Origin of the sequence: Ensifer sp. YR511 (assembly GCF_900103045.1) — a bacterium.
Classification (GTDB): Bacteria; Pseudomonadota; Alphaproteobacteria; order Rhizobiales; family Rhizobiaceae; genus Ensifer; species Ensifer adhaerens.
Window position 1 is genome coordinate 1 of the sequence record NZ_FNGR01000013.1, and the last position, 114,652, is coordinate 114,652.

A 114,652-nucleotide genomic window follows, 5' to 3' on the forward strand; every position below is an offset into this window, starting at 1 on the left:
CGGCTTTTGCGCGAAAAGCTCGGCTGGTCGAAGGAGAAGCTGCAGGTCACCTTCCAGTCGCGCTTCGGGCCTGAGGAATGGCTGCAGCCCTATACCGACAAGACGGTCGAAAAACTTGCGCAGGACGGTGTCAAGCGCATTGCCGTCCTCAACCCGGGCTTCGTCTCCGACTGTCTGGAAACGTTGGAAGAGATCGCCGAGCAGGCGGCCGAAAGCTTCCATCACAATGGCGGCGAGAAGTTCACCCACATCCCCTGTCTGAACGACAGCGCCGAAGGCATGGCCGTGCTCGAACACGTCGTGCGCCGGGAGCTTGCCGGCTGGCTTTAAGCGTCCCATCACCCCACTTGAACGGCGCGCTGGCCGCCAGCTCAGGATGAAGGAGCCGCGCTCTTCCCCACCGGCGAGTGCGGCAATCTAACATTTTGAATTTACGCGCAATCCGCGGAAAACCGATTCCGAAGGGAAACGGAATACGCTAGACTGCAGCCACAGGTCGAGATTGCAATTTAAGGGGGTAAGTCTTGGGCGGAATGGATATCGTCGTCATTGGCTTCGTGGTGCTCATCATCCTGGTCCTCTTCATGGGGATCAAGACGGTGCCGCAGGGCTACCGCTATACGATCGAGCGCTTCGGTCGCTACACCAAAACGCTGGAGCCGGGCCTCAATCTGATCGTGCCGTTCATCGACCGCATCGGCGCCAAGATGAACGTGATGGAACAGGTGCTCGACGTTCCGACCCAGGAAGTCATCACCAAGGACAATGCCAGCGTTTCGGCCGATGCCGTCGCCTTCTATCAGATCCTGAATGCGGCGCAGGCCGCCTACCAGGTCGCGCATCTGGAAAACGCCATCCTCAACCTGACGATGACCAACATCCGCTCGGTCATGGGTTCGATGGACCTCGACGAACTGCTCTCCAACCGTGATACGATCAACGACAGGCTGCTGCACGTCGTCGACGAAGCTGCCAGCCCCTGGGGCATCAAGATCACCCGCATCGAGATCAAGGATATCGCCCCGCCGAAGGATCTCGTCGATGCCATGGCGCGCCAGATGAAGGCCGAGCGCGAGAAACGCGCGCAGGTGCTCGAAGCCGAAGGCGCCAGAAACGCCCAGATCCTGCGCGCCGAAGGCGCCAAGCAGTCGGCGATCCTGCAGGCCGAGGGCCAGCGCGAAGCGGCGTTTCGTGACGCCGAAGCGCGCGAGCGCCTGGCCGAGGCAGAGGCGAAGGCAACCAAGATGGTCTCCGAGGCCATTGCGGCCGGCGACGTGCAGGCGATCAACTACTTCGTTGCCCAGAAGTACACCGAAGCACTCGCCTCGATCGGCACCGCCAACAACCAGAAGATCGTGTTGATGCCGATGGAAGCTTCCGCGCTGATCGGTTCGCTCGGTGGCATCGGCGCCATCGCCAAGGAAGTCTTTGGCGACAGCCAGACGGCGCCAGCGACCCGCCCGCGCCAGTCGACGCCGCGCACCACACCAGCTTTCCCGACCGATCCCGCGCAAGGGAAGTAGACGATGATCGAACGCGCCATTCAAGAACTCGGGCCCTGGAGCTGGTGGGTTCTGGGCTTCGTGCTTCTCGCCGCCGAGCTCGTCGCCCCCGGCGTGTTCCTGATCTGGATCGGTGTCGCCGCCTTGGCAGTCGGCATCCTCTCCCTCATGCTTTGGGAGGTCGGCTTCTGGACGTGGCAGGTCCAGCTCGTGCTGTTCGCGCTGCTCTCGGTGGCGGCCGTTCTCCTTGGCCGCCGCTTCGTTCTCTCCACATCCGAGACCACCGACGAGCCGCTTTTGAACCAGCGCGCCGAAAGCCTCGTCGGTCGCACCGCGGTCCTGGAAAAACCGATCGCCGAAGGCCGAGGGCGCATCCGGCTCGACGACACGTTCTGGGTCGTTGAGGGACCGGACCTGCCGGCCGGTACAAGGGTGCGCGTCGTTTCCACCCACGGCCGCAACCTGACCGTCGAAAGCGTAACCGCAAGCGGCTGATGCCACGACGTTTTTTCCGTTTGGAAACGATTGATTAACCACGTCGCTTTACGGTTGCGAAAGGATTGCAATCAGGCTCGTGGACAAACGGCATATGGTGCCAGGCTCATCTCGCTCGATCAAAGGAGGCGCGCGGCGTTCGACGTCGCTGGCGTTGCTGCTGGCCGGCACGGCGATGCTTGCCCCCGCATCCTTGAACGCCCAGACCGCCACGACCGCTCCCGCCACCGCTCCGACGACGACCACCTATGGCGCGGGCACAGCGCCTTCAGCCGTTCCGGCCGCGACGCCCGCAATCACCGATCCGCAGACCACCGGCGCCGTCAGCGCTGACGACCTGACCCCGGCCTCTAACGAGGATTACCTTCGCCTGAACCAGCGCGAGCCAACGATCGACGGTCTGCGGTTGCGGACCGATAACCCCGAATACGATCGCGCCCCGGGCATCCGAATCGGCACCTTCACGCTGCGCCCCAGCGTCAGCGAGACCATCAACCACGAATGGCGCAAGGACGGCGACACCAAGACCAGCCGCGGCTATCTCGAAACCGGAATCCGCGGCACCTTGACCTCGGACTGGTCGCGGCATCAGCTGACCGTCACCGGCGAAGGCGTGTTGCAGAACAACATCTCCGGCGAGGGCGAGGAAGAGCCCCGCGCCAATGTCGATGCGGAACTGCGGCTCGATCTCTGGGACGAAACGATCGCCCGTCTGCGCGCCGGCTACAGTTTCGAGCGCGAGGACGCCGACGACCCGAACGCGATCTCCAACGCCAAAAACCAGTCCGCGGTCAACACCTACCGCCTCGGCGCGGCCGTTGAGCGTGATTTCGGTCTGATCCGCGGCTCGGTCGGCATCGATTTCGACCGGCGCACCTATGGTGATGTCGAACTCGAAAACGGCACGAACCTTTCGGTCAAGTATCGAAACCGCAACACCGGTGTGCTCACGGCCCGCGTCGGCTACGAACTGTCGCCGGCATTGATCCCGTTCCTCGAAGCCTCCGTCGGCAAGTCGCTCTACGATCTGCGCGAAGATCCGCTCGGCTTCGAACGCTCCTATCAGACCTATGCCGCACGCGGCGGTATCGAGCTCGACCTCGGCGAGAAGCTCTATGGCGAGCTCGGCCTCGGCTACGAAACCTACAATTTCGAGGATGACCGGCTTGGCGAACTCCGCGGCCTGTCGGTCGATGGCCGCCTCAACTGGTCGCCGCAACGCGGCACCGACGTGCTCTTCGCCGTGTCGACCGACCTCAACCCGTCGACGACGCCCGGCGACGCTGGTTCGATCGATTACAACCTCACCAACATCATCACCCACCAGATGCGCTCGGATCTGGTCGCGCGGCTGACGAACAGCCTGACGCTGCGCAACTACCCCTCGAACGCCCGCTCGTCGGACGAGACCACCTGGCGCACCGGCGCCGGCCTCACCTACGACATCAACCGCTACCTGGCGCTGACGGGCGACGTCAGCTACGAGCGCACCACCCGCGATCAGGGCGACACCACCGACATCACCCGCGTCGGCGTCGGGTTGACGCTGCGCCGCTGAGGCAATCCCATCATCCAGATTAAAAAAGGCCGCGCCCGATGGACGCGGCCTTTCTTGCCTTCGAGAAGAGAAGGCCGATTACTTCAGGCTGCCGAGCAGGCTCTTCAGCGGGCCTTCGACGGTCGGACGGATATCGCCACGCTCGAGCGCGAAGGCGACGTTGGCCAGAATGAAGCCGTCCTTGGCGCCACAGTCATAGGTATCGCCACGGAAGTGGTAAGCGGCGAACTGCTGGTTGTCGGAAAGCTTGAGCATGCCGTCGGTCAGCTGGATCTCGTTGCCGGCGCCGCGCTCCTGCTTTTCGAGAATCGGGAAGATCTCCGGCTGCAGGATGTAGCGGCCGTTGATGAAGAAGTTGGAGGGGGCAGTGCCCGGTGCTGGCTTCTCGACCATCTTGGTGATCTTGAAACCTTCGCCGACCTTGTCGCCGACGCCGACGATGCCGTATTTGTGCGCCTGGTCCGGCGCGCATTCCTCAACCGCGATGACGTTGCCGCCGCTCTGCTCATAGAGCTCCACCATGCCCTTCAGGCAGCCCTTCTCACCCTTCATGATCATGTCGGGCAGGAGCAGCGCGAAGGGCTCGTTGCCGACGAGTTCACGGGCGCACCAGACCGCGTGGCCAAGGCCGAGCGGCGCCTGCTGGCGGGTGAAGCTGGTGGTGCCGGCCTTCGGCAGGATGCCGTCGAGCAGCGCGATCTCGGCCTTCTTGTTGCGCTCGCGCAGCGTCTGGTCGAGCTCGACCTGAATGTCGAAATAGTCCTCGATGACAGCCTTGCTGCGGCCGGTCACGAAGATCAGATGCTCGATACCGGCTTCCAGCGCTTCGTCGACCACATATTGAATGACCGGCTTGTCCACCACCGTCAGCATTTCCTTCGGCACGGCCTTGGTCGCCGGCAGGAAACGGGTGCCCAGTCCTGCGACCGGGAACACGGCTTTGCGGACTTTACGCTTGTCGGTCATCGATACCTCCTTGAAAGGATTTCACTCATAACTCTTGCCGAATGGTCCTGGACGTCAATCCGTCCCTAACCATACAGCGCTCCGTAATGGAGCCGCAATCTCTATGCCGTCAGCTGAACACAGCATGAACCGACGAAACAAATGCATATGCGAACTCCACGACCAAGGCTTGACATTTTCTGTGGCCGAAGACGCCACCACATTTTCATGGTAAAGGGTTTGTTGACCACGTTTCTGTAGATTCGTTGCAATCCGGCAATGCAACAAGCGCGGCCGGATCCGAAACAGGAGCCGCCGACGACTGCCCCCACCGTCCAGGCTGGCCCCAGACTGCCACCTTGCGGAGTGATTCGGGCCATGACGGCCGAAGCTCCGCAGAGAAACGGAACCGACAGCTGATGATCAGAAACCGCAGGACGTTTTTCCGTCATATCGCAGCCGCCCTCGTCCTATCCGCCGCCACGCTCGGCACCTCCCCCGCGCGCGCCGATACCGGGTTCCAGAACTGGATCAACGAGTTTTACGCGACCGCCGCCCAGGCCGGCATCACCAAGGCAACCTATCGCCAGGCCTTTGCCGGCGTGAAGTCGCCCGACCAGACGGTGATCGACAAGGCCAACTACCAGCCGGAGTTCAAGCACAAGATCTGGGAATATATCGATTCCCGCGTGAACCCCTACACCAAGCGCGTCGGCCAGGAGATGGCGACCAAGCACGCCCGCACGCTGAACGCGCTGGAGAAACACTTCGGCGTCGACAAGACCATCCTGCTGGCCATCTGGTCGATGGAGTCCAACTACGGCGCCGTGCTGGAGAAGGATGACCGCCTGCACTACGTCCCGCGCGCGCTCGCAACCCTTGCCTACGCGGATCCGAAGCGGTCGAACTATGCCAAGAAGCAGCTAATCGCCGCGCTGAAAATCCTGCAGAAGGGCGATATCACCCCACGTGAGCTGACGGGCTCCTGGGCGGGCGCCATGGGCCACACCCAGTTCATCCCCACGAGCTACCTGCTCTATGCGGTCGACGCAGACGGAAACGGTCACCGCGACATCTGGAACTCGGTGCCAGACGCGCTGGCGACCGCCGCCAACCTTCTGAAGAAAAATGGCTGGCAGCCGGGCGAGACCTGGGGCTACGAAGTCGCCCCGCCGGCCAACGCCGCGAAGTATTCGGGCCAGACGAAGACGCTCAAGGAATGGGCGTCGCTCGGTTTTGCCCGGCCGAACGGCAAGGGCTTCCGCAACGGCAGCACGCGCGCCGAGCTCAAGCTGCCGAGCGGTGGCAACGGCCCCGGCTTCCTGATGACCAAGAACTTCTTCGTCATCAAGCGCTACAACGCGTCGGACAGCTACGCGCTCGGCGTCGGCCTGCTCGCAGACCAGATCGCCGGCTACCAGGGCATGCAGCAGCGCTGGCCGCGTCCGGACGGTTCGCTTGACATCAGCGAGAAGTTCGAGCTGCAGAACCGGCTGAAGGAGCTTGGCTACTACAGTGGCGAAGTCGACGGCAACTTCGGCTCCGGCTCCAAGGCCGCGATCCAGGCATTCCAGTCGAAGAACGGACTGGCGCCGGATGGTGAGCCGACGCAGATGCTGCTGCGGGCGCTCCGCAACTAGCAGGTTCGAAACGGTTTCACGATCTGAGTATCCGTGAGATACAATAGGGCAAGCGCGCTGCACCCCCGTGCGGCGCGCTGAAACTTTGGTGCGGCAAGGCCGCCCGAATACGCGATGAACGGGGCAGAAAGCAGATGATCAGCAGGCGCCGCAGGCACGATAGCCGTACGCCGTTCGGGATTGCGACGATCTGCATTGCCGTTGTGGCGATGCTCACCGTCAGCCTTTTTGCGAGCTTTGCCGAGGCGCAGGAGCGCGTTCAACGCCGCACCTTGTTTCAGATGCTCTTCGGCGGCTTGACCCGCGAACGGCCGACCTACCAGGATCGCGACTATTATCCCGAACAGCCGCGCCCGAAGCGCCAGCGCCAGCCGCAACAGCGGCAGAAGGGCCAGGGGCAGCAGAAGCAGAAGCCAAAGGTTGCCGACACCCCTGCCCCGGCGCCGATAGTGGTGGAGAAGGCGCCGGATGCCAAGAAGGTGCTCGTCGTCGGCGACTTCATGGCCGGAAGCCTTGGCGACGGCCTGAAGACGGCCTTCGAGATGACGCCCGGCATCACCATCGAGACGCGGGCGAACGGTTCGTCCGGTCTCGTGCGCGAAGACTATTTCAATTGGCCGGGCACGCTGCCGGGCTATGTCGGCGACGTGAAGCCGTCGGTCATCATCATCAGCCTCGGCGCCAACGATCGCCAGCAGATGCAGATCGGCAGCACCAAGGAGAAGTTCCGCTCCGACCTTTGGACGGAAGAATATCGCAAGCGTGTCAACGCGCTGGCAGCCCTTGCGCGCAAGGAAAAGCTGCCGGTTCTCTGGGTCGGCATGCCGCCGTTCCAGTCGGCCGCGATGACCGCCGACATGGTCACCTTCAACGGCATCTATCGCGAGGAGATCGAGAAGGTCGGCGGACAGTTCGTCGACATCTGGGACGGCTTCGTCGATGAGGGCGGCAAGTTCGTTCTGACCGGCTCCGATATCAACGGCCAGCAGGTGCGCCTGCGCGGCGCCGACGGCGTCAACCTCACCAAGGCCGGCAAGCGCAAGCTTGCCTTCTACGTCGAGAAGGACATCCGTCGGCTGCTCGGCGATGCCGCCGCCACCGACAAGAACGTGCCGGGCGCCGACGAGCTCAAGGACCTGGTGGTGACCGCACCGCTCGGCAACGAGGATATCGTCAAGACCCAGCCGATCGGGCTGACCGATCCGGCGCTGGATGGCGCCGCGTCCCTGCTCGGCAGCGCCGCACCGGACAAGGGCAACGGCAAGAGCCCACGCGACCTGCTGGTTGGCAAGGGTGACGTCGCCGCCGCTCCGGCCGGCCGCGTCGATGACTTCCGCCTCTCGAAGCCAAACACGGTCATCAGCAACCCGGTGATCCGCAACTAGGCCGACGATCCCCATTCAGCCTTCTGGCACACCATGAAAAAAGCCCCGCATCGCTGCGGGGCTTTTTTCATGCTTGGGAGTAATGCCTTAGCGCGGCAGCGTGGTCGAACCCATCAGCGCCTCGTCGATCGCACGCGCCGCCTGGCGGCCTTCGCGGATCGCCCAGACGACGAGCGACTGGCCGCGGCGCACGTCGCCGGCCGTCCAGAGCTTGTCGACCGAGGTCTTGTAGTCGCGCTCGTTGGCGACGACGTTGGTCGAGCCGCGGCGGTCGGTGTTGAGCGTCAGCTTGTCGCCGAGGTCCTTGATCACGCTGTTGGTGAAGGGACCACTGAAACCGATGGCGATGAAGGCAAGATCCGCCTTGATGATGAACTCCGTGCCGGCGACCGGCTTGCGGCGATCATCCACCTGGCAGCACTTCACGCCGGTCAGGTTGCCGTCCTCGTCGCCGATGAACTCAAGGGTCGCCACCTGGAACTCGCGGATGGCGCCTTCGGCCTGGCTCGAAGAGGTGCGCATCTTCGTCGCCCAAAACGGCCAGACGGCAAGCTTGTCTTCCTTTTCCGGCGGCTGCGGACGGATGTCGAGCTGGGTCACCTTGACGGCGCCCTGGCGGAAAGCGGTGCCGACACAGTCGGACGCGGTATCACCACCGCCGACGACGACGATATGCTTGCCGCCGGCAAGGATCGGCTGCGACGGCCAGCCGACGCTGTCGATGTTCTCGCGGCCGACGCGGCGGTTCTGCTGGACGAGATAGGGCATCGCGTCATGCACGCCGGCGAACTGGACGCCGGGGATTCCCGCGTCGCGCGGGGTCTCGGAGCCGCCGCAGTAGAGCACGGCGTCATGCTCGTCGAGCAGGCGCTGCATCGGAACGTCGACGCCGACATTGATGCCGCAGTGGAAAGTGACGCCTTCGCCGCGCATCTGGTCGACGCGGCGATCGATGAAGTTCTTCTCCATCTTGAAGTCCGGGATGCCGTAGCGCAGCAGGCCGCCGGGCTTGGTTTCGCGCTCGTAGACGTGCACCTCGTGGCCGGCGCGGGCAAGCTGCTGGGCCGCGGCCATACCGGCAGGTCCCGAGCCGATGATCGCGACCTTCTTGCCGGTCTTGGTGACGGCCGGCTGCGGCACGATATAGCCCATTTCATAGGCCTTGTCGGCGATCGCCTGTTCGACGGTCTTGATCGCGACCGGGGTGTCTTCGAGGTTCAACGTGCAGGCTTCCTCGCACGGCGCCGGGCAGACGCGGCCGGTGAATTCCGGGAAGTTGTTGGTCGAATGCAGGTTGCGGATCGCCTCGTCCCAGTTGCCGTTGTAGACGAGATCGTTCCAGTCCGGGATCTGGTTGTGCACCGGGCAGCCGGTCGGGCCGTGGCAATAGGGGATGCCACAGTCCATGCAGCGAGCAGCCTGCTTCTGCACTTCCGGTTCTGACATCGGAATGGTGAATTCGCGAAAATGGCGGATGCGGTCGGACGCCGGCTGGTACTTTGCCACTTGCCGGTCGATCTCGAGAAATCCAGTTACCTTACCCATCGTTTCATCCTGAAAGCTGTGCGTCTGAACAGGCGCTTTTTGCGAGCGCGCGTGAGGGGCCCCCGAACCGATCTGTGATGAACCGGGAGCCTTGGTCACCGGGGCCTCCTATTCGGCCGCCTCTGCCATTTTCATGCGTTCCATATCCTCGAGCGCACGGCGGTACTCGACCGGCATGACCTTGCGGAACTTCGGCCGATAATCCGTCCAGTGATCGAGGATCTCCTTCGCCCGGGGCGAACCCGTGTGGTGAAGGTGGTTGGAGATGAGCTGATAAAGCCGCTCCTCGTCGTGGCGCGTCATGTCGCCCGACACGTCGACCATGCCCTTGTGCATGATGTCGCCGCCGTGGTGGTGCAGCTTCTCCAGCATGTCGTCCTCTTCCGGAACCGGTTGCAGCTCGACCATCGCCATGTTGCAGCGACGGGCGAAATCGCCTTCCTCGTCGAGCACATAGGCGACACCGCCCGACATGCCGGCCGCAAAGTTGCGCCCCGTTCCGCCGAGCACGACGACGACGCCGCCGGTCATGTATTCGCAGCCGTGGTCACCCACGCCCTCGACGACCGCGACCGCGCCGGAGTTGCGCACGGCGAAACGTTCGCCGGCAACGCCGTTGAAGTAGCACTCGCCCGAGATCGCGCCGTAAAGCACGGTGTTGCCGACGATGATCGATTCTTGCGGAACGATCGTCGCATTTTCCGGCGGCCGGACAATGATGCGACCGCCCGAAAGACCCTTGCCGACATAGTCGTTACCGTCGCCCACGAGATCGAAGGTGATGCCGCGTGCGAGGAACGCGCCGAAGGACTGGCCAGCCGTGCCCTTGAGGGTCACGTGGATGGTGTCGTCCTTCAGGCCCTTGTGGCCCCAGCGCTTGGCAAGAGCACCGGCAAGCATCGCGCCGGCCGAACGGTCGACGTTCTTGATCTCGGCTTCGATCTTGACCGGAGCCTTGGTTTCGAGCGCGACCGCCGCTTCCTTGATCAGCTTGCGATCGAGAACATCGTCGATCGGGTGCTGCTGGCGCGTGGTCCAGTAGGTCTCTTCCTTCTTGGCTTCCACCTTGTGGAAGATCTTCGAGAAGTCGAGGCCGTTGGCCTTCCAGTGCGCAAGCGCACTGTCCTTTTCGAGCAGTTCCGAAGCGCCGACGATGTCGTTGAGCTTCCTGACGCCGAGCGACGCCAGGATCTCGCGCACTTCTTCGGCCACGAAGAAGAAGTAGTTGATGACGTGCTCGGCCGTGCCCTTGAAGCGCTTGCGCAGCACCGGATCCTGGGTCGCAACGCCGACGGGACAGGTGTTGAGGTGGCACTTGCGCATCATGATGCAGCCGGCGGCGATCAGCGGTGCGGTGGCGAAGCCGAATTCGTCGGCACCGAGCAGCGCGCCGATGATGACGTCGCGACCGGTCTTCAGACCACCATCGACCTGAAGGGCGACGCGCGAACGCAGGCCGTTCAGCACCAGCGTCTGCTGGGTCTCGGCCAGACCGATTTCCCAAGGGCTGCCGGCGTGCTTCAGCGAGGTGAGTGGCGAAGCGCCGGTACCGCCGTCGAAGCCGGCGACAGTGATATGGTCGGCACGCGCCTTGGCAACGCCGGCGGCAACCGTGCCGACGCCAACTTCCGAGACGAGTTTGACCGAAACGTCGGCTTCCGGATTGACGTTCTTCAGATCGTAGATCAGCTGCGCCAAGTCTTCGATCGAGTAGATGTCATGGTGCGGCGGCGGCGAAATCAGGCCGACGCCCGGGGTCGAATGCCTGGTCTTGGCAACCGTTGCATCGACCTTGTGGCCGGGCAGCTGCCCGCCTTCGCCGGGCTTGGCCCCTTGCGCCACCTTGATCTGCAGCATGTCGGCATTGACCAGGTACTCGGTGGTCACGCCGAAGCGGCCGGACGCGATCTGCTTGATCGCCGAACGTTCCGGGTTCATCGAACCATCGGGCAGCGGCAGGTAGCGATCGCTTTCCTCGCCCCCTTCGCCGGTGTTCGACTTACCGCCGATCCGGTTCATGGCAATCGCCAGCGTCGTATGCGCCTCGCGGCTGATCGAGCCGAAGGACATGGCCCCGGTCGAGAAGCGCTTGACGATATCGACGGCCGGTTCGACCTCGTCGACCGAGATCGGCTTGCGGCCAAGGGCGTCGGCGCTCTTGATCGTGAACAGGCCACGGATGGTGTTCATGCGCAGCGCCGAGTTGTTCACCATCTCAGCGAACTCGCGGTAGCGGTCCTCTGCGTTGCCACGAACTGCGTGCTGCAGCGAGGCGATTGCGTCCGGCGTCCAGGCATGGCTTTCGCCGCGCATGCGGAAGGCATATTCGCCACCGATATCGAGCGAGTTGGCGAGAACCGGGTCGGCGCCGAAGGCCGCCTTGTGGCGGGCGACGGTTTCGGCGGCGATCTCTTCGAGGCCGATGCCTTCGATCGTCGTCGCCGTGCCGAAGAAGAACTGGTCGACAAGCTTCGACGACAGGCCGACGGCGTCGAAGATCTGCGCGCCACAATAGGACTGGTAGGTCGAGATGCCCATCTTGGACATGACCTTGAGGATGCCCTTACCGACGGCCTTGATGTAGCGGTAGACCACTTCGCTGCCGTCGACTTCCTTGGGGAACTCGCCACGCTTGTGCATGTCGGTGAGCGTATCGAAGGCGAGATAGGGGTTGATCGCCTCGGCGCCGTAGCCGGCGAGCAGGCAGAACTGATGCACTTCGCGCGGTTCGCCGGATTCAAGCACGATGCCGACCGACGTGCGCAGACCCTTGCGGATCAGGTGGTGGTGCACGGCGGCGGTCGCGAGCAGCGCCGGGATCGCCACGCGGTCCGGACCAACCTGACGGTCGGAGAGCACGATGATGTTGTAGCCACCCTTTACCGCCGCTTCGGCACGCTCGCAGAGCCGATCGAGCATTTCGGGCATGCCTTCGGCGCCGCGCGAAATGTCATAGGTAAAGTCGAGCGTCTTGGTGTCGAAACGATCCTCGGTGTGACCGATCGAGCGGATCTTTTCGAGATCGCCGTTGGTCAGGATCGGCTGGCGCACCTCGAGCCGCTTGGCATGCGCCATGCCCTCGTGGTCGAGGATGTTCGGACGCGGACCGATGAAGGAGACGAGGCTCATCACCAGCTCTTCGCGGATCGGGTCGATCGGCGGGTTGGTGACTTGCGCAAAGTTCTGCTTGAAATAGGTGTAAAGCAGCTTGCGCTTGTCCGACATCGCCGAGATCGGCGTGTCGGTGCCCATCGAGCCGATCGCTTCCTGGCCGGTCGTCGCCATCGGCGACATCAGGATCTTGGTGTCTTCGAGCGTGTAGCCAAAGGCCTGCTGACGATCGATCAGGGAAACGTCGCGACGGAGCGCACGCGGCTCCACCGGCTTCAACTCTTCAAGGATGAGCTGCGTGTCTTCGAGCCACTTGCTGTAGGGGTGCTTTTGCGCGAGCGAGGACTTCACCTCCTCGTCGGAGATGATGCGGCCTTGTTCCATATCGATCAGGAGCATCTTGCCCGGCTGCAGGCGCCACTTCTTGACGATCTTGTCTTCGTCGACCGGCAGCACGCCGGCTTCCGACGCGAGAATGACGCGATCGTCCGAGGTGACGATGTAGCGGGCCGGACGCAAACCGTTGCGGTCGAGCGTCGCGCCGACCTGGCGACCGTCGGTAAAGGCGACAGCTGCCGGACCGTCCCACGGCTCCATCAGCGCTGCGTGGTATTCGTAAAACGCCTTTCGCTCAGGCGACATCAACTGGTTGCCGGCCCACGCCTCGGGGATCAGCATCATGACGGCGTGCGACAGCGAATAGCCGCCCTGCACCAGGAACTCGAGTGCGTTGTCGAAGCAGGCGGTGTCCGACTGGCCTTCGTAGGAGATCGGCCAGAGCTTGGAGATGTCGTCGCCGAAGAGCGGCGAGGAAACCGACGCCTGGCGCGCCGCCATCCAGTTGACGTTGCCGCGCAGCGTGTTGATTTCGCCGTTATGGGCGACCATGCGGTAGGGATGGGCGAGCTTCCACGACGGAAACGTGTTGGTCGAGAAGCGCTGGTGAACGAGCGCCACCGCACTTTCGAAGCGCGGGTCGGACAGATCCTTGTAATAGGCGCCGACCTGGTAAGCGAGGAACATGCCCTTGTAGACGATCGTCGAGGACGACAGCGACACGGGGTAGAAGTTGCTCTCCTCGCCCTTGTATTCGTCATAGATACGGTTGGAGATCACCTTGCGCAGCGTGAAGAGACGGCGCTCGAACTCCGGGTTCGTGGCGGCGTCACGGCCGGCACCGATGAAGATCTGGACATGGCGCGGCTCGGTCGCGGCGATTTCCGGCGCCTTCGACAGCGACGCGTTGTCGACGGGCACGTCGCGGTAGCCGATGAGCACCTGGCCCTCTTCGGTGACGACGTCCTTGATCACCTGCTTGAAGTGTTCGACGAGCGCATCGTCCTGCGGCATGAAGATGTGGCCGACGGCATATTCGCCCGCCTTCGGCAGGGTGATGCCCTGCTTGGCCATCTCCTCGCGGAAGAAACGGTCGGGAATCTGCACGAGGATGCCCGCGCCATCTCCCATCAGCGGGTCGGCGCCGACGGCACCACGGTGCGTCAGGTTTTCGAGCATGAAGAGACCATCGCGCACGATCTGGTGCGACTTCTGACCCTTCATATGGGCGACGAAGCCGACACCGCAGGCGTCATGTTCGTTGCGCGGATCGTAGAGCCCCTGTTTTCGCGGCAGGCCAGTCGGGAATGCGGGCGTTTTTTCAGCCGTCGCAACGCTGTGTGCGAGGTTGAGCCCAGATTGCTGTGATGGCGAATGATCCGTCATCGTTTTCCCTCCTGTTGAACCCGGCACCGCCGGGCATGGCACCGCCCGCGCATGACTCTTCGTTGCGTGCAAAGACACGCCGAAAAGCCGGGGCACTCATCGTCTCATGATCCTGATCAGGTCGCAAATAAGCACGGCATCATCAGGCACTGATGTCTGCGACCATCCTGACGGCAGGCGATAACAACCGGATGAAATCCGGCCAATCCTCCCGCTTCGCACGCCGGATGCCACTTTTTTAGGCACTCACGGCGATTGTTCCGGTCCCTAGACCGAAATAGGACAGCAAACCTGTCCTATTTCATGTGCTCTATGCCAGAAACCACCCCCCTCTGCAAGAGGCATATCAGCAAATAATGGAGAAGATTTTGCCGAACATTGCCGGAAATTTCCGGCTTTTATAATTTAATTACGACATATCGTCGTTTTCTTCATTTTGGTTTCAAACTGGTCTCCTGTTGGCCTTTCGCCCGCTGACCGTGATTGATCCGGCTATAAACTCGGCTAAGGTCGGAAAAAGCCGTCGAATTGACGGTGAAACAGGGTGAGAAGTGATGATTTTTTCGTCTGATAACTGGGCTGGCGCCCATCCCGCGATTGCCGAAAGCCTGATGGCCCATGCCGGCGGCTACGCGTCGGCCTATGGCACCAGCGAGCTTGACCGGAAGGTGGAAAAGAAGTTCGCGGACATCTTCGAAAGGGACGTCGCCGTCTTCTTCGTCGGCACCGGAACAGCCGCCAATTCGCTGGCACTGGCAACAGCCAACCGCGCCGGCGGCGTCGCCTTCTGCCATCGCGAGGCCCATGTCATCGCCGACGAATGCGGCGCGCCCGAATTCTTTTCGCATGGCGCCCGACTGAAACCCGTCGACGGACCGCGGGGCAAGATGGAGGCCTCCCGCCTTGAAGCCGAGATCCGGCGCTTCCCGCTCGATAACGTCCATGGCGGCCAGCCCAGTGCGGTATCGCTGACGCAGGCGACGGAAAGCGGCACGGTCTATTCGCTCGCCGAAATCGAAGCGATCGCGGCCGTCGCCAAGGGACACAAGCTGCCGCTGCACATGGATGGTGCGCGCTTCGCCAACGCGCTGGTCAGCCTCGACGTAACGCCCGCCGAAATGACCTGGAAGCGCGGCGTCGACCTCGTCTCCTTCGGCGGCACCAAGAACGGCTGCTGGTGCGCCGAGGCGCTGGTGCTGTTCGACCTCTCCAAGGCCCACGAGATGCACTTCCTGCGCAAGCGCTCCGCCCAGCTTTTCTCCAAGTCGCGTTTCGTCTCGGCGCAGTTCGACGCCTATTTCGCCGGCGATCTCTGGCTGAACCTCGCCCGTCACGCCAACGCCATGGCCACACGCCTGGCCGAGGGCATTGCCGCCGCAAAGACGAGCCGGCTTGCCTGGCAGGCCGATGCCAACGAGGTCTTCGCCATCATCAGCAAGGATGTGGCGACGAAGCTCAGGCAGGATGGCGCCGTCTTCTACGACTGGCCAGTGCCGCACGACCTCGAGGGCAAGCTTGCTGAGAACGAGGGCCTCTATCGCCTCGTCACCAGCTTTGCGACCAAGGCCGAGGACGTCGACCGCTTCGTCGCCGGCTGCTGAGCGGTATCGGTATCAGCCCTGCCTTCAAGACTGCCCTTGCAGGGTCCTCAGATTGGCGAGGATTTCGACCGAGAGCGCCGCACTCAGCTTTCGGTCGACGCCCTTGCTCGGCACCAGCACGAATTCCACGTCTTCGAGCGGCGGCAGGAGCCCGGCCGGGATTTCCTTCAGCCCCGAGGGCACCATGCTGCGCGGCTGCACGAGCACGCCCATGCCGGCACGGGCCGCCGCCGTCAGGCCGCTGAGGCTGCCACAGGTGCATACGATCCGCCACGGCAGGCGGTGGCGGTCGAGCACTTCGAGCGCGACGCTGCGGGTGATGCTCGGCGGCGGAAAGGCGATCAGCGGCAGCACCTTGTCGCGCTTGATCCTCTCGGGATCGCGCGCCAGCCAAACCAGCGGTTCGCGATAGACGAGCTCGCCTCTGAGGTCGCCGAGCCTGCGCTTGGCAAGCACCAGATCGATCTCGCCATTGTCCTGCATCTGGTAGAGCACGCCGCTCAAGGCCACCGTGAGTTCCAGATCGACCGACGGATGGGCGCGGACGAAGTCTTCCAGCACCGCCGGCAGCCGGCTCATGACGAAGTCCTCGGAGACCCCGAGGCGGAGACGACCGCGCAAACTGCTTTCGGCAAACAGCGCCCGGACCTCGCCGTCGATCGCCAGCATCGAGCGCGCGTGGGCAAGCAGCGCCTGCCCGTCTGCCGTCAGCGAAACGCGGTGCGTATCGCGGTCGACGAGCGTGCGTCCGAGCGAGGCTTCGAGCCGCTGGATATGCTGGCTGACCGTCGATTGCCCGAGCGATAGTTTTTCCGCTGCAAGCGTGAAGCTGCCCATCTGTTCGAGGGCGACGAAACTGCGCAACTGCACGAGATCCAACATAGCTCATCTCATTTCGTGATAACTGTTATTCCTTGCATCCTGCTTCACAATGAGCGATCCCCGCAAGACGTTCGATAACGAGCAAGTGAGCTGATATGCGCCGCTACCTTCCCGATACCTTCACGATCCTGCTTCTGGCGACGGTGCTGCTTGCATCCGTCCTGCCGATCCATGGCGAGGCAACCGAATGGTTCGGATTGGCGACGAAGGTGGCTGTCGGAATGGTCTTCTTCCTGCACGGGGCGCGCCTGTCGCGCGACGTGGTGATCGCCGGCATCCTGCATTGGCGCCTGCACCTGACCATCCTTGCCTCGACCTTCGTGCTCTTCCCGCTCATCGGCCTTGCGGTCGGCTTCGTGCCGGATTCGATCCTGCCGCAATCGCTCTATACCGGCATCCTCTTCCTCTGCGTGCTGCCCTCGACGGTGCAGTCGTCGATCGCATTCACCTCCATGGCCGGTGGCAATGTGCCGGCCGCGATCTGCTCCGCGTCGGCCTCCAACATTTTCGGCATGTTCCTGACGCCGCTGCTCGTCGGGTTGCTGTTTTCCGCCGGCGGCCATGGCACCGTCACGCTCGATGCGGTCAAGCAGATCCTGCTGCAGTTGCTTGCCCCCTTCGTCGTCGGCCAGATGCTGCAGCCCGTGATCGGCAACTGGATCCGCGCCCGCAAGGGACTGTTGGCGCCGGTCGATCGCGGCTCGATCCTGATGGTCGTCTACCTCGCCTTCAGCCAGGCGGTCACCTCCGGCCTGTGGCAGACGTTTTCTCTGACCGATCTCGGCGTGCTCGTCGTCATCGAAATCGTCATGCTGGCACTCGTGCTTGCTGTCACCATGTACGGCAGCCGCCTGCTCGGTTTCGACAAGGCCGACGAGATCGCCATCACCTTCTGCGGCTCGAAGAAGAGCCTTGCGAGCGGCGTCCCGATGGCAAGCGCCATCTTCGCCGGCCAGAACATCGGCGCGATCGTGCTGCCCGTCATGCTGTTCCACCAGATCCAGCTGATGGCCTGCGCGGTGATTGCCCAGCGTTATGCAGCAAGGAAAGCGGCGGCTTCCGCCATGCCGGTACCGGCCCAGCCCTGATTGATCCGGCAACAAAAAACGGCGCCCGTAGAGGACGCCGTTCTTTGTGGGAGGTCTGTTTCATGCCCTGTTCGGGCGTGATGTTCAGAGGGTCTGAGCCTCGATCTGCTTCGGCTGCGATGCGACCGACGCGATCTCGATCCGGCGGGGCTTGGCGGCTTCCGGGATCTCGCGGGTAAGATCGATGTGCAGCAAGCCATTCTTCAGCGAAGCGGACTTGATCTCCACGTGATCGGCGAGCTGGAAGCGGCGCTCGAAGGCGCGCTTGGCAATGCCGCGATGGAGAAACTGGCTTTCTTCGCCCTTGTCCTCGGCCTTTTCGCCCTTGACCGTCAGCGTGTGTTCACGCGCCTCGATCGAAAGCTCGCTCTCGTCGAAACCGGCAACGGCCATGGTAATGCGGTAGGCGTTTTCGCCGGTGCGCTCGATGTTGTAGGGCGGATAGGTCTGGGCTTCACCCGGCTGGCCGAGGCTGTCGAGCATGGTGAACAGGCGGTCGAATCCGACGGTGGAGCGGTAAAGGGGAGAGAAATCGAAGTGACGCATGGTGTCCTCCTTGGAGCAACTTTTTGCGATGTCTGGTCGGCCACCCCATTCTGGCAGTGGCAGGACCGGTGAACGGACCCGTCTTCGGCGCCCGTGACCCTGATTTGGGGAGGCGATTTGACGACTTCAAGACGCCCCCGCCGACGATTTTTCCGTGAACCCGACATGAACGCCGGCTTCGGCTTCCGTTCAGCCCGACGGGACTAAAACAAAATCCTGGGCCGCAACGCCCAGGCTGAAGTGACATGTCCCTTCCCCTTCAGCGGCCGGAAACGGTGATCGTCCGGATTTCACCCACCGTTTCCGGCTTTTTTCTTTGACGGCGAAGACCCTGCCGCCTATCCCTTGATGCTACCGATCAACACGCTTTCACCTCCGGCCACGACCCCATGACCTCGATCCTCCACGCGACACCGGACAATCCGATCCCGGACAATCATGTCGCTGGCTTTTTCGATGGCATCGGCGGCCGCAAGATCCGCTATGCGATCTTCAAGACGAAGCAGCCGGTGGCGCGCGGCACGGTCGTTCTGCTGCAGGGCCGCAACGAATCGATCGAGAAGTACTTCGAGACGATTGCCGATCTGACTGCGGCCGGCCTCTGGGTCGCCACCTTCGACTGGCGCGGCCAGGCCGGCTCCGAGCGGCTGCTGGCGCACCCCGGACGCGGTTATGTCGACCACTTTTCCGACTATGAGCGCGACCTCAGCACCTTCCTCGAACAGATCGTGCTGCCCGATACCCGCCTGCCCTTCTCGATCGTCGCCCATTCCATGGGCGCTCTCGTTGCCCTCTCCCTCGCCCCGATGCTGGCAAGCCGCATCGATCGGCTTGTAGTGCTCGCACCCTTCGTCGGCCTTGGCGGCCAGGCGCTCGGCGAAAAGAGCATCGCGACGGTTGCGACCTTCATGCGGCTGGTCGGCCTCGGCGCCCTGCCGGCACACCCCGACAAGGGCAACCGCCCCTTCGAAAACAACGTGCTGACGGCCGATCGCCGCCGCTACGCCCGCAACATCACGCTAACCGATGCGCATCCGGAACTTAGGCTCGGGCCCCCGACGGCGCGCTGGCTGAGCGAGGCTTTCCACGCCATGCGCCGGGTCATCCGCCGCGAGCATCTGACCCGCATCACCCTGCCGACGATCATCCTGGCACCGACGGCCGATCGGCTGGTACCCCATATCGCCGTCGAATGGCTGGCGCGCAATTTCCGCGCCGCCCAGATGATCCCGATCGACGGCGCCCGACACGAGCTGCTGCACGAGGCGGACCGCTACCGCGCCCAGGCGATGGCAGCGATCCTCGCCTTCGTCATCCCCGAAGAAGGCGACGCGCGCGAAACCAGCGCCGCCTGAAGCAAGCGATCGCTCGCGACAGCGCCGCACGTCCTATCAGACGCGCAAAGGTCACTGTAACACGTTGATTTTACGGATATCTGCACCTGCCGCGCGAGGCGCAGGGCGGATCAGCCCTTCAGGATTTCCAGCGCCTGCGCGTGCAGTTCGGCATTGCCGGCAGCAATAACTTCGCCGCCCATTTCCGCCGGACCGCCCTGCCAGTTGGTGACGATGCCGCCGGCCTGCTCGATCAGAGGGATGAGCCCGCCGACATCATAGGGCTTCAGCCCGCATTCGATTACCAGATCGACATGGCCGGCGGCCAGAAGCGCGAATGCGTAGCAATCGCAGCCGTAGCGGAACAGCCGCACCTTGCTTTGCACCGTCTCATAGCGGGTCTTGAGATCGCCGGAATAGAGATGCGGCGAGGTGGTGAAAAGCACCGCGTCGTCAAGCGATCTGCAGGCGCGCGTCGAAAGCACCTGCTCGCCACCCGGCCCGCGGTAGACCGATTTCGTGCCGTCGGCGAAATAGCGCTCGCCGGTGAAAGGCTGGTCCATCAGGCCCATGACCGCCTCGCCATTGCGATAGAGGCCGACCAGCGTGCCCCAGACCGGCAAGCCGGAAATGAAGGCGCGCGTGCCGTCGATCGGGTCGATGACCCAGACATACTCGCGGTCGAGGCCGATATTGCCGTGCTCTTCGCCAAGAATGCCATGGTCCGGGAAATGCGCCTCGATCAGCGCGCGGATCGCCGCTTCCGCCGATTGGTCCGCTTCCGTTACCGGATCGAAGCCGCTCTCCAGCTTGTTGACCACGCTGGTCCCGATCCGAAAGCGCGGCAGGGTTTCCGCCTTGGCGGCATCTGCAAGACGATCGAAGAAGGCGCGGTCAGGCAACATGGCGATCTCTCAGGAAAACATGGAGGAAGGTACGTCCTGCATAGACGAAATTTGTCGAAAGGCAAACGACCGAGCACGCCCACCTGCGGGCGTCGTCGGCGTCAGGGCCGAAGCATTTCGCACTGCACCACGACCGCTTCGCACTTCAAACGCGACTTTGGAGAATTCAATCGGTTGATTCGCCATTTCCGGCTGAAAAACTTTTGACGCGACGCAAAAGTTTTCACCGGCAAACTTGACATTTGTGCAGTGCAATATTATGGTTTTCCTACAGTCACCTGTGACTGTAAATACCCTCCTTGGGTGTTTCCTCCCTAGACTTGACCGCGCCGTTGGCGCGGTTTTTTTTGAACCTCCCCGACAGCAAAATACCAAGCGTCGCCAGTACCTTGCTGGACGCCATCCCGCTTTGCCGGTTCTTCCTGATTTTTGGGAAAGGCTACTCGGCCGCCAGCGGCAGGTAAGCGCCGTAGTCCTCGACGTGGCGGGCAAGCGAGCCGATGAAGGTCGTGAGATCGGCAACCAGCGCACCGAAGCCAGGTTTGCGCACCAGCGTCGCCTCGTCGACATAGAGCGCCCGGTTGATCTCGATCTGCAGCGCATGCAGCCCGCGCGTCGGCCGGCCGTAGTGCTCGGTGATGAAGCCGCCGGCATAGGGCTTGTTGCGCACGACGCTGTAGCCGAGCTGCTGCAGCAGATCGACCGCAGCGCGCGAAAGCTCACCGGCAGCACTGGTACCGTAACGATCGCCGATGATGAAGTCGGGCCGCTGGGCGCTGCCCGGCAAATGCACGTTGCCCGGCATCGAATGGCAGTCGATCAGCACCGAGAGGCCGAACTGCACGTGTGTGCGCGCGATCAGCTTGCGCAAGGTGGCGTGATAGGGCTTGTAGATCGTCTCGATCCGCGTCAGCGCGTCCTCGACCGGGAACCGTCCACGATAGATTTCCATGTTCTCGGCCACCAGCCGCGGGATCGTTCCGAGCCCGCCTGCGACGCGCATCGAGCTGATGTTGGCATGCGGCGGTAGCGGCCCGTCGAACATGCGCGGATCGAGTTCGTATGGCTCGCGGTTGACGTCGAGGAAGGCGCGCGGGAAATGCGCAAGCAGCATCGGCGCGCCGAGGAACGTCGCGTTCTGGAACAGCTCATCGACATAGTGGTCTTCCGACCGGCGAATCGAAAGCGCGTCGAGCCTGGACTGGTCGAGAAAACTCTGGGGATAGGAGCGGCCGCTGTGCGGCGAATTGAACACAAAGGGAATGCGCTGGATTGGAGGTTCAAGGACCTCGAACAGTTCCCTCTCCGCAATTTCCCCCATCTGAACCCTTTTTTACCATATGCGGTACTTGCAATTGTCATCATGTTGCCAGTTGGCCCGCTCTGTGTCCATAGTGGCCAATCACAGCATCCCGGGGAATTGACGTCCCGCGTTCACGAGATATTTACCGCGTTGCGGTTTGGATAAAACGCCGCAATCTACGCGCAATGAACTGAATAAAGAGAAGCACGGCCCAATTCATGACTGCGAAAATCCTTCTTGCCGAAGACGACAACGACATGCGCCGGTTCCTGGTGAAGGCGCTGGAAAAGGCCGGCTACAAGGTCATGTCCTATGACAACGGCGCCAGCGCTTACGACCGGCTTCGCGAAGAACCGTTCTCGCTCCTTTTGACCGACATCGTCATGCCTGAGATGGACGGCATCGAACTGGCGCGGCGCGCGACGGAACTCGACCCGGACCTCAAGGTCATGTTCATCACCGGCTTTGCCGCCGTTGCGCTCAACCCCGACAGCAAGGCGCCGAAGGATGCCAAGGTGCTGTCCAAGCCCTTCCACCTGCGTGACCTCGTCGACGAGGTCAACAAGATGCTGGCTGCTGCCTGATCAAGGCAGTTTTCCACAGGCGCGACGTCCCGCGACTGTAAAGAATGCGACTTAGAACCGACCGCCGCGATCCACAGGGATCTCCGGCGGTCTTTTCGTTTCAATACCTTAGCAGAATCCCAGCAAATCCGGCGTCTTGCCGGTGTCTCATCGACGCCGCCCCCATGGGGAAAATCACCGCCTCTAAATTTCTGTCAAAAAACCTTCGAAAACCCTATTGACGCGACAACGGCTTTTGTGGTCTATGCGCCACATCGGATGGGCGTGTAGCTCAGCGGGAGAGCACTACGTTGACATCGTAGGGGTCACAAGTTCGATCCTTGTCACGCCCACCATTCGAATTCAAAGGCCTTTCGAGAAATTGAAAGGCCTTTTTCGTTTCCCTCGATTTCTTCCTGGCAGCAACAGACGAACGGCCCGCTCGCCGCGGCCTTGATCAAAACGCTGTGCGCCAAGTTGCCCACAGCCAACGCTCAGACTTTGGTCCGACGGGGGCCGGCAAAGGTCCGGGGCGCATTGTCGAATCGGCTTCGCGGTGGCTTGATGCCGATGCGCCCGGAAGCACAGCCCGCCTCCTGGGCGCAACCGGTCCCAGAGCGATGCCCCGTAGCCCCAATACGCCGCTCTGGGACCCCGTCTCCTCCTCATCCTGTCGCCATCGGCCTGCTATCGCGGCCACCGCCTGCGGGGACGCGCCGGGTTGGTCTTCCGTCACGAAAATTTGTGGTTTGCGTCATGGAACGCACGCCTTCCCGCCCTAATTTACGTCTGCAATCTCAACGCCTTGCCACGCGCCAGGCGCAAAGCAAGGGAACCCACCAAAACCGACGACGGGCAGTATGCCTCGCCTCACCACGAGCGGGTGTGATGCCGAACCGAGCACCTCTCCATTCGAGCGAAAGGAACTGATCATGCCGGCAGTCAAGAACATCGTGCTTGTGCACGGCGCCTGGGGCGATGCCTCCCATTGGCGCCATGTCATTCCGCCGCTCCACGCCAAGGGCTACAGAATTGCCGCGGTTCAGAACCCGCTGACCTCGCTTGCCGACGACGTCGAGCGCACCCGCAAGCTGGCCGAATCGCTCGAGGGCCCGACCCTGCTCGTCGGCCACTCCTATGGTGGTGCTGTTATCAGCGGCGCCGGTCATGCGGCCAACGTCGTCGGGCTCGTCTATGTCGCGGCCTTCGCGCCGGATGAAGGCGACAGCCTCGGCAGCATCTTTGCAAGGCGCGAGCCGCCATCCGGCGCCGCCAGCATCCGTCCCGACAAGGACGGCTTCCTCTGGCTGGCGCAGGATACGTTCCGTGAGAGTTTCGGCCAGGACCTGAGCGAGACCGAAGCATTGGTCATGGCGGTCGCACAGAAACCGATCGCCGGGCGTTGCTTCGAGGACAGGGCCGGGGCTCCCGCCTGGAAGACGAAGCCCAGTTGGTACCAGGTCTCGCGCCACGACCACATGATCCCGCCGGAAACCGAACAATGGATGGCCGAGCGCATCAAGGCGAAGAAGATCATCACGCTCGATGCCAGCCACGCCTCCCTTGCCTCGCACGCCAAGGAGATCGTGGCGCTGATCGACGAGGCGATCGCTTCGCTCGGCTGAGCGTCCGCCAGCGCAGCACCCCGACAAGAGAAAACCCCGCCAGCGCCGAGCTGGTGGGGTTTCTTCCTTACGCCTGCATCAGGATGCGGCGTCAGGCATAGGCGCCGCGCCGGCGCTGTCGCATGGCCCTCGGCCGGCGCGAAAACGTATCAAGATCGATGGCCGCCCCTTCCGGCGCGCGACACACCTCCTCCGGATGCCGGTCGCTCGCTTCGACGGCGAAATGGATTGCGGCGCTCTCATTGGTAAAGAGGCCGCCGACGAGACCCTTGCGGTCGGATACGACCCACCAGCCGTGCCGGTCGCGGCCGACGACGAAACGCGCGCGCGCCAGGAAACCACGACGGATCTGCTGCATACTGCCCATGATCGAACAATCCTTGTTGACGAAAGCGAAGCCTTAGCCGGCAATCCACGGAAGTGCGGCCTGGATGCCGTAGGCAAGGCCGAGGACGACGGCGAGCCTGATGCCGATGCCGAGAAAGGCATCGCGAACGGCGCTGTCCCTGGGCGGAATGCGCTCGGCGCGCTCGCTGCTTTCGATGCGCCGGCGCTCAGCGGCGCGCGCGGCAAGATGGGGGAAACGGGACATGGTCTTTCCTTTCGGGTGAGATGGATGCGGACGGCGGGAACCGCCGCGGCAATCGGGCACGACAGATCCGTGCGATGACGAACCGTCAGCCAGCAAGCGCGATGCGCACCCCGCGGCCGATCTGAGTGGAGGCTGGAAGCTCGGTCAGCGGTTCGAGCGCCGCGCGGATCTCGGCCGCCGTCTCCGGCGCCACCTGCGTCAGCGGCAGACGCACCTCCGGGCTGAGCGCCCGCACCAGGTGCAACGCGTATTTCACCGGCCCCGGATTGGTCTCGCGCTCGAGCGCCGTGAGCAGCGGGCGGAGCCGCTCATGAAGGGCGAGCGCCGCTGCGACATTTCCGGTCGTGACAGCCTGGTGCATGGCGACCACCAGCCGCGGCACGACATTGGACGCCACCGAGATGGTGCCGTGACCGCCGCAGAGATTGAACGGCAGCGCCGTCTGGTCGTGACCCGAGAGCTGCATGAGCCTGGCCTTGAGGGCTGGCGACGAAGACAGGAAGCGACCGACGTCGCCGGTGGCGTCCTTGATGCCGACGACATTTTGAAGCTCCGCCAGCCGCTCGATCGTCCGCGCGGCGAGATCGACCCCAGTGCGCGAGGGCACATTGTAGATGATGACGGGAAGATCCACCGCCCGGGCGACCGCCTCGAAGTGGCGATAAAGCCCCTCCTGCGACGGCTTGCTGTAATAGGGCGCAACGACGAGCGCCGCGTCGGCGCCGAGCGTTCTGGCTTCCGCCGTCAGTTCGATCGTCGTCGCAGTAATGTTGGTGCCGGTTCCGGCGATAACCGGGATCTTGCGTTCCGCCACCTCGACGCAGCGTTCGATCACCATGGCCCGTTCCGCCCGCGACAGCGTCGGCGCCTCGCCGGTGGTGCCGCAGGCGACGACGCCGGAAATGCCGTGTCGGATCTGCCATTCCACGAGCGACATCAGGCCGACGACATCAACCTTGCCGTCCCGGAACGGCGTGACGAGCGCCGTGATCGCGCCTTCGAGGCGCAGCGAATGCATGTTCATGGAAATATCCTTCAGGTGGGAAGTTGGCCACGGCCGGCAGCAGCCGCAAGCTGATGGCCGCGGCAGGAGCGCAGGAAGGCGCCAAGGATCGCCGCGGCAAGGTCGGCATGCCGTGCCTTGAAGGTGATGCGGCCGGCTCCGGTTGGTTGATAGCGCAGCGCGCAGGTCCACAGCCCGAACTCGTGACTGAGCGTTCGAAGGCACAGTTTCGCTTCGGTCGCCGACGTCAGGTGAATGACGGCATCGACCAGCGCATCGGCGGCCATCAGTTCACGGAACCGACGCGACGGCCATTCTCCAGCCGTCAGGTCCGGCAGGTCCGCGATCACCCGCACCGCCTCCCAGACATGGTGCTCGCGCAGGCGGCGAACGCCGGTGAGCCGCAGCATGAGCGCATCGAGCGCCTCCGGAGCCCTTTCGCCACCGGTGAGCTCAGGGCCCGCATCGACCTCGCGTAGAGCCCCGGGCAAATGACGGTTGATGTTTAAATCCTGGAGAGACATGGCACGCATCCCTATTCGATGCGACAAGGCTAGACCCGTCAGGCGTCCAGTTTCGATTGCGACTTCAGGCGCTCGACATAAGATTTCCGTAAAGCGCTTCGGCGGGTGTTGTCCAAGGCGCCGGCCGCGGTCTAGATTTGATTTCCGAAGCGGCGAAAGCCTGGCGCGACAGCGCGCGCAGCGTCGAAATAATCTGACGCAAAAGATGACGCGCGCGCAATTTTGCGCTAGGTAGCCCCTTCGGTGGCGATCAGGGATCGCCATTCCCGAGCAATACCCCTTGTCCGTGAAGGAACATGCCATGCCTGCCTATCGCTCACGTACCACCACCCACGGCCGCAACATGGCCGGTGCCCGCGGCCTCTGGCGCGCGACGGGCATGAAGGACAGCGATTTTGGCAAGCCGATTATTGCGGTGGTGAACTCGTTCACCCAGTTCGTGCCCGGCCACGTGCACCTTAAGGATCTTGGCCAGCTCGTCGCCCGCGAGATCGAGGCTGCTGGCGGCGTCGCCAAGGAATTCAATACCATCGCCGTCGACGACGGCATCGCCATGGGTCACGACGGCATGCTCTATTCGTTGCCGTCGCGCGAAATCATCGCCGATAGCGTCGAGTACATGGTCAACGCCCACTGCGCCGACGCCATGGTATGCATCTCCAACTGCGACAAGATCACGCCCGGCATGCTGATGGCGGCGCTGCGTCTCAACATCCCCGCCGTCTTCGTTTCCGGCGGCCCGATGGAGGCCGGCAAGGTCGTGCTGCACGGCAAGACGCATGCACTCGACCTGGTCGACGCCATGGTCGCCGCAGCCGACGACAACGTCTCGGACGAGGACGTCAAGGTCATCGAACGCTCGGCCTGCCCGACCTGCGGCTCTTGCTCCGGCATGTTCACCGCCAACTCGATGAACTGTCTGACCGAAGCGCTCGGCCTGTCGCTGCCCGGCAACGGCTCGACGCTCGCCACCCACGCCGACCGCAAGCGCCTCTTCGTCGAGGCCGGCCACCTGGTCGTCGATCTCGCCCGCCGCTATTACGAGCAGGAAGACGAGAACGTGCTGCCGCGCAAGGTCGCCTCGAAGAAGGCGTTTGAAAACGCCATGGCGCTCGATATCGCCATGGGCGGCTCGACCAACACCGTGCTGCACATTCTCGCCGCGGCCCACGAGGGCGAGGTCGATTTCACCATGGCGGACATCGACCGCCTGTCGCGCAAGGTTCCCTGCCTGTCGAAAGTCGCTCCGGCGAAAAGCGACGTGCACATGGAAGACGTGCACCGTGCCGGCGGCATCATGTCGATCCTCGGCGAACTCGAGAAGGGCGGCCTCATCAACCGCGATTGCCCGACGGTCCACAGCGCCACGCTCGGCGACGCCATCGACCGCTGGGACATCACCCGCACGACCAGCGAAACCGTTCGCAACTTCTTCCGCGCGGCACCGGGCGGCATCCCGACCCAGGTGGCCTTCAGCCAGGAAGCGCGCTGGGACGAGCTCGACACCGACCGCGAAAAGGGCGTCATCCGCTCGGTCGAACATCCCTTCTCCAAGGATGGCGGCCTCGCCGTCTTGAAGGGCAACATCGCGATCGACGGCTGCATCGTGAAGACCGCGGGCGTCGACGAGAGCATCCTGAAGTTCTCCGGCCCGGCCCGCGTCTTCGAAAGCCAGGATGCGTCGGTCAAGGCGATCCTCGGCAACGAGATCAAGGCTGGCGACGTCGTCGTCATCCGCTATGAAGGCCCCAAGGGCGGCCCGGGCATGCAGGAAATGCTCTATCCGACGAGCTACCTGAAATCGAAGGGCCTCGGCAAAGCCTGCGCGCTGATCACCGACGGCCGCTTCTCCGGCGGCACTTCGGGCCTGTCGATCGGCCACGTTTCGCCGGAAGCGGCCAATGGCGGCACAATCGGCCTGGTGCGCGAAGGCGACATGATCGACATCGACATCCCGAACCGCACGATCAGCCTGCGCGTCGACGAGGCGGAACTTAGCCGTCGCCGCACTGAGCAGGACGCCCAGGGCTGGAAGCCGACCGAACAGCGCAAGCGCAAGGTGACGACGGCGCTCAAGGCCTATGCCGCCTTTGCCACCTCCGCCGACCGCGGTGCTGTGCGCGACCTCGGCGAACACTGACCAGCTACGTTCGGGCAGGGCCCGAGCGGCGCAAGAAACAGCGAAGGGCTCCCGCGCGTCGGGGGCCCTTTTCTTTGATCTCATCCTAGGGATCCGCCCGGCTTTGCCGGACAGGAAGCATCTGCTATTTTAGTTTACCCTAAAATCAAACAGGTGGGTCATGGCGGACGAGTCTGGATTGCTCGGCACCTGGAAGATGCTTTCCTGGACGCGCGAGGTCGTCGCCACTGGCGAGGTCACCGATGCCATGGGCCCTGATCCTATCGGCTATCTCTCGTACTTTCCCGATGGCCGGATGACCGCCGTTGTGGTGAAACGCGATCGACCGCAGCTCAAAGGACTCGTGCCGTCTCACGACGAAAAGGCGGCACTGTTTGATTCCATGCTCGCCTATTCCGGCTCCTATTCGCTCAAGGACGGCCGGATCATCCATCATGTCGAGGCAAGCTGGAACCCGGCCTGGGGCGTCTCCGACCTGATCCGCCCCTTTGTCCTGCAAGGGGATAAGCTGGTGATCTACGGCGCGCCGGGCGTGGACCCGGCAACCGGCGAGGAGGTCATCTACCACCTCGAATTTCGCAAGATGTAACCAGCTTAGCTGTGGGCTCTAGAGGTGACGGGTCTCGGCTGGCGCGTGGAACCAGTTGTTGTTGCGCCCGTCCATGTACTGCACCGGTGCTTCGGCCAGCACCGCCGGATCGAGGTCGTCGAGGCAGGCGAGGTTGACGGAGTAATAGGCGCCGCCAATCTCCTCGATATAGCCGTGGCCGAAGGCGGCAACGCCGCAGGTCCTGCAGAAGCGGTGATGCACGCTGTCGCTGCCGAACTGGTAGTCGGCGATATTGGCTTCGTCGCACTGCAGCCGGAAGGCGTCGGGCTTCACGACCGCCCCCCAGTAGCGCCGCTTCCAGCAAATCGAACAGTTGCATTTGCCGGTGCCGGCATCGAGGTCGATGTCGGCCTCATAGCGGATGTTTCCGCAATGGCAGCTTCCATTATAGGTCAGTTTCATACCCGTCGCTCCTGCGTGGCGGGCCAGGCAGGCCCCCTATTGCCGCCCACCCGGCAGGCGATATGCTGCCAGGTGAAACTCATGCAGTCCATATGCCATATTGACAACATATTGTCAAATAGGAGCGAGATCTCGCACGCGTCAGAGATGACGGAATTCGGCAGGCGTTTCATCCCAGCGGTCGTTCCGGCCATCCAGATATTGCACCGACACCTTAGCCAGGACCGTCGGATCGACATCGTCCAGCGTTGCGACATTGATGCTGCAATAGGCGCCGCCGAGTTCCTCGACATAACCATGGCTATAGGAGGCGATGCCGCAGGCAGGGCAGAAGCGGTGGTTGCCAACCTTGGCGCCAAACTGATAGAGCCCAACCTGATCTTCCGGTGACAGGAGGCGAAAATCCTCCGGCTGGACCTGTGCACCCCAGTAGCGGGCCTTGCCACAGAACGAGCAATTGCATCGCGTCGTCCCCGCATCGAGATCGAAAGTCGCTTCGTATCTGACCTTGCCGCAATGGCAACCGCCGCTGTAAGTCCTTCTCGCCATGCTCTCATCTCCCTTGCTAAATTGACTTGCTGAAACGACCGAATCATGACAACATGATGTCATACAAACATTCACACGACGGTGGTGCTGTCAACATGAAAGATCCCGATCGGACACCCGTCGGAGACGCCTTTGCGGAGTTCGCCATATCGGTACTGCGGCTAGCGGGCCCGCTGACGCAGGCCGGCGACGCACTCGCCAAACCTTCCGGACAGACGAGCGCCCGCTGGCAGGTGCTGGCCGCGGCAAACCATGCGCCGATGTCAGTTGCCGATGCGGCACGCGCGCTCGGCCTTGCGCGCCAGGGGGTGCAGCGCATCGCCGATCTCTTGGAGGCCGAAGGGCTGATCGCCTACAGGGACAACCCGACCCACCAGAGGGCAAAGCTCATGGTTCTGACTGCGGCGGGAGAAACGGCACTGCACGACATCAAGGAGCGGCAGGCGGCCTGGGCGGACGGCCTGGGCGGCGCACTCGGCGAACGACGGCTGCGGCAGGCCTCTGCCTTGATCGCCGAGGTGATCGAGGTGCTCAAGGAGCGCCCCGCGCCAGAGCCGTCCGAGGACTGACCGGCCGCCCGTCAAGCCAGCCTTAAGAGATCGGCACGCAGGCGGTCCGAACCGCCGTCATCGAGCACCGGATCGAGCGCCTCATGCAGGTTCCGCCAGATCGGCACGGCGCGCGCCAGCAGCGCCTGCCCTTCGGTCGTCAGCCGCAATCGCCGCGACCGCCGGTCGTCGGCATCCGGGAAGCTTTCGACCAGGCCGCGCCGTTCCAGCGGCTTCAACGCCGCGGTCAAGGTCGTCCGGTCCATGGCGAGAAGCGACGCCACCGAGCCCATATTGGGCGGCGCCGGGCGGTTGAGCGACATCAGGAGAGAGAACTGTCCGTTGGTGATATCGAGCGGGCGCAGCGCCTCGTCGAACCGGCGGGCAATGGCGCGCGCGGCGCGTTGCACATGCAGGCAGAGGCAGGTGTCCTTCACATGCAGGGTAGTGTCGAACGAAACAAGCGGCATTTTTGACATGCCCGATTAATGTTGATATCAACGTAAATAGTCAAGTGCAACGTTGGAAGGAGGAACGGGCATGAGACAGGATCACGCAGTGGTATCGCCTGGAGAGTGGCTGAAAGCGCGCAAAGATCTGCTTGCGCTGGAAAAGGAACACACCCACGCACGCGACAAGGTCAATGCCGCTCGGCTGGCCTTGCCCTGGGTGAAGATGGAAAAGACCTACGTCTTCGATACGCCGGCGGGCCGCAAATCCCTGTCCGAGCTTTTCGACGGCCGCAGCCAGCTCATGGTCTACCATTTCATGTTCGGCCCCACCTGGGAGGCCGGTTGCCCCGGCTGCTCCTTCCTGGTCGATCATTTCGCCGGCATGCTGCCGCACCTCAACCATCACGACGTGACGCTGGTCGCCGCATCGAACGCGCCGCTCGCAAAGATCGAAACCTACAAGAAACGCATGGAGTGGGATTTCCCCTGGGTCTCGGCGGAAAGCAACGGCTTCAACCATGACTTCCACGTGGCCTTTTCGCCAGACGAGCTCGCAAGCGGCAAGGTCGGGTACAACTTCACCGACATAGAAAGCGCCAATGCGCATGAGGAACTGCCCGGTCTCAGCGCCTTCCAGAAGGGCGAGGACGGCACGATCTACCACACCTATTCGTCCTATGCTCGCGGGCTCGAGGAACTCGTGGGCACACTGATGCTGCTCGACCGCACACCCAAGGGGCGCAACGAGGACGGGACCATGAGCTTCGTTCGCCGCCACGACGAATATGATCGGGAGCCCGGACGCAAGGCGGGCTGAATTCCGCATCCCGGCGGACGGAACTTTTCGCCCGCAAAATCGTTTTGAGAACGCTCGCGTGCCGGGCCGAACGTCTGCGCCCGGTCAAGAAGGAAATCCCGTGAGAGCAGAACCGGAAGAAGCGCACCGCTGGCTCGAGCAATTGCTGGGCGACTGGCACGTTCGCACGGCCGGCTCCGATGGCAAGCCCGATGGCAGCGGGCCCTGGACCGAGCATGTCCGGTCACTCGAAGGCCTCTGGATCGTCTGCGAGGGTCAGGGAACGATGCCGGGCGGCAGCTTCGGCCAGACGCTGATGACGCTCGGCTTCAATCCGCAGACGAAACGTTACGTCGGCACCTGGGTCGGTTCGATGATGACCCACATATGGATCTATGACGGAGAACTGGACGCGGACGGCACGTCCCTCTCCCTCTACTGCGAAGGGCCAGATTTCGAAAAACCCGGCAGGACCATGCGCTACCGCGACGTCATCACGCTTGCCGGGCCATCCCGTCGGCTGCTGACGGCGCAGGCGCAAACAGCGGACGGAAACTGGAAAGACTTGATGACGGCGGAATACCTACGTCGGGATTGAAAGCCGCGCTGACGACGGCCTTGGCTGTTCGGCCATGCATCATGTCAGGCTGACCCGACGACAGTTCATTCGAACAGGCAAACAAGTGGCGCCAGATACGCCGCGCCAGAGCAAAACCGGAGGAAGGCAATGGCAGATCACGGCAAATTCGTTTGGTACGAACTGATGACCACCGACATGGCGGCCGCCGAGACGTTCTACAAGGACGTGGTCGGCTGGGCCGCCAGCGATGCCGGCATGGCCGGTATCAGCTACACGCTGTTCAACGTCGGCGAGATTCCGGTGGCGGGATTGATGACCATGCCGGAAGGCGCGCTCGAAATGAACGTGCCGCCCGCCTGGCTCGGCTATGTCGGCGTCGACGATGTCGATGTGAGCGCCGCCAGCATCGCCGCCAAGGGCGGCAAGGTGCACCGGGCGCCGGACGATATCCCGGGTATAGGGCGCTTCGCCGTCGTCACCGATCCGCACGGCGCGGTCTTCTCGATCTTCAAGGGTACGGGCGATCCGCCGCCGGTCACCGACCCGATGGCCCCCGGACTGATCGGCTGGCACGAGCTTGCCTCGGGCGACCTCGACACCGCCTTTCCCTTCTATTCCGAACTCTTCGGCTGGACGAAGGACCAGGGCATGGACATGGGCGAAATGGGCATCTACCAGATCTTCGCCCATGGCGGCGCCCCGATCGGCGGGATGATGACCAAGCCGAAGGAAGTGCCCGCGCCTTACTGGCTCTACTACATCAACGTACCGGCCATCGATGCCGCCATCGAACGCATCAAGGCTGGCGGCGGCAAGATCGTGCTGGAGCCGATGGAGGTCCCCGGAGGCGCCTGGATCGTTCAGGCGCTCGACCCGCAGGGCGCCCTCTTCGCACTGGTCGGGCCGAAGCGCTGAGACGACTGCATGTCTCCTTAAATCGTCCTCGACGTAAGGGAACAGACTTGCAGAAAATCAAAGTGTTACAGCGACCTTAGCCCGTCTGATAAGACGCGCGACGCTTTAGGCCGCAGCACAGATCACGTTGCCGTGAAGAGTTGCTGAAGTAAAATGACGACCAACCAAGTCCAGGCCCGCTTTCGGCAAGAAGGCGGGCCGGATTTATTGCGATCATGGACCGGAAAGCGAATACGGGGGCCGCAAAGCTGGGGTCTGCCGTGCGCCGGGCGCATCCCTCGGTTGCGGATTAGCCCCTAGTATTTCAGGGTATTTCAAGCTTATTTAACATCTTATACGATAGCAGGGGCGGCAAGCACACTGATTTCGGATGGGTTTCTTGTCGGGTGGCAAGAATTTGTCGCGATTGTCGAGCAGACGGGCGGCGACATGAGTGGAGCAACTTCGCGCATATGAGCAATAAGGGCAGCACCTATGCGTCCCCTCAGATGGGCGTGGGGGAAGCGCGTACGGCCAGGGCCCTGCGACGCAAGCTCCAATGGCTGGTGGCGATCGTCGTTGCCTGCACGGGCATTCTTGCGACCGAAATCATCGCCGCATCCTATAGCGACTTTGTCGTCGCGCGCCGCAACCTGACGGAAGTCATGGCCTTTTGCCGCGTCCTCGACGCCGCAAACTACCTCTCGGCCGAACGTGGCCCGTCCAACGGTGTGCTCGGCCTTGGCGTAGCGCCCGGCTCGACTGTCCAGGCGCGGCTGGCGGAGTTTCGTGCCCGCAGCGACGCGGCATTGGCTCAGATCACCGCCGACATCGACAATGCCAGCCGCTCCGAACCGGCCGGCGCGCTTTCGCCCATCCTAGTCGAGGTCCATCGTCGGCTGATGCTTGCGCGTGCGGAAGTCGATCGCATTGCGGCCCTTCCGCCGGAACGGCGGAACCTTGCCGAAATCGAAGCGACGATCGAGGCCATGTTCGGCGTGATCGATGCGCTTCGCCCCGCGATCGACTGGAACATTCAGCGCCTGACCAACACCGACCCGAACCTTGCGGGCATTGCCCTTGCAGCCCAGATGCTCGCCAATCTGCGCGAGGACGGCGGTCGCCTCGGCTCGCACGTCATGGCGCCCGTTGCCGTCGGCAAGCCGCTCGCGATCAAGAATCTGGCCGACAGCGAGCGCACGCGCGGCAGGCTGCAGGAGGTCTGGGCGATCGTCGGCAAGCCGGGCGCGCTTCCAGGCCTGGATCCGTCGAAGATCGGCGATCTCGCCAAGATCGACCGCGAGTTCTTTGCCGAAGGTTTTGCGATCATCGACAACATCGTCGCCGTCGGTAAACGCTCGGGCGACTACCCGATGACCGCCGAACAGCTCACCGACCTTTTCGTCCCGAAGATGAAACCGCTCGAAGATCTGCGTCGCGCCTTCATGGATTCGACCGTCGAGCGCCTGTCCGCCAACAAGACCCGCGCGTCGATCAAGCTCGCCGTGGCGAGCCTTGCGACCTTCTCGCTCTTCCTGATGTTGCTGATCTTGATGCGGCGCGCCCGATCGCTGGTGTTCGAACCGCTGCTTCTTGCGCGCCACAGCATCATCGAGCTTGCCAATGATCGCCCGATCGCGCGCCTTCAGGGCAAGGGCGGAGAAGGCGAAATGGGGCGCCTGTTCGATGCGATCGACATCCTGCGCCAGCGCCTCGACGAGCGCACGCTGCTGATGCAGCATCTCGAACGCCAGGCGGAAACCGACGAACTGACCGGCCTGCTCAACCGCCGCGCGCTGGAGCTGATCGGCGGCGCGGAAGACACGGACGGCAAGGATCAGGACGCCTGTCTGATCCTGATGGACATCGACCATTTCAAGCAGATCAACGATACCCACGGCCATCTGATCGGCGACATCGTGCTTCAGGAAACCGCCCGCATCATCCGCAATTCCGTGCGCAATTCCGATCTCGTCGCCCGCTTCGGCGGTGAGGAGTTTGCCGTGATCACGCCCGGCGACAGCATCGAGTCCGCCCTTGCCCTTGCCGAAAGGATCAGGGTCAACCTCGCGCACGAACCGATCGTCCTTGCCGACGGACGGAAGCTGAACGTCACCGCCAGCTTCGGCGTGGCCGAAGGCCGCAGCGCGAACGGTGGCTGGAAGCACCTGATCGAACTTGCCGATAACGAGCTCTATCGCGCCAAGTCCGAGGGCCGCAATCGCGTCTGCGGCCAGCCGGCCGAAGCGACGGACCAGCCGTTCAAGGCGATGAAATCCGCGCGCGCTTAGCCAGGAAATCAAGTACCACCCGCACGCGCGCCGGCAGGGCTCCACCCTGCCCGTGGAACACCGCATGGAATGCCTCGATGTCGCCCGGGTTCAAGTGCTCGGCGACCGCCGTCAGCCGGCCGCAACGGATATCCTCCTTGACCGTAAACGTGGGCAGTCGCGCCAGCCCGACACCGGCGAGCGTAAGCTGGCGCAAACCCTCGCCGTCGCTCACGCGGACCTGCTCCGTCGGCGCCAGCGTGAAAGGCTCCCCGTTCGACAGGAGCGGCCAGCCATCGATCGAACGCGCATAGCTATGGCTCAGCCTGTTCATCGCTTCGAGGTCGCCGACACTCTCGGGCATGCCGAACCGTTGAAGATAGGACGGCGCGCCCACGATCGTCATCGACGTGCTGCCGAGCTTGCGGGCGATCAGGCTCGAAGACTTCAGAGGACCGGCGCGCACGGCGATGTCGGCCCGCTCCGCCATCAGATCGACCACGGCGTCGGTCTGCAGGATATCGAGCGAGACCGACGGAAAGGCCGAGAGAAACTCCGGCAGCACCGGCATCAGCACATGCACCGCATAGGAAGCGCTGACGTTTAGCCGCACGCGGCCCTCGGGCGTTTCGCCTGAACCCGCCTCGCGCTCCGCCTCGTCGATATCGGCAAGGATGCGCACCGCCCGCTCATAGAAGGCACAGCCTTCCGCCGTCAGCTGCAGCCGCCGCGTCGAGCGGTTGATGAGCCGGACGCCGAGCCTTTCCTCCAGCCTCTGCACGAGCTTGCTGACGGCCGAGGGTGTCATGCAGCAGACCTTTGCCGCGGCCGAGAAGCCGCCGAGCTCCACCGCCTTGGCGAAAACCGCCATCTCCCCCGAACGGTTGATAGACAAGCGCGACATGTGACTTCAACTCACAAATGATGTTCTTTCATCCGGTCTACATCGCAAATGGCCGCGATACCACCTTCTCCTGGTGGGCGAGCGGACTTCCGCTCTCGCAAAGACAAAACCAACGAGGAGTTTGACGACATGGAATACAGACGGCTTGGATCATCGGGACTGAAAGTGCCTGCCTTGAGCTTCGGCGCCGGCACCTTCGGCGGCAAGGGGCCGCTCTTCAGCGCCTGGGGCAACAGCGACGCCGCGGAAGCCCGGCGGCTGATCGACATCTCGCTCGAAGCCGGCGTCAATCTCTTCGATACCGCAGACGTTTACTCCGACGGTGCGTCCGAGAGCGTGCTCGGCGCGGCCATCAAGGGCCGGCGTGATGCCGTGCTTCTCTCCACCAAGATGGCATTGCCGATGGGCGACGGACCGAACGACGCCGGCACGTCGCGCACGCGTCTCGTCAAGGGCGTCGACGATGCCTTGAAGCGGCTCGGCACCGACTACATCGACCTTTTGCAACTGCACGCCTTCGACGCGGGAACGCCGGTCGAGGAGGTGCTTTCGACACTCGACAGTCTGGTTGCCGCCGGCAAGCTGCGCTACGTCGGTGCCTCGAACTTTGCCGGCTGGCAATTGATGAAATCGCTGGCTGTCTCGGAGAAGCACGGCCTCGTGCGCCACGTCGCCCACCAGGTCTACTATTCGCTGGTTGGACGCGACTACGAATGGGAACTGATGCCGCTTGGCGCCGACCAAGGCGTCGGCGCTCTGGTCTGGAGCCCGCTCGGCTGGGGGCGTCTCACCGGCAAGATCCGCCGCGGCAAGCCGTGGCCCGAAGGCAGCCGCCTGCACGACACTGCGGCCTTCGGCCCACCGGTCGATGATGAGAAGCTCTACGATGTCGTCGACGTGCTCGACCAGCTCGCGGAGGAAACCGGCAAGACGATCCCGCAGATCGCCATCAACTGGCTGCTGCAGCGCCCGACGGTCTCGAGCGTCATCATCGGCGCCCGCAACGAGGAGCAGCTTCGCCAGAACCTCGGCGCCGTCGGCTGGTCGTTGTCAGCGGACCAGATCGCCCGACTCGACGCGGCGAGCCGAACGACGCCGGCCTACCCCTACTTCCCCTACTACCGCCAGGAGGGTTTTGCCCGCATCAATCCGCCGATCGTCTGACCGAGGATGGCCAATGTTTCGCACGCCCGTCCGGGCGTGCGAAGGCGTTGCGCCGCCCTGATTTTCTGCGGGCGCTTTCGCGCTTGCATTCTCGATTTGCATTGCACAAACTTCGTGGCGATGGGGGGCGTCAGACCCGCCACGAAGGGGATCAAATCCGGCATGTCGATCAAGGCCAGTATCTATCACCTGACCCACTATATCTATGACCGTCCCGTAAGCCTCTCGCCGCAGATCATCCGGCTGAAGCCCGCTGCCCATTCCAAGACCAAGGTCATCAGCCACTCGCTGAAGGTTTCGCCCGGCAACCATTTCGTCAACCTGCAGCAGGACCCCTACGGCAACTACCTCGCCCGTTTCGTCTTTCCCGATCCGGTGAGCGAGCTGAAAATCGAAGTCGATCTCGTCGCCGACATGACCGTCTACAACCCCTTTGACTTTTTCGTCGAGGAAGAGGCCGAGCATTGGCCCTTCCCCTACCCCGAGGATCTCAGCGACGATCTCCGGATCTATATGACGCCGGAGCCGCTCGGCCCGGCGCTCTCCGCCTTCATGGCAACGGTCGACCGTTCCCGCCAGCGCACCATCGACATGGTCGTCGGGCTCAACGCACGCCTGCAGAAGGAAATCGGCTATGTGATCCGCATGGAGCCGGGCGTGCAGGACCCGGAGCAGACGCTGACATCGGCAAGAGGATCCTGCCGCGATTCCAGCTGGCTGCTCGTACAGATCCTGCGCAATCTCGGCTTCGCCGCCCGCTTCGTCTCCGGCTATCTCATTCAGCTGACGCCGGATCTGAAAGCCCTCGACGGCCCCTCCGGCACCGACCACGACTTCACCGACCTGCATGCCTGGGCCGAAGTCTACCTGCCCGGCGCCGGCTGGGTCGGGCTCGACCCGACCTCGGGCCTGCTGACCGGCGAGAGCCACATTCCGCTTGCCGCAACGCCCCATTACCGCAACGCCGCGCCGATCTCCGGAGAATTTTTCGGCGATCCCGAGACCCGCACCGACTTCGCTTTCGACATGAAGGTGAGGCGCGTCGCCGAGCACCCGCGCATCACCAAACCCTTCTCCGACGAAAGCTGGGATGCGCTGAATGCACTCGGCGGGAAGGTTGACCGGGAGCTTGAGGAAAACGACATCCGCCTGACGATGGGCGGCGAGCCCACCTTCGTTTCGATCGACGACTTCGAGTCCGAGGAATGGAACACGGAGGCCGTCGGACCAACCAAGCGCGAGAAGGCCGACACACTGATCCGCCGGCTGCGCGAACGCTTCGCCCCCGGTGGCTTCCTGCATTATGGCCAGGGCAAATGGTATCCGGGCGAAACCCTGCCGCGCTGGACCTTCTCCCTCTACTGGCGCAAGGACGGCGTGCCGATCTGGCGCCGGCCGGACCTGATCGCCGAGGAGACCGGCCGCCACGACGTGACGGTAGCGGATGCCGAACGCCTGCTGCATCTGGTCGCAGGCGAATTGAGCGTGCCGACCGAAATGGTCGTGCCGGCCTTCGAAGACCCGGCCGACTGGCTGCTGAAGGAGGCAAACCTCCCCGACAACGTCGATCCTGCCAACTCCAAGCTGAAGGATCCCGAGGAGCGCAGCCGCATGGCCCGCGTGTTCGAGCGCGGCCTGACGGCGCCGACCGGCTATGTTCTGCCGGTGCAAGCCTGGAACACGCGCGCCACCGGCGTGAAGTGGATGAGCGAGAAATGGCAGACGCGCCGTGGCCGCATCTTCCTCGTTCCCGGCGACAGCGCCGTCGGCTATCGCCTTCCGCTCGGCGCCCTACCCTATGTCGCGCCCTCCGCTTACCCCTATATCCATCCGGTCGATCCGACGGTCCCGCGCGACGATTTGCCGGACTTCAGCGAAAGCAGCGCCCGCACGCAGCATGCACGCTTCCAGGCCTCGGAAGTTCCGGAAACACCGCTCCCGGCGCCGCGCGACGAGATCGCCGGACTGGTGCGCACCGCCATCAGCGTCGAGCCGCGCGACGGCCGGCTCTGCGTCTTCATGCCGCCGACGACAAGCGTCGAGGAGTATCTCGATCTGATCGCGTCTGCGGAGCGCGCTGCCGCTGCGATCGGCCTGCCCGTGCACATCGAAGGCTATGCACCGCCGCAGGACGAGCGCATCAACGTCATCCGCGTTGCGCCGGACCCGGGCGTCATCGAGGTCAACATTCATCCGGCCGCCCATTGGCAGGACTGCGTCGATATCACCACGGCGATCTACGAGGAGGCGCGCCAGAGCCGGCTCGGTGCCGACAAGTTCATGATCGACGGCCGTCACACCGGCACCGGCGGCGGCAATCACGTGGTCGTCGGCGGCGCCAATCCGAATGACAGCCCGTTCCTGCGCCGCCCGGATCTGCTAAAAAGCATGGTGCTGCACTGGCAGCGGCATCCCTCGCTCTCCTACCTGTTCTCCGGCCTCTTCATCGGCCCGACCTCGCAGGCGCCGCGTATCGACGAAGCCCGGCACGACCAGCTCTATGAACTCGAAATCGCCCTGGCGCAGGTGCCGATGCCGGGCTCTGCAACGCCGCCGCCCCTGCCCTGGCTCGTCGACCGGCTGTTCCGCAACCTGCTCGTCGATGTCACCGGCAACACCCATCGGGCGGAGATCTGCATCGACAAGCTGTTTTCGCCTGACGGGCCCACCGGCCGTCTCGGCCTCGTCGAGTTCCGCGGTTTCGAGATGCCGCCGAACGCCCGCATGTCGCTTGCCCAGCAATTGCTGGTGCGCGCCCTCATCGCCCGTTTCTGGAAGCACCCGGTCGACGGTCGCTTCGTGCGCTGGGGCACCGCGCTGCACGATCGTTTCATGCTGCCGCATCACGTCTGGCAGGACTTTCTCGACGTGCTCGCCGATCTCCGGGCGCATGGCTTCGATCTGAAGCCGGAATGGTTCGAGGCTCAGCTCGAGTTCCGCTTCCCCTTCTGCGGCGAGGTCGAATACGAGGGGGCAAAGCTCGAAATCCGTCAGGCGCTCGAACCCTGGCACGTGATGGGCGAACAGGGCGCGATCGGCGGCACCGTGCGCTATGTCGACAGCTCGATCGAACGGCTGCAGGTCAAGCTCGATACCGCCAATCCCGAGCGATATACGGTCGCCTGCAACGGTCGGCCCTTGCCGCTCACACGCACTGGTTCGAATGGCACGGCGGTGGCCGGCGTCCGCTACAAGGCGTGGCAGCCGGCCTCAGGGCTACACCCGGTGCTACCGGTCAACACTCCCCTTACATTCGATATCTATGATACATGGTCGAATCGGGCGATCGGCGGTTGCATCTACCATGTCGCCCACCCGGGTGGGCGCCACTACGACACGTTTCCGGTCAACGGCAACGAGGCGGAGGCGCGACGCCTGGCGCGGTTCGAGCCTTGGGGCCATACGCCGGGAGGCTATCCGCTGCGCCCCGAAAGCCCGTCGACGGAATTCCCGATGACGCTTGATCTCAGGCGTCCACCAGGAGCGTAAATGCCGAAGAAGCAGACAGCGGCCGCAAACCATCCGGGCACCGACGACGATCCGGTCTTCGGCTACCGTGCCCTACCGGGCATTGCCGACGAAATGCTCGACCAGGACGGCAATGTCCGCCCGGTCTGGCAGCGGCTGCTCGCGACGCTTGGGCGGCTCGACGAGACCGAACTTGCCAACCGCTTCGCGCGCGCCGACCGCTATCTGCGCGACGCCGGCGTGTTCTATCGCGTCTATGGCGCCAAGGAGAGTTCCGAGCGAAGCTGGCCGCTGTCGCACATTCCGGTTCTGATCGACGAAAAGGAATGGGCGCACGTCTCGCAAGGCCTCGTGCAGCGCGCCGAACTTCTGGAAAAGGTGGTCGCCGACATCTATGGCGAGAACCGGCTGGTGCGCGAAGGGCTGCTGCCGCCGGCGCTGGTCGCCTCCAATCCGGAGTTCCTGCGCCCTCTCGTCGGCGTGAAACCGGCCGACGGCCACTTCCTGCATTTCGTCTCCTTCGAGATCGGCCGTGGACCCGACGGTAACTGGTGGGTCCTGTCCGATCGCACCGAGGCACCTTCGGGCGCCGGCTTCGCCCTGGAGAACCGGGTCGCGACCACGCGTGCCTTCTCCAATCTTTATGCCGAAAGCCACGTCCACCGGCTGGCCGGCTTCTTTGGCGAGTTCCGCGACACGCTGCAGAGCCGCCGGCTGCACCCGGACGACCGCATCGCCGTTCTTTCGCCGGGGATCGCCAACGAGACCTATTTCGAACATGCCTATATCGCCCGCTATCTGGGCTTCATGCTGCTCGAAGGCGAGGATCTGACCGTGATCGGCGGCCGGGTGATGGTGCGCACCGTCGCCGGCCTCAAGCCCATCGGCGTGCTCTGGCGTCGTCTCGACGCGGCCTTTGCCGATCCGCTCGAGCTCAATCAGTCCTCGCATATCGGCACACCGGGCATTGTCGAGGCGCTCAGAGCCGGCTCGGTCTCAATCGTGAACGCGCTCGGCACCGGCATCGTCGAAACCCGCGCCTTCCTCGCCTTCATGCCGGCGATCTGCCGCCATCTGCTGGGCGAGGAACAGAAGCTGCCCTCGATCGCCACCTGGTGGTGCGGCCAGGGCGCCGAACGCGAACAGGTCGCCGCCAACCTCGACCGCATGGTCATCGGCCCCGCCTACCAGACCCGCCCTTTCTTCGACGACAATGGCCAGTCGGTACTCGGCCGTACGCTTGATGAGAAGGCTCGAGCCTCGATCGCAGATTGGCTTAGCGCCGAGGGCGGCAAGCTCGTGGGCCAGGAGGTGGTCACGCTTTCGACCACGCCGGCCTGGGTGCGTGGCCGACTGACCCCGCGGCCGATGAGCCTGCGGGTGTTTGCGGCACGCACCCGCGACGGCTGGCAGATCATGCCAGGGGGCTTTGCCCGCATCGGCTCCGGCGACGATGTCGCCGCGATCGCGATGCAGGCGGGCGGCACCGCCGCCGATGTCTGGATCGTCAGCGACCGACCGGTCGAGCGCACGACGCTGCTTCCGGCCGAGGAAAGTTTCACCCGCAACATGCCGGGAAGCCTGCCGAGCCGGGCGGCCGACAATCTCTTCTGGCTCGGCCGCTATATCGAGCGTGCGGAAGGGGCGCTTCGCATCCTGCGCGCCTGGCATGGCCGCTTCGCCGAAACCGCCGATCCGGACCTGCCGCTCCTTAAGGATGTCGGCGACTATCTCGCAGCCCTCGACATCGATGCGCGCCAGCCTGTGCCCGACAGCCTGCTCGCCAATATCGCAAGCGCCCTCTTCAGCGCCGGCAACATCCGCGACCGGTTCTCGCCGGACGGCTGGCTGGCACTGAACGACCTGTCGCAGACGGCGCGCAAGTTCCACGCGACGGTGCAGGCCGGCGACGACGCGACCCGCGCAATCACCGTGCTCCTGCGCAAGCTCGCCGGCTTTGCCGGTCTCGTGCATGAAAACATGTACCGCTTCACCGGCTGGCGCTTTCTTTCGATCGGCCGCTATATCGAGCGCGGCCTGCACATGACCCGGCTGCTCGGCCACATGTCGGGGCCGGATGCGCCCGATGGCGCCTATGACATGCTGCTCGAAATCGGCGATAGCGTCATGACCCATCGCCGGCGCTACAATGTCAGCACCGCCGCCTTGACCGTCACCGACCTCCTGGCGCTCGATCCGCTCAATCCGCGCTCGGTGCTTTACCAGTTGAATGAGATCAAGACCGAGGTCGAGCTCTTGCCGAACGCCTTCGTCAACGGCCAGATGTCCCCCTTCTACCGCGAGGCGATGCGGCTGCATTCGGGCCTGGCGGTGATGACACCGGAAGCCATGAACCTCGGCGTCTACAATCGGTTGGAGCGGGATCTCGAAAGCCTGTCCGATCTGCTCGCGCGCACCTATCTCGGCTAGCCATGCTTTACGACATCAGCCTGAAGATCATCTATGACTACGAAGTGCCGGTGTCCGGCGGCCGCCACCTCGTGCGCGTGCTGCCGGCGACGCTGCCCGGTCGCCAACGTCTCGTCGTCGGCTCGCTCAGCTGCCATCCCATGCCGGCCGAACGTACCGAGAGCATCGACTTCTTCGCCAACCCGTTTACGTCGATTCTCTTTCGCAACTCGCATGCAGACCTGACGATCCGCATGCAGGCGCGCGTGCAGGTGGAAGCACAGGCCCTGACCGCGGACTTCTCCCCTGACCTCACCGGCCTGCCGGCCGAGCTTGCGGCCTGCTGGTCCGTCGATGCCGACGCGCCGCATCACTTCGCCGGCCCGAGCCCACTCTTGCCCGAGGTCGCCGACATTGCCGCCTACGCGCGTGACACCATTACCGACACGATGACCGTGCGCCAGATCGCCGTTGCACTGTGTGACCGCATCCATCGCGACTTCGCCTATGACGGCGAGGCGACAACCGTGAACACGACGCCGGCAGAAGCGTTCAAGCTCAAGCGCGGCGTCTGCCAGGATTTCGCCCATGTCATGATCGTGGCGCTCAGAAGCCTCGGCATCCCTGCCGGCTATGTTAGCGGTTTCCTAAGGACGATCCCTCCGCCCGGCAAGGAGCGCCTGGAGGGGGCCGATGCCATGCACGCTTGGGTGCGCGTCTGGTGCGGCACAACCGGTGGGTGGCTCGAACTCGATCCGACCAACAATATTCCGGCTGGAACCGACCATATCGTCGTCGGCCATGGCCGCGACTACGGCGATGTCGCGCCCGTCATCGGGGTCCTGAAAAGCTACGGCAGCCAAACGACGAAACAGGCGGTCGACGTCATTCCGGTACCGTGACCCGATTTGGCACAGGCCGATTCCCGCTTCGGAACAGACAGGGTGCCGCAGAACCCCTTACAACAACCGGTTTTCCGGCAATCCATTAAAATTGCAAGGATTGCCGGAACGATATCGTAAGCCATCGCCGCTATTGATGCCCCCAAGCTTGCAACGTGTTCCTTTGGGGTGTGCAAAGATGGGAAGACGATACACGGTAGGCCGGTCCTTCGTAGCCATGCTCAAGGACCGGGGTGGCAATTTTGGCATCATGGCAGCACTCGCGGCGCCATTGGTGTTGGCAGCCGGCGGCGTCGCCGTCGATCTGGCCACCATGATCACGACGAAAAACCAGATGCAGGATGCAGCCGACGCGGCAGCACTTGCGGCTGCGTCCGCACTGGTTGCAAACAAGGATACGCTGGCGACCGAGAAGGCCAAGGAAATCGCCTTGAACTTCCTGAAGGCGCAGTCGGGCGCAAGCTCGACCGATCTGCCCGGTGGAGCCGGCGGCAGCGACCCGGGCACCAGCAGCGCTTCCGCGGGCGGCGTGACCGACCCGACGGAGACCCAGGTTCAGCCGACGGTCGACATCGTCATGACGACTGTCGGCAAGAGCGACAAGGCCTTCAAGGTCACGATCGTCAACAAGCAGACAATTCAGCTCAACCCCATGACGCGGTTGCTCGGACAGAAGTCCGTCAATCTGGAAACGGTAGCCGTTGCCGAGAGCGCGACGGAAACCAAGAACGCCATGTCGATGTATCTCGTGCTCGACCGCTCGGGCTCGATGGCCTTCGTGACGAATGTGAAGGACGAGAAGCGCACCAAGTGCAAGAACTGGACGGCGGAGAACTGGGGCAAGAGCATCTCTGAGACCAGCCCTTGCATGATCGACAAGATCACGACCTTGAAATCCGCGGTTGAGACGCTGCTGAAGCCACTCACCGAGATGGACCCCGACAACAAGTATGTCCGTGTCGGCGCTGTTTCCTATAGCAGCTCCATCTTCCCGGAAGAGAAACTGGCCTGGGGCACGACGAAGGCCAGTACCTACGTCAAGAACCTGGAGGCGAACGGCGGCACGGATTCGAGCGGCGCCTTCGCCAAGGCCGTCACGGATCTGAAGCTCAAGGGCGAAAACGACGCGCACACGGCATCCAACGGCCTGACGCCGAAAAAGTACATAGTCTTCATGACCGATGGGGCGAACACACATTTCGAAGGAAAGGCGTTGACCATCCCGGCGGCGCCAAAGCCGGAACCGGAACTCGACAAATACAAAGCCCAGGATTCCAAATCCGACACGGCAACGCTCAAGGCGTGCCAGGATGCCAAGGACGCCGGCATTCGCGTCTTCACCATCGCCTTCATGGCGCCGATCCAGGGAAAATCGGTGCTCAGCCGATGCGCCAGCAGCACAGCCGACTACAAGTCGCCGGAAGATGCCGCAGCTCTGGTCAAGGTTTTCGGTGAAATCGGCGCCACCACCTCGGGCAAGATGGCACGCCTGACAAGGTAAGACAGACCACATCGCTGACGATGCCGCCCGGCCCCGCTGGGCGGCATTTTGCGTTTCGGCGGGATACGTTCTCCACCGTCTGAGACAAGTCTAATCCATTTAAAAACATCTGTTGCAAGCGCTTCGGATCGATGCATAAATTGGCTTTATCCCCGGTCGGGTCCGGCCTGCGATCTCCCAACGCAAAAGGGTAAAGACAGTTTCATGATGAACAGGCTCTCCACCAACGACGTGCCGCAGCCCGCCCCAAGGTCGTCTGAACCTAGCCAGCTCGCCGTCGAAATCCTCGAACGTCTGAAGTACCGCATCGGCAAGGACCCGAAGGTCGCCAAGCCCCATGACTGGCTGACGGCGGCGATCCTGGTTGCGCGTGACCGCATCACCGACAAGTGGATGGACTCCACCCGCAAGACCTACGCAACCGGCGCCAAGCGCGTTTATTATCTCTCGCTCGAATTCCTCATCGGCCGGCTGATGCGCGATGCGATGACCAATATCGGCCTGATGGACGAGATGCGCGACGCACTCGCCTCCCTCGGCGTCGATATCGATGTCGTCGCCCAGCTCGAGCCGGATGCGGCCCTCGGCAATGGCGGTCTCGGACGGCTGGCTGCCTGTTTCATGGAATCGATGGCGACCGTCGACGTACCCGCCTATGGCTACGGCATCCGCTACATGCATGGCCTCTTCCGCCAGCAGATGGCCGATGGCTGGCAGGTGGAACTACCCGAAACCTGGCTTGCCCACGGCAACCCCTGGGAATTCGAACGCCGCGAAAGCTCCTACGAAATCGGCTTCGGCGGCGTGGTCGAAACCGCCAATGTCGACGAGGAAATCCAGCGTTTCGTGTGGAAACCGGCCGAGCGCGTCATCGCCACCGCCTTCGACACGCCCGCCGTCGGCTGGCGGGCAAAACGCGTCAACACGCTGCGCTTGTGGACCGCGCAGCCGATTGACCCGATCCTGCTGGCCGCCTTCAACGCCGGCGACCACATCGGCGCCCTTCGCGAAAGCAACAAGGCGGAAAGCCTGACGCGTGTTCTCTATCCGGCCGACGCGACGCCAGCGGGCCAGGAGCTGCGCCTACGCCAGGAATACTTCTTCTCCTCGGCCTCGCTGCAGGACATCCTGCGCCGTCACCTGCAGCAATACCCGGATTTCAACTCGCTGCCGGACGCCGTCGCCATCCAGCTCAATGACACCCATCCAGCCATTTCCATTGCCGAACTGGTGCGGCTCTTGACCGACCTGCACGGCCTCGATTTCGAGCAGGCCTGGGACATCACCCGCCGCACGATCTCCTACACCAACCACACGCTTCTGCCCGAAGCGCTCGAAAGCTGGCCGGTACCGCTGATCGAGCGCCTGCTGCCGCGCCACATGCAGATCGTCTATGCGATCAACGCCAAGATCCTGATCGAGGCCCGCCGCCAGAAGGGCGCCACGGACGACGAAATCCGCAACATCTCGCTGATCGACGAAAGCGGCGAACGACGCGTGCGCATGGGCAATCTCGCCTTTGTCGGCTCGCACTCGATCAACGGCGTTTCGGCACTGCACACCGAGCTGATGAAGGAAACGGTGTTTGCCGACCTGCACAAGCTCTACCCGGACCGCATCAACAACAAGACCAACGGCATTACGCCGCGCCGCTGGCTGATGCAGTGCAATCCCGGTCTCTTCGGACTGATCCGCGACGCGATCGGCGACGAGTTCATGGACAATACCGAGGCGCTGCAGGCGCTCGACGTCTTCGCCGACAAGGCGGACTTCCAGGAACATTTCGCCGCGGTCAAACGCGCCAACAAGGTGCGCCTCGCGCAGCTCGTGCAGAGCCGCCTCGGCATCCGGCTCGATCCGTCGGCGATGTTCGACATCCAGATCAAGCGCATCCACGAGTACAAGCGCCAGCTCCTCAACATCATCGAGGCCGTGGCGCTCTACGACCAGATCCGCTCCCATCCGGAGCTCGACTGGGTGCCGCGCGTCAAGCTCTTTGCCGGCAAGGCGGCGCCGAGCTATCACAATGCCAAGCTGATCATCAAACTGGCCAACGACGTCGCCCGTGTCGTCAACAACGATCCGGCGGTGCGCGGCCTCCTGAAGATCGTCTTCGTGCCGAACTACAACGTCTCGCTCGCCGAGATCATGGTTCCGGCTGCCGACCTTTCCGAGCAGATCTCGACGGCCGGCATGGAAGCATCGGGCACCGGCAACATGAAGTTCGCGCTGAACGGCGCCTTGACGATCGGTACGCTCGACGGCGCCAATGTCGAGATGCGCGACTGGATCGGCGAGGAAAACATCAAGATCTTCGGCATGACCGCCGAAGAGGTGACCAGGGCACGAGCCGAAGGTCACAATCCGCGCGCCATCATCGAAGGCTCGCGCGAGCTGTCGCAGGCGCTGCAGGCGATTGCGTCCGGCGTGTTCTCGCCCGATGACCGCAATCGCTTCGCAAGCCTCGTCGAAGGGCTCTACAATCACGACTGGTTCATGGTCGCTGCCGATTTTGAAGCCTACGCCAAGGCGCAGCGCGAGCTCGACCAGCTCTGGACGACGCCGTCCGACTGGCACGCGCAGGCAATCCGCAACACCGCACGGATGGGCTGGTTCTCGTCCGATCGCACCATCCGGCAATATGCCGGGGAAATCTGGAGAGCTGGATGACGCCCTCGGCCGGCAAGGACCCGGAACCCGCAGCTTCAGGTCTGCTGTCAGCCCCGGATATCGCGGCCATCCTCAAGGGCACGCATGACGACCCCTTTGCGGTTCTTGGCGTGCACCCCGTCGGCAAGACCGTCCTTGCCCGCTGCTTCGTCCCCGATGCCGAGACGGTGACGGTCGAAACGCTCTCGGGCAAGGACCTGGGGGCGATCGAACGGCGCGACGATGCCGGCTTCTTCGAAGGCCCGGTGGCGCTGAAGAAGCCACAGCCCGTCCGCTACCGCGCCCGCAATCAGGGCGGCGAATGGGTGGTCGTCGATCCCTACAGCTTCGGTCCGGTTCTCGGACCGATGGACGATTATTACATTCGCGAAGGCTCGCATCTCAGGCTCTTCGACAAGATGGGGGCGCACCCGATCGAGCATGACGGTGCCAGCGGCTACCATTTCGCCGTCTGGGCACCGAATGCGAAGCGTGTTTCGGTCGTCGGCCAGTTCAACGACTGGGACGGCCGTCGCCACGTCATGCGGCTGCGCACCGACACCGGCATCTGGGAAATCTTCATTCCCGGCGTCGATGCGGGCCTTGTCTACAAGTACGAGATCCTCGACCGCAACGGCACGCGTCTGCCGCTCAAGGCCGATCCCTTTGCCCGGCGCTCCGAACTACGCCCGAACACGGCCTCGATGACCACGCCGGAAATCGCGCAGACCTGGGACGACGAGGCACACCGCAAGCATTGGGCCTCGGCCGACGCAAGACGGCAACCGATCTCGATCTACGAAGTGCACGCCGGTTCCTGGCAGCGCCGCGACAATGGCGAGATGCTCTCCTGGGACGAGCTTGCCGACCGGCTGATCCCCTACTGCGTCGACATGGGCTTTACTCATATCGAGTTTCTGCCGATCTCGGAGTTTCCTTTCGACCCCTCCTGGGGCTACCAGACAACCGGTCTTTATGCGCCGACCGCCCGTTTCGGCGAGCCCGAAGGTTTTGCCCGCTTCGTCAACGGCTGCCACAAGGTCGGCATCGGCGTCATCCTCGACTGGGTGCCGGCACATTTTCCGACCGACGAGCACGGCCTGCGCTGGTTCGACGGCACCGCACTCTACGAACACGAGGATCCGCGCCAAGGCTTCCACCCCGACTGGAACACGGCGATCTACAATTTCGGCCGCCAGGAAGTGCTGTCGTTCCTCGTCAACAATGCGCTCTACTGGGCGGAAAAATTCCATGTCGACGGCCTGCGCGTCGATGCGGTCGCCTCGATGCTCTACCTCGACTACTCGCGCAAGCACGGCGAGTGGGTGCCGAACGAATATGGCGGCAACGAGAACCTCGAGGCCGTCCGTTTCCTGCAGACGCTGAACACGGAAATATACGGCTCTCACAAGGGTATCCTGACGATTGCCGAGGAATCGACCTCCTGGCCGAAGGTCTCCCATCCGGTCCATGCGGGGGGTCTCGGGTTCGGCTTTAAGTGGAACATGGGCTTCATGCACGACACGCTGCAATATCTGTCGCGCGAGCCGGTGCACCGCAAGTTCCACCACAACGACCTGACATTCGGCCTGCTTTATGCCTTCAACGAGAACTTCGTGCTGCCGCTGTCCCATGACGAGGTCGTGCACGGCAAGGGCTCGCTGATCGCCAAGATGGCCGGCGACGACTGGCAGAAGTTCGCCAATCTCCGGGCCTACTATGCCTTCATGTGGGGCTATCCCGGCAAGAAGCTCTTGTTCATGGGTCAGGAGTTCGCGCAATGGCGCGAATGGTCCGAGGATCGAGCGCTCGACTGGAACCTGCTCGAATACCATCTGCACGAGGGCATGCGACGGCTGGTGCGTGACTTGAACGGCACCTACCGCGCCAAGCCGGCGCTGCATGCGCGCGATTGCGAAGGCGAAGGTTTCGAATGGCTGCTGGCCGACGACCGCGACAACTCGGTCTTTGCCTGGCTGCGCAAGGCGCCCGGCGAAAAACTGGTCGCCGTCATCACCAATTTCACCCCCGTCTACCGGGAAAGCTACGCCATCCCGCTGCCGGTCAAGGGTCGCTGGAAGGAGATCCTCAACAGCGACGCGGAAATCTATGGAGGAAGCGGCAAGGGCAATGGCGGCGCGGTTTTTGCCGAGAAGAACAGCACGGGAGCGATCATGGCCAACATCACCCTGCCGCCGCTCGCGACACTGATTCTGGAACAGGAGTAATTTATCCGACCCGCCAGCCGAAGGCGGCGGAAGACTGCAAATATCGAGGGCCGCAAGGCGTCGCAGAAGGCCGCCGTGACGACCCCTTAAGGTCAATGAATGGGGAGGACAAATGGTGGAAAAGCGTACGCAACCTCTGGCACGTGATGCCATGGCCTATGTTCTCGCCGGCGGTCGCGGCAGTCGCCTGAAGGAACTGACCGACCGACGGGCGAAGCCGGCGGTCTATTTCGGCGGCAAGGCCCGTATCATCGACTTCGCGCTGTCGAACGCGCTCAACTCCGGTATCCGCCGCATCGGCGTCGCCACCCAGTACAAGGCGCATTCGCTGATCCGCCACCTGCAGCGTGGCTGGAACTTCTTCCGCCCGGAGCGAAACGAAAGCTTCGATATTCTCCCGGCCAGCCAGCGCGTTTCCGAAACGCAATGGTACGAAGGCACGGCCGACGCCGTTTACCAGAACATCGACATCATCGAGGACCATGGCGTCGAATACATGGTGATCCTTGCTGGCGACCATATTTACAAGATGGACTACGAATTGATGCTGCAGCAGCACGTCGATTCCGGCGCCGACGTCACCATCGGCTGCCTCGAGGTGCCGCGCATGGAAGCAACCGGCTTCGGCGTGATGCATGTCGACGAAAAGGACCGCATCATCGCCTTCGTCGAGAAGCCGGCCGATCCGCCGGGCATTCCCGGCAATCCGGAGATGGCGCTTGCCTCCATGGGCATCTATGTCTTCCACACGAAGTTCCTGATGGATCTTCTGCGCCGCGACGCCGCCGATCCGAAATCGAGCCGCGACTTCGGCAAGGACATCATCCCCTACATCGTCGATAACGGCAAAGCCGTCGCCCACCGTTTCGCAGAGTCCTGCGTGCGGTCGGACTTCGAGCGCGAGGCCTACTGGCGCGACGTCGGCACGATCGATGCCTATTGGCAGGCCAATATCGACCTGACCCACGTGACGCCGGAGCTCGACATCTACGACAGCACCTGGCCGATCTGGACCTTTGCCGAGATCAAGCCGCCGGCGAAATTCGTGCATGACGATGAAAACCGCCGCGGCTCGGCAACCTCGTCGCTGATCTCCGGCGACTGCATTATCTCAGGCGCCGCGCTCAACCGCAGCCTGTTGTTCACAGGTGTCCGCGTAAATTCATATTCCCGTCTGGAGAATGCCGTAGTTCTTCCCGATGTGAAGATCGGTCGCCACGCGACGCTGCGCAACGTGGTCATCGACAGCCGTGTCGTGATCCCCGAGGGCCTCGTCGTCGGTGACGATCCGGTGCTCGATGCCAAGCGTTTCCGGCGTTCGGAAAACGGCGTCTGCCTGATCACGCAAACGATGATCGACAAACTGGGAATGTAGGCACTTCATGAACGTCCTGTCCGTTGCGTCCGAAGTCTATCCGCTGATCAAGACCGGGGGGCTCGCCGATGTCGTCGGCGCGCTTCCGGCAGCGCTTTTGCCGCACGGCGTCAAGACCCGCACGCTGGTGCCCGGCTATCCGGCCGTGCTGCAGAAGCTGAAGAAGAAAAAGAAGGTCGGCAGTTTCGAAAACCTGTTCGGCAATCCGGCGACAGTTCTCGCCGCCGAAATCGACGGGCTCGATCTGCTGGTCCTCGACCAGCCTGAACTCTACGCCCGAGACGGCGGCCCCTATGTCGATGCCACCGGCCGCGACTACGTCGACAATTTCCGCCGCTTTGCCGCACTCTCGCTTGCGGCGGCAGAAATTGCCGGCGGCGATGTCGTCTCGGGCTGGAAACCCGATATCGTTCACGCCCATGACTGGCAGACCGCGCTGACGCCGGTCTACATGCATTTCGGCCCGGCGGCCGCAACGCCGACGGTGATGACGATCCACAACATCGCCTTCCAGGGCCAGTTCGGCGCCTTAGTCTTCCCCGAGCTTGCCCTTCCCGCCGAAGCCTTCTCGATGCAGTTCGTCGAATATTACGGCGACGTCGGCTTCCTGAAGGGCGGCCTGCAGACCGCCGACGCCATTACCACCGTCAGCCCCTCCTATGCGCAGGAAATCCTGACGCCCGAATTCGGCATGGGCCTCGAAGGCCTGTTGAAGAGCCGCGTCGCCGACCTCTCTGGCATCGTCAACGGCATCGACGCCGACATCTGGGATCCGCAGACCGACCCGCACATCGCCCAGCATTTCAGCGCAACGAGCCTGAAGCAGCGCGCGGCCAACCGGCGTGCGCTCGAGGAACGCTTCGGCCTTGAAAAAGGCAACGGCCCGATCTTCTGCGTTGTCAGCCGGCTCACCTGGCAGAAGGGCATGGATCTGGTCGCCGAGATCGCCGACGAGCTCGTCGCCATGGGCGGCAAGCTCGTGGTGCTCGGCTCCGGCGACGCGGCGCTCGAAGGCGCGCTGCTCGCCGCTGCCTCCCGCCATCGCGGCCATATCGGCATGGTCACCGGCTACAACGAGCCGCTGTCGCATCTGATGCAGGCGGGCTCCGACGCCATCCTCATTCCGTCGCGCTTCGAGCCCTGCGGGCTTACCCAGCTCTATGGCCTGCGCTACGGCTGCGTGCCGGTCGTCGCCCGCACCGGCGGCCTTGCCGATACCATCATCGACGCCAACGAGGCCGGGCTTGCGGCCAAGGTCGCGACCGGCTTCCAGTTCACGCCTGTCAATGCCGATGGGTTGCGGCTTGCGATCCGGCGGGTGCTGCGTGCATACAGCGAGCCCAAAGTCTGGTCGAAAATTCAGACCCAGGGCATGAAATCGGACGTTTCCTGGGCCACAAGTGCCGAGCGTTACGTCTCTCTTTATTCCGGACTTCTCGGGAAAGGTTAAGTCAGCATGATAAGAACGGTTACCACAACCCCCTACGGCGACCAGAAGCCTGGCACGTCAGGGCTGCGCAAGAAGGTCCCGGTCTTCCAGCAGAAGAACTATGCCGAGAACTTCATCCAGTCGATCTTCGATTCGCTCGAAGGCTTTCAGGGCGAAACGCTTGTCATCGGCGGCGACGGTCGCTTCTACAACCGCGAAGTCATCCAGATCGCCATCAAGATGGCGGCGGCCAACGGCTTCGGCCGCGTGCTCGTCGGCCGCGGCGGCATCCTGTCGACGCCGGCTGCCTCCAACGTCATCCGCAAGTACAAAGCCTTTGGCGGCATCGTGTTGTCGGCCAGCCACAATCCTGGCGGCCCGACCGAAGACTTCGGCATCAAGTACAACATCGGCAATGGCGGCCCGGCACCGGAGAAGATCACTGACGCGATCTTCGCGCGCAGCAAGGTGATCGACAGCTACAAGATCTCCGATGTCGCCGACATCAACCTTGATGCCGAAGGCACGCAGGACATCGACGGCATGACGATCACCGTCATCGATCCCGTCGCCGATTATGCCGAGTTGATGGAAAGCCTGTTCGACTTCGGCGCGATCCGCAAAATGATTGAAGGCGGCTTCCGCGTCGTCTTCGATGCGATGAGCGCCGTTACCGGTCCCTATGCCAAGGAGATCATCGAAAAGCGACTCGGCGCGCCTAAGGGCTCGGTGATGAACTTCATCCCGCTGCCCGATTTCGGCGGCCACCACCCGGACCCGAACCTGGTTCATGCCCGCGCGCTCTATGAGACGATGATGGCGCCCGACGCACCGGATTTCGGCGCCGCTTCCGACGGCGACGGCGACCGCAACCTCGTCATCGGCCGCGGCATCTTCATCACACCGTCCGACAGTCTAGCCATGCTCGCCGCCAACGCGCATCTGGCACCCGGCTATGCCAAGGGTCTTGCCGGCATCGCCCGTTCGATGCCGACCAGTGGTGCTGCCGACCGTGTCGCCGAAAAGCTCGGCATCGGCATCTACGAGACGCCGACCGGCTGGAAGTTCTTCGGCAACCTGCTCGACGAGGGCATGGCGACGATCTGCGGCGAGGAAAGTGCGGGCACCGGCTCCAACCACGTGCGCGAGAAGGACGGGCTCTGGGCAGTCCTGCTCTGGCTCAACATTCTGGCGGTGCGCAAGGAAAGCGCGCTCGACATCGTCAAGAACCATTGGGCGACCTACGGCCGCAACTACTATTCGCGCCACGACTACGAAGAGGTCGATTCTGATGCGGCCAATGGCCTGATCGCCAACCTGCGCGACCAGCTTGCCACGCTGCCCGGCAAGTCCTTCGGCGCGCTCAAGGTCGCGACCGCGGACGACTTCGCCTACAACGATCCGGTCGACCATTCCGTCAGCAAGAACCAGGGCATCCGCATCCTGTTCGAAGGCGGCTCCCGCGTCGTCTTCCGCCTGTCGGGCACCGGCACATCGGGAGCAACGTTGCGCGTCTATATCGAGCGCTTCGAGCCGGACGCCTCGCGTCACGATATCGAGACGCAGACGGCGCTCGCCGATCTCATCGCCGTTGCCGAAGAGATCGCCAGCATCAAGACCCGCACCGGCCGCACCGAGCCGAGCGTCATTACCTGAGATACCGCACTATCGGGGCCGCTTGATGCGGCCCTTTTTCGTTTGCCGCTTACCCCCCTCTGCCCTGCCGGGCATCTCCCCCACAAGGGGGAGATCGATCTGCGGCACGGCCTTGCCCTAAGATGGCGTTGACGTCGCAGGGATCCCCTCGCCCGTAAACCAACGCATCGGTTTATCGGTGGAATGGGAGGATGCCACAAGTCAACCTCCCCCTTGTGGGGCAGATGCCCGGCCGGGCAGAGGGGGGTGGGTCACACACACACACCGACGACACCACGAAGAGGGCCGCCTTCATGCCGACCAAAGGAAACCCACCCCTCGGTGCCATCATCACCTCCGAAGGCACCGTGTTTTCGGTCTGGTCGCACAATGCCGCCCGTATCGATCTCTGCCTTTTCGACAAATCAGGCGCCAAACAGCTGCGCCAGCTGCCGATGACGCGGAACGGCGACATTCACAGCTTGAAGGTTGCCGACGCGCCGAAAGGAACGCGCTACGGCTTCCGGGCCGATGGCGTCTATTCGCCCGATCACGGTCTCTGGTTCGATCCGTCCAAGCTTCTCGTCGATCCCTATGCCATCGAACTCGACCGTCCGTTTGGCCATGATCCGCGCCTGACGATCTTTGGCGAAGACACCGCCGACCTCGTACCGAAAGCGATCGTCACCGAGGTGAAGGCTGCCAAGGTGAAGGCGCCGCTCTTTCGCGCCGGCGGCCTTGTCTACGAAATCGCCGTCAAGCCTTTCACCATCCTTCATCCCGACGTGCCCGAAGCCAAGCGCGGCACGGTGGCCGCCCTCGCCGAGCCCGCCATCATCGAACATCTGAAGCGCCTCGGCGTCTCGGCCATCGAGCTGATGCCGATCGTCGCCTGGATCGACGAACGCCATCTGCCACCGCTCGGTCTGAAGAACGGCTGGGGTTACAATCCGATCGCCCCTATGGCACTCGATCCGCGCCTGGTGCCGGGCGGCATCAAGGAGCTGCGAAAGACCGTCGAGGCGCTGCGCAAGGCCGGCATCGGCGTCATCCTCGATCTCGTTTTCAACCACTCCGGTGAAAGCGATCGCTTCGGCACAACGCTGTCGATGCGCGGCCTCGACAACCTGACTTACTATCGTCACGCCACCGACCGCCCGGGCGAGCTGATCAACGATACCGGCTGCGGCAACACGATCGCCTGCGACAATCCGGTGGTCGAGGCACTGATCCTCGACAGCCTGCGCCACTTCGTCAGCGCTGCCGGCGTCGACGGCTTCCGCTTCGATCTCGCCTCGATCCTCGGCCGCGACATGGGCGGCTTCCACCGCGATGCCCCACTCTTTCAGGCGATTGCGGCCGATCCGCTGCTTGCCGACCGGGTGCTGATCGCCGAGCCCTGGGATATCGGTCCCGGTGGCTACCAGCTCGGCAATTTCCCCGCGCCCTTCCTCGAGTGGAACGACCGCGCCCGCGACGACCTCCGCATCTACTGGCGCGGCGACCGCCATTCGATTGGCGCGCTGGCGACAGCGCTTGCCGGCTCCTCAGGCAGTTTCGCCCGCTGGGGTGAGAGCGGCACGCGCACGGTCAACTTCATCGCCGCCCATGACGGCTTCACGCTGGCCGATCTCGTCTCCTATGCCGGCAAGCACAACGAGGCGAACGGCGAGGAAAATCGCGACGGCCACAACGAGAACCATTCCTGGAACAATGGCGCCGAAGGGCCGACGGCGGATCCGGAAATCAAGGCGGCTCGCCGCCATGACGTGATGGCGCTCATCGGCACGCTCTTTGCCACCCGCGGCACGATCATGCTGACCGCCGGCGACGAAGCCGGGCGCAGCCAGCGGGGCAACAACAACGCCTACTGCCAGGACAACGCCATCACCTGGCTCGACTGGACGGCGATGGACGACGAGATCGTCGCCCATACTGAGGCCCTGTCAGCCATGCGCTCCCGCTTCGGCGTTTTCGACGAGACCACGTTCCTGACAGGAAACGGCGACGTCGAGTGGTGCCGTCTCGACGGTCACCCGATGACCGTGACCGACTGGGAGCATCCGGCAACGGACAATCTGACAATGGTGCTGACCACCCCCGACCGCACCCAGAAGCGGGCAACGCGGCTTGCCGTCGTCATCAATCGCAGCCATGCGCCGCATCCCCTCCGCCTGCCCGACAGCGTCAATGGAAAATGGCAGGATGCGCTCGCAGCGTCATCCCCCGCCGATCACGTGGCGCCGCGCTCCGTTGCCTTCTTCGTCGAGGTTTTCTAAAGCTTTTCCACCACTTGCAGGTTGCAACGGGCGAGCCTATAGATCGCTTGGGGGGCTTGTTTCGAGGCGTTTACATGCTGCACGACATTTCACTTTCTGAGATCAAGGTGCTGGTCGGCAAGGAGGTCGGCGTTTCCGACTGGATCACGGTCACGCAGGAAACAATCGACAAATTCGCCGAGGCAACCAGCGACTATCAGTATATTCACGTCGACCCGGTGCGGGCCGCTGCCGAAACGCCCTTCGGCGGCACGATCGCGCATGGCTTCCTGTCGCTCTCGTTGCTCTCCGCGATGAACTACAATTGCCTGCCGAAAATCCGCGAACAGACCATGGGCATCAATTACGGCTTCGAGAAAGTGCGCTTCATCGCGCCGGTGAAGAGCGGCGCCAAGGTGCGCGGCCACTTCACCATGGCCGATGCCCGCTTCCGCGGCGCCAGCATGCTGATGATCACCTACGACGTCAGCGTCGAGATCGAAGGCGAGCGCAAGCCGGCGCTGACGGCAACCTGGCAGACGATCATCCAGTTCGATCCCAAGGATCGCCCCGCCGATGCCTGAGGCGGTTTGAGCAGGCAGATCCCATGACAGTAGCAGTCATCGTCGAGCCGGCCGACGGGCGTTTCGTCAGCGACTTTGCCGGCTGCGACTTTTCCTTCGAGGTTACGTCCGAGGCACGGCCGCCCTTCATCGGCCCCGATCTCGGCGACGTCGCTCTGGTCGAGAGCTACATCAAGACCTATGGATCCGACCCGGACGAGCTTGTGGAGACCGCGGCTGGGCCGGATGCCGCCCTCTTCACAGCGCGTCTCGACGGCCGGCTCGCCGGTTACATTGCACTCTCGAAGGCGTGGAACGGCTATGCCGAGGTGGACGATATCGCCGTCGACAAGGACGCGCGCCGCGCCGGCGTCGCGCGAGCTCTCATGGACAGGGCAGTGTCCTGGGCGCGGGAACGGGGCCTGCCGGGGATCAGGCTTGAGACCCAATCGAACAATGTCGCCGCCTGCCGCTTTTACGAGCGCTACGGCTTCGAGCTCGCCGGCCACGACCGACACCTCTATTCGGCATTGACGCCGGGAACGCACGAGATTGCGCTCTTCTGGTACTTGCGCTTCGCGTAAAAAAGCAAGGCGGCTGTCGTGGTCGCAAGATCAGTAAATGGAGAAGTCATTGCGCCAGCGTATCATCGTCTGCCCGCTCATTCAGAACAGGGGCGCCTACTTGCTCTGCAAGATGCCGCCCGATCGCGGCGTGTTTCCCGGGCAATGGGCGCTTTCGGGTGGCGGCCTCGAGCCGGGCGAACGTCTCGATGAGGGCTTGCGCCGTGAAATCCGGGAAGAGCTCGGAGACCGTCTGGAGATCGGAACGATCAAGCCCTGGACCTTCCGGGACGACATCCGGACAAAGTCCTATGCCGACGGCTCAACCGAGCAGCTTCATATGATCTATCTGATCTTTGACTGTGAGGCCGAAAATCGCGAGGTCAGCCTCAACGACGAGTTCGTCGAACATGCCTGGGTCGAACCCGAGCACCTTCAGGATTACGACCTGAACGACGCGACGAAGCGCACGCTCCTCGAAAAAGGCATCTTGCTCGCTCGGCAATGAGAGCGAGCTGTTTCAAACAGTCTTCGAATGCCGGGAGGTGCTTGCTCGCACCTCCCGGCTTTTTCATTTAGTGGCCGGCGTCAGCAGCGCCCTCGGAAAGCAGTCCGAAGACGAAGGGCGAGAACGACCGCCAGCACTCGACCCGGAACTGATCCTCAGCTGTGCGGAAGAGGATGATCTCCGCCTTGCCGAGGATCGTGCGCGAGCAGCCACCTACCGGGAAGATCGCCAGCGACAGATCCTGCGGGCAGCCGCTGTTGATAGCCACGTCGGCGCCCGGACCGCTGACAATGACGGCGACGTTGCGATGCGAAATGTCGACCGCCGAATGCAGCGTGCCGCTTGAGGCCGCTGCCGCCATCAGGTCGGCTTGGCTCTCATCGATGACCAGCCACTCGTCCGGGCCGATCCACAGCGCATGGCGCGGGCCGGAAGAAGCCGAGGTCTTCGGCCGGGTCGGCAGCGTCACGCCAAGTGCGGCCGAAAGGGCCGGCAGTGCGTCGGCGCCGGCGCGCAGCGAAATGCGCGTTGCTGCCGGCGCAGGCGTCAGGATCGCCTCGGCCGAGCCCCCGCGCGCGGTGAGTGCCGCCTTGCGGCTTGCAGTAACCTGGTCAGCCATGGAGGCGGCCCCCTTCCTTGTCAAAGAACACCATGTCGCTCACTTCGACGGCAATGGTGCGATCGGTCATCGGCACGTAGAGCGTCTGGCCGAGGCGCTCGCGGCCACCGGCCACCATGGCCAGCGCAATCGAGCGACCGCAGTTTGCCGACCAGTAGGACGACGTCACGTGACCGAGCATGGTCATCGGCTTCGGCTGGTTCGGGTCGGCGACGATCTGCGCGCCTTCCTCCAGCACCACCTTCGGATCCTTGGTGAGAAGACCGACAAGCTGCTTGCGGCCATCCTTGACGAGATCCGGGCGTTTCAGGCCGCGGATACCGACGAAGTCGGGCTTCTTCTTCGAGACGGCCCAGGAAAGACCGGCATCGTCCGGCGTCAGGGTCCCGTCGGTGTCCTGGCCGACGATGATATAGCCCTTCTCGGCGCGCAGCACGTGCATGGTTTCCGTGCCATAGGCGCAGGCGCCCATCGGCTCGGCCCGTGCCCAGATCGCTTCCCATACCGCCTGGCCATAGTCTGCCGGCACGTTGACTTCGAAGCCCAGCTCGCCGGTGAACGACATGCGGAAGAGCCGTGTCGGCACGCCGCAGATCCTGCCCTCGGCGACGCTCATGTGCGGGAAGGCCTCGTTGGAGAGGTCGATGCCCTCGACGAGCGGCGCGATGATCTCGCGCGCCTTCGGTCCTTGCACGGCGATGACGGCCCACTGTTCCGTCGTCGAGGTCAGCCACACCTTCAGGTGCGGGAACTCGGTCTGCAGATAATCTTCCATGTGGTTCATGACGCGCGGCGCACCGCCGGTCGTCGTCGTCACGTGGAAGCGATCCTCCGCCAGGCGACCGACCACGCCGTCGTCATAGACGAAGCCGTCGTCGCGCAGCATGATGCCGTAGCGGCAGCGGCCGGGCTTCAGGTTGTCCCAGGCGTTGGTGTACATGAGATTGAGGAACTGCGCCGCATCCGGGCCAACAACCTCGATCTTGCCGAGCGTCGAGGCGTCGAAGACACCAGCCACGTCGCGCACCGTCTTGCACTCGCGCGCGACCGCCTCATGCATGTCTTCGCCGGAGCGCGGGTAGAACCAGGCACGCTTCCAGTTGCCGACATCCTCGAACTCGGCGCCATGCGCCTCCTCCCAGGCATGGATCGGCGTCTTGCGCGCGGGGTCGAACAGGGCACCACGCGAGTGGTTGACGATCGCTCCGAAGGTCACCGGCGTGTAGGGCTGGCGGAAGGTCGTCAGACCCACCTGCGGAATGTCCTTGCCAAGCGCTTCGGCGGCGATCGCCAGACCATGCATGTTGGAAAGCTTGCCCTGGTCGGACGCCATGCCGTTGGTGGTGAAGCGCTTGATGTGCTCGATCGAGTGCATGCCTTCGCGCACCGCCAGACGAATGTCCTTGGCGCAGACGTCGTGCTGGAAGTCGATGAAGGCCTTGACCGTGGTGTCCGGCCCGGCGCCTTCTGCAGCGCCGATCATGCCGCCGGTCCAGCCGTAGCGGTTTTCGCCCGAAAGCGTCACCTGCGCACCGCCCTCTGTACCGGCCGCACGCGCGGTCAGTTCGCCGGCCGCAAGCGCCTCGTCGATGGTTGCCTGCAGGTCGTCGGTGCCGTTGCAGGCGCCGATCGACAGGCAATCCTGCAGGTACGTGCCTGGCAGGAAGCGCTGCGTCGCCGCATCGAACTTCACCTTGCCGCGCGACTGCGAGAACAGGTGCACCGACGGTGTCCAGCCGGCCGAGACCAAAAGCGCGTCGACGGCGAACTTGCGGGCCGAGCCGCCGCCATTGCGGGCGACACTGATCGAGTTGACGCGGAGCTTGCCACCGGCCTTGATCACCGAATGCCCGGTCAGCACCTCGATGCCGAGCTTGCGCGCTTCCGCCAGCACCGCCTCGCCCGGATTTTCGCGGCAGTCGACGATAACAGGAACCGAAACACCGGCCCGCTTCAGGTCGAAGGCCGCCTCATAGGCCGAGTCATGCGCCGTGTAGACGCCAACCTTGGAGCCGACTGCGACGCCGAAGTGATTGAGATAGGTGCGGCCGGCCGAAGCGAGCATGATGCCCGGGCGGTCGTTGTTGGCGAACACCATGTGCCGCTCGATCTGGCCGTTGGCGAGGATCACCTTCTTGGCGCGCACCTGCCAAAGTCGCTCGCGCGGCAGCGACTTGTCGAGGGCCGCCAGATGATCGGTCACGCGCTCGACGAGGCCGACGAAATTGTGGTTGTAGTAGCCGAAGCCGGTGGTGCGGGTGAGCACCGTGACGTTGTCCATGGAGGCAAGCGTCTTGGCGGCCTCCTGCGCCCAGTCCCAGCCATCCTTGCCGTCGATGGTCGTGCCGCTCTCGTAGCGAAGCGCACCACCGACTTCCGGCTGCTCGTCGCAGATGATCACCTTGGCGCCGGCCTTGGCAGCGGCAAGTGCTGCGGATAGACCGGCAACACCCGCACCGATGACAAGCACATCGCAATGCGCGTAGCGGCTGGCATAGTGATCCGGATCGGCTTCCGTCGGCGTAACGCCGAGGCCGGCAGCACGGCGGATGAAGGGTTCGTAGATCGCGTGCCAGGCGGCCTTCGGCCACATGAAGGTCTTGTAGTAGAAGCCGGCGGCGAAGAACGGTGACATCAGGTCATTGAGACCGCCGATGTCGAAGGCGAGCGACGGCCAGCGGTTCTGCGATTCCACCTTCATGCCGTCGAAGACTTCCTGCACCGTGGCGCGCACGTTCGGCTGGCGCCGGGCGGCATCCCGCGAGACGTCAAGCAGCGCGTTCGGCTCCTCGGCACCGGCCGAAAGAATGCCGCGCGGACGGTGGTACTTGAACGAGCGGCCGACGAGATGGATGCCGTTGGCAAGCAGCGCCGAAGCGACCGTGTCGCCTTCGAGCGCCGTCAGCGTGCGGCCGTCGAAGGTGAAGCGCGCGGTGCGGGCGGGGGTCAGGCGGCCGACGCCTGGAATGCGATTGGCGCCCATCATTTCGCGGCTCCCTTATCCTGGCCGTTCTTGTCCTGCTCGCTTTGAAGAATGGTGGCGATGTCAGGTTTCGGTTCGCCAGCCTTGTAGGTGGTGTAGAAACGGTCGCTGACCGTGTCGCGGGCGGCGTTGAAGAATCGGCCGCAGCCATGGATGTGGCGCCAGCGTTCGAAGATCAGACCCTTGGGGTTCTGACGCAGGAAGAAATATTCCTCGAACTGTTCGTCGGTGATGTCGGCGATGTTTTCCGGGCGGGCGATATGGGCGTCGCCGGCACCGCGGAACTCGAGCTCGGAACGCTCTTCCTCGCAATAGGGGCAGTAGATCAGAAGCATCTCGAAATCCTCAGTGCGCAACGGCGGCGGCAGCCGCTTCGTCGATGAGCCGGCCGGTGCGGAAGCGCTCCAGCGTCAGCCCTGCGGCGAGACGATGCGGCTCGCCCTTGGCGATCAGATGGGCGAAGAGATGGGCCGAGCCCGGCGTCGCCTTGAAGCCGCCCGTACCCCAGCCGGCGTTCAGGTAGAGGCCCGGAACCGGCGTGACGCCCTGGATCGGCGAGCGGTCCTGGGTGACGTCGACGATGCCGCCCCACTGCCGCATCATCTTGACACGGCGGAACATCGGGAAGAGCTCGCAGATGGCGTCCAGCGTGTGCGTGATGATCTGCAGGCCGCCGGTCTGCGAATAGGAATTGTACTGGTCGGTGCCGGCGCCGATGACGAACTCGCCCTTGTCGGACTGCGAGATATAGGCATGCACCGAGTTCGACATGACGACGCAGGGGAAGATCGGCTTCAGCGGTTCGGAGACCAGCGCCTGCAGCGGCTGGCTCTGCAGCGGCACGCGCACATCGGCCATCTGCATTAGCACCGAGGTGTGGCCGGCGGCGGAAATGCCGACCTTCTTGGCGCCGATATAGCCGCGATTGGTGTCGACCCCGACGACCCGGCCGGTCTCGTCGCGGCGGATGCCGGTCACTTCGCAGTTCTGGATGATGTGCACGCCGCGGTCGGAGGCCGCACGCGCATAGCCCCAGGCAACCGCATCGTGGCGGGCCGTGCCGCCACGGCGCTGCAGGGCCGCCCCGTTGATCGGGTAGCGCGCAGTCTTGGCGATATCGAGCGGCGGGCAATAGGCCTTGGCCTGCTCCGGCGTCAGCCACTCGTTGTCGATGCCGTAGAGACGGTTGGCATTGATGTGGCGCTTGAACGACTGCTGGTCATGGATGTTGTGCGACAGCATCATCACGCCGCGGGGCGAATACATGACGTTGTAGTTCAGATCCTGCGAGAGGTTTTCCCAGAGCTTCAGCGAATGCTCGTAGATGTCCATGCTCTCTTCATAGAGATAGTTGGACCGGATGATCGTCGTGTTGCGGCCGGTATTGCCGCCGCCGATCCATCCCTTTTCGAGCACCGCGACATTTGAGATGCCGTGCTCCTTGGCAAGGTAATAGGCTGCTCCCAAGCCATGGCCGCCGCCGCCGATGATGATGGCGTCATACTCCTTGCGTGGCTCCGGCGATGCCCAGTGCGGGCCCCATCCCTTGTGGCCGCGCAGCGCCTCGCGCGCCACGGCGAAAACTGAATATTTGCGCATCGGCCCGTTACTCCCGGTGATCATTCTCGTTGGAGTTAGAAATCGCAAATCCGAGACCTGCGCAACGTTTCTTTTGCGACGCATTTGCGTGGACTTGCGCGCAGTTGCGACATGACTATGGATCGGTTAAGCGGCGCGGGATAAGTCGCGCGACACTCGTATCTCAGGTTTTTTTCAGCGCCGCCTCATGTCGTCGCTGGACTTTCGCCTGATGATCTGGTATCCGCTCATCTAATCGTAAAGCTTCCAGCTTAGCGAATGTCACTCTTTTGCCTCCGCACCTGACGGAGCAGCAAACAACACGAACCAAGGAACGGGATTCACGTGCAGGTACTAGTCCGCGATAACAATGTCGATCAGGCGCTCCGCGCTCTCAAGAAGAAGATGCAGCGCGAAGGCATTTTCCGCGAAATGAAGATGCGTGACTACTACGAGAAGCCGTCCCAGAAGCGCGCTCGCGAAAAGGCTGAAGCCGTTCGCCGCGTCCGCAAGCTGGCACGCAAGCGTGCACAGCGCGAAGGCCTCCTGGCTCGCTGATTTGTCGTTTTTTCGACGCTATTCGATGTAAGTCGTGGCGGGGGCGAAATATCGCCACCGCCTTTTTTTGGTATGGACATCTTTTCCGCCGACAGGCTAGCGTGCTCGACGCTGCCACCGACGGACGACCGACCGGAGTGTTTGGACCGGTGGTCTGCCAAGGCCGACTTTGGCCCGGCTTGAGGAGCCCGCGGGGAGTTCAGCGGCTCCAGAAACGGAAAGCCGATGGCTTTCGAGACCTTGTCGATTTGAGGGATCAACCTTTGACACTTGCTGCCATGACTGCGGACGTCTCCGGTTTTAATGTCCATGAGGCGTCTCGCCGCCACCAGCGCAAGCCGAGGCTTGCCGCCATGCTGCTTCTCGGCTCGGCCCTCCTCATCGCCGGCTGCACGACCGACGGTCCGGACTCCGTCACCAACAAGGTCGAGCGCGAACAGGGCTCGCAGGAAAACATCGCCTCGCTTTCGAGCGTCATCGCCTCCAACCCGAGCGATCCGGAAGGCTACAATGTCCGCGGCTCGGCTTACGGCCGCGCCGGCGAATACCGCCGCGCGATTGCCGATTTCGACCAGGCGATCAAGCTGAACCCGCGCTTCTACCAGGCCTATGCCAACCGGGCGCTCGTTCATCGCAACATGGGCAATACCCAGGCAGCGCTTGCCGACTACAACACGGCCCTGCAGCTCAACGCCAACTACGACGTCGCTTATATCGGCCGCGGCAATCTCTATCGCCAGGCCGGCCAGCTCGATTCCGCCTTCAACGATTTCAACAAGGCCATCCAGCTCGATACCACCGATCCGCGCGCCTATCACAATCGCGGCCTGATCTACCAGGCACGCAACCAGCACGGTCAGGCGATCGAAGACTTCTCGACCGCGATCTCGCTGTCGCCGAGCTCGCCGGAACCCTATAACGGCCGCGGCATCTCCTATGTCGCGCAAGGCGACGACGACAACGCCTTCTCCGACTTTAACACCGCGATCAACCTGAACGGCAAGGTCGCCGAATCCTGGGCCAACCAGGCGCTGATCTACGAGCGCAAGGGCGACAAGGCCAAAGCGTCGAAATCCTATTCGCACGCGCTGCAGCTCGACCCGAAATACGAGCCGGCCCGCGCAGGCCTTGCCCGCGTCAAGGCATCCTGAGCCAACCCGATCACGCATTTCGAAACGCCCGCGACCGCATCGCGGGCGTTTTCGTTTGCAGGCATTGCCCCCTGCACAGCGGAACCTTCCTGCCCGCCATCCGTTTGCTTGAAGCATCAAGAACGGAGACTAGCCATGATCAAACGAACCCTCGTCACTGCGCTGGCGCTCGCCGCGCTTGCCACGGGCCCGGCCGCCGCGCAAAACTATGTCGCCCTTGGCCGCCTCGTTTGTGGTTCGGAAGGCGGCACTGGCATGATCCTGACCTCAACCAAGAACCTGATGTGCACCTTCACGCCCACCAATGGCGCACCGAAGGCCGTCTATGCCGGCACGATCCGCAAGATCGGCATCGACATCGGCAAGACGGGAAAGAGCACGATGATCTGGGACGTGCTTGCCAAGACAGGCACACCGATCAGCGAATTCGCGCTTGCCGGTGAGTATTACGGCGTCGGCGCCGATGCGAGTCTCGCCGTCGGCGGTGGCGCCAAGGTGATCGGCGGCGGCACCAACAAGGCGTTTATGCTACAGCCGGTCAATGTCCAGGTGCAGGAAGGCCTGAACCTCGCCGTCGGCATTGACGAGCTGACACTGGCACCGGCTGGCTAAGTCGACCTGGACTAAAGCTCGACACATCGCCGCATACGGCGCGCGCATGTCCTTCAACGCAAAACGCCCGCCGAAAGGCGGGCGTTTCTTTATCGGTCGATGCGAGCAGCCCTCAGGCGTGCAGCGCCTTGACGATGTCTTCCGTCACCTTCTTGGCGTCGCCGAGCAGCATCATCGTGCCGTCCTTGTAGAACAGCGTGTTGTCGATGCCGGCATAGCCGGAGCCGAGCGAACGCTTGACGAACAGGCAGGTCTTGGCCTTGTCGACGTCGAGGATCGGCATGCCGTAGATCGGCGAGGACTTGTCGTCGCGCGCCGCCGGGTTGGTGACGTCGTTGGCGCCGATGACATAGGCGACATCGGCCTGCGCGAACTCGGAATTGATATCCTCGAGCTCGAACACTTCGTCATAGGGAACGTTTGCTTCAGCCAGCAGAACGTTCATATGGCCGGGCATGCGGCCCGCGACCGGATGGATCGCATATTTGACCTCGACGCCGGCCGCCTTCAGCTGATCGGCCATTTCGCGCAGCGCATGCTGTGCCTGGGCGACCGCCATGCCGTAGCCGGGCACGATGATCACCTTGGAGGCGTTCGCCATCAGGAAGGCCGCGTCATCGGCCGAGCCCTGCTTGACCGTGCGCTGGACACCGTCCTCGCCTGCGGCCGCTGCTGTCTCACCGCCGAAGCCGCCGAGGATGACCGAGATGAACGAGCGGTTCATGCCCTTGCACATGATGTAGGAGAGGATCGCACCGGACGAACCGACGAGCGCCCCGGTAATGATCAGCGCCAGGTTACCGAGCGTGAAACCGATACCGGCCGCGGCCCAGCCCGAATAGGAGTTGAGCATCGAGACCACCACCGGCATGTCGGCGCCGCCGATCGGAATGATGATCAGCACGCCGAGCGCCAGCGACAGTACGACGATCAGCCAGAACACCGTCGTGCTCTGGGTCAGGACCAGCATGATCACCAGCACGACGAGCGCGGCGGCCAGGCCGGCATTGATCGCATGGCGACCCGAAAGCATGATCGGTTTGCCGGACATGCGACCGTCGAGCTTTAGGAAGGCGATGACCGAGCCGGTAAAGGTGATCGCGCCGATGGCGACGCCGAGCGACATTTCGACCAGCGCCTGCGCGTGGATGTCACCGATCGTACCGATGCCGAAGCTTTCCGGCGCATACATGGCGGCAGCCGCCACCATGACGGCGGCAAGACCGACCAGCGAGTGGAAGGCGGCGACCAGCTGCGGCATCGACGTCATGGCAATGCGACGGGCGATCACGGCACCGACGCCGCCGCCGATGGCAAGGCCAAGCACGATCAGCATCAGGCCACCGAAGCTCGGCTTGGCAAGCAGCAGCGTCGTGACGATGGCAATGCCCATGCCGACCATGCCGTAGGTATTGCCCTTGCGGCTGGTGGTCGGATGCGAGAGGCCGCGCAGCGCCATGATGAACAGGACGCCCGAGACGAGGTAGAGGAAGGCTGCGAAGTTGGCGTTCATCATGCCGGCCTCACTTGTCTTTTTTCTTGTACATGGCGAGCATGCGCTGGGTGACGAGGAAGCCGCCGAAGATGTTGACGGAGGCGAGCACCAGCGCGATGAAGCCGAAGCCGGTCGCAAGGCCCGAGGCGGAAATGCCGACCGCCAGCAGGGCGCCGACGACGATGACCGAGGAGATCGCGTTGGTGACCGCCATCAGCGGCGTGTGCAGCGCCGGCGTCACCGACCAGACGACGTAGTAGCCGACGAAGATCGCCAGCACGAAGATCGCCAGGCGAAAGACGAAGGGGTCGATCGCACCGCCGGTGGCGCCATGGGCGACGGCACCGGCCGCATCCGGCACGTATTCGGCCGCGGTGCGGACCGCTTCTACCGCCCGGTCGAGATCGGCGAGCGCCTTGTCGAGAAGTTCATTCGCCATCACTTGTCCCCCTTGCTGGCGCCGAAGTTCGGATGCACGACCTGACCGCCATGGGTGAGCGCCGTCGCCTTGACGAGCTCGTCTTCCATGTTGAGCGCGAGCGCCTTGGTCTCCTTGGAGACCATCGTCTCCAGGAAGGTGACGAGGTTCTTGGCATAAAGCCCGGAGGCGGAAGCGGCGATGCGGCCCGGCACATTGAGATGGCCGATAACCTTGACGCCTTCGACCTCGGCGACCTTGCCGGCCTCTGCCCCCTCGACGTTGCCGCCGCGCTCGACCGCAAGGTCGACCGCGATCGAACCGGGCTTCATGCTCTTCAGCATCTCGCGGGTAACGAGCCGCGGCGCCGGGCGGCCGGGGATAAGCGCCGTGGTAATAACGATGTCCTGCTTGGCGATATGCTCGGCGACAAGTGCTGCCTGCTTGGCCTGATAGTCCTTGGACATTTCCTTGGCGTAGCCGCCGGCGGTCTCAGCCGCCTTGAACTCGTCGTCCTCGACGGCGATGAACTTGGCCCCGAGCGAGGCGACCTGCTCCTTGGCGGCGGGACGCACGTCGGTTGCCGAGACCACGGCCCCGAGACGGCGGGCCGTCGCGATCGCCTGCAGACCGGCAACGCCGGCGCCCATGACGAAGACCTTGGCGGCAGGAACCGTGCCGGCCGCCGTCATCATCATCGGCAGCGCCCGGTCATATTCGTAGGCCGCGTCGATGACCGCCTGATAGCCGGCGAGGTTGGCCTGGCTGGACAGCACGTCCATCGACTGCGCGCGCGTGATGCGCGGCATCAGCTCCATCGCAAAAGCGGTCAATCCGGCATTCGCCATCTCGGCGATCGCCGCCTCGTTGCCGTAGGGATCCATGATGGCGATGACGATGGCGCCGGACCTGTAGCCGGCAATCTCGACACTCGTCGGCCGACGGACCTTGAGCACGACATCCGCCGCCCTGGCGTCTGCCGTCGTGCCGATCCGGGCGCCGGACTTTTCGAACTCGGCATCCGGAATGCGCGACAGAAACCCGGCGCCCGCCTCGACGACGACGTCGAAGCCGAGACCTTTCAGTTTCTTCACAGTATCCGGTGATGCGGCAACGCGACCCTCGTTCGGATCCGTTTCCTTGGCGACGAAGACGATCTCGCTCACAAGTCCCCCCTCCTGGCCGCAATCGAGCCAGGGCCGGAATGCGGGCATTCTCTCCGACTGCAAAGCGGGTGGCCTACCGGGCCGACACGCCCTCATGTGCGCGGCACACCTGTGCCCGGCGCAATCGTCTGGAGCAAGCCATCGCCTGGATGCGGGACCTTTGGCGATCCACCGGCATCGAGCCGCAACCGGGCTCTGCGGGCCTGCTGTCCACTCCTCCCTCACTCGGGTGAGGATTATCCGCCCCTGCCCTCCGACGGGCATCCGGGCCTCAAGCCATATGCGTCGGCACCTCCAGCCGGCGACATGCAACTTCTTCCGGGCAAACGCCCGGTCGCCGAGGAAGCACGGTCTGCGCTCCCTCAACGGTCGGTTTGGTCGCGCCGATTAGCGAAGGAAGAAGAAACCGGCGACGTTGATCAGAATGAAAAGCACGATCGAGGAGATCAGGCCCATCGTCGTGAAGAAGCCGGCAGCCATCGCGATCAGCAGGGCGACGCAGAAAAGCGTGCCGTACTTCGAGGCACTCAGGAACATGAGGTAGGTCTTCTCGTGTTCCGGATAGTCCATCGGAGCGCCCACATCGACCGGTCCAGAATGATGCTCAGCCATCGTTCAAAATTCTCCCTGAATGCCGCGGCGCCACCTTGGGGTCATCGCCGCCCTATCGAAGCACGGTCTCGCGAAAAGCCGCGAAACCCTTATAGCTGCCCTTACACAATGCGCACGGCTGGCGCAACGAAAACCCGTTCTTTAGCCATACCTGATGGGGCGAAATGTCACGCCACACAGCAAGGTGCGGCGCGCCTCGACGCGCCCCGAATTCGCATTCGCAATCGAGGCAGCTTACCGGAAGACGGACGTCCGGTAGGAGCGGCCGTAGCCGGTCTGCGCCATGCGCGCGGTCGGCAGGATCGTCAGCGGCGCAAACGGCACCTCGCTGCGGTCGGCAAACATCATGCGGCGTTCGAACGGTTCGGAATCGAAGACCGGGTAGCGGTCGAGGATCGACGGCCGCTGCCCCCGCACCTGTGCCACCAGAAGCGCGCCGTCGGCATTGTAGACACCGAGGTTCTCGCGCTTGGCGACAACCGTCTCCGACGCAAAGATGCGTTTGTAGAAAGCCGCGTGTCGCGGACGGCAGGCCGTCAGGCAGCGGTCGGCAGCGAAATACTCGCACGCCATCGCGACCGGTCGCAGCGTCAGATAGGGAAGCGCCCGCATCTCGTCGCCGATCACGTCAGGATCGACCGCCAACCGGCCGGGATCGACCAGCACCATGCCGGCGTCGAGGAACGCGTCGATCTCGGGAGCGAAGATCATGCCCGACGTGCTGGCGCGATGATCCGACGTCACATGATGAACGCGCACGGTGCTGACAAGCACTTCGTCGAGATAGAGACCGAAGACATAGGCGTGACTGTCGAAATCGAGATCGTCGATCAGCGTCGAGCCGGTCAACTCCATCAGATTGACGGACTTGTAGGACTTGTAGCGCAGCCGCGCGATGTCCTCCATGTCCTCGCCGGTTTCGACCCGCCGGTATTCGACGCGATCGAGCAATTGCATCAGTTTTTCAGAAAAGCGCCCAGGCTCAGCCTGGTGAACCTTCTCACCCATACTCAACACCTCATGGTTAACAAATCGTTAACCTATTGACGGGTGATGAGGCGGCAACCGCAAATCGAAACAGTTCACCGTTAACTTTTCGTTAACCATAAAAATTCGTGAACTTATTTGCTCGATTTGAAATCAAGCGCACCAAAGCGGGATCAATTTGGCGCACCTAATCAATGACTTGCTACCGGAAAACCAGCAGCAAAACAGGACAGTTTTAAGAAGATTTCAGGGGTTAGGCGATGCGCTTGCTGGTGGTTTTTGTGCCTCGTTTTGGCACACCATTCTTGCAAAGCGTAGCAATGGCCGAAGCCGGCATGGGCGCGGCAAAGACGAAGCCCTGTATCAGATCGGCACAATTGTGCTCGTTGATAAGTTGTAGCTGGTCCGCCGTCTCGACACCTTCGACGACGATGCGCAGGCCGAGCGCGCGGGCAAGGTTGGCGGTCCCGCGCAGAAGCTTGAAGCGCCGAGAATCCTCGCGGATGTTGCGCACGAAGGAACGGTCGATCTTGATGATGTCGACCGGCAGGGCATCGAGATAGCTGAGGCTCGAGTAGCCGGTGCCGAAATCGTCGATGGCGATGGTGATGCCCAGTCCGCGCAGTTCGCGCAGGATCGCCTGCACCTTCAGCGGCTCGTCCATCAGGCAGCTTTCCGTCACTTCCAGATGCAGCCGCGCGGCATCGAGACCGGTTCCGCGAAGTGCGTCCGTGACCATGACCACGATTTCGCTGCTGCGAAGGTCGAGCACCGACAGGTTGACCGACACCGATACGTCGCCCGGCCAGTTCATGCAGTCCCGGCACGCCTGATCGAGAACAAAGCGGGTGATTTCCGTGACCAGCCCGAGCTCTTCGGCAAGCTGGATGAATACGTTCGGCGGCACCGGCCCGCGTTCCGGATGGGTCCACCGCGCCAACGCCTCGCAGCACTCCACGCGCCCGCCGTTCGGGGCGAACATCGGCTGGTAGGAGAGCGTCAGGCAGCGGGCGTTGATCGCCTCGCGCAGGTCCGCCTTCAGCTTCTGGCGATCGACGTAGCGCGCATCCATCTCGGCCTCGAAGGCCGTGCAGCCGCCGCGGTTGCGCAGCTTTGTTTCCGAAAGCGCAAGATCCGCCTTGATCTGCAAGTCCTCGAGCTTGAGGTCGAGGCTCGAAGCGATGACGATGCCAGCGCTCATCGTCATGCTGAAGGTGAAGCCGCCGGCTTCGTAAGTGTCGCGCAGATCGGCATGAAGTCCGCGCATCCGCTCTTCGAGTGCAATAGCGTCACTGCCATCGGGAATGAACACGACGAACTCGTCGCCCATCAGCCGCGCGACGATCGCATCGTCACCGGCAAGCACCCTTAGCCGGCCGGCAATCGCATGAAGCAGTCTGTCGCCGACGATATGGCCGCGCATGTCATTGACGTGCTTGAATTCCGTTACGTCGAGAACCATCAACCCGACCAACCGTTCGGCCGTGTCGTCCGCGCTCACCGTCGCCTGCACCAGCTCCCCGAAATAGTCGCGGCTCGGCAGCTGCGTCAGCTTGTCGAACCGCACCATATGCAGGATCTGCTTTTCCGCCTGGACGCGCGCGGTCACGTCTTCAAAAATCAGCACCGTGTCGCCGTTATCGCGGCGGCTCGCCGAAAATTCCAGATGCAGCTCTTCGCTGACGGGGATCAGCACCTGCGGCCGCTTGCCCTTGAGCAGAAGGTCGAGCTGGCGCGAAATGGCCTTGGTCTTGTCCGGATCGAGCCGCATGCGCCGGGCGCCGCGCCGGATCACATCATCGAGCAGCCAGCCCTTGAGTTCGGTGCGGTCGCCGAGGGCCAGCAGTTCGCAGGCCCGCTCGTTGGCGACGACCACCCGGCCATCGGCATCAAGCATGAACAGCCCATGCGTCATGTTGTTGAGCGCCGTGTCGAACTGGCCGGCGATCGTGGCGATCTCGCGCGCTGCCATCACGTTTTCATAGAGGAAGGCGCGCACATTGTTGGCCATCATCCAGGTGGACAGGATGAAGGGCAGGATCAGCACGGCAAGCGCCAGCATGAACACGTCCTGCAGCGTGATCAGGCCGATGACGATCGGCAGGCAGGCCGAGGAAGACAAGAGGAGCACGGCCCGCTCGGAGCCGTAATTGCGACCGACGAGCGAAATCATCGACGCAAGCGTCACCGAAATGGTGGCGAGCTCGGAAAAGGAGTCCTGGCTGATGGCGATGGCGTAGCCACAGGCAATACCGCAGGTGAGCGTGACGCTGACGCCGCCGACGATGTAGCGGTTCTCCCACTTGCGGACCATCGCCCGATCAGCATTGGAGAAATCCTGCCGGTCGAACCGCGCCATGTCGAGATTGCGCAGCGCCCAGAGGACGAAGATCACACCGGAGCAGGCGAGATAGAGCGGATCACTGGTTTTCAGATAGACGAGCAGGAACGTCACGACATGCGACAGCATGCCGATCACCAGCGTTTTGCGATGTTCGTAGAGCGAGCTCACGGATGACAGATACACGTCAGTCGGAAGAGCGCTCTGTCCAAGTCGCATCATGAACCAAGCTCCGGTTTACCGGATTGTTAGGGGTGATCACTTAACGAAAGATTTCGTCTAACGCCCCGAAAAATGTACCGAATCCCAGCAAAACCACGGGTCTTCGCCGGCATCGCCCAAGAGTTCAACTCAGTAGTGCGAACCGCACGGGACAATACTCGGTTTCTACAACCAAACATAGGCATTCACACAATGAAACGGCTTGATCGCAACTTCGACAATTCTGCGACGCCCGTAGATGATCCCAAACTTGCGCCTGTGATGGTTACTCGTTCTTGAAGAAATACCTGCGATTTCCTGCCGTTTCGGATCGCTCCTCCTGTCTCGCTGCCCGGGATCGGCGCGACGATCGCGCTCACCACCTTCTCAGTTGACTTTCATCTGCAACTGAAGGCAAGGCTTTTCTCAAGCATCCAACGGAGCCTGATGATGTCGAAACCTGTCGTTGCCATCCCGTGCGATTTCCGCGAATTCGACGGCAATGTCTGGCATGTCGTTGCCCATCAATATGTCCGCGCCGCCGTCGAAGGCGCCGGCGTCATGCCCTTCCTCATCCCGGCACTCGAGACCGGCAACGACATCGACGAGATCCTCGACCGGGTCGACGGCGTGCTGGCAAGTGGCGCCCGCTCGAACGTCCATCCCTCGCTCTATGGAGCCGAGGCCAAGGAGAGCGACGGCCCCTTCGATCCCGGCCGCGACGCGACCAGCCTGCCGCTCATCACCCGCGCGCTGGAGCGCGGCGTGCCGCTTCTCGCCATCTGTCGCGGCATTCAGGAACTCAACGTCGCGCTCGGCGGCACGCTCGCATCCGAAATTCAGGACCTGCCGGGCATCTGGGATCACCGCAAGCCCGACGTGAAGGAACTCGACGTCGCCTACGGCATCCGCCAGGACGTGATCGTCAAGGAAGGAAGCTGCCTCGCGCCGGTGCTCGGCGCCGGCCGCATCCGCGTCAACTCGCTCCATCGCCAGGCGATCGGCGCTGCCGCGCCCCGTCTTGCGGTCGAAGCGGTTGCCGACGACGGCACGATCGAGGCCGTCTCGGTGATCGGCTCCAAGGCCTTTGCCGTCGGCGTGCAATGGCATCCGGAATATTGGGTGCGCACGGACACGCCGTCCGCGAGCCTGTTCAAGGCGTTCGGCGATGCGGTCAGAACCTACGCCGCCGCTCGTCTGGCCGCCTGAGCTATCTGTTTGACCTTGCGCCTGGCGCGTCGACGTCGGGCCTTAGTCCGCGCGTCGCGTGAACGGTGTTTCCGGCACGGGCGTCAGCGCTTTGCCGGTCGAGAACCACGCCACGACGTTGTCGGCGACGAGGTCGGCCATGGCGTTGCGCGTCACCACCGAGGCAGAGGCCACGTGCGGCAGGAGCGAAACATTCGGCAGCGCCACAAGCGCCTCCGGCACCTGCGGCTCGTTCTCGAAGACATCGAGACCGGCACCGGCGATCACGCCCGCCTGAAGCGCCGCGATCAAGGCCTGTTCGTCGACCGTCGAGCCGCGTCCGACATTGATCAGCACCCCATTGCCGCCAAGCGCGGCAAGCACCTCGGCATTGACCGTCCGCCGCGTCGCCTCGGTGCCGGGTACGATGACAACAAGCGTATCGACCGCAGCTGCGAGCCCCGTCAGCGTCGAATGGTAGGCATAGACAAGGCCTTCGCGCGGGCTGCGCGTATGATAGGCGATCGATACGCCGAAGGCTTCGAGCCGCTTGGCAATCGCAAGACCGATGCGCCCGAGACCGTAAAGACCGACGCTTCGACCCCGCAGCGACAGCGGCGATAGCGGGAAGGCGCCCTCGCGGCTCCAGCGACCTTGGCGCAGCCATTGCTCCGCCTGCGGCAATTGACGGAGCGTGTTGAGCAGCAGCCCGACCGCGGTATCGGCCACTTCTTCCGTCAGGACGTCGGGCGTGTTGCTGACGGCAATTCCCTTGGCCGCGGCATGCCCGACCTCCACCCCGTCGTAGCCGACGCCGAAATTGGCGATGATCTCAAGCTGCGGCAGGGCGTCCATCAGTGCAGCCGGCACGCGCCCGGAAACGGCGATCGCCTTGACGTCCTGCATCTGCGGCGTCACCAGCGTCGCATCGGCACCTTCGATCCGCACCACTTCGAACCGTTCCGCCAGACGATCGATCACCCGCGGATTGATTTTTCCGGGCACGAGAACGCGAATGCAGGCAGACATGGCAATTTTCCTTGCGGGTGATGGACCTCAGGCGATGACCCGCAAGGGGCCGGTCGACTGCCGGATGCGCATCTCCGGCTTGATCAGGTGAATTCCATCCGGCTCATGGCTGCCGGAGAGCTTGTCGAGTAGTGCGCGGGCAGCACTGCGGCCGACATCGGCCTGCCCATTCCAGACGGTGGTGAGCGCCGGCGTCGCGATCGACGCCTCTTCCAGGTCGTCGTAGCCGGTCACGGAGATGTCGACGCCTGGCACGAGACCGGCGCGCGCGATGCCGTTCATCATGCCGATCGCCACGAGGTCGTTCCAACAGACGACCGCGGTCGGCTTCTGCGGCAGCGAAAGCAGGTGCACTGCGGCCTCGAAGCCGCCCTGCTTCGTGCGGGGCCCGGGAATGCGCAGTTCCGGATCGACCTCGATGTTGGCCTTGCGCAGCGCGTTGACGTAGCCCTGGTAGCGGTCGCGTCCGGTGGAGGTCTCGTCCGTGCCGCCGACCATGGCGATGCAGCGGTGGCCAAGGCCGATCAGGTGGTTGGCGGCAAGCGAGATGCCGTAGGCGTCGTCGCCGCGGAAGATCGGCACGTCCACGCCCTCGATCGAGCGGGCGATCAGGATCGCCGGCATGCCGTTGTCCTCGGCGAGCTGGATGTCCTCCAGCGGCGTGCCGATCGCCGGCGACATGATGACGCCGTCACCGCCGAGCTGCAGCAGCGTCTCGATAAAATCGCGCTGCTTGTCGACGGAATCGTAGTGATTGGAAAGAATGAAGGTCTGCTTGTCGCGGTCGAGTTCGGCCTCGATCGCCTTCAGGATTTCCCCGTAGAACGGGTTCATGATGTCGTGCACGACGACGCCGATGATGCCCGATCGTGATGTCCTGAGACTGGCGGCGCGGCGGTTGTAGATATAGCCGAGCGCGCGCGCCTGTTCCTTGATCTTGTCGCGGGTGACGGTCGCCACCAGCGGGCTGTCACGCAGGGCCAGGGATACCGTCGCCGTCGAAAGACCGAGTGTTTCCGCGATCGTCGAAAGCTTGACCTTTTGCGCCACGATGCCCCCTGTAAGCCTGTTTCGCCCCATCCGCACGAACCCCAGCCAGGAGCGGTGCGTCAAGCCGTTCGACATCCTTCGCGCGCCTTTGAGACGGCACGCGTGCCATAAATTTAAATCCCTATTTAAACTGTTTAAATCGCCGCGGCAATATGCGGCAAATCAGGTTCAATCGGCCGCGCGCGCAGCCTGGAGATTGCTGTCAACGGCGCGCAGCAGCTTCATCAGCGTGCGAACCTGCTTGTCGGTCAGACCACGGGTCGCGAGCTTTTCAGAATGCTGACCGGCCTCGGCGATCGTCTGCAGCCGGTTGCGGCCGGGCTCAGTGAGATAGACCTTGGTGAGCCGTGCATCATCGTCGTCCGGACGCCGCTCGAGAAAGCCCTGCGCTTCCATGCGGCCGATGGTGCGGGTCATGGTCGGCGCCTTGACGCCGAGCTTGACCGCGAGCCCGCCGGCCGTCAGACCGTCGGTCTCGGCCAGCGCCAGCATGACGCCATCCTGTCCGGCATAGAGGCCGCTTTCGAGCAGATTGCGGGAGAGCACGGTGCGCATCGACCGCGCAGCCTGGACAAGGACGGCGGCAAGATCGTGAGGCTCGATCAGGAGCTCGTCCTTCTTCTTGCCGTTCTTGCCCTTCTTTTCGGCCTTGTTCTTCTTGCCCATTGGACCTCCTGCCGAATCCCGTCTCGAACACTTATAACAATACAGCTTGCGATTACGAACTGTATGACTCAAATAACAATTTTACGACAATTGACGTGGAGGATCGAAGAGAAATGTCGATGCCCGAGCCGCGATGGCAGGACAATCCGGCCGACCTTCCGCCTGACGCCCGCCGCGACTGGATCGCGGTGCTGCCGCTCGGCGCGCATGAGCAGCACGGACCTCACCTGCCCTTCGAAACCGACACGCTGATTGCTGAAGGCATCGTCTCGCGCACCATCGCCGCGCTTCCCGCCGATCTGCCTGTAACCTTCCTGCCGGTCGAGCCGGTCGGCTACTCGATCGAGCACATGGATGTCGCCGGCAGCCGCACGCTTGGCTACAGCGAGGCGGTCGAGCGCTGGCTCGGCATCGCCGGGGATCTCCATGGCCTTGGTATTCGCAAGCTCGTGATGCTGAACGCCCACGGCGGCAATTCGCCGTTGATGACGATCGTCGCGACCGAAGCGCGCGTGCGCTTGAACATGCTGGCGGTCGCGACCAGCTGGACCCGCTTCGGCCAGCCGGACGGCTGGATCGCGCCAGAAGACAAGGCCTTCGACATTCACGGCGGCGATATCGAGACTTCGGTGATGCTGGCGCTGCATCCCGACAAGGTGGACACGACAAAAGCGTCCGATTTCCCCTCGCGTCAGCGCGACTTTGCCGGTCGCTTCAAGCATCTGCGTGCCTACGGCCCGCATGCCTTCGGCTGGAAGATGCGCGACCTCAACGCCGATGGCGTTGCCGGCAACGCGTCAGCCGCAACGGCTGCGCGCGGCGAGGCGCTGCTTGCCTATGCCGTCAAAGGCCTTGTCGAACTGCTCGAAGACGTCAGGGATTTCGACCCGTCTGAACTCGCCTGACGCGTGAACCGACGCCCGGCAAACACTTTCTTTGCGGTTTTGCGCTATCAAGGACGTCCGTTGGAAGAGCAGAGAACCCATGGCGAAGATCATAGCGCTCGGCGCCTATTTTTATCAGGCCGTCATCGCCTTCGGCCTGCTGATCATCGTCGCCCATTGGCTGGCGCCTGCGGACTACGCCAGCTATTCGTTGTTCATCTCGATCTGCCAATTCGCAGCGATCGCCGCTTTCGAATGGGTGCGCTTCGCCTGCACCCGCTTCTATCCGGGGCCGGACGCTGACAGCGAGGCGGCTGAGCGGCGCACGATCCTCGTTGAAGCGACGGTCTGCGCAGCACTCTGCCTGGCCGCAGCCTCGATAGCCGTGTTCTTCGGCGTGCCGGCGGTCGTCGCCCTTGTCGGCGGTCTGGTGTCGATCGCGCAAGGGGGCAGCGACCTGCATCTGACGATGCTGCGGTTTCGTCAGGACTTTCGCGCCTTTTCCGTGTTGCAGGGATCACGCGCCACAATTCTGGCAGTCGGCACGCTCGCCGGGGCATTGGCCTCGCCCACCTTCCTCTCAACGGTCACGGGGCTTCTGGCCGGCTACGCTGCCTACGGCCTGCTCGCCTCGGTTCTTTCCCGCAGCCCGGCAGCGCGACCGACCGTTGCACTGGAGACTGCGCGCTTCCGCAAGCACCTCGTCTATGGCAGCGTTTCGGCCGGCGCTGCAACGGCCGCCATGTTCGCGCCGCTCGCCCTCAAGACGCTGCTGACGTCCGTTCTCGGAGCGACGGGTGCCGCCGGCGCGCTGTTGGCGCTCGACCTTTTGCAGCGGCCCTTCGTGCTCATCGTTTCGGCGCTTCAGGCGATCCAGTACCCCGAAATCGTCGCCGCCCACGACCGGACCGACAACCGCGCGGACCTCGCCCGGACGCTCGGGCAATACTATGCCCTGCTTGCCAGCTTCGCGCTGATGATGGCGGCCGGCATCTTTGCAGTGCTCCTGCCGGTCACGTGGGTCGTCATCAGCCCGGACCTGCAGCAGGGGTTCCTCGCCACGGCGCCCGCGATCATCCTCATTTCGCTTGCCCGCACGCTGACGCAGATCATGTTGCCGACGCCGCTGCACCTGAAGCAGCGTCTTGCGCTGATCCTTCTGCTCGCCGTCATCGACTGCCTGCTGCTGAACCTCGGGGCGCTCGCGGCACTGGTTGTCGCAGGCCCGAGCGATACGGCGCTTGCGACCGGTGGTGCGATCGGCGCGGTCCTTGCGACCGCCTTCGGTCTGCGCCTGATGGCGGTGCTTCCCTTCGACCTCCCCTGGTCGCCGGTGCTTCTTGCCGCCGCAGGGCTCGCCACGGCTGGTTTCGCCTTCGCGCTCGCCGGCGAAACCAGCTATCTCGCGATCGGCGCCGGCATCCTCGGGGGCGGCGTCCTGTGCCTGCTCGCACTCAACCAATTGCGGCTGATGATGCGGGCTCCGGCCCCATAGGGCTGGAAACAATTGCGCTAAGAAAAACTGCACGAATTTCCGGTTAGATCGCCGCCGAAACGTTCGGAGAGTCCGCCATGAACATCGTCGTCGGCATAGCGACCGCAGGCCGCCGCGAAGTCCTTTCGGAGACCCTGCTGCATCTGACGCGGCAGACCCGCTTGCCGGACTCCATCCTGGTCTGCCCGAGCGCGCCCGAGGACATCGACGAAAACCGCCTCAGTGCCCTCGCAGTCGACGTCCGCGTCGTTAAGGGCAGCAAAGGCTCGAGCGCGCAGCGCAATGCGATCCTCGACCACGCGACGACCGCCGACCTAATCGTCTTCTTCGACGACGACTTCCTGCCACACCACGACTTTCTCGCAGAGTCCGAGCGATTGTTTGCGCGCGAGGCGGATATCGTCGTTGCAACCGGCCTGGTTCTGGCAGACGGCATTCACGGACCCGGCATTTCGGTGGCCGATGCGAAGGCGATCCTCGATGGCGACGCCGGTCCCGCGCCCGAGGATCAAATCACACCCGCCTTCAATGCCTACGGCTGCAACATGGCCTTCCGTGTTGCGGCGATCGCCGTCGAGCACACCCGCTTCGACGAGCGCCTGCCGCTCTACGGCTGGCAGGAGGACGTCGATTTCTGCCGGCGACTTGCGTCACGCGGGCGCATCGTCAAGTCGCCGAGATTGCGCGGCGTCCATCTCGGCAACAAGCGCGGCCGCACCTCGGGTTTGCGTTTCGGCTACTCGCAGGTCGCCAATCCGCTCTATCTGCGCAACAAGGGCACGGTCGGCCTCAAATGGGCGCTGCGTCTGATGGGGGGCAACGTCGCTGCCAACATCCTCGGCAGCGTCAGGTCGCAAGGCCTCGTCGACCGCCGCGGTCGGCTGAAGGGCAACGTCATCGCCGTCTTGGATATGCTGCGCGGACGGTTGGACCCGATGCGCGTGCTCGACCTCTAACGCCCTCCGCAGCCATCAAGCCCGGCTGGCAGCCAGCATGTTGAGCAGCACCACCGCGCTTCCATCCCAGGAAAAGCGCTTGGCATTGTCGTAACCGGCATGCGTCAACTCACGACGCAAAGTCGCGTCGGCCGAAATCATCCGCATTGCCTCGACCAGCGTTTCCGCCTTCAACGGATCGAAATAGCGAACCGCGTCGCCGCAGGCCTCGCGCACCGGCGGGATGTCGGCGGCCAGCACCGGGCAGCCTTGCGTCATCGCCTCCAGCGGCGGGATGCCGAAACCTTCGTAGAGGCTCGGAAAGACGAAGGCGACGGCGTGGCGCTGCAGCCCGGCGATCTCCGCGTCGGTCAGGCGCCCCGGAAAGATCAGGTTGCCCTTCGACGTCGGCGCGATATCGCGAAAAACCGACGGATCGGTGCCGCCCACCACGACCAGCTTGTGGTCACCGGCACCCAAGGCCTCGAAGGCGCGCACGGCAAACTCGACATTCTTGTTGGGTTTCAGCGTGCCGACCAGAAGGAAGAAGGGCGTATCGGTCAGCCCGAGCCGCGCGATGACACCGTCGTCCGGCTGAAGGCCGGCGAAGTGATCGGTCGCATTGTAGATCACATCGATACCGGCCGAAGGCACGCGGAAGACGTCGGCTAGTTCCTTGCGCGAGAAGTTCGAGACCGTGCCGATCTTGGCCCTCCGCGTGAGAAGATAGCCGAGCGTTCCGTGGAACAGCCGGTATCCGCGCCCGAACGAGGCGGGATGGCGAAAGAGCGTGACATCGTGGATCACTACCGCCTGGTCGCCATGCAGCACCGGACCGCTGCCGCCGAAGCCGATGAGCGTGTCGCGGCGTGACCGCCAGAAGAGTGGCCCCTGCTCCCATAGATGGCCCGGGCCGGAGCCGAAGCGCTCCACCGAAATCGCCTTGAGGCCGAGATCGTCGACAGCCTTGCCGGGAGCAAGGAGCCGCCAGCGCACGCCCTTCAGCGCATGCGGCACCGCACCCGAAGCGATGCGCTGATCGAGCGCCCGGGTCATCTCGCGGGCGAAGCGCTGCACGCCCGTAAGCGGCTGGGTCAGGAACCGGCCGTTGATGGAAATCGTCTTCACGTGCGCACCCCTTCGATGTGCCCCGCACTCTCGCCGATCTTGATGAAAGGAGGGTTATCGGGATCGCAGCGATCAACGCCGCCCGACCGGCAAAATCGCCTGCGCCATTTGCGCATCGCCGCCGCATCTCCTATATGAGACGCGACTAGGATGCCTGCTCCCGCATCCGGAAATCCCAGAGGTTCCCATGACCGAAACATCCCCGCAGAAGCCGATCCCCGTCACCGTGCTCACCGGCTATCTCGGCGCCGGCAAGACGACGCTTTTGAACCGCATCCTCAGCGAGAACCATGGCCGCAAATACGCGGTCATCGTCAACGAGTTCGGCGAGATCGGCATCGACAACGACCTGATCGTGGAATCCGACGAGGAAATCTACGAGATGAACAACGGCTGCGTCTGCTGCACCGTGCGCGGCGACCTGATCCGCGTGGTGGAAGGCCTGATGCGCCGCCCCGGCCGCTTCGATGCGATCATCGTCGAGACCACGGGCCTTGCCGACCCGGTCCCGGTCGCCCAGACCTTCTTCATGGACGACGACGTGCGCGCCAAGACCGAGCTTGACGCCGTCGTCGCGCTGGTCGACGCCAAGCACCTGCCGCTCCGGCTGAAGGACAGCCGCGAGGCCGAAGACCAGATCGCCTTCGCCGATGTCGTGCTGCTCAACAAGACCGACCTCGTCACGCCCGAGGAACTGGAGCGCATCGAGGCGACCGTGCGCGTCATCAATCCGTCGGCCCGCATCTATCGCACCCAGCGCTCCGAGATCGATCTCGCCAAGGTCCTCGACCAGGGCGCCTTCAATCTCGAAAAGGCGCTGGAAAACGATCCGCACTTCCTCGACCAGGACGATCACGAACACGATCACACCTGCGGTCCGGATTGCGGCCACGATCATCACCATCACCACCATGATCATGATCACGACCACCATCATCATGATCATGACCACGATCACGACCATCATCACCACCACGATGCCCCCTCGCCGATCCACGACGTGACGGTGCAGTCGATCTCGCTGCGCGGCGGCGAGATGAACCCGGATCGCTTCTTCCCCTGGATCCAGAAGATCACCCAGACGGACGGCCCGAACATCCTGCGCCTGAAGGGCATCATCGCCTTTGCTGGCGACGCCGAGCGTTACGTCGTTCAGGGCGTGCACATGATCATCGAGGGCGATCACCAGCGTGCGTGGAAGGAAGGCGAAAAGCGCGAAAGCCGCCTCGTCTTCATCGGCCGTGACCTCGACCGCGAAAAGCTCGAGCGCACCTTCAAGGCCTGCGAGGCGCAGCCGAACTGATGCCGACTGTCGCTCCCCTCGATCTCGAAGGTCACGTCGTCGGCGTGTCCTTTCTCAAAGGCGTCCCCTTCTTCGCCGAAGCCACCGGCGCCATCCACCGCCTCGACCTCGGCCACAAGACGACGGAGGTCCACGAAGGCCTGCTATCGCTCGTGGTCGACGAAGCCAACGATACGCTGCTGACCGGCGGCGAAGATGGCAAGGTCATGCGCACGGCCGCCGACGGTACCACGGCGCTGGTCGCCGAAGCGCCGCGCAAGTGGATCGCCCAGGTTGCCGCCGGCCCGCAAGGTGCCGTTGGCTATGCCTATGGCAAGACCACGCACGTGAAGCTTGCCGACGGCACGACGAAGGAATTCGCCGAGCAACGCACCGTCGAAGGCCTCGCCTTCGCGCCGAAAGGCCTTCGCGTCGCCGCAGCGCGCTACAACGGCGTGTCGTTGCATTGGGTCGGCACATCGGGCCAGCCGATCGACCTCGAATGGAAGGGCGCCCACACCGGCGTCACCTTCTCGCCCGACGGCCGCTTCCTCGTCACCACGATGCAGGAAAACGCGCTGCACGGCTGGAAGCTCGACGCCAAGCCCGGCGCCGAAGCGCGCCACATGCGCATGACCGGCTATCCGGCCAAGGTGAAGTCCTTTTCCTGGTCGGCCAAGGGCAAGTGGCTCGCATCCTCGGGCGCGCCGGCTGCCATCGTATGGCCCTTCCAGGGCAAGGACGGCCCGATGGGCAAGGCGCCGCTCGAACTCGGCACCCGCGCCGACATCATGGTGACCTCCGTCTGCTGCCATCCGGCCGAAGATATCGTCGCCATCGGCTATCAGGACGGCATGATCCTCGGCGCACGCTTTGCCGACAGCAAGGAAGTGCTGCTGCGCCGTCCCGGCAAGGGCGCAATCACCGCCATGGCGTGGAACAAGGATGGCCGGCAGCTGGCCTTCGGCTCGGCCGAGGGCGACTGCGGCGTCGTCGATATCGCGGGATAAACGGTGGCGCATGACCGCATTGATTGAGACGCTACGGTACGAAGGCTCGCTTGCGGCACCGCTCGCTGATGGCGCGGTCTGGAGCCTGATCCGGGCGGAAGCGCGCGCGCTTGCCGCACGTGAACCGGTCATGGCGCCCACCCTGATGCCGATCATCGATGCCGGATCGGATGCCGAATTGCTGGCCGGCGTGCTCGCAGCCGGCTTGGCCGTCGCGCGCGTCGACGAACGCTCGCTTGCGCAGCTGCTCACCGACGTCTTCAAGGCAAACCCTCAGATCCTGCTGGCGACCGAAGCCGATCTTCAGGCGGTGAAAGAGCGTGACCCGGCCTGCCCGGGCCTCAAGCATGTGCTGGTGAACCTCAAGGGCTTTCAGGCACTGCAGACCTACCGCGCTGCTCACCAGCTCTGGGTCGATGGCCGACGTGAAGTCGCGAGCTGGCTTTCGAACCTCGCCTCGCTCGTCTTCGGACCTGACATTCATCCGGCCGCCTGCATCGGCAAGGCTGTCATGCTCGACCATGGCTCCGGCATCGTCATCGGAGAAACCTCGGTCATCGAAGATCAGGTCTCGATCCTCCAGAACGTCACGCTCGGCGGTACCGGCAAGGAGACCGGAGACCGCCACCCGAAGATCGGCCGCGGCGTGATGCTCGGCGCCGGCGCCAAGATCCTCGGCAATATCGAGGTCGGCGCCTATAGCAAGGTCGCCGCCGGCAGTGTCGTCCTCAAGACCGTTCCGCCGCGCACCACCGTCGCGGGCGTGCCGGCAACCGTCGTGCGCATCCATCGCGTCGATGAAATTCCGGCAGCGGAGATGGACCAGACGATCGTCTGATCCCATCCTGTTGCCTGTCAGATCTTCACCAGCGCCGCGGTGGCATACATGAATGCCGCACCGGCTGCGAGGCCGGCCAAAACCGGCGGCGTCAGGAACACGTCGCTCCGGCGCTCGCTCTGGCGCATCAGATAGGCGCCCACTTCGACGATCACCTGCAGGATCGCGCCCGCCCCGATCGCCAGCGCCAAGGCGGACCATTGCGCCGAGGCGGCAAGGCTCCCGAGCCACATGCCGATGACGGCCGGGCTGCCCGCCAGCAGCGTCAAACTGACGAAGACCGAGAACGGCGGCCTCTTCTTCAGGATCGGCGCGGCGATGCCAATGCCTTCTGTGACATTGTGGAGCGCAAAGCCGAGCACGAGGAAGGTGCCGAGCCCGGCCGAGCCGGCCGCAAAGGCGGCCCCGATCGCCAGCCCCTCGCCAAGATTGTGCAGGCCGATGCCGAGCGCGATGTAGGTGGAGAGCGCCAGCCCGGTCGGCGCACCACTTCGCCGGCCGATTGCCATCAGCAGAAGGAAGCTGCTTAAAGCCGCCAGCACCACCATGACTGGCCCCTGGAAGATCGCCGCGGCTTCGCCGGCAAGCTCGAGCGCCTCGCCACTCGCATCGACCAGCAGGAAGCCGAGCAGGCCGATCGTCAGCGACAGCAGAAAGGCCATGCCCTCGCGCCCAACACCACGCAGCACCGGATAGAACATCAGCCCGACGGCCACGGGCACGATGCCGACGATGATGCCGACCAGGGCTTGCAGCCGCAATTGGCCCGTCGTCGCCTGGGGCGTCGGCACGGCAACCGCAATGTCATGCGCAAAGGTGGCGCCGGTGTTGGTCACCACCTTCACTGCATGCGCCTCACCGAGCATCCAGGGAAATGGCAGTTTCAGCCATGCGGCCCCACCGCGTGCGATCGGCCCCGGCGGGTCCTGGGCGAATTGCCAATAGGCGTCGTCCACCTGGACCTGCGCCACCGTCATCGGTTCCGATCCGCCGGCGCGAACAAGCAGACTGAGACCACTATCGTCGAGAACGGTTCTTTCGAAGGTGAGGTTTTCGACCGGCGGCGCACCGTTGCGAAAGCCCGACAACGGATCGGTTGATACGAGCCAGGCAACGGAGATGCCAAAGACGATAAGAGGCAACGCCAGCCACACCAGGTTGGTCTTTGCCGCGCGAATGGCAGCTCTTGGCATCTCGTTCATGCGAGCGCCTCCACCACGTCGAACATGCCGACCCAACCGAGCTCAGTGAACTCGGTCTGGTGCGGGTGGAACATGTAGAGGCCGGGTTCGTGCTCAGCGAAGGTGAATTCGAGGATGCCGCGCTGCGCCTGGCACTGGGTAATGAGATCGACGGTTTTCAAGGTCGGCGTCAACGTCGTGCCCTGGTCGTAATAGTCGAAGAAATTGGCGTGCAGGTGGAAGGAGTTGATCGGGTCGAACTCGATGACGTTGATGAGATAGATGCGCACCGGCTTGCCCTTCACGATCCGGATCGGCCGTTTCATGAAGGCGTGCGCGACGGTGTTGACCGCATAGAATTCATTCTCGGCATCGAAGTTGGTGTCGAAGGCGTTCATCACCATCACCAGTTCCTGCCAGCCGGCGTTCTCTGGTGTGCCGAGCAGCCGGGAGCGGGCGACCTCCACATGCTCCGGCCGGCGCTCCGGGTCGGGATCGATCACGAAGGCGCCGTACATGCCCTTGTGGATGTGCCGGCGCAACGGCATCGCATGGCAGTGGTAGAGATGGCAGCCGAAGGGCTTGGCATCGAACTCATAGATAAATTCGTCACCCGGATCGACCATGCCGGCCCCAGGAACGCCGTCCATGCGCGCCGCGTGAATACCGTGGAAATGGATCGAGTGCGGATGCGAAGCATAGTTGCGAAAGACGATCCGCAGCCGCTCGCCTTCTTTGGCCCGCAGCGCCGGCCCCGGCACGCGGCCGTTATAGGTCCAGGCGGGAAATTTGATGCCGGGTGCGATTTCGATCTCGCGGTCCTCCGCCGTCATCTCGAAGGTGCGCAGCGTCCGTCCGTCCGGCAGCGTCGAAACCGTACCCGTGTCCCAATCTGTGAGCATCTCCGTCGGGTCGAAGCCGTTGACGGCGCTATCGACCTCGCCGACCGTCATCATCGCGCCATGCCCCATGGCGGGCATCGGCTCCTGTCCCGCCGCTCCCGATGGCGCGGCATGACCGACATGGCTCGCCTGTTGTTGACCCAAGGCGGCGCTGGTGCAGATCGCCGTTCCGCCCGCTGCCGCCAGCCCGCCCATCAGCAGACTGCGCCTTCGCAGCAGGTCCGGTCTTGTCGGCTTGTCCATATTCGCCCCTCTCCCTCATTGGGTAACACGCACCGCACCGCGCCTGACTGGGGCCAGCAACGATCCACCTGCTTCTGCAAATCATTTGCAACAACATCAATAGTGCAAATGCATCCCATTCGCAACTGACTTGGGAAGCGTGATGTCCGAAGGGGCCGGCAGGACCGCGCGCTCAGCACGGCGCGCCCGTCATCATCCCGGAAACCAAAACGTCCCCGGAAGGCGCCGGCCTCGGGGACGTTGGGTTGAACTTCGGCGCCGGACCGGAAACGAACATGTCCGCAGGGCCTCGGCAGGCGGTGCTCGCGCCTCACCATTCAAGTTCGAGTTGCGGGATCCCGTTGGAGGTTTTTTCGATCGTGCGGCCGCTCTCGTCCACCGTCGCGGTAACCCGCTGGCGCAAGGCCGAGAAGCTCTCGAAGGTGACGACGTCGACCGGCTGGTCGAATTTCATCGTCAGACGATAGCGTCCCGGCTGCGCCGCGATCGCCTGGACGCCCAGGATCTCGCCTTCGAAGGCCTGGCCGAGATAGCGCCCCTTCACGCGGGACCCGAGCATCCAGGGATTGAAGGGCGGCCGGTTGCCGGCGGCGGCATGCAGCGTGTTCCAGTCGCGATAGCCGTACTGGGCGGCGATCAGTTCGAGCGAGCGGGAATGGCCGATGGTTTCGCCTTCGGATGCGAGGCGGATGCGCAGACGCTTGGCCTGGTCTTTCAGGGCGTCGAGCGAGGGAAGCGGGATTGATCCGCGCGTCATGAGAAGGTCTCCTGCAGCGGCATGCATTCCTTGAAGATGGGAGCCCGCATTGCCACCGGTTCGCATGCCGTTTCGGCTGACCGTGTCTCAAAAGAAGGACTTCACCAAAGCATGACGCTCGCGGACGGCAGGGACCTTCACCCTGCCGCTTCCATAGGGGATGCCGCCTCGACTGTCAAACCAGGCCCGGAAATGCGGCTGCGACCCCGCGAAAGACGATTGCGCACGCGCAAAAGCTGTGGGACGACTGAAGGAGACGACGAGGGAGGAACTCATGACCGAAATGACGATACTCGCATTCGCGCTGGTTGCCTTCATCGGCATCGCGACACCGGGCCCGACGGTCCTCCTCGCACTCACCAACGGATCGCGCTACGGGGTGCGGCGCGCAATCGCCGGCATGGTCGGCGCCGTCCTCTCCGATTTCGTGCTGATCGGCGCGGTCGCGCTTGGCCTCGGCGCGCTGCTGGCGGCCTCCGAATTCTGGTTTACCGTCGTCAAATGGCTGGGCGCGGGCTATCTGGCCTTTCTCGGCATCATGCTGCTGCGGTCGAAAGGGACGATCCAGGTGGCAAACGAAGCCGGCGGCGCGGCTCCCGTTTCCTCTGCCGCGATTTTCCTCAAAAGCTTCCTGGTCGCTGTCACCAATCCCAAGGGTTATCTGTTCTTCACCGCCTTCTTGCCGCAGTTCATCGATCCGGCGGCACCACAGGCGTCGCAATACGCCATGCTTGCGCTCGTCTTCGCAGCCGTCGATTTCACCGTGATGTTCGGCTATGCGCTGCTCGGCGCGAAGGCTGCAGCTTTCCTCAAGCGTTCCGGCGCCGTCTGGCTCGACCGCCTCTGCGGCGGCGCCTTGCTGGCGCTCGCCGGCTCGCTCGCCCTCTATCGCCGCGCCACCGCCTGAAATGCTGTTTCGCCAAAACGTGCTCGCTGGCATCGCCAGCCGCGACGTGACCTTGGCCTTCCGGCGTTGGACCAAGCCGACGGTCAAGGCCGGCGGTAGTTTGCGCACCTCAGTCGGTGTTCTCGCCATCGATGCCGTCGACGAGATCGACGAAGGCGCGATTACCGACAGCGATGCCCGCAAAGCTGGCTTTGTCGATCTCGGCGCTCTCTTGAAGGAGCTGGCCGCTCGCCCGGAAGGGCGCTGCTATCGCATCGCCTTCCACCGTGCCGGCGACGATCCACGCATCGCCCTGCGGGAAGCGGCTGACCTCGACGGTGAAGGACGGGCAGAAATCGACCGCAAGCTCGCGCGCTTCGACGACAGCGCCGGCATGGGCTGGACGCGTCCGGTACTGCAGCTGATCGCCGTCCGTGACGGGACGACCGCGGCGGAGCTGAGCGCCGCCATCGGCATGGAGAAACTGAAGCTCAAGGCGCGCATCCGCAAATTGAAGGAGCTCGGCCTCACCGAAAGCCTCGATGTCGGCTATCGCCTGTCCGGCCGCGGGCGCGCCTATCTCGACGGCGAATAGCCCGCGTGAAAAAGCGGGCGGTGACGCGGACACGATCGGTCATTCCTTCCAATCCCGATCGCCGCTGTTGCGTGCCTAAAGCAGGTGTGAGACGACTTGCCACCGAAACGGACCACCCCCATCAGGCAAGGCGAGGAGACAGGCATGATCGGCTACACCATGGTCGGAACGGCGGACCTGAGGCGCGCAGAGCGCTTCTACGATCCGGTGATGGCGCTGATCGGCCAGGAGCGCTGCTACTGCGACGAGCAGGTTTCCTCCTGGGGTCGAAAGGATGATGACAAGGCGCCGCGTTTCTTTGCCTGCCACCCCTTCGACGGGAAAGCCTCCTCGATCGGCAACGGTGCGATGACCGCCTTCCTGGTGGAAAGCGCGGAGGTCATCGACCGGCTGTTCGAGACCGCCATGGCGCGCGGCGGCAGCGAAGAGGGAAAACCAGGCTTCCGTCCGCAATATGGCGATGGCTTCTACGCTGCCTATGTGCGTGATCCCGACGGCAACAAGCTGGCCTTCGTCTGCTACGACGCCCGCGAGGTCGAGAGCTCGTCCTGACCCGCCTTAACGGCGCGTCGACCAGCCGAACCAGATCGCCACGGCCGCAAGCATCAGCGCGAGCACACGCCGCACCAACCGTTCGCGTGCCGGCGAGTTGAGGACCGGTTCCAACGCCCCGGCCAGAAGCACGATCGCGGCATGAACCGCGGTCGCGACCCCCACATAGAGCGCGGCAAGCGTCAGGTTCTGGGGCAAGAGCGGGCGTGTATCGTCGACGAAGGTCGGAAGCACGGTGACGAAGAACAGCGCCGCCTTCGGATTGAGCAGATTTGTGATCAGGCCGCGCCGGAAATAGAAGGATGCGGGCTTGCCGCTCGGCCCCGCCTCCTCACCGTCACCGTTCCAGGCCTCGAAGGCGAGATAGAGCAGGAAGCCGACGCCTGCCCAGCGAAGCGCCCCATAGAGCATGTCCGACTGGCCGACGAACTCGGCGACCCCGAAGGATGCGGCAAGGCCGACGATGGCCAGGCCGAGCGCCACGCCGGCGACGGTCGCCATGCCGGGCCTGCGCCCCTCCGAGGCCGCGACCATGGCGAGGTAGGCCATGTTCGGTCCCGGCGTCAGTTCGATGATGAAGGATGTCAGTAGAAAGGGCAGCAGGGTCGCTGCCCCGAAAATGAACGGATCCATGCGCGAGACTTCCATCCGCCTGCAACGAGGCCTTGCCGCAAGGACAGGTCAGCGGTGCCGCATTGTCAAGGAAGATCACGAACCCATCAGCAGGGAGCGCCCGGCATGTCATGCGTCTGCCCCCTCGCCGATCACATCGGACCAGCGAGGGAGCAGCGAAAAATCCGCCACCGCAGGGTTGGCGGCGGAAAGAGATCTCAGGCGGCGCGGCGAACCGGCGGCATGGCGAGCTTGCGGCCGCTGGCGACGATCAGGCCGGCGGTGCCCTCGAGCCAGTTGTCCCGAAGCTCGAGCGCCAGGAACCGGTCGCGTTCGAACGGCCCTGGCATCACCAGATGCTGGGTGCGGCTGGCAAAGAAGCCGAAGCGCTCGTAATAGGCAGCATCACCGACGAGCAGGATCGCGCCATGGCCGCGGTTCTTGGCCTCTTCGATCGCGGCCCGCATCAGCATGCCGCCGATGCCCTTGCCCTCATGGGCGGGGTCGACTGCGAGCGGACCGAGCAGCAGCGCCGGCACGGCATGGCCCTCACGGCTGACGCCGGCCTCGACGTTCCAGAGCCGGACCGTGCCGATCACGTGACCATCGACATCGCGGGCGACGAAGGCAAGGCCTTCGGCTGGCAGCCGGCCGCTGCGCAGCTTCTCCGACGACTTGCGGCGGCGCTCCGGCCCCATGGCACGGTCGAGCAGGTTCTCGCGCGCGACGACGTCGCCCGGATTCTCCGCATCGATTACAAATGTAGTGGGCGCGAAAAACGCGCGCAGGGCGTCAACAACAGCGGCCATCGGGGCCTCCCGTCATCAAAACCGCTTCAGGCGGACCGAACGAAAATTGTGAAGTGGCGCTCCCGCCCGAGGACGGGAGCAGGCCGGATCAGATCACATAGGCCTTCAGCGGCTCGAAGCCGTTGAAGGCGACGGCCGAGTAGGTCGTCGTATAGGCGCCGGTACCTTCGATCAGAACCTCGTCGCCGATCGAAAGGGTGATCGGCAGCGGATACATGTTCTTCTCATAGAGCACGTCGGCCGAATCGCAGGTCGGGCCGGCGAGCACGCAAGGCTCCATTTCGTCGCCATCGCGCGCCGTACGGATCGGGTAGCGGATCGCTTCGTCCATGGTTTCGGCGAGTCCGCCGAACTTGCCGATGTCGAGGAACACCCAGCGATGGGCGTCGTTGTCCGACTTCTTCGAGACGAGAACGACTTCCGCCTTGATCACGCCGGCGTTGCCGACCATGCCGCGACCGGGCTCGATGATCGTTTCCGGGATGTGGTTGCCGAAGTGCTTCTTCAGCGCGCCGAAGATCGCCTGGCCGTAGGCTTCCGCCGTCGGCACGTCCTTCAGGTACTTCGTCGGGAAGCCACCGCCCATATTGACCATCTTGAGCTCGATGCCCTGCTTGGCCAGTTGCACGAAGACGCGCTTGGCATCGGCAAGGGCCTGATCCCAGGCATCCAGCTTCGTCATCTGCGAACCGACATGGAACGAGACGCCGTAGGAAACGAGGCCATGCTGGTGGGCGTAGACGAGCACGTCGACGGCCATCTGCGGGACGCAGCCGAACTTGCGCGACAGCGGCCATTCGGCGCCTTCACCATCAGTCAGGACGCGGCAGAACACGCGGGCGCCGGGGGCTGCGCGGGCAACCTTCTCCACTTCTTCGTGGCTGTCGACCGCGAACAGGTTGACCCCAAGCGCGTGGGCGCGGGCAATGTCGCGCTCCTTCTTGATGGTGTTGCCATAGGAGACGCGGCTCGCGGTCGCACCGGCGTCGAGCGCCATTTCGATTTCGGCGACGGACGCGCAATCGAAGGAGGAGCCCATACCGGCGAGCAGGCGCAGGATTTCCGGCGCCGGGTTTGCCTTGACCGCATAATAGATCGAGCTGTCCGGCATTGCATGGCGGAAAGCCTTGAAATTGTTGCGCACGACGTCGAGGTCGACAACAAGGCACGGGCCTTCCGGTCGTCGGGTGTTGATGAAGTCGATGATGCGAGCCGTGGTCATGGCCATATTCCCCTGATCCAAGATGCCCCGCTTTCGCGGAGGACAAAGGGCATACGCGCACATGCTCTGGAACCAGCCGGTGGAGACCCCGGAACCATGCATGCGCTCGATGCGCGAACGGTGAATCAAAGCCCGCCTAGGCTTCAATTCGGCTTTGTCTGCCATGGATTGGAGGGAATAACCCAACCGCACTTCCGGCAATGAAGGTGTGCCTCTTCAGTAACCCCGGCTGTTGGAAAGCCGGCAGACACCAGAAAGGCCCGCACCGTCGTTGCTTCAAGATGTCCTCGCATTTCCCGGTTGGCCGGAATAGCGACTGGAGGGGTTAGTTCCAGGTACCTTACCGATACCCTCACCTAATCGAGGGTCGGCGGACACCCACAGGCACGTGCGACTTTGGGCAAGGGCGTAGGTAAGAAAAAAGCCCGTCGTAATCAAGAGTTTTTTCACAACCGCGGTTGAATTTTTTTCCAGCCGGGCAAAACTGTCGATGTTCACAAATTTTGAACGCTTGGCGCCAGATCGTCCACAACGCTAAAGCATTGAAAGAAGACTGTTATTTATAAGAACAGGCACTGAAGGCAGAACCCGGCGCAATGACGCAAGCGACGGACAATCTGCCGTCTGCATTATCGACGCGGAAAGAGGCCTTCGCCGGCGAATCGGCGAAGCACGATTGAGAGCACGAAAGAAAGATCGTCATGGACACACTCACCCGCATCCGCGCCTTTATCGATGTCGTGGACGCCGAGGGGTTCTCGGCCGCCGCAAGGCGTGTCGGCAAGTCGAAGGCGCTGCTTTCGAAATATGTGCGCGAGCTCGAGGATGAACTCGGTGCGCTGCTCCTCAACCGCACGACACGGCAGTTCTCGCTGACCGAGGCTGGCCACACCTACTATCGCACCGCGTCGGAAATCCTGAAGGAGATCGACAATCTCGCCGATCTCGTGCGCGCCAACAACTCCGACCTGAAGGGACGGCTGCGCATCACCGCGCCGCGCACCTTCGTCGATGCCGACATCGGCCAGTCGCTGGTCGATTTCGGCAAGCAGCATCCCGAACTCTCGCTCGAAATTATCTCCGACGACCGTTTCGTCGATCTGGTCGAGGAAGGCTTCGACGTCGCCATCCGCATCACCCGGCTCGAAGATTCGACGCTGATCGCCCGCAAGCTCGACGATTTCCAGGTGCTGATCTGCGCTGCCCCGGAATTCCTGGAAAAATCTGGCCCCATCGCTCACCCGACGGACCTTTCCAAGCTGCCCTGCATTCTCGATACCAATGGCCGCTCCTATTCCAACTGGCGCTTCGTCGAGCCCGATGGTTCGGCCTTCACCGTGCCCGTCAGCGGCCCGATCGAGGTCAACAGCCCGCTTGCAGCCCTCAGAGCCACCGTCTCCGGCCTCGGCGTATCGATCATCCCGGACTTCATCGCCCGCCCGAAAATCGCTACCGGCGAACTCGTGACGCTGTTCGACGATTTCCTCCCCCGCGACCGCGGCATCTATGCGATCTATCCGCATCGCCGCTACCTCCCGGCCAAGGTCAGAACCCTCGTCGACTTCCTGCACGCCTGGTTTCGCAAGCCACGGTGATCGGGCGCCGGCACCTCAAAGTCCCAATTCCGTCCCATTTCCGGTACATTCCCGGAAACGAATCGCGGAGCGATCGCTCCAGCCGAAAGGATTGCCGCCACATGAGAACCAAACGCCTCGTCATGGCCGGCCTTGCCACCCTGGCTGCCCCGTCGCTGGCCTTTGCCCACCCGCACATCTTTGCGGAAGCGCGCCTCGAGGTCGTCTCCGACGACAAGGACGAGATCAGCGAACTCAGGAACGTCTGGCGCTTCGACGAACTGTTCTCCTCCAGCGTGGTGCTCGATTTCGACAAGAACTCGAACGCGACGCTCGATCCAGATGAATTGGCCGAAGTCGGGCAGACGGTGATGGAGTCCCTGTCCGAGTACAATTATTACACGACGATCCTCGACAACGGCAAAACCATCAAGGTCAACAAGCCGGATCACATCACCGTCGACTACAAGGACGGGCAATTGCTGATGATGTTCGCGGTCAAGCCGGCCGAGCCGATGCCGCTCAAGGGCAAGCTCTCCTTCGGCGTCTACGATCCAACGATGTATACGGCCATGGACTTCGCCACCGACGATGACCTGACCGTCGTCGGCGACAAGATCAATGCCTGTGAGCACAAGGTCGTCCGCCCTGATCCCGACGAAGTTCTCGCCGAGAACAAGGACACCTTGACCGACGCCTTCTGGAGCGACCCGACGGGCACCGACATGTCGAAGCTGTTTGCAACCAGGATCGAGATCACATGCTGAACACCCGCGGGATCGCACGTCTGGTCACGGCCGCGCTCGTCGTCACGGCGCTTTCTGCAACAATCGCCGCGGCGCAGTCGCCCCTCGGCATCGGCACGGCCGAGCCCGCGTTCAAGACGACCGGTTTTCTCGGCGGCTTCTTCGCCTGGATCAACATGGAGCAGCAGGGCTTCTACCGGCTGATGACCAATGCGCTGAAGGGGATGCGTGAGAACCCCTGGCAGCTCTGGTCGCTGGTCGGCCTGTCCTTCACCTATGGCGTGTTGCATGCCGCCGGCCCCGGTCACGGCAAGGCGGTGATCTCGTCCTACATGATCGCCAACGAGACGGAACTGAAGCGCGGCGTGCTGCTCTCCTTCCTGTCCTCGCTGCTGCAGGGCGTGGTCGCGATCCTCCTGATCGGCGCCGTTTACCTCATCCTGCGCGGTACCTCGATCAGCATGACCAGCGCCACGCGCTGGCTGGAGATCGCAAGTTACGCGCTGATCGCCGCCTTCGGCGGCTGGCTTCTCCTGCGCAAGCTACGGTCGATGCTGCGTCCGGTTGCCTTGGCTTCCGTTGCCGGCGGCGGGCACGTCCAGCTCGCGGACGATCACCATCATGATCATCACGATCATCATCATAGCCACCATCATGATCACCACGGGCACAGCCATGGCCCGGGCGAGGTCTGCTCGAGCTGTGGCCATGCGCATGCGCCCGACCCGTCGATGCTGAAAGGGGATCGTTTTGCGCTCCGCGAAGCTTGGTCGGCAGTCATCGCCGTCGGCCTGCGCCCGTGCTCCGGCGCACTCATCGTGCTGTCCTTCGCACTCCTGAACGGGCTTTACCTCGGCGGCGTGCTTTCGGTCTTCGCCATGTCGATCGGTACGGCGATCACCGTCTCAATCCTTGCGACCATGGCCGTCACCGCAAAGGGCGTTGCGCTGCGCTATGCGGCAAACGGCGCGGCGGCTGCCCGGATCTCGAACGGCATCGAGATCGCCGGCGCTGCCCTGGTTCTGTTGCTGGGATTGGCGCTGCTCGGCGCGGCTTTGCAGAGCTGACGCACGCGGCCTGATCGGGCCGTCAGAGCCCGCGCTTGCGCTGGTAGCGGGCTCGCAGCCAGAAGAGCAGGAAGAAGCCGAGCACGAAGATCACGCCGAAGGCGGCAGCAAGCCAGGGCGAGATATCGCCGAGCTTGAGCATGATCGACGGCAGAACGAAGAAGCCGAGACCGGCGACGACGAGAATGATCGCAGCGGCGATCGCCGGTGACTTTTCCTTGTTCTGCATGACTTCCCTGTTGTTGTCTGCTGCGGCTTAAGCAGCCTGCGCCTATTTCGACGCCTGCCGCTCCAGATCCGAACGTATATCTTCAAGCCGCCGCTTCTGGCGACCGTCTTCATCGAAATTATCAGCTGCAAGCCAGGTTTCGAATGCGGCATTGAGCAGCGGCCATTCGCTGTCGATCATCGAAAACCAGGCCGTATCACGGTTGCCGCCCTTGGATATCATGTGCTGGCGGAAGATGCCCTCGAAGGTAAAACCGAGCCGGGCGGCGGTCTTGCGGCTCGCCATGTTCTCGCTATGGCATTTCCACTCGTAGCGGCGATAGCCGAGATCCTCGAAGGCGTGCTTCGCCATCAGGTAATGCACTTCGGTCGAGAGCGGCGAGCGGGCCATGGCGGCGCCGTGTGCCACGGAGCCGACTTCGACGACGCCGTTGGCGGGATCGGCACGCATGTAATTGGCCATGCCGACGACAATGCCGGTCGCCTTGTCGCGGAAGACCTCTGTAACCCAGCCGGATTTCTCCTGCGCCGCCGTCAGCCAGGCATCGAAAGCGTCGATATCCCTAAAATCCGGCTGCGTGAAGTATTTGAGCAGCGGGTTGATCGCCATACCGCCGAGGCCGTCCCAGAGGTCCTGCAGATGCCGGTCGCGCTCATAGGCCTCGAGCTTGACGAAACGCCCTTCGAGCGCGACGCCCTTCGGCGCCGGGCACCCTTTCCAGTTCTTCAGATCCTGCATCGGCCGCTCCTCCTTCATCCCTGCCCTTCGGCATAGGCCAGAGTGGCGGCCGACACAAATTCAAACTGGTGATGAACCCTGTTCGAACCGGTGATGAAACCATGCCCCCCGAACGGTATCCTACGCGGTGGCCGGCACCTTGGCGGCCGAGACCGTCGCCTCGATGTGATCGACCAGCGCGTCGGGAAGTCCGAGGCGTCCGGCGAGCAGGTCGAGATAGCCGCGCTCCGCACGGGTTTCCGGCTCGATCGTCAGGCGCGACGCGGTGTAGATCTCCACGCGCTCCTCTTCGGTCTTTGCCGCGCCGACGATCGCGTCGATATCGACCGGGTTGGCAAGCTCGCCTTCGAGGAAGGCCGCGGCATCGGCCGAAAGGCCCGAGACCGACAGCTTGTCCATGATGTGCTGGCGCTCGGCCTCGTCGATATGGCCGTCGGCACGCGAAGCGGCGATCATTGCGCGCACGAGGGTCAGCGCAAAATCATGGCTGACGGCTTCGGGAGCAGAGGCGAAGCCGGAATCGGCCGGCGGCGGCAGAAGTTCCGGCTCGCCCTTGGCAACCGTTGCACCGCCCGGCGTATTGCCGGCCTGATAATTCTTGTAGGCTTGGTAGCCGAGACCGGCGATCGCCGCGAGACCGCCAAGCACGGCGGCGTTGCCGGCCAGCTGGCGACCCGACTTGGTGCCGAGCAGAACAGCGGCAATGGCGCCGCTCGCCAGTGGATTGTCCTTGGCAAGCTGCGTCGCCTGGGTCGCGCGATCGCGCACCGTGCCGCCGGCACCGGGCACCTGCGATCCCAGAAACTGATCCAGCAATTTCTTCGCGTCGAACATCGGGTTTCGCTCCTTGTCGGTTCCGGGCGGTTGAAGGCGAGCTCAAGGGTGCGCCGCCCGCGCGCCCGTCGCTGAATGGATTGAGACATAGGAACGTTGCAGGGAAAATACAAATTCGCGCCAGAGGCGAGCGACGCCGTACAGCCAAAGAAAAAGGCCGGGCTCTCCACCCGGCCTTTCAAAAAACGGAAGGCGTTGCTTGCCGCTCAGCCCTTGAGCACGAAGGCTTCTGCCGCAAGCTTGGTGATGCCGGCCCAGTCGCCCTTGGCAACCAGTTCCTTCGGCGCAACCCAGGAGCCGCCGACACAAACGACGTTGGGCAGCGTCAGATAGTCGCGCGCATTGGCAAGGGAAATGCCGCCCGTCGGGCAGAAGAGCGTGCCGGCAAGCGGCGAGGACAGCGACTTGAGGTAGGCGGCGCCGCCGGCCTGCTCGGCCGGGAAGAACTTCATGACGTCGTAGCCTTCTTCACGCAGACCCATGACTTCGCTCGCCGTCGCCGCACCTGGCAGCAGCGGCACCTCGTGGTCGTTGGCCACATCGATCAGTTCCTGCGTCGTGCCGGGGCTGACGATGAACTTCGAGCCGGCTTCGACCGCGGCTTCGAACTGGGCGGCGTTGAGGATCGTACCGGCGCCAGCAACAGCGCCTTCGACTTCGTTGGCAACGGCGCGGATCGCTTCGAGTGCGGCCGGCGTGCGCAACGTGATCTCGATCGCCTTCAACCCGCCGGCAACGAGCGCGCGCGCCAGGGGAACGGCGGTCGCCACGTCGTCGATCACCAGCACCGGAACAACCGGCGCCAGTTTGAGGGTTGAAAGAAGCCTGTCGGATTTCGCGCTCATGCCGATCGTCCTTTTTAAAACGATTGAATATGCCCTCCGCATACTCCCCCTGCCACCGGTTGTCGAGACCCAAGGCGGCGGGAGCGCGGCTTTCGCATGTAAGGCAACGGTAATATGCAACTTGCGACAAAGAGATGACTTGAGCCTTTGCGTGAAAGCGATAGGTTGAAGGCCGCGGGCCCTCGAAATGGCGGATTTTCCATGGCGAAGGAAATAGAGCGCAAGTTTCTCGTCGCTTCCGATGGGTGGCGAGAGCGTGCGGACAAGGGCATTGACCTCAGGCAGGCCTATGTCGTGACCATGGACGACCGCTCGCTGCGCGTGCGCATCCACGGCGACAAATGGGCGCGGCTGACCATCAAGATCGGCAAGTCGGCACTGGTCAGAAACGAATACGAGTACGACCTGCCGATGGACGATGCCCGCGAGATGCTGACCCAGGCGGTCGGGATCGTCATCGAGAAGAGGCGCTACCGGGTGCCGCACAAGGGGTTCACCTGGGAAGTCGACGTCTATGGAGGCGCGCTCAAAGGCCTCGTCGTTGCGGAAGTCGAGATGAAGCGCGAGACCGACATGCCGGCGCTGCCCGATTGGGTCGGGCAGGAAATCACGGGCGATCGCCGCTACTCCAACCAGTCCCTCGCCACGGAAGGACTGACGGAACCGCAACCATGACTTACGCCTTCGAACCTGGACGGCCTTTTTCCGAAGACTTCCGCACGATCGCCGCCGAACAGCTCACACAGGCGGTGATGAAGCTCGAGGATCGGCCTGACGGGGTGCACGAGGCGATCCACGACGCCCGCAAGAACTTCAAGCGCCTGCGCTCGCTGTACCGTCTCGTCGCAGCGGACGTGCCGCTTTTTCAGAAGCACGAAAATGCGCGCATCCGCGACATGGCCCGCAACCTCTCAACCGTTCGGGACGCGGCCGCACTGGTCGAGAACGCCCATTACCTCAAGGCAGCCGCTTGCAACGAGGAGGAAGAACGGGCGCTCGCCCATGTCTGCGAGCGGCTGACGACACGCCGGGACCGCATCACGGCAAGCGCGACCGATATCGAGGACCGCGTGGCAGCCACCATCGTGCGCTGCGAGCAGGCACTGCAGGCCCTCAGCCAAGTGACATTCGACGATCGACGCCGCAAGACCGCAGACCGGCTGACGAAGGGATGGCGGCGCACTCTGAGGCGGGCCAAGCGCGCCCGGCAGGCATGCAGCGAGACTTCGGAAGCCCCGGCGTTCCACGAGCTGCGAAAGCGGGCGCAGGACTACCGCATGCATCTCGGCCTGATGCACGCGGTCTGGCCTTCCGCCCTGCAGGCCAAGCGCGCCGAGGCTAAAGCGCTGGTCGACACGCTCGGGCACCTCAACGATCTCGCGGTCATGACCCAGTTGATCAACGAGGATCCGGGGCTTGCCGGTAACAGTCAGGATCAGGCCCACCTCATCGCGGCCGTCATCGACCGACAGGGAAGCTTGCGCAAGCACGCTCTTGATCTCGCCGCCGAGGTCTTCCAGGAGGAACCGGACGACGAAAGCCGAACGATCCGGTTGCTCTGGCTCGACGCCGCGCGCTGATGTTTCGGCGAAATTTCGGCGGGCGGACCGACTGTCCGCGCCGCGACAGAGTGCCCCTGGGCCCCGCCGCGATTGCGCTTGCGGCGCGAAAGCTGTATTTGCACGGGCCATGACCGACATTTTCACGATCCCGCGCCCTGAGCCCCATGGTGAGACGCATGGCCAGTTTCTGGTGGCCGCGCTCTATCATTTCGCACGCTTCCCGCGTTTCGCCGATTTTCGCGAACCGCTGCAGGCCGTCTGCGACGAAAACGGCGTCAAGGGAACGCTGCTTCTGGCGCATGAAGGCATCAACGGCACGATCGCCGGCACCTATGCCGGCATCGCCGCGGTGCTCTCGTTCCTGCGCGCGCAGCCCGAATTCGGCGCACTGGAGCACAAGGAAAGCCGTGCATCGTCCATGCCGTTCCTGCGCATGAAGGTGCGGTTGAAGAAGGAAATCGTCACCATGGGCGTCGAGGATATCGACCCCAACAAGATCGTCGGCACCTATGTCGATCCGAAGGATTGGAATGCACTGATCTCCGATCCCGAGACGATCGTCATCGATACGCGCAACGACTACGAAACCGCAATCGGCATCTTCAAGGGCGCGGTCGATCCGAACACCAAAACTTTCCGCGAATTTCCCGATTGGGTGCGCAACAACACCGGCCTGCACAACAAGCCGAAGATCGCCATGTACTGCACCGGCGGCATCCGTTGCGAGAAGGCGACCGCCTTCATGAAAGAGCAGGGCTTTGATGAGGTGTACCACCTCAAGGGCGGCATCCTGAAATATCTCGAGGAAGTGCCCCAGGAAGAAAGCCTCTGGGAAGGCGCCTGCTTCGTCTTCGACGATCGCGTCTCCGTCACCCATGGCCTCGAGGAAGGCGAGCACACGCTCTGCCACGCCTGCCGCCAGCCGCTGACCAAGGCGGACTTGGCTTCACCGCACCACGAGGACGGCGTCTCCTGCATCCATTGCCACGAGGTCCGCACCGACGAGGACCGCGAACGCTACCGCCAGCGCCAGCGGCAGATCGAACTTGCCAAGAAGCGCGGCGAGCGCCACCTCGGTAGCTGACATACGCTTGGGCATCCGCCCGTCGCTCGTGCGAGCGGGAAGCACCCCTCATCCGCCTGCCGGCACCTTCTCCCCGCAGCGGGGCGAAGGGACTTGTGGCACCGCCCCAGCCGACATCGCTAACTCCAGCTTGCGGCTGCGACTTGCACGCAGTTCCCCGGGTACCGAGAGCTGCGTTCCGCGGCGCCCCAGCGTGGCACGTCCCCTCGCCCCGCTTGCGGGGAGAGGGTTGGGGTGAGCGGCGGTTTCACTCGCGAACGCAGTCAGCCCGGCAACGCCTCGCATTCCTCAAGTGCCAATGCACTGCGGTCCCATTCATGGCGGCTGCGGGTGAAAATGGCGTTTGTCGGTCGAAATACCGACGGGTCGTCGAGCGTGCCGGCATAGATCGACACACGCGGATCGTCCGGCGGGCCGGAGCCATAAACCTGGCTGCCGCAGGTTTCGCAAAAATAGCGGATCGAAGGATTGCCGTTTTCAGCGCGCGTCTCGTAACCGCGGCCGGTTCCCGACATCGTCACATCGGCCCGCTCGAAGATCATGTAACAGCAATGACCGGTGCCTGTCGTGCGCTGGCAATCGCGGCAATGGCAGAAACCGGAAAAAAGCGGCTCACGGTTCAGCTCATACCGGATTGCACCGCAGAGACATCCGCCTTTCAAGACGCTCATGGTTCGTCCTCCTCGAAGTGCCAGGAGGATAGCCAAGCAAGCCATGCGGTCGAAGAAAAACCGCGCGCCGCAAGTTGCAGCGCGCGGTCCATGTTTCTCTTTACTAGAGACGCTTACCAGCTCGGGATCAGCGCGCCTTTGAAGGTGTCGTTGATGAAGGCCTTCACCTTTTCGTCGTGGTAGGATTCGACCAGGGTCTTCACCCACGGAGCATCCTTGTCGGCCTTGCGCACGGCAATCACGTTGGCGTAGGGCGACTTCTCGCCTTCGATCGCGATCGCGTCCTTTTTCGGGTGCAGGCCGGCTTCCATCGCGTAGTTGGTGTTGATGACGGCGGCATCGACGTCCTGCAGCGAGCGCGGCAACTGGGCAGCGTCAAGCTCGGCAAACGTGATGTTCTTCGGGTTCTCGGTGATGTCGGCCGGCGTGACCTTGAGGCCCACTTCTTCCTTGACCTTGATCAGGCCCTTCGACGCCAGAACCAGCAGCGCGCGGCCGCCATTGGTCGGGTCGTTCGGGATGGCGATCGTGGCGCCGTCCTTGAGCTCGTCGAGGCTCTTCACCTTCTGCGAATAGACGCCCATCGGGGTGGTGATGGTGGTGCCGACGCTGACGATGTCGAAACCACGATCGGCGATCTGGTTGTCGAGATAGGGCTGGTGTTGGAACGAGTTGGCGTTGAGGTCGCCGTCAGCCAGAGCCTGGTTCGGGACGACATAGTCGGAGAATTCGAGGATCTCGATATCGAGGCCCTTGGGAGCTGCGATTTCCTTCACCTTCTCCATGATCTGGGCGTGTTCGCCCGGCGTGACGCCGACCTTGATGGTTTCGGCGAGTGCCGTGCCGGCGGAAAGAGCGGCAATCGCTGCCGCGATGATAAGCTTCTTCATGGTCGTCTCCTTGTTCACGTTCAGTCTTGGGAGGAAATCAGGTCTTGCGGTTTTTCTTGTCGAAACGCCGCGCCAGCCCGTCGCCGGCGCTCTGGACGAGCTGCACCAGCACGATCAGCACGATGACGACGACGAGCATCACGTCGGGCATGAAGCGCTGGTAGCCGTAGCGGATGCCAAGGTCGCCGAGCCCGCCGCCGCCGACGGCACCGACCATCGCCGAATAGCCGATGAGGCTGACGGCGGTCATGGTGAGCGCCAGGGTCAGCGCGGGCCGCGCTTCGGCGAGCAGCACCTTGAAGACGATCTGCATCGGGGTCGCGCCCATGGCGCGCGCCGCCTCGATCAGCCCCTTGTCGATTTCGCGGATCGCCGCTTCCACCAGCCGTGCGACAAAGGGAATGGTGGCAATCGTCAAGGGCACAATCGCAGCCTTCGTACCGATGGAGGTGCCGGTGAGCAGTCGGGTAAACGGAATGATGGCGACGACGAGGATGATGAACGGCGTCGAGCGCGTGGCGTTCACGATCAGCCCGATGAAGCGGTTGAGCGTCGGCGCCGGGAAGAGTTCACCCTTGCCGCTGGTGGCGAGGAAGATGCCGATTGGCCCGCCGATCAGCGAGCCGATCAGGCCGGCGATGGCGACCATATAGATCGTGTCGACGGTGGCCCCGCCGATGCGCAGGAGAATATCAGGCGACATAACCGAGCACCTCCGTGACCAGACCGTTTTCGACAAAGAAGCGTTCGGCGCGGCCGGACGTCTCGGCATCCGCGCCATAGGCGACGACCAGCGAGCCATAGGGCGCGCCGCCGATCTCGTCGATCGTGCCGGCGATGATGTTGACCTCGGCGCCGACAGACTTGATCAGCTGCGAGATCAGCGGCTTCTCGGCCGCAGCCCCGAAGAAGGTGAGCCGCACGACGGCGCGATCGCCGGCCGCGGGTGCAGACTTCAGGGCGCGGGCGACCGCGTCTGGAAGCTTCGACCCCGGCAGCCCCGAGAGCAGCGCCCGCGTCGTCTCGTGCTTCGGATGGGTGAAGACGTCGAAGGTGTGGCCACGCTCGACGATGCGGCCATGATCGATGACGGCGACGTCTGAGGTCACCGCCTTCACCACTTCCATCTCGTGGGTGATGAGCAGCACCGTCAGGCCGAGATCGGCATTGATGCGCTTCAAAAGCTCCAGGATCGACTGGGTCGTTTCCGGATCGAGCGCCGAGGTCGCCTCGTCGGAGAGAAGGAGCTTCGGCTCGGTCGCAAGCGCGCGGGCGATGCCGATGCGCTGCTTCTGGCCGCCCGAAAGTTCGGCCGGATAGCGCCCGTGCTTGTCGGCGAGACCGACGAGATCGAGCAGCGGTCGAACGCGCTGTTCGATCGCGCGCTTGTCCATGCCGGATATTTCGAGCGGCAGCGCGACGTTTCCGAACACAGTGCGCGAGGACAGCAGGTTGAAGTGCTGGAAGATCATGCCGACGGAGCGGCGAAGGCTGCGCAGCGCCGCCTCGTCGAGCCCGCCGACATCGACGCCGTCAACCAGCACCTTGCCGCCCGTCGGCTTTTCGAGCCCGTTGACCAGTCGGATCAGCGTCGACTTGCCAGCGCCGGAGCGGCCGATGATGCCGGTGATCGAACCACGGTCGACGGTCAGCGAGACCTTGTCGAGCGCAGTGAAGGCGCCGCTGGTGCCGGACGCGGGGAAATGCTTGGAAACGCCGTCGAAGACGACGGCCGCGTCAGCCGATGGCGCGGCGTTTTGGGCGGAAACGCTCATCGTTCGGAATTCCCCGAATGAGGCGCAGTCGGAATGTGCGGGTACATAAGTGCTCTCGGATGTTCAAAACTCATGATCCCGGGCCTGGCCGGGATGGAACGCGCGTCTGGTCAGGCCGACATTCGACAACGCATTCGGAACAGGGAGCACTTCTCTAACATCAAGCAACCAGTCAGTTCAACTTTGCTGCCGCATGGCCCGCATGCGACATAATCTACGGCTCTTATGGAGAATTGCCATGCCCTTTCACAGGCATGATTTTTCCGAATTTGCCAAGCAACGGCAAAACCATGCTCTTTTGCTTCGCAACGCGCCGTCATCCCGCAAATCGCCATCTTGGAAATCCTTGTTCGGGCGGACTGTGTCCGACCGCATTTCATGCTAACGGGCAGGAACAGGAATATGAGGTGAGAAATGCGCATCGTCTTGACCGGAAGTTCCGGCCGCATCGGCAGAGCGATCTACAACGCGCTCGCCGCCGCCGACCATGACGTCATCGGCATCGATCGCGCGCCCTTCGGCACGACGGCCATCGTCGGCGATCTCGTCGATGGCGAACTGCTGGAGCGCGCGATGGAAGGGGCGGACGCCGTCATCCATACGGCGGCCCTGCACGCGCCACATGTAGACGCCGTCGCCGACCAGGAGTTCGAGCGCGTCAATGTGATGGGCACCCATCTGGTGATTGCCGCGGCCCAGGCCGCCGGCGTCGGCCGCATCGTCTTTACCAGCACGACGGCACTTTATGGTCATGCGGTCACGGAAGGCGGCTGCGCCTGGATCACCGAGGAGACGCCGCCGAAGCCGCACACCATCTACCACCACACCAAGCTTGCGGCCGAAGCTCTGCTCGAAAACGCGGCGGATCGTGCTTTGCATGTGCGGGTGCTGCGCATGTCGCGCTGTTTCCCGGAGGTCGCCGATCGTATCGCAAGCTACCGCCTGCACCGCGGCATCGATGCGCGCGACGTGGCTGCCGCGCATGTGGCAGCACTCGACAATGGCGGCCCGGCTTTTCAGCGCTACATCATCTCGGGCGAAACGCCGTTCCTTCCAACGGATTGCCGCCGGCTGGCGGAGGATGCCGCAGGGCTCCTGCGTGAGCGTGCGCCAAAACTGTCGCAGGCCTTTGCCGATCGCGACTGGCCGCTGCCCGCGACCATCGACCGGGTGTATGACCCGAGTGCTGCGATCGAAAAGCTCGACTGGAAGCCGCGCTACGGTTTCAAGGAAGTGCTGGCCCAGCTCGACCGGCAGAGCCTGGAAGTCCTGCCGGTCCGGCGGTGAATTGACCGAGCCGCACGGAAGCGTTGCGGGCGGGTGAGCCCGCCCGCTTGAGCGTCAGATGTGGTTGCCCTTCGGGAACTGTTCGGCCAGAGCCTGGTACCACTCACCGCTCTTCTTGATGGTGCGGACCTGGGTGTCGTAGTCGACATGGACGATGCCGAAACGCATCTTGTAACCTTCGGCCCATTCGAAATTGTCCATCAGGCTCCAGGCGAAATAGCCGCGCATCGGATAACCCTCGGCGATTAGATCCGCCGTCACCGACAAGTGGTCGGCGATATAGTCGAGCCGCGGCTGGTCGTCGACAATGCCGTTCTCGACACCCATGTTGTAGCAGGCGCCGTTCTCGGTGATGTAGCAGTCGGGCAGCTGGTAGGTCGCGTTCAGCGTCTTGACCAGGCTGCCGAGCGCCGGAGCGTAAACCTCCCAACCGATATCCGTCTTTGTCTGGCTCACCGGCTTGGCATTGATGGTTGCCGGATATTCTGCGCCCTTGGCCGGATCGGCACTGACCCGCATCGGCGTGTAGTAGTTGAGCCCCCACCAGTCGAGCGGCCGGGAGATCGTCTCCATGTCGCCGTCTTCGATCGCGGGCATGCGATGGCCGAGCGCACTCATGAAGCTTTCGGGGTACTCCCCCTTGAAGATCGGGCCGAAGAAGACGCCATTGTGGAAGTCGAAGGCGCGATCGGCGGCTTTCCTGTCGGCCGCGCTGTCGCTGCCCGGGTAGACCGAATGCGCATTGATGACGATGCCCGTAGGCAAGTTCGGCCGCTCGGAGCGGATGGCGTCGACGCCGAGCCCGTGCGCCAGATTGGTAAAGTGCAGCGCATGCAGGGCTGCGTCCATGTTGCGCTCGCCCGGCGCATGGATGCCATAGAGGTGGCTAAGCCACACCGAGCACCAGGGCTCGTTGAAGGTCGCGACCGCGTCGAGCCGGTCGCCGAGGCGGGCGATCACGGTCTTGGCGTAGCGCTGGAAGGCATAGGCCGTCGTGCGGGCCGTCCAGCCGCCATCGCCCATCAGCGCCAGCGGCAGGTCCCAATGGTAAAGCGTGGCGAAGGCCTTGATGTTACGCGCCTTCAGGCCGTCGACGAGGCGGTCGTAGAAATCGAGACCTTTTTCGTTGATCGGGCCGGTGCCTTCAGGAATGATCCGCGGCCAGGCAACGGAAAACCGATAGGCATCGACGCCGAGGCTTTTGATCAGGTCCAGATCCTCGTCGAGCCTATTGTAGTGATCGCAGGCGACATCGCCGTTGTGACGCCCGAAGACACGGCCCGGCATGTTCGAAAAGGCATCCCAGATCGACGGCTTGCGCCCGTCAGCTTTGGTCGCGCCTTCGATCTGGAAGGAGGCGGTCGCCACCCCGAATACGAAATCGCCCGGGAAGCGCTCTGCCAGGATCTTGGGATCGGTCATCTCTTTGTCTCGTCTCGTTCCGGCCCCGCTGCCAGCGGGACCTTGGTTTTCGGTTTGTAGCGGGCCGACCTAAATCCATGCCGGCAAATGTCAACTCGCGAAAAAGGGCGGGAAAGCCCCGCCCTTCCGCCGGTATTGGCCTGCGGCTATACCTTTACCCACGCCCCATTTCGTTTGGATGACTGTACGCAGGCGTCGACGAAGACCATGCCCTTCATGCCATCGTCGATGGTCGGGTAAGTGACGGCCGGATCGATCTTCTCGCCCTTGCGCTTGGCAAAGATGGCGCGCGCCGCCTCCGCGTAGATGTTGGCGAAGCCTTCCAGGTAACCTTCCGGATGGCCCGACGGAATACGGCTGACGCGGTTTGCGGCCGCACCCGCCCCGGCGCCGGCGCGAGTGAGCAGGCGCTTCGGCTCACCGAACGGCGTGTACCAGAGATAGTTCGGGTCCTTCTGCGTCCATTCAAGCCCGCCCTTGGTGCCGTAGACGCGCACCATCAGGCCGTTCTCGTGGCCGGGCGCCACCTGGCTGCACCAGAGCAGCCCCTTGGCGCGCTCGCCGTCCTTCGCCTTGAAGCGCATCATCACATGGGCATTGTCGTCGAGCTGGCGGCCGCCAACGAAGCTGTCGAGATCGGCAGCGAGTTCTTCGAGTTCGAGGCCGGAGACGAAGGCGCCGAGATTATAGGCGTGCGTGCCGATATCACCCGTCGAGCCGCCGGCACCCGAGCGCGCCGGATCGGTGCGCCAGGCCGCCTGCTTCTGGCCCGACTGCTCGATGTTTTCGGTGAGCCAGTCCTGCGGGTACTCCATCTGCACCAGCCGCACCGCACCGATCTCGCCATTGGCGACCATCTCGCGCGCCTGCCGTACCATCGGATAGCCGGTGTAATTGTGCGTCAGCACGAACAGCGCATCGCTCTCGTCCGCCGCTTTCTTCAGCTTCTTCGCGTCGCCAAGCGTCGAAGTCAGCGGCTTGTCGCAGATCACGTGGATGCCGCGCTTCAGGAATTCCTTGGCCGCAGCGTAGTGCACATGGTTTGGCGTGACGATCGCCACCGCCTCGATGCCATCCTTCAGCTTCGCCTCGCGGATCGCCATCTGCTTGAAGTCGGAATAGACCCGCGACGGATCGAGCCCGAGCTCTCGGCCTGAGCTTTCCGCCTTTTCCGGCGTCGACGACAGCGCGCCGGCCACCAGCTCATAGTGATCGTCGAGACGGGCTGCGATGCGATGCACCGCGCCGATGAATGCGCCGGAGCCGCCGCCCACCATGCCGAGCCGGATGCGACGCTCGCGCTTCTCGCTCGTTCCTTCGATTGCCATGATCTTCTCCCCTGTTCGTTCCGTGTTGTTTGCTCGTTTCCTGGCGCAACGGATGCCCCTCATCCGCCCGCCGGCGCCTTCATCCCCGCACGCGGGGAGAAGGGCTCATGCCGCACCCGCTTGCGAAACCGCAGCAACAGCAGCCACGATAGCCCGTGGTCAGCGGCAATCCACGTCCCCTCTCCCCGCCTGCGGGAAGAGGGCTAATCCTCGGGTTAACCCGAGGAGAGCGGGCAGTCGCACCCTCAGGTCCTACCTGCCTCAGATACCGAGCATGCGCCGGTTGGCCGCCTCGTCCGTGCCAGCCCCGGCAAAGTCGTCGAACGCCTTCTCGGTCACGCGGATGATGTGATGCTTGACGAAATCGGCACCCTCGCGTGCCCCATCCTCCGGATGTTTCAGCGCGCATTCCCACTCGACCACCGCCCAGCCGGCGAAATCGTTGGCGGCCATCTTCGAGAACACCGCACCGAAATCCACCTGGCCGTCGCCGGGCGAGCGGAAGCGGCCGGCGCGGTTGACCCAACCCTGGTAGCCGCCGTAGACGCCCTGGCGCCCGGTCGGGTTGAACTCCGCGTCCTTGACGTGGAACATGCGGATGCGGTCCTTGTAGATGTCGATATTGTCGAGATAGTCGAGGCACTGCAGCACGTAGTGCGAAGGGTCGTAGAGCATGCAGGCGCGGGCATGGTTGCCGGTGCGCTCCAGGAACATCTCGTAGGTGATGCCGTCGTGCAGATCCTCGCCCGGATGGATCTCGTAGCAGACGTCGACGCCACAATCCTCGGCATGGTCGAGGATCGGCTTCCAGCGCTTCGCCAGTTCATCGAAGGCGGTCTCGACGAGACCGGCCGGCCGCTGCGGCCAGGGATAGACGAAAGGCCAGGCGAGCGCGCCGGAGAAGCTTGCCATGGCGTTGAGGCCGAGGTTCTTCGAGGCCGTCAGCGCCAGCTTCACCTGTTCCACCGCCCAGGCCTGGCGTGCTTTGGGATTGCCGCGCACCTCGGGTGCTGCAAACCCCTCGAAGGCTTCATCATAGGCCGGATGCACGGCGACGAGCTGACCCTGCAGATGGGTCGAAAGCTCGGTTACCTCGACGCCATTGTCGCGCGCCGTGCCGGCGAACTCGTCGCAATAGGCTTTCGAGGTCGCCGCCTTTTTCAGATCGATCAGCCGCGCGTCCCAGCTCGGCACCTGCACGCCCTTGTAGCCGCAATCGGCCGCCCATTTGGTGATCGCATCCCAGGAATTGAACGGCGCGGCATCGCCGGCGAATTGCGCAAGAAAGAGCCCTGGCCCCTTGATGGTCTTCATGCTGATTTTCCTCCCGATGGAACGGCCGAAATTGGTGTTGGCCTTGTCCTGACAGCCGGCATGAAAGGCGATTGCACGCCTTTGTTTTCTCCCAGAACTGCCGGATCTGAAACGTTGCAGGCGCCGAAGCTAGCAGATTTTCAGCGAGGGGCAACAGCGCACGACCGGATTCCGAAAAGTTTTGTAATCGATTTCATTGCACACGGCATTAGACCAGCCACGGCACGCCCTCGCTGCAGAAATCCGCGACATCAACGATCGCCTCCCGTGCGCGTCGACGAAGAGAAAGGGCGCTTTCGAGGCGCCCTTTCGATATCCATCTCCGCTCAGACGTAGCGGTTGACGACGTTTTCGAGCAGCTCCTGCTTGCCGGACTTCGGCTGCGGGTTGAGGTCCGACTTCAGCACCCAGGCCTCGATCTCTTCCAGCGAGAAGCCGCCGTCGAGCATCTTCTTGGCTTCCGGCACCTGCCAGCCGGCATAGCGGCCTTCGAGCGGTGCGGAGAGCGCCTTGTCCTCGATCATTTTTGCCGCTGCCTTCAGGCCACGCGCGCAACAATCCATGCCGCCGATATGGCCGATCAGCAGGTCCTCCGGATCGATCGACTGGCGACGCAGCTTGGCGTCGAAGTTCGTGCCGCCGGTCGCAAAGCCGCCACCTGAAAGAACCTGGTAATAGGCGAGCGCCATTTCCGGCACGTTGTTCGGGAACTGGTCGGTATCCCAGCCGGACTGGTAGTCGTTGCGGTTCATGTCGATCGAGCCGAAGATGCCGAGCGCGTTGGCAAGCGCCAGCTCGTGCTCGAAGGAGTGGCCGGCGAGGATCGCATGGCCCTGCTCGATATTGACCTTCACCTCGTTTTCCAGGCCGTAGTTCTTCAGGAAGCCGTAGACCGTCGCGACGTCGTAGTCGTACTGGTGCTTGGTCGGTTCCTGTGGCTTCGGCTCGATCAGGATCGCGCCCTTGAAGCCGATCTTGTGCTTGTATTCGACGACGAGGTTGACGAAACGGCCGAGCTGGTCGAGCTCGCGCTTCATGTCGGTGTTGAGCAGCGTCTCGTAGCCTTCACGACCGCCCCAGAGCACGTAGTTCTGGCCACCGAGGCGCTTGGTGGCGTCAAGGCAGGTTTTCACCGTCGCGGCTGCGAACGCGAAGACATCCGGATCCGGATTGGTCGCCGCACCCGACATGTAGCGCCGGTTGGAGAAGAGGTTCGCCGTGCCCCAGAGCAGGTTGACGCCGGTCTCGGCCTGCTTCTTTTCGAAGTAGTCGACAATCTCGTTGAGGTTCTTCGTGTTCTCGACGAAGCTTTTGCCTTCCGGGCGCACGTCGGCATCGTGGAAGCAATAGAACGGGACGCCGAGCAGGTCGAAGAATTCGAAGGCGACGTCGGCCTTCAGCTTGGCCGCAGCCATGTCATCCTTGAACCAGGGACGTTCGAAGGTCTGTCCGCCGAAGGGGTCGCCGCCCGGCCAGACGAAGGTGTGCCAGTAGGCAACCGCGAAGCGCAGGTGATCTTCCATGCGCTTGCCGAGCACGACCTCGTCCTTGTTGTAATGGCGGAAGGCGAGCGGGTTGGCGCTATCCGGTCCTTCATATTTTATCTTGGCGATATCGCCGAAAAAGCCAGTGCTCACGGGTCTTGCTCCTCTTTCAAGAGTGGTGTCGGCCGGCGTCGCGCATGCGATAGGCGCGGCCATTACGTGGAAGGTAATTGGTTTCATTCCCTCGTCCGGCGATACCGGAAGCATCGAAACGCCAAACGAAAGGAACACTTCGATGCACGACTTCAACGCCATCGCCAGAGCCTACATCGCCGCCTGGAACACGACCGACGCCGCAAGCCGCGCCGGCCAGATCGAGAAGGCCTTCACCGCCGACGTCGCCTATCGCGACCCGATCATGCAGGGCGACGGCCATGCCGGCGTGGATGCGCTCATTGCCGGCGTGCACGGACAGTTTCCCGGCTTCCGCTTCACGCTGAAGGGTGCCGCCGACGGTTACGCCGACACGATCCGCTTTTCCTGGGCACTCGGTCCGGACGGCGTTCCCTCTGTCATCGAAGGCACCGATGTCTGCCAGATCGAAGATGGTCGCCTGAAGACGGTCACCGGTTTCCTCGACAAGGTTCCGGCCCGCTGAGCACGCGGCGGCGGATCGAGACAGGGGGCGCCGTATCACGACACGGCGCCCTTGATCGCCGGATAGAGCCGACGGTAGCGCTGGTAGCTCGCCTCATAGGCCGAAACCAGCGACGCCTCCGGCGCAATGGTCTCGGCCGTCTGTGGGGCGTAGCAGCTGACAACGGGATCGGCACCGGTCGCGGCGATGAGGCCGAGGCGGGCCGCCCCGAAGGCAGCGCCGAAATCGCCGTCGGCGGGCAGGTCGACCGGCAGGTTGAGCGCCGTGGCGATCGATTTGAGCCAGTAGCGCGAGCGCGAACCACCACCGATCGCCGTCACCCGAGAAAGCGTCGTGCCGGCGGCGCGCAAGGCTTCCAGGCTGTCGCGAATGGCGAAGGACACGCCCTCCATCACCGCCTGGGTCAGCACCACCCGGCCGCTCTCATGGCCAAGCCCGACAAAGGCGCCACGGATCGCCGCGTCATTGTGCGGCGTGCGCTCGCCCGACAGATAGGGAAGGAACGTGACGCCCGAAGGCGCCTTCAGATGATCGCCGAGTTCGGCGCTCAGGTCGGCAGCACTGCGGCCGGCGATGCCGGAGTACCAGTTCAACGCATCGGTCGCAGACAGGATCACGCCCATCTGGTGCCAGGTATTCGGCAGCGCGTGGCAGAAGGCATGCACGGCGCTTTCCGGGTTGGGTAAGTAGCTTGCATTCGCCGCGAAGAGAACACCCGAGGTACCGAGCGAGACGAAGGCATTGCCCTCGCCGACCGTGCCCATGCCACAGGCAGAAGCCGCATTGTCGCCTGCACCGCCGGCAACCACGACGTCACCGGAAATGCCCCAGCGCGCGGCCAGTTCCGAACGCAGCTTCCCGGCCGCATCGGTTCCCTCGACCAGGCTCGGCATCTGCTTTTCGTCCATGTCGGTGGCGGCAAGCAGGCTTTCCGACCACTGCCGCTTGCCGGTATCGAGCCAGGCAGTGCCGGCGCTGTCGGACATTTCCGACATGTGCTCGCCGGTCAGCCACAGGCGCAGATAATCCTTCGGCAGCAGCACCCAGCGCACCTTGGCGAAGATGTCGGGCTCGTTGGCCCGCGCCCAGGCAAGCTTCGGTGCGGTGAAGCCGGGGAAGACGATGTTGCCGGTGATGGCGCGGAACTGCGGGTCCGCATCGAGCGCTGCCGCCTCTCGGAAGCTGCGGGTGTCGTTCCAGAGGATGCAGGGCCGAAGCACCCGGTCGTCGGCATCAAGCAGCGTCGCACCGTGCATCTGGCCGGAAAGGCCGATACCGCGCACCGCCGAAAGCTCCGCCGGGTGTGCCGCCTTCAGCCCGGCAATTGCCTCTTCGGTGGCGCGCACCCAATCGGCCGGGTCCTGTTCCGACCAGCCGGGATGCGGCCGCGAGACGTCGAGCGCGCCGGAGGCGGAACCGACGATGCGCTGGCCGCCATCGATCAACATTGACTTGACGCCCGAAGTGCCGAGATCCAGTCCGAGATACATGCTTGCCTCCATTGAGCAATCCTTCGAAAGAACTGCGTAAATTCAAAGCGCTACGCCGGATCGACCGGCAGGTTGTCCTTCAGGAAAATTTCGATGCGGATGCGCTCCTGCGCCCCGATCACCGAAAGGCCGTCGGCGCGGGCCTTCAGCACCCGGATGGCGCTGCGCACCTCATGGCCGCCGTCCTGATTGAGGAGAGCGTCGAGCGTGCCGGAAAGAAGTGCCGCGCGGCTGTGCGGCGTCAGTTCATGGGCGATGGCGCAGACAGCCTTTTCGCGACCTGCCTTTTCCAGTGCCGCGATCAGGCCGCGATTGCCGGCGCCGAGACTGTAGATGCCGGCAAGCTCCGGTTGATCGGCGAGAAGGTTGGAGACGAGGCGATCGACCTCGGCCGGATCGTCATGGCCTTCGACGACGGGCAGCAGCCGGCGGCCAGGCGCACTTTCTGCCATGGCCGCGCCAAAACCTTCGAGACGGTCGCGATGGTCGCGCACCAGCATCGAGCCGGCTACGATCGCCACCGGGCCGTTTCGGCCACCGAGGAAACGCCCCATCAGGGTGCCGGCGGTCCGGCCGGCGGCAACGTTGTCGACACCGGCGAAATGATCGCGCGACGACCCCGGCAGGTCGGAAACCAACGTCACGACGGCGACGCCGTCTTCACGCAGCGCATCTACCGCACTGACGACCTCGGGCGCATCGATCGCAACGACCGCGACGCCGGCCGGGTCAAGCGCCCGCGCTTTATGAAGCGCTGCAGCTAACGCTTCCGGGTCGAAGGCCGGCACGGACAAGACCGTGATCGCCGTGCGCTCGACTGCCGAGCGCGCCTTCGCCGCCTCCACCTCGGCCGCAAGACCGCGCATGAAGGTGTTGTCGCCCTCCGGCAGGATGAAGACCAGCGGGTAGATCCGGCTCTTGGCGAGGTTGGCGGCGGCGACGTCGCGCACATAGCCGAGCGCTTCGATGGCGCGCTCGACCTTGTCGCGGGTGACACCACGCA

Annotated in this window: 102 protein-coding genes and 1 tRNA gene (1 of these 103 cut by a window edge); 54 read left to right on the top strand and 49 right to left on the bottom strand. The window is 63.5% G+C overall.

The features are described 5' to 3' along the window. The 4 genes from BLU15_RS21200 to BLU15_RS21215 all read left to right on the top strand — a co-directional run. Positions 1–330: ferrochelatase (locus BLU15_RS21200; RefSeq protein WP_176960325.1), on the top strand; the 330-nt coding region annotated here is incomplete at its 5' end. A gap of 194 nt (positions 331–524) precedes the next feature. Continuing rightward, positions 525–1,523, top strand: coding sequence for an SPFH domain-containing protein (locus BLU15_RS21205; RefSeq protein WP_089044972.1), 999 nt, complete (start codon positions 525–527; stop codon positions 1,521–1,523). 3 nt (positions 1,524–1,526) lie between these two features. Continuing rightward, a complete protein-coding gene (locus tag BLU15_RS21210) occupies positions 1,527–1,997 on the top strand; it encodes an NfeD family protein (protein ID WP_060581306.1) in 471 nt (156 codons plus the stop codon). Positions 1,998–2,091: 94 nt separating this feature from the next. Then, positions 2,092–3,555: an outer membrane beta-barrel protein gene (locus BLU15_RS21215; RefSeq protein ID WP_089044971.1), complete on the top strand. Its 1,464-nt coding sequence runs from the start codon at positions 2,092–2,094 to the stop codon at positions 3,553–3,555. A gap of 78 nt (positions 3,556–3,633) precedes the next feature. Here BLU15_RS21215 and galU read toward each other — a convergent pair whose 3' ends face one another. Beyond that, positions 3,634–4,521: a UTP--glucose-1-phosphate uridylyltransferase GalU gene (gene galU / locus BLU15_RS21220; protein ID WP_034786782.1), complete on the bottom strand. Its 888-nt coding sequence runs from the start codon at positions 4,519–4,521 to the stop codon at positions 3,634–3,636. Positions 4,522–4,919: 398 nt separating this feature from the next. Between galU and BLU15_RS21225 the strand changes: the two genes are divergently transcribed. Both BLU15_RS21225 and BLU15_RS21230 read left to right on the top strand, forming a co-directional pair. Next, positions 4,920–6,140, top strand: coding sequence for a lytic murein transglycosylase (locus BLU15_RS21225; RefSeq protein ID WP_060581304.1), 1,221 nt, complete (start codon positions 4,920–4,922; stop codon positions 6,138–6,140). A 134-nt stretch (positions 6,141–6,274) separates the two neighbouring features. Continuing rightward, positions 6,275–7,525: an SGNH/GDSL hydrolase family protein gene (locus BLU15_RS21230; RefSeq protein ID WP_090297870.1), complete on the top strand. Its 1,251-nt coding sequence runs from the start codon at positions 6,275–6,277 to the stop codon at positions 7,523–7,525. An 87-nt stretch (positions 7,526–7,612) separates the two neighbouring features. Here the strand turns inward: BLU15_RS21230 and BLU15_RS21235 are convergent, their stop codons facing one another. Both BLU15_RS21235 and gltB read right to left on the bottom strand, forming a co-directional pair. Beyond that, complete coding sequence (locus tag BLU15_RS21235) at positions 7,613–9,070, bottom strand: glutamate synthase subunit beta (RefSeq protein WP_034786787.1); 1,458 nt, start codon at positions 9,068–9,070, stop codon at positions 7,613–7,615. A 108-nt stretch (positions 9,071–9,178) separates the two neighbouring features. Next, positions 9,179–13,903, bottom strand: coding sequence for a glutamate synthase large subunit (gene gltB / locus BLU15_RS21240; RefSeq protein WP_090297873.1), 4,725 nt, complete (start codon positions 13,901–13,903; stop codon positions 9,179–9,181). Positions 13,904–14,457: 554 nt separating this feature from the next. Between gltB and BLU15_RS21245 the strand changes: the two genes are divergently transcribed. Further along, positions 14,458–15,504: a threonine aldolase family protein gene (locus BLU15_RS21245; RefSeq protein ID WP_090297876.1), complete on the top strand. Its 1,047-nt coding sequence runs from the start codon at positions 14,458–14,460 to the stop codon at positions 15,502–15,504. Between the two features lie 24 nt (positions 15,505–15,528). On the opposite strand, the gene BLU15_RS21250 is transcribed toward BLU15_RS21245, so the two are convergent. After that, on the bottom strand, positions 15,529–16,386 hold the full coding sequence (locus tag BLU15_RS21250; RefSeq protein ID WP_034786796.1) for a LysR family transcriptional regulator: 858 nt from the start codon (positions 16,384–16,386) through the stop codon (positions 15,529–15,531). 95 nt (positions 16,387–16,481) lie between these two features. On the opposite strand from BLU15_RS21250, the gene BLU15_RS21255 reads away from it, so the two are divergent. Further along, positions 16,482–17,474, top strand: coding sequence for a bile acid:sodium symporter family protein (locus BLU15_RS21255; RefSeq protein WP_090297881.1), 993 nt, complete (start codon positions 16,482–16,484; stop codon positions 17,472–17,474). An 84-nt stretch (positions 17,475–17,558) separates the two neighbouring features. Here the strand turns inward: BLU15_RS21255 and BLU15_RS21260 are convergent, their stop codons facing one another. Continuing rightward, positions 17,559–18,020 carry an Hsp20 family protein gene (locus BLU15_RS21260; protein WP_034786801.1) on the bottom strand — a complete coding sequence of 154 codons (462 nt, stop codon included), beginning with the start codon at positions 18,018–18,020 and terminating at the stop codon, positions 17,559–17,561. A gap of 389 nt (positions 18,021–18,409) precedes the next feature. Here BLU15_RS21260 and BLU15_RS21265 point away from each other — a divergent pair, with 389 nt between their 5' ends. Continuing rightward, positions 18,410–19,375 carry an alpha/beta fold hydrolase gene (locus BLU15_RS21265; protein WP_090297884.1) on the top strand — a complete coding sequence of 322 codons (966 nt, stop codon included), beginning with the start codon at positions 18,410–18,412 and terminating at the stop codon, positions 19,373–19,375. A gap of 110 nt (positions 19,376–19,485) precedes the next feature. Here BLU15_RS21265 and hisN read toward each other — a convergent pair whose 3' ends face one another. Next, entirely contained in the window at positions 19,486–20,259 is a 774-nt protein-coding gene (gene hisN, locus BLU15_RS21270) for a histidinol-phosphatase (protein ID WP_060581316.1), read from the bottom strand. Between the two features lie 439 nt (positions 20,260–20,698). Further along, complete coding sequence (locus BLU15_RS21275) at positions 20,699–21,580, bottom strand: N-formylglutamate amidohydrolase (protein ID WP_060517614.1); 882 nt, start codon at positions 21,578–21,580, stop codon at positions 20,699–20,701. Positions 21,581–21,780: 200 nt separating this feature from the next. Here BLU15_RS21275 and cpdR1 point away from each other — a divergent pair, with 200 nt between their 5' ends. The 3 genes from cpdR1 (at position 21,781) to BLU15_RS21290 (ending at position 23,750) form a co-directional block, all read left to right on the top strand. Beyond that, complete coding sequence (gene cpdR1 / locus BLU15_RS21280) at positions 21,781–22,146, top strand: response regulator CpdR1 (RefSeq protein ID WP_034786813.1); 366 nt, start codon at positions 21,781–21,783, stop codon at positions 22,144–22,146. Positions 22,147–22,406: 260 nt separating this feature from the next. Beyond that, a tRNA-Val gene (locus tag BLU15_RS21285) sits at positions 22,407–22,481 on the top strand. A gap of 576 nt (positions 22,482–23,057) precedes the next feature. Next, a complete protein-coding gene (locus BLU15_RS21290; RefSeq protein WP_090297888.1) occupies positions 23,058–23,750 on the top strand; it encodes an alpha/beta fold hydrolase in 693 nt (230 codons plus the stop codon). Positions 23,751–23,841: 91 nt separating this feature from the next. Here the strand turns inward: BLU15_RS21290 and BLU15_RS21295 are convergent, their stop codons facing one another. The 4 genes from BLU15_RS21295 to BLU15_RS21310 form a co-directional block, all read right to left on the bottom strand. After that, a complete protein-coding gene (locus BLU15_RS21295; RefSeq protein ID WP_051659088.1) occupies positions 23,842–24,117 on the bottom strand; it encodes a hypothetical protein in 276 nt (91 codons plus the stop codon). 33 nt (positions 24,118–24,150) lie between these two features. After that, positions 24,151–24,342: a hypothetical protein gene (locus BLU15_RS21300; protein ID WP_060517608.1), complete on the bottom strand. Its 192-nt coding sequence runs from the start codon at positions 24,340–24,342 to the stop codon at positions 24,151–24,153. 85 nt (positions 24,343–24,427) lie between these two features. Then, the gene (dapA, locus tag BLU15_RS21305; RefSeq protein WP_090297891.1) at positions 24,428–25,366 is read right to left on the bottom strand and encodes a 4-hydroxy-tetrahydrodipicolinate synthase; all 939 of its coding nucleotides are present in this window, start codon (positions 25,364–25,366) and stop codon (positions 24,428–24,430) included. An 11-nt stretch (positions 25,367–25,377) separates the two neighbouring features. Then, positions 25,378–25,869 (bottom strand): hypothetical protein, encoded by a 492-nt coding sequence (locus BLU15_RS21310; protein ID WP_143034241.1) that lies wholly within the window; start codon positions 25,867–25,869, stop codon positions 25,378–25,380. Between the two features lie 301 nt (positions 25,870–26,170). Here BLU15_RS21310 and ilvD point away from each other — a divergent pair, with 301 nt between their 5' ends. Beyond that, positions 26,171–28,009 (top strand): dihydroxy-acid dehydratase, encoded by a 1,839-nt coding sequence (gene ilvD / locus BLU15_RS21315; RefSeq protein WP_034786822.1) that lies wholly within the window; start codon positions 26,171–26,173, stop codon positions 28,007–28,009. A gap of 160 nt (positions 28,010–28,169) precedes the next feature. Then, complete coding sequence (locus BLU15_RS21320) at positions 28,170–28,598, top strand: lipocalin-like domain-containing protein (RefSeq protein WP_034786824.1); 429 nt, start codon at positions 28,170–28,172, stop codon at positions 28,596–28,598. Positions 28,599–28,616: 18 nt separating this feature from the next. Here the strand turns inward: BLU15_RS21320 and BLU15_RS21325 are convergent, their stop codons facing one another. Both BLU15_RS21325 and BLU15_RS21330 read right to left on the bottom strand, forming a co-directional pair. Further along, the gene (locus BLU15_RS21325; RefSeq protein WP_090297897.1) at positions 28,617–29,021 is read right to left on the bottom strand and encodes a GFA family protein; all 405 of its coding nucleotides are present in this window, start codon (positions 29,019–29,021) and stop codon (positions 28,617–28,619) included. Positions 29,022–29,162: 141 nt separating this feature from the next. Continuing rightward, complete coding sequence (locus tag BLU15_RS21330; RefSeq protein ID WP_034786827.1) at positions 29,163–29,570, bottom strand: GFA family protein; 408 nt, start codon at positions 29,568–29,570, stop codon at positions 29,163–29,165. A gap of 95 nt (positions 29,571–29,665) precedes the next feature. Here BLU15_RS21330 and BLU15_RS21335 point away from each other — a divergent pair, with 95 nt between their 5' ends. After that, on the top strand, positions 29,666–30,139 hold the full coding sequence (locus BLU15_RS21335) for a MarR family winged helix-turn-helix transcriptional regulator (RefSeq protein ID WP_090298080.1): 474 nt from the start codon (positions 29,666–29,668) through the stop codon (positions 30,137–30,139). Between the two features lie 11 nt (positions 30,140–30,150). Here the strand turns inward: BLU15_RS21335 and BLU15_RS21340 are convergent, their stop codons facing one another. Then, positions 30,151–30,597 (bottom strand): MarR family winged helix-turn-helix transcriptional regulator, encoded by a 447-nt coding sequence (locus BLU15_RS21340; RefSeq protein WP_060517600.1) that lies wholly within the window; start codon positions 30,595–30,597, stop codon positions 30,151–30,153. 61 nt (positions 30,598–30,658) lie between these two features. Between BLU15_RS21340 and BLU15_RS21345 the strand changes: the two genes are divergently transcribed. From BLU15_RS21345 to BLU15_RS21360, 4 genes are all read left to right on the top strand, one after another. Further along, positions 30,659–31,387: a DUF899 domain-containing protein gene (locus tag BLU15_RS21345; protein WP_090297900.1), complete on the top strand. Its 729-nt coding sequence runs from the start codon at positions 30,659–30,661 to the stop codon at positions 31,385–31,387. Positions 31,388–31,487: 100 nt separating this feature from the next. Then, positions 31,488–31,964, top strand: coding sequence for a DUF1579 domain-containing protein (locus BLU15_RS21350; protein WP_090297903.1), 477 nt, complete (start codon positions 31,488–31,490; stop codon positions 31,962–31,964). A 129-nt stretch (positions 31,965–32,093) separates the two neighbouring features. Then, positions 32,094–32,861, top strand: a complete 768-nt coding sequence (locus BLU15_RS21355; RefSeq protein ID WP_034786835.1) for a VOC family protein — start codon at positions 32,094–32,096, stop codon at positions 32,859–32,861. A 452-nt stretch (positions 32,862–33,313) separates the two neighbouring features. Next, positions 33,314–35,131 (top strand): GGDEF domain-containing protein, encoded by a 1,818-nt coding sequence (locus BLU15_RS21360; RefSeq protein ID WP_090297906.1) that lies wholly within the window; start codon positions 33,314–33,316, stop codon positions 35,129–35,131. On the opposite strand, the gene BLU15_RS21365 is transcribed toward BLU15_RS21360, so the two are convergent. After that, entirely contained in the window at positions 35,103–36,014 is a 912-nt protein-coding gene (locus tag BLU15_RS21365; RefSeq protein WP_034786836.1) for a LysR family transcriptional regulator, read from the bottom strand. The genes BLU15_RS21360 and BLU15_RS21365 overlap by 29 nt on opposite strands. Before the next feature lie 129 nt (positions 36,015–36,143). Here BLU15_RS21365 and BLU15_RS21370 point away from each other — a divergent pair, with 129 nt between their 5' ends. The 14 genes from BLU15_RS21370 (at position 36,144) to nudI (ending at position 58,666) form a co-directional block, all read left to right on the top strand. Continuing rightward, the gene (locus BLU15_RS21370) at positions 36,144–37,178 is read left to right on the top strand and encodes an aldo/keto reductase (protein WP_034786838.1); all 1,035 of its coding nucleotides are present in this window, start codon (positions 36,144–36,146) and stop codon (positions 37,176–37,178) included. 162 nt (positions 37,179–37,340) lie between these two features. After that, complete coding sequence (locus BLU15_RS21375) at positions 37,341–40,667, top strand: transglutaminase family protein (protein ID WP_090297909.1); 3,327 nt, start codon at positions 37,341–37,343, stop codon at positions 40,665–40,667. Next, positions 40,668–43,076 (top strand): circularly permuted type 2 ATP-grasp protein, encoded by a 2,409-nt coding sequence (locus BLU15_RS21380; RefSeq protein WP_090297912.1) that lies wholly within the window; start codon positions 40,668–40,670, stop codon positions 43,074–43,076. A gap of 2 nt (positions 43,077–43,078) precedes the next feature. Then, the gene (locus BLU15_RS21385) at positions 43,079–43,957 is read left to right on the top strand and encodes a transglutaminase family protein (RefSeq protein WP_034786844.1); all 879 of its coding nucleotides are present in this window, start codon (positions 43,079–43,081) and stop codon (positions 43,955–43,957) included. A 178-nt stretch (positions 43,958–44,135) separates the two neighbouring features. After that, positions 44,136–45,458: a vWA domain-containing protein gene (locus tag BLU15_RS21390; RefSeq protein WP_090297915.1), complete on the top strand. Its 1,323-nt coding sequence runs from the start codon at positions 44,136–44,138 to the stop codon at positions 45,456–45,458. Between the two features lie 207 nt (positions 45,459–45,665). After that, entirely contained in the window at positions 45,666–48,128 is a 2,463-nt protein-coding gene (locus tag BLU15_RS21395) for a glycogen/starch/alpha-glucan phosphorylase (RefSeq protein ID WP_034787265.1), read from the top strand. Continuing rightward, positions 48,125–50,335, top strand: coding sequence for a 1,4-alpha-glucan branching protein GlgB (gene glgB, locus BLU15_RS21400; RefSeq protein WP_090297918.1), 2,211 nt, complete (start codon positions 48,125–48,127; stop codon positions 50,333–50,335). Before BLU15_RS21395 ends, glgB begins: the two co-directional genes overlap by 4 nt. Positions 50,336–50,447: 112 nt before the next feature. Beyond that, entirely contained in the window at positions 50,448–51,710 is a 1,263-nt protein-coding gene (gene glgC, locus BLU15_RS21405; RefSeq protein ID WP_034786853.1) for a glucose-1-phosphate adenylyltransferase, read from the top strand. Between the two features lie 7 nt (positions 51,711–51,717). Next, positions 51,718–53,160 (top strand): glycogen synthase GlgA, encoded by a 1,443-nt coding sequence (gene glgA, locus BLU15_RS21410; protein WP_090297920.1) that lies wholly within the window; start codon positions 51,718–51,720, stop codon positions 53,158–53,160. Between the two features lie 6 nt (positions 53,161–53,166). Continuing rightward, positions 53,167–54,795, top strand: coding sequence for an alpha-D-glucose phosphate-specific phosphoglucomutase (locus BLU15_RS21415; protein ID WP_034786858.1), 1,629 nt, complete (start codon positions 53,167–53,169; stop codon positions 54,793–54,795). A gap of 293 nt (positions 54,796–55,088) precedes the next feature. Next, positions 55,089–57,053: a glycogen debranching protein GlgX gene (gene glgX / locus BLU15_RS21420; RefSeq protein WP_090297923.1), complete on the top strand. Its 1,965-nt coding sequence runs from the start codon at positions 55,089–55,091 to the stop codon at positions 57,051–57,053. 74 nt (positions 57,054–57,127) lie between these two features. Next, a complete protein-coding gene (locus BLU15_RS21425) occupies positions 57,128–57,616 on the top strand; it encodes a MaoC family dehydratase (protein WP_034786863.1) in 489 nt (162 codons plus the stop codon). A 23-nt stretch (positions 57,617–57,639) separates the two neighbouring features. Beyond that, a complete protein-coding gene (locus tag BLU15_RS21430) occupies positions 57,640–58,179 on the top strand; it encodes a GNAT family N-acetyltransferase (RefSeq protein WP_090297926.1) in 540 nt (179 codons plus the stop codon). A gap of 37 nt (positions 58,180–58,216) precedes the next feature. Then, positions 58,217–58,666, top strand: coding sequence for a nucleoside triphosphatase NudI (nudI, locus tag BLU15_RS21435; RefSeq protein WP_200949884.1), 450 nt, complete (start codon positions 58,217–58,219; stop codon positions 58,664–58,666). Positions 58,667–58,733: 67 nt separating this feature from the next. On the opposite strand, the gene soxG is transcribed toward nudI, so the two are convergent. From soxG to BLU15_RS21455, 4 genes are read right to left on the bottom strand one after another with little or no spacing between them, the layout of a single operon-like run. Beyond that, entirely contained in the window at positions 58,734–59,285 is a 552-nt protein-coding gene (gene soxG / locus BLU15_RS21440; protein ID WP_090297929.1) for a sarcosine oxidase subunit gamma family protein, read from the bottom strand. Then, positions 59,278–62,271: a sarcosine oxidase subunit alpha gene (locus tag BLU15_RS21445; protein WP_090297931.1), complete on the bottom strand. Its 2,994-nt coding sequence runs from the start codon at positions 62,269–62,271 to the stop codon at positions 59,278–59,280. The genes soxG and BLU15_RS21445 overlap by 8 nt, the downstream gene beginning before the upstream one ends. Further along, entirely contained in the window at positions 62,268–62,603 is a 336-nt protein-coding gene (locus tag BLU15_RS21450; protein WP_034786877.1) for a sarcosine oxidase subunit delta, read from the bottom strand. Before BLU15_RS21450 ends, BLU15_RS21445 begins: the two co-directional genes overlap by 4 nt. Positions 62,604–62,613: 10 nt before the next feature. Continuing rightward, entirely contained in the window at positions 62,614–63,867 is a 1,254-nt protein-coding gene (locus tag BLU15_RS21455) for a sarcosine oxidase subunit beta family protein (protein ID WP_090297934.1), read from the bottom strand. A gap of 324 nt (positions 63,868–64,191) precedes the next feature. Here BLU15_RS21455 and rpsU point away from each other — a divergent pair, with 324 nt between their 5' ends. From rpsU to BLU15_RS21470, 3 genes are all read left to right on the top strand, one after another. Continuing rightward, the gene (gene rpsU / locus BLU15_RS21460; protein WP_034786884.1) at positions 64,192–64,404 is read left to right on the top strand and encodes a 30S ribosomal protein S21; all 213 of its coding nucleotides are present in this window, start codon (positions 64,192–64,194) and stop codon (positions 64,402–64,404) included. Positions 64,405–64,667: 263 nt separating this feature from the next. After that, entirely contained in the window at positions 64,668–65,555 is an 888-nt protein-coding gene (locus BLU15_RS21465) for a tetratricopeptide repeat protein (RefSeq protein ID WP_034786887.1), read from the top strand. A 135-nt stretch (positions 65,556–65,690) separates the two neighbouring features. Further along, a complete protein-coding gene (locus BLU15_RS21470; protein WP_034786890.1) occupies positions 65,691–66,167 on the top strand; it encodes a DUF992 domain-containing protein in 477 nt (158 codons plus the stop codon). Positions 66,168–66,279: 112 nt separating this feature from the next. Here BLU15_RS21470 and BLU15_RS21475 read toward each other — a convergent pair whose 3' ends face one another. From BLU15_RS21475 to BLU15_RS21500, 6 genes are all read right to left on the bottom strand, one after another. Next, positions 66,280–67,680 (bottom strand): NAD(P)(+) transhydrogenase (Re/Si-specific) subunit beta, encoded by a 1,401-nt coding sequence (locus tag BLU15_RS21475; protein WP_090298083.1) that lies wholly within the window; start codon positions 67,678–67,680, stop codon positions 66,280–66,282. Positions 67,681–67,690: 10 nt separating this feature from the next. Next, positions 67,691–68,101: an NAD(P) transhydrogenase subunit alpha part 2 gene (locus tag BLU15_RS21480; protein WP_034786897.1), complete on the bottom strand. Its 411-nt coding sequence runs from the start codon at positions 68,099–68,101 to the stop codon at positions 67,691–67,693. Then, positions 68,101–69,246 (bottom strand): Re/Si-specific NAD(P)(+) transhydrogenase subunit alpha, encoded by a 1,146-nt coding sequence (locus tag BLU15_RS21485; RefSeq protein WP_090298086.1) that lies wholly within the window; start codon positions 69,244–69,246, stop codon positions 68,101–68,103. The genes BLU15_RS21480 and BLU15_RS21485 overlap by 1 nt, the downstream gene beginning before the upstream one ends. A 387-nt stretch (positions 69,247–69,633) precedes the next feature. Further along, positions 69,634–69,858 carry an aa3-type cytochrome c oxidase subunit IV gene (locus BLU15_RS21490; RefSeq protein WP_034786900.1) on the bottom strand — a complete coding sequence of 75 codons (225 nt, stop codon included), beginning with the start codon at positions 69,856–69,858 and terminating at the stop codon, positions 69,634–69,636. Positions 69,859–70,092: 234 nt separating this feature from the next. After that, positions 70,093–70,866: an N-acyl amino acid synthase FeeM domain-containing protein gene (locus BLU15_RS21495; protein WP_090297938.1), complete on the bottom strand. Its 774-nt coding sequence runs from the start codon at positions 70,864–70,866 to the stop codon at positions 70,093–70,095. Between the two features lie 232 nt (positions 70,867–71,098). Beyond that, positions 71,099–73,408, bottom strand: coding sequence for a putative bifunctional diguanylate cyclase/phosphodiesterase (locus BLU15_RS21500; RefSeq protein ID WP_090297941.1), 2,310 nt, complete (start codon positions 73,406–73,408; stop codon positions 71,099–71,101). Positions 73,409–73,837: 429 nt separating this feature from the next. Here BLU15_RS21500 and BLU15_RS21505 point away from each other — a divergent pair, with 429 nt between their 5' ends. Then, positions 73,838–74,596, top strand: coding sequence for a gamma-glutamyl-gamma-aminobutyrate hydrolase family protein (locus tag BLU15_RS21505; RefSeq protein WP_090298089.1), 759 nt, complete (start codon positions 73,838–73,840; stop codon positions 74,594–74,596). Between the two features lie 42 nt (positions 74,597–74,638). Here BLU15_RS21505 and BLU15_RS21510 read toward each other — a convergent pair whose 3' ends face one another. The 3 genes from BLU15_RS21510 to BLU15_RS21520 form a co-directional block, all read right to left on the bottom strand. Further along, entirely contained in the window at positions 74,639–75,604 is a 966-nt protein-coding gene (locus BLU15_RS21510) for a 2-hydroxyacid dehydrogenase (RefSeq protein ID WP_090297945.1), read from the bottom strand. 27 nt (positions 75,605–75,631) lie between these two features. Then, positions 75,632–76,654: a LacI family DNA-binding transcriptional regulator gene (locus BLU15_RS21515; protein ID WP_034786913.1), complete on the bottom strand. Its 1,023-nt coding sequence runs from the start codon at positions 76,652–76,654 to the stop codon at positions 75,632–75,634. Between the two features lie 168 nt (positions 76,655–76,822). Next, positions 76,823–77,320 (bottom strand): MarR family winged helix-turn-helix transcriptional regulator, encoded by a 498-nt coding sequence (locus tag BLU15_RS21520; protein WP_034786917.1) that lies wholly within the window; start codon positions 77,318–77,320, stop codon positions 76,823–76,825. 113 nt (positions 77,321–77,433) lie between these two features. Here BLU15_RS21520 and BLU15_RS21525 point away from each other — a divergent pair, with 113 nt between their 5' ends. From BLU15_RS21525 to BLU15_RS21535, 3 genes are all read left to right on the top strand, one after another. Then, positions 77,434–78,225, top strand: coding sequence for a creatininase family protein (locus BLU15_RS21525; protein WP_090297948.1), 792 nt, complete (start codon positions 77,434–77,436; stop codon positions 78,223–78,225). 79 nt (positions 78,226–78,304) lie between these two features. Continuing rightward, a complete protein-coding gene (locus BLU15_RS21530; protein WP_090297953.1) occupies positions 78,305–79,699 on the top strand; it encodes a hypothetical protein in 1,395 nt (464 codons plus the stop codon). A gap of 77 nt (positions 79,700–79,776) precedes the next feature. Beyond that, positions 79,777–80,655: a glycosyltransferase family 2 protein gene (locus BLU15_RS21535; RefSeq protein ID WP_060517551.1), complete on the top strand. Its 879-nt coding sequence runs from the start codon at positions 79,777–79,779 to the stop codon at positions 80,653–80,655. A gap of 15 nt (positions 80,656–80,670) precedes the next feature. On the opposite strand, the gene BLU15_RS21540 is transcribed toward BLU15_RS21535, so the two are convergent. Beyond that, positions 80,671–81,762 carry a glycosyltransferase family 4 protein gene (locus BLU15_RS21540; RefSeq protein ID WP_090297956.1) on the bottom strand — a complete coding sequence of 364 codons (1,092 nt, stop codon included), beginning with the start codon at positions 81,760–81,762 and terminating at the stop codon, positions 80,671–80,673. A 187-nt stretch (positions 81,763–81,949) separates the two neighbouring features. On the opposite strand from BLU15_RS21540, the gene BLU15_RS21545 reads away from it, so the two are divergent. Genes BLU15_RS21545 through cysE form a run of 3 tightly spaced genes read left to right on the top strand, consistent with a single transcriptional unit; the run spans position 81,950 to position 84,892 of the window. Then, entirely contained in the window at positions 81,950–83,065 is a 1,116-nt protein-coding gene (locus tag BLU15_RS21545; protein WP_090297959.1) for a CobW family GTP-binding protein, read from the top strand. Further along, a complete protein-coding gene (locus BLU15_RS21550; protein ID WP_090297962.1) occupies positions 83,065–84,054 on the top strand; it encodes a WD40 repeat domain-containing protein in 990 nt (329 codons plus the stop codon). The genes BLU15_RS21545 and BLU15_RS21550 overlap by 1 nt, the downstream gene beginning before the upstream one ends. A gap of 10 nt (positions 84,055–84,064) precedes the next feature. Continuing rightward, positions 84,065–84,892 (top strand): serine O-acetyltransferase, encoded by an 828-nt coding sequence (gene cysE, locus BLU15_RS21555; RefSeq protein WP_090297965.1) that lies wholly within the window; start codon positions 84,065–84,067, stop codon positions 84,890–84,892. Positions 84,893–84,909: 17 nt separating this feature from the next. Here the strand turns inward: cysE and BLU15_RS21560 are convergent, their stop codons facing one another. From BLU15_RS21560 to BLU15_RS21570, 3 genes are all read right to left on the bottom strand, one after another. Continuing rightward, the gene (locus BLU15_RS21560) at positions 84,910–86,094 is read right to left on the bottom strand and encodes a ZIP family metal transporter (protein WP_110819345.1); all 1,185 of its coding nucleotides are present in this window, start codon (positions 86,092–86,094) and stop codon (positions 84,910–84,912) included. After that, positions 86,091–87,218, bottom strand: a complete 1,128-nt coding sequence (locus BLU15_RS21565) for a multicopper oxidase domain-containing protein (RefSeq protein WP_090297968.1) — start codon at positions 87,216–87,218, stop codon at positions 86,091–86,093. The genes BLU15_RS21560 and BLU15_RS21565 overlap by 4 nt, the downstream gene beginning before the upstream one ends. 310 nt (positions 87,219–87,528) lie before the next feature. Beyond that, on the bottom strand, positions 87,529–87,975 hold the full coding sequence (locus BLU15_RS21570; RefSeq protein WP_060517538.1) for a glyoxalase superfamily protein: 447 nt from the start codon (positions 87,973–87,975) through the stop codon (positions 87,529–87,531). 274 nt (positions 87,976–88,249) lie between these two features. On the opposite strand from BLU15_RS21570, the gene BLU15_RS21575 reads away from it, so the two are divergent. The 3 genes from BLU15_RS21575 (at position 88,250) to BLU15_RS21585 (ending at position 90,008) form a co-directional block, all read left to right on the top strand. After that, positions 88,250–88,882, top strand: coding sequence for a LysE family translocator (locus BLU15_RS21575; protein WP_090297970.1), 633 nt, complete (start codon positions 88,250–88,252; stop codon positions 88,880–88,882). A 1-nt stretch (position 88,883) separates the two neighbouring features. Continuing rightward, positions 88,884–89,456 (top strand): ASCH domain-containing protein, encoded by a 573-nt coding sequence (locus tag BLU15_RS21580; protein ID WP_090297973.1) that lies wholly within the window; start codon positions 88,884–88,886, stop codon positions 89,454–89,456. A gap of 144 nt (positions 89,457–89,600) precedes the next feature. Then, positions 89,601–90,008, top strand: a complete 408-nt coding sequence (locus BLU15_RS21585) for a VOC family protein (protein WP_090297976.1) — start codon at positions 89,601–89,603, stop codon at positions 90,006–90,008. A gap of 6 nt (positions 90,009–90,014) precedes the next feature. On the opposite strand, the gene BLU15_RS21590 is transcribed toward BLU15_RS21585, so the two are convergent. The 3 genes from BLU15_RS21590 to odc2 form a co-directional block, all read right to left on the bottom strand. Further along, positions 90,015–90,641 (bottom strand): LysE family translocator, encoded by a 627-nt coding sequence (locus BLU15_RS21590; protein ID WP_034786964.1) that lies wholly within the window; start codon positions 90,639–90,641, stop codon positions 90,015–90,017. Between the two features lie 197 nt (positions 90,642–90,838). Continuing rightward, positions 90,839–91,429, bottom strand: coding sequence for a GNAT family N-acetyltransferase (locus BLU15_RS21595; protein WP_034786966.1), 591 nt, complete (start codon positions 91,427–91,429; stop codon positions 90,839–90,841). A gap of 88 nt (positions 91,430–91,517) precedes the next feature. Beyond that, positions 91,518–92,657 (bottom strand): ornithine/lysine decarboxylase, encoded by a 1,140-nt coding sequence (gene odc2, locus BLU15_RS21600; protein ID WP_218686560.1) that lies wholly within the window; start codon positions 92,655–92,657, stop codon positions 91,518–91,520. A gap of 695 nt (positions 92,658–93,352) precedes the next feature. Between odc2 and BLU15_RS21605 the strand changes: the two genes are divergently transcribed. The 3 genes from BLU15_RS21605 to BLU15_RS21615 all read left to right on the top strand — a co-directional run bounded on the left by BLU15_RS21605 (position 93,353) and on the right by BLU15_RS21615 (position 96,038). Then, a complete protein-coding gene (locus BLU15_RS21605) occupies positions 93,353–94,246 on the top strand; it encodes a LysR family transcriptional regulator (protein ID WP_060517532.1) in 894 nt (297 codons plus the stop codon). Positions 94,247–94,347: 101 nt separating this feature from the next. Beyond that, complete coding sequence (locus BLU15_RS21610) at positions 94,348–94,992, top strand: DUF1007 family protein (protein ID WP_034786971.1); 645 nt, start codon at positions 94,348–94,350, stop codon at positions 94,990–94,992. After that, positions 94,986–96,038 (top strand): nickel/cobalt transporter, encoded by a 1,053-nt coding sequence (locus BLU15_RS21615; RefSeq protein ID WP_090297979.1) that lies wholly within the window; start codon positions 94,986–94,988, stop codon positions 96,036–96,038. The genes BLU15_RS21610 and BLU15_RS21615 overlap by 7 nt, the downstream gene beginning before the upstream one ends. A gap of 22 nt (positions 96,039–96,060) precedes the next feature. Here the strand turns inward: BLU15_RS21615 and BLU15_RS21620 are convergent, their stop codons facing one another. The 4 genes from BLU15_RS21620 to BLU15_RS21635 form a co-directional block, all read right to left on the bottom strand. Next, positions 96,061–96,267, bottom strand: coding sequence for a hypothetical protein (locus BLU15_RS21620; RefSeq protein ID WP_034786975.1), 207 nt, complete (start codon positions 96,265–96,267; stop codon positions 96,061–96,063). A gap of 42 nt (positions 96,268–96,309) precedes the next feature. Further along, complete coding sequence (locus BLU15_RS21625; protein ID WP_060517647.1) at positions 96,310–97,005, bottom strand: GNAT family N-acetyltransferase; 696 nt, start codon at positions 97,003–97,005, stop codon at positions 96,310–96,312. 120 nt (positions 97,006–97,125) lie between these two features. Beyond that, positions 97,126–97,839, bottom strand: a complete 714-nt coding sequence (locus BLU15_RS21630; RefSeq protein ID WP_034786977.1) for a tellurite resistance TerB family protein — start codon at positions 97,837–97,839, stop codon at positions 97,126–97,128. A 206-nt stretch (positions 97,840–98,045) separates the two neighbouring features. After that, positions 98,046–98,684: a 2-dehydro-3-deoxy-phosphogluconate aldolase gene (locus BLU15_RS21635; protein ID WP_034786978.1), complete on the bottom strand. Its 639-nt coding sequence runs from the start codon at positions 98,682–98,684 to the stop codon at positions 98,046–98,048. 201 nt (positions 98,685–98,885) lie between these two features. Here BLU15_RS21635 and BLU15_RS21640 point away from each other — a divergent pair, with 201 nt between their 5' ends. The 3 genes from BLU15_RS21640 (at position 98,886) to BLU15_RS21650 (ending at position 101,330) form a co-directional block, all read left to right on the top strand. Then, complete coding sequence (locus BLU15_RS21640; RefSeq protein WP_034786982.1) at positions 98,886–99,359, top strand: CYTH domain-containing protein; 474 nt, start codon at positions 98,886–98,888, stop codon at positions 99,357–99,359. After that, positions 99,356–100,264, top strand: coding sequence for a CHAD domain-containing protein (locus BLU15_RS21645; RefSeq protein ID WP_034786985.1), 909 nt, complete (start codon positions 99,356–99,358; stop codon positions 100,262–100,264). The genes BLU15_RS21640 and BLU15_RS21645 overlap by 4 nt, the downstream gene beginning before the upstream one ends. Before the next feature lie 109 nt (positions 100,265–100,373). Continuing rightward, positions 100,374–101,330, top strand: coding sequence for an oxygen-dependent tRNA uridine(34) hydroxylase TrhO (locus BLU15_RS21650; RefSeq protein WP_090297982.1), 957 nt, complete (start codon positions 100,374–100,376; stop codon positions 101,328–101,330). 263 nt (positions 101,331–101,593) lie between these two features. Here BLU15_RS21650 and BLU15_RS21655 read toward each other — a convergent pair whose 3' ends face one another. The 4 genes from BLU15_RS21655 to BLU15_RS21670 all read right to left on the bottom strand — a co-directional run bounded on the left by BLU15_RS21655 (position 101,594) and on the right by BLU15_RS21670 (position 104,666). Then, positions 101,594–102,001 (bottom strand): GFA family protein, encoded by a 408-nt coding sequence (locus BLU15_RS21655; protein ID WP_244546796.1) that lies wholly within the window; start codon positions 101,999–102,001, stop codon positions 101,594–101,596. Positions 102,002–102,114: 113 nt separating this feature from the next. After that, a complete protein-coding gene (locus BLU15_RS21660) occupies positions 102,115–102,891 on the bottom strand; it encodes a MetQ/NlpA family ABC transporter substrate-binding protein (RefSeq protein ID WP_034786995.1) in 777 nt (258 codons plus the stop codon). Between the two features lie 37 nt (positions 102,892–102,928). Then, positions 102,929–103,594 carry a methionine ABC transporter permease gene (locus tag BLU15_RS21665; protein ID WP_060604648.1) on the bottom strand — a complete coding sequence of 222 codons (666 nt, stop codon included), beginning with the start codon at positions 103,592–103,594 and terminating at the stop codon, positions 102,929–102,931. After that, complete coding sequence (locus BLU15_RS21670; RefSeq protein WP_089044929.1) at positions 103,584–104,666, bottom strand: methionine ABC transporter ATP-binding protein; 1,083 nt, start codon at positions 104,664–104,666, stop codon at positions 103,584–103,586. The genes BLU15_RS21665 and BLU15_RS21670 overlap by 11 nt, the downstream gene beginning before the upstream one ends. Before the next feature lie 414 nt (positions 104,667–105,080). On the opposite strand from BLU15_RS21670, the gene BLU15_RS21675 reads away from it, so the two are divergent. Then, positions 105,081–105,953, top strand: a complete 873-nt coding sequence (locus BLU15_RS21675; protein ID WP_090297985.1) for an NAD-dependent epimerase/dehydratase family protein — start codon at positions 105,081–105,083, stop codon at positions 105,951–105,953. A gap of 54 nt (positions 105,954–106,007) precedes the next feature. Here the strand turns inward: BLU15_RS21675 and BLU15_RS21680 are convergent, their stop codons facing one another. From BLU15_RS21680 to xylA, 4 genes are all read right to left on the bottom strand, one after another. After that, positions 106,008–107,375: a GH1 family beta-glucosidase gene (locus BLU15_RS21680; RefSeq protein ID WP_034787007.1), complete on the bottom strand. Its 1,368-nt coding sequence runs from the start codon at positions 107,373–107,375 to the stop codon at positions 106,008–106,010. 146 nt (positions 107,376–107,521) lie between these two features. Next, a complete protein-coding gene (locus BLU15_RS21685; protein ID WP_090297988.1) occupies positions 107,522–108,703 on the bottom strand; it encodes a Gfo/Idh/MocA family protein in 1,182 nt (393 codons plus the stop codon). Positions 108,704–108,964: 261 nt separating this feature from the next. Continuing rightward, the gene (locus BLU15_RS21690; protein ID WP_034787015.1) at positions 108,965–110,017 is read right to left on the bottom strand and encodes a sugar phosphate isomerase/epimerase family protein; all 1,053 of its coding nucleotides are present in this window, start codon (positions 110,015–110,017) and stop codon (positions 108,965–108,967) included. Between the two features lie 326 nt (positions 110,018–110,343). Further along, positions 110,344–111,654 (bottom strand): xylose isomerase, encoded by a 1,311-nt coding sequence (xylA, locus tag BLU15_RS21695; protein WP_090297991.1) that lies wholly within the window; start codon positions 111,652–111,654, stop codon positions 110,344–110,346. A gap of 142 nt (positions 111,655–111,796) precedes the next feature. Here xylA and BLU15_RS21700 point away from each other — a divergent pair, with 142 nt between their 5' ends. Continuing rightward, the gene (locus BLU15_RS21700; RefSeq protein WP_090298098.1) at positions 111,797–112,159 is read left to right on the top strand and encodes a nuclear transport factor 2 family protein; all 363 of its coding nucleotides are present in this window, start codon (positions 111,797–111,799) and stop codon (positions 112,157–112,159) included. Positions 112,160–112,194: 35 nt separating this feature from the next. Here the strand turns inward: BLU15_RS21700 and xylB are convergent, their stop codons facing one another. Continuing rightward, positions 112,195–113,649 (bottom strand): xylulokinase, encoded by a 1,455-nt coding sequence (gene xylB / locus BLU15_RS21705; RefSeq protein WP_090297993.1) that lies wholly within the window; start codon positions 113,647–113,649, stop codon positions 112,195–112,197. Positions 113,650–113,699: 50 nt separating this feature from the next. Further along, positions 113,700–114,652, bottom strand: partial view of a LacI family DNA-binding transcriptional regulator gene (locus BLU15_RS21710; protein WP_090297996.1) — the 3' portion only. The gene runs 85 nt beyond the window's last position; the window shows 953 of its 1,038 coding nt (coding positions 86–1,038); the start codon falls outside the window, past its right edge; it ends in the stop codon at positions 113,700–113,702.

Coding starts and splice junctions, on each gene's coding strand:
- BLU15_RS21215 (WP_089044971.1), top strand. CDS start 2,092: ATGGTGCCAGGCTCATCTCGCTCGATCAAAGGAGGCGCGCGGCGTTCG.
- BLU15_RS21455 (WP_090297934.1), bottom strand. CDS start 63,867: ATGCGCAAATATTCAGTTTTCGCCGTGGCGCGCGAGGCGCTGCGCGGC.
- BLU15_RS21245 (WP_090297876.1), top strand. CDS start 14,458: ATGATTTTTTCGTCTGATAACTGGGCTGGCGCCCATCCCGCGATTGCC.
- BLU15_RS21605 (WP_060517532.1), top strand. CDS start 93,353: ATGGACACACTCACCCGCATCCGCGCCTTTATCGATGTCGTGGACGCC.
- BLU15_RS21290 (WP_090297888.1), top strand. CDS start 23,058: ATGCCGGCAGTCAAGAACATCGTGCTTGTGCACGGCGCCTGGGGCGAT.
- BLU15_RS21250 (WP_034786796.1), bottom strand. CDS start 16,386: ATGTTGGATCTCGTGCAGTTGCGCAGTTTCGTCGCCCTCGAACAGATG.
- BLU15_RS21375 (WP_090297909.1), top strand. CDS start 37,341: ATGTCGATCAAGGCCAGTATCTATCACCTGACCCACTATATCTATGAC.
- hisN (WP_060581316.1), bottom strand. CDS start 20,259: ATGTTGCCTGACCGCGCCTTCTTCGATCGTCTTGCAGATGCCGCCAAG.
- BLU15_RS21545 (WP_090297959.1), top strand. CDS start 81,950: ATGACCGAAACATCCCCGCAGAAGCCGATCCCCGTCACCGTGCTCACC.
- BLU15_RS21550 (WP_090297962.1), top strand. CDS start 83,065: ATGCCGACTGTCGCTCCCCTCGATCTCGAAGGTCACGTCGTCGGCGTG.
- BLU15_RS21490 (WP_034786900.1), bottom strand. CDS start 69,858: ATGGCTGAGCATCATTCTGGACCGGTCGATGTGGGCGCTCCGATGGAC.
- BLU15_RS21210 (WP_060581306.1), top strand. CDS start 1,527: ATGATCGAACGCGCCATTCAAGAACTCGGGCCCTGGAGCTGGTGGGTT.
- BLU15_RS21530 (WP_090297953.1), top strand. CDS start 78,305: ATGGCGAAGATCATAGCGCTCGGCGCCTATTTTTATCAGGCCGTCATC.
- BLU15_RS21630 (WP_034786977.1), bottom strand. CDS start 97,839: ATGTTCGACGCGAAGAAATTGCTGGATCAGTTTCTGGGATCGCAGGTG.
- BLU15_RS21475 (WP_090298083.1), bottom strand. CDS start 67,680: ATGAACGCCAACTTCGCAGCCTTCCTCTACCTCGTCTCGGGCGTCCTG.
- nudI (WP_200949884.1), top strand. CDS start 58,217: ATGGAGAAGTCATTGCGCCAGCGTATCATCGTCTGCCCGCTCATTCAG.
- BLU15_RS21470 (WP_034786890.1), top strand. CDS start 65,691: ATGATCAAACGAACCCTCGTCACTGCGCTGGCGCTCGCCGCGCTTGCC.
- BLU15_RS21230 (WP_090297870.1), top strand. CDS start 6,275: ATGATCAGCAGGCGCCGCAGGCACGATAGCCGTACGCCGTTCGGGATT.
- glgC (WP_034786853.1), top strand. CDS start 50,448: ATGGTGGAAAAGCGTACGCAACCTCTGGCACGTGATGCCATGGCCTAT.
- BLU15_RS21295 (WP_051659088.1), bottom strand. CDS start 24,117: ATGGGCAGTATGCAGCAGATCCGTCGTGGTTTCCTGGCGCGCGCGCGT.
- BLU15_RS21395 (WP_034787265.1), top strand. CDS start 45,666: ATGAACAGGCTCTCCACCAACGACGTGCCGCAGCCCGCCCCAAGGTCG.
- BLU15_RS21345 (WP_090297900.1), top strand. CDS start 30,659: ATGAGACAGGATCACGCAGTGGTATCGCCTGGAGAGTGGCTGAAAGCG.
- BLU15_RS21370 (WP_034786838.1), top strand. CDS start 36,144: ATGGAATACAGACGGCTTGGATCATCGGGACTGAAAGTGCCTGCCTTG.
- glgX (WP_090297923.1), top strand. CDS start 55,089: ATGCCGACCAAAGGAAACCCACCCCTCGGTGCCATCATCACCTCCGAA.
- BLU15_RS21700 (WP_090298098.1), top strand. CDS start 111,797: ATGCACGACTTCAACGCCATCGCCAGAGCCTACATCGCCGCCTGGAAC.
- BLU15_RS21670 (WP_089044929.1), bottom strand. CDS start 104,666: ATGAGCGTTTCCGCCCAAAACGCCGCGCCATCGGCTGACGCGGCCGTC.
- BLU15_RS21450 (WP_034786877.1), bottom strand. CDS start 62,603: ATGCTTCTGATCTACTGCCCCTATTGCGAGGAAGAGCGTTCCGAGCTC.
- BLU15_RS21225 (WP_060581304.1), top strand. CDS start 4,920: ATGATCAGAAACCGCAGGACGTTTTTCCGTCATATCGCAGCCGCCCTC.
- galU (WP_034786782.1), bottom strand. CDS start 4,521: ATGACCGACAAGCGTAAAGTCCGCAAAGCCGTGTTCCCGGTCGCAGGA.
- BLU15_RS21330 (WP_034786827.1), bottom strand. CDS start 29,570: ATGGCGAGAAGGACTTACAGCGGCGGTTGCCATTGCGGCAAGGTCAGA.
- BLU15_RS21320 (WP_034786824.1), top strand. CDS start 28,170: ATGGCGGACGAGTCTGGATTGCTCGGCACCTGGAAGATGCTTTCCTGG.
- xylB (WP_090297993.1), bottom strand. CDS start 113,649: ATGTATCTCGGACTGGATCTCGGCACTTCGGGCGTCAAGTCAATGTTG.
- cpdR1 (WP_034786813.1), top strand. CDS start 21,781: ATGACTGCGAAAATCCTTCTTGCCGAAGACGACAACGACATGCGCCGG.
- BLU15_RS21580 (WP_090297973.1), top strand. CDS start 88,884: ATGCTGTTTCGCCAAAACGTGCTCGCTGGCATCGCCAGCCGCGACGTG.
- BLU15_RS21640 (WP_034786982.1), top strand. CDS start 98,886: ATGGCGAAGGAAATAGAGCGCAAGTTTCTCGTCGCTTCCGATGGGTGG.
- BLU15_RS21635 (WP_034786978.1), bottom strand. CDS start 98,684: ATGAGCGCGAAATCCGACAGGCTTCTTTCAACCCTCAAACTGGCGCCG.
- BLU15_RS21645 (WP_034786985.1), top strand. CDS start 99,356: ATGACTTACGCCTTCGAACCTGGACGGCCTTTTTCCGAAGACTTCCGC.
- glgA (WP_090297920.1), top strand. CDS start 51,718: ATGAACGTCCTGTCCGTTGCGTCCGAAGTCTATCCGCTGATCAAGACC.
- dapA (WP_090297891.1), bottom strand. CDS start 25,366: ATGAACATGCATTCGCTGCGCCTCGAAGGCGCGATCACGGCGCTCGTC.
- BLU15_RS21565 (WP_090297968.1), bottom strand. CDS start 87,218: ATGGACAAGCCGACAAGACCGGACCTGCTGCGAAGGCGCAGTCTGCTG.
- BLU15_RS21535 (WP_060517551.1), top strand. CDS start 79,777: ATGAACATCGTCGTCGGCATAGCGACCGCAGGCCGCCGCGAAGTCCTT.
- BLU15_RS21265 (WP_090297884.1), top strand. CDS start 18,410: ATGACCTCGATCCTCCACGCGACACCGGACAATCCGATCCCGGACAAT.
- BLU15_RS21340 (WP_060517600.1), bottom strand. CDS start 30,597: ATGTCAAAAATGCCGCTTGTTTCGTTCGACACTACCCTGCATGTGAAG.
- BLU15_RS21335 (WP_090298080.1), top strand. CDS start 29,666: ATGAAAGATCCCGATCGGACACCCGTCGGAGACGCCTTTGCGGAGTTC.
- odc2 (WP_218686560.1), bottom strand. CDS start 92,657: ATGGCCATGACCACGGCTCGCATCATCGACTTCATCAACACCCGACGA.
- BLU15_RS21650 (WP_090297982.1), top strand. CDS start 100,374: ATGACCGACATTTTCACGATCCCGCGCCCTGAGCCCCATGGTGAGACG.
- gltB (WP_090297873.1), bottom strand. CDS start 13,903: ATGACGGATCATTCGCCATCACAGCAATCTGGGCTCAACCTCGCACAC.
- BLU15_RS21655 (WP_244546796.1), bottom strand. CDS start 102,001: ATGAGCGTCTTGAAAGGCGGATGTCTCTGCGGTGCAATCCGGTATGAG.
- BLU15_RS21685 (WP_090297988.1), bottom strand. CDS start 108,703: ATGGCAATCGAAGGAACGAGCGAGAAGCGCGAGCGTCGCATCCGGCTC.
- BLU15_RS21660 (WP_034786995.1), bottom strand. CDS start 102,891: ATGAAGAAGCTTATCATCGCGGCAGCGATTGCCGCTCTTTCCGCCGGC.
- BLU15_RS21525 (WP_090297948.1), top strand. CDS start 77,434: ATGTCGATGCCCGAGCCGCGATGGCAGGACAATCCGGCCGACCTTCCG.
- BLU15_RS21325 (WP_090297897.1), bottom strand. CDS start 29,021: ATGAAACTGACCTATAATGGAAGCTGCCATTGCGGAAACATCCGCTAT.
- BLU15_RS21275 (WP_060517614.1), bottom strand. CDS start 21,580: ATGGGGGAAATTGCGGAGAGGGAACTGTTCGAGGTCCTTGAACCTCCA.
- BLU15_RS21585 (WP_090297976.1), top strand. CDS start 89,601: ATGATCGGCTACACCATGGTCGGAACGGCGGACCTGAGGCGCGCAGAG.
- BLU15_RS21235 (WP_034786787.1), bottom strand. CDS start 9,070: ATGGGTAAGGTAACTGGATTTCTCGAGATCGACCGGCAAGTGGCAAAG.
- BLU15_RS21615 (WP_090297979.1), top strand. CDS start 94,986: ATGCTGAACACCCGCGGGATCGCACGTCTGGTCACGGCCGCGCTCGTC.
- BLU15_RS21355 (WP_034786835.1), top strand. CDS start 32,094: ATGGCAGATCACGGCAAATTCGTTTGGTACGAACTGATGACCACCGAC.
- BLU15_RS21620 (WP_034786975.1), bottom strand. CDS start 96,267: ATGCAGAACAAGGAAAAGTCACCGGCGATCGCCGCTGCGATCATTCTC.
- BLU15_RS21575 (WP_090297970.1), top strand. CDS start 88,250: ATGACCGAAATGACGATACTCGCATTCGCGCTGGTTGCCTTCATCGGC.
- BLU15_RS21260 (WP_034786801.1), bottom strand. CDS start 18,020: ATGCGTCACTTCGATTTCTCTCCCCTTTACCGCTCCACCGTCGGATTC.
- BLU15_RS21690 (WP_034787015.1), bottom strand. CDS start 110,017: ATGAAGACCATCAAGGGGCCAGGGCTCTTTCTTGCGCAATTCGCCGGC.
- BLU15_RS21590 (WP_034786964.1), bottom strand. CDS start 90,641: ATGGATCCGTTCATTTTCGGGGCAGCGACCCTGCTGCCCTTTCTACTG.
- BLU15_RS21425 (WP_034786863.1), top strand. CDS start 57,128: ATGCTGCACGACATTTCACTTTCTGAGATCAAGGTGCTGGTCGGCAAG.
- BLU15_RS21500 (WP_090297941.1), bottom strand. CDS start 73,408: ATGATGCGACTTGGACAGAGCGCTCTTCCGACTGACGTGTATCTGTCA.
- BLU15_RS21380 (WP_090297912.1), top strand. CDS start 40,668: ATGCCGAAGAAGCAGACAGCGGCCGCAAACCATCCGGGCACCGACGAC.
- ilvD (WP_034786822.1), top strand. CDS start 26,171: ATGCCTGCCTATCGCTCACGTACCACCACCCACGGCCGCAACATGGCC.
- BLU15_RS21625 (WP_060517647.1), bottom strand. CDS start 97,005: ATGCAGGATCTGAAGAACTGGAAAGGGTGCCCGGCGCCGAAGGGCGTC.
- BLU15_RS21445 (WP_090297931.1), bottom strand. CDS start 62,271: ATGATGGGCGCCAATCGCATTCCAGGCGTCGGCCGCCTGACCCCCGCC.
- BLU15_RS21570 (WP_060517538.1), bottom strand. CDS start 87,975: ATGACGCGCGGATCAATCCCGCTTCCCTCGCTCGACGCCCTGAAAGAC.
- BLU15_RS21300 (WP_060517608.1), bottom strand. CDS start 24,342: ATGTCCCGTTTCCCCCATCTTGCCGCGCGCGCCGCTGAGCGCCGGCGC.
- BLU15_RS21385 (WP_034786844.1), top strand. CDS start 43,079: ATGCTTTACGACATCAGCCTGAAGATCATCTATGACTACGAAGTGCCG.
- BLU15_RS21415 (WP_034786858.1), top strand. CDS start 53,167: ATGATAAGAACGGTTACCACAACCCCCTACGGCGACCAGAAGCCTGGC.
- BLU15_RS21480 (WP_034786897.1), bottom strand. CDS start 68,101: ATGGCGAATGAACTTCTCGACAAGGCGCTCGCCGATCTCGACCGGGCG.
- BLU15_RS21595 (WP_034786966.1), bottom strand. CDS start 91,429: ATGGCCGCTGTTGTTGACGCCCTGCGCGCGTTTTTCGCGCCCACTACA.
- BLU15_RS21665 (WP_060604648.1), bottom strand. CDS start 103,594: ATGTCGCCTGATATTCTCCTGCGCATCGGCGGGGCCACCGTCGACACG.
- BLU15_RS21360 (WP_090297906.1), top strand. CDS start 33,314: ATGAGCAATAAGGGCAGCACCTATGCGTCCCCTCAGATGGGCGTGGGG.
- BLU15_RS21430 (WP_090297926.1), top strand. CDS start 57,640: ATGACAGTAGCAGTCATCGTCGAGCCGGCCGACGGGCGTTTCGTCAGC.
- BLU15_RS21505 (WP_090298089.1), top strand. CDS start 73,838: ATGTCGAAACCTGTCGTTGCCATCCCGTGCGATTTCCGCGAATTCGAC.
- glgB (WP_090297918.1), top strand. CDS start 48,125: ATGACGCCCTCGGCCGGCAAGGACCCGGAACCCGCAGCTTCAGGTCTG.
- BLU15_RS21560 (WP_110819345.1), bottom strand. CDS start 86,094: ATGAACGAGATGCCAAGAGCTGCCATTCGCGCGGCAAAGACCAACCTG.
- BLU15_RS21390 (WP_090297915.1), top strand. CDS start 44,136: ATGGGAAGACGATACACGGTAGGCCGGTCCTTCGTAGCCATGCTCAAG.
- BLU15_RS21675 (WP_090297985.1), top strand. CDS start 105,081: ATGCGCATCGTCTTGACCGGAAGTTCCGGCCGCATCGGCAGAGCGATC.
- BLU15_RS21495 (WP_090297938.1), bottom strand. CDS start 70,866: ATGGGTGAGAAGGTTCACCAGGCTGAGCCTGGGCGCTTTTCTGAAAAA.
- BLU15_RS21365 (WP_034786836.1), bottom strand. CDS start 36,014: ATGTCGCGCTTGTCTATCAACCGTTCGGGGGAGATGGCGGTTTTCGCC.
- BLU15_RS21520 (WP_034786917.1), bottom strand. CDS start 77,320: ATGGGCAAGAAGAACAAGGCCGAAAAGAAGGGCAAGAACGGCAAGAAG.
- soxG (WP_090297929.1), bottom strand. CDS start 59,285: ATGGCTGACCAGGTTACTGCAAGCCGCAAGGCGGCACTCACCGCGCGC.
- BLU15_RS21310 (WP_143034241.1), bottom strand. CDS start 25,869: ATGTCTCTCCAGGATTTAAACATCAACCGTCATTTGCCCGGGGCTCTA.
- BLU15_RS21610 (WP_034786971.1), top strand. CDS start 94,348: ATGAGAACCAAACGCCTCGTCATGGCCGGCCTTGCCACCCTGGCTGCC.
- BLU15_RS21510 (WP_090297945.1), bottom strand. CDS start 75,604: ATGTCTGCCTGCATTCGCGTTCTCGTGCCCGGAAAAATCAATCCGCGG.
- BLU15_RS21255 (WP_090297881.1), top strand. CDS start 16,482: ATGCGCCGCTACCTTCCCGATACCTTCACGATCCTGCTTCTGGCGACG.
- BLU15_RS21680 (WP_034787007.1), bottom strand. CDS start 107,375: ATGACCGATCCCAAGATCCTGGCAGAGCGCTTCCCGGGCGATTTCGTA.
- cysE (WP_090297965.1), top strand. CDS start 84,065: ATGACCGCATTGATTGAGACGCTACGGTACGAAGGCTCGCTTGCGGCA.